The organism is Actinopolyspora lacussalsi subsp. righensis (genome assembly GCF_900116555.1).
Taxonomy (GTDB): domain Bacteria; phylum Actinomycetota; class Actinomycetes; order Mycobacteriales; family Pseudonocardiaceae; genus Actinopolyspora; species Actinopolyspora lacussalsi.
In genome coordinates, this window is the sequence record NZ_FPAT01000001.1 from 172,793 (window position 1) to 288,135 (window position 115,343).

A 115,343-nucleotide genomic window follows, 5' to 3' on the forward strand; every position below is an offset into this window, starting at 1 on the left:
CCCGGCACGACTGCGACAAGCCACCAGTGCAGGAATTCTCGGGATGATCCCGCTGCAAGCGGCGCTGACCGCGGGGGGAGGAGCTCCACGGCGGGCGGCCACCGTCCTGACGCTTTTCCCGATCGCGCGACGACTCTTCGGACGGGTGTCACCGACATGAGCGAAATCGGTTCCTTCCCCACAAACGCGACGGCGCTGCCGAAACACTCCGGCTCCGAGCGGACACTGCGTTTCGGATACGGCACGAACGGATTCGACAACCACCGGCTGACGGATTCGCTGGAGATCCTGGCCGAGCAGGGCTACGACGGAGTCGCGGTAACGCTCGATCACGACCATCTCGATCCGTTTCACCCTGACGTGGCCGAACACACCGCACGGTTAAGACGAGATCTGGAACGACTGGAACTCGACGCGGTGGTGGAAACGGGCGCACGCTATCTGCTCGATCCGCGACACAAGCACCATCCGACGCTGCTGTCGGAACCCGGCCGAGCACTGCGTCTCGACCTGCTGCACCGTGCGGTACACATCGCGGCGCAACTGCGGGCCGGGGTCGTCTCGTTCTGGAGCGGCACGAAACCCGACCACCTCGACGACGAAACGGCGTGGTCGCTGCTGGTCGAAGGTTGTTCGGAGGTTCTCGACACCGCTGCCGAGTACGGCGTGAAGCTGGGTTTCGAGCCGGAACCCGGCATGTTCGTCCAGGACCTGGACGGTTTCGAACAGCTGGCGGCGAAGTTGAACCACCCCGAGCTGTTCGGGGTGACGCTGGACATCGGGCACTGCCGCTGTCTGGAACCCGTGGACGTACCGGCGTGCGTACGCCGTGCCGGCCCGGACCTGGTCAACGTCCAGATCGACGACATGCGACGTGGCGTGCACGAACACCTGGAGTTCGGCGAGGGCGACATCGATTTCCCACCGGTGATGGCCGCGCTGCGCGAGGTGGGCTACCGCGGTCTGGTCTCCGTGGAACTACCCCGACACAGCCACGCCGCGCCCGCCGTGGCACAGCGCTCGCTGCGTTTTCTTCGACAGGCAGCCACGGAGGTGACAGCATGACCGCTCCGAATCCGGCCGAACTGCGTGCCGCGCTCGACGAGCGGATCCACGAGACCGCGGGGCGTTGGTTGGACGAGGCACTGACGGACATCGCCACGGGGGTGCGTGCGATCGGCACGCTCTTTCCCGCGGCGGGCAGGAAATGCGGTCGTGGCCCGCTCATCGACGATGCGGCCGCCGAGTCCGGAACACTGCGGACCTGGAGCAGCGAGGACGCGGTGCGCGCGTTGCTGCTGACGGCGCTGCCGTTGACGGGTGCCGAGCTGGGAACGGAGATCAGCGCGCTGTACCGGTACGGCGATGCCGCGGAGAAACGCGGCGTACTGCGAGGTGCGGGTGTGCTCCGGGAAGAACCGGAGCTGGTGGATGCCGGGCTGCCGTTGGTACGGGACGCGTTGCGCAGCAACGACACCGGTCTGATCGCAGCGGGAATGGCCGAGTTCGGCGCCCGCCATCTCGACGCACCCGCCTACCGGCAGGGCGTGCTCAAGTGCGTGTTCCTCGGAATTCCACTACGGGACGTCTCCGGAGTGCCGGAACGTGCCGACGCCGAGCTGGCACGCATGCTCACCGACTACGCCAGGGAGCGCAGCGCGGCCGGACGGGAGATCCCCAACGACGTGTGGCTGGTCGTGGACCCGGCACAACCCCACTCCGCCAAGGAGGCATGATGCGCATTTTCGACCCGCACATCCACATGAGCTCGCGAACCACGAACGACTACGACGCGATGTACCGGGCAGGAGTGAGGGCCCTGGTCGAGCCTTCCTTCTGGGTGGGGCAGCCACGCACGTCGGTCGGAACCTTCGTGGACTACTTCGACGGTCTGATCGGATGGGAACCGTTCCGGGCTTCGCAGTACGGTATCGCGCATCACTGCACCATCGGTCTCAATCCGAAGGAGGCCAACGACCCCAGATGCCGTGACGTACTGGAGGTACTGCCCCGTTACCTGGCCAAGGACGGCGTGGTGGCGGTGGGCGAGCTCGGTTACGACGCCATGACCACCGAGGAGGACGATGCCTTCGCCGCTCAGCTGGAACTGGCCGCCGAGCACGAGTTACCGGTGCTCGTACACACCCCGCACCGGGACAAGGAGGCCGGGACGCGGCGCAGCCTCGATGTGATCCGGGAGTCCGGCATCCCCGTCGAACGTGTCGTCGTCGATCACCTCAACGAGGTGACTGTCGAAGCCGTGGCGGAATCGGGCTGCTGGATGGGGTTTTCGATCTATCCGGACACCAAGATGGACGAGGACCGGATGGTTCGGATAATGCGCGGGTACGGCGTGGAACGGATGCTGGTCAATTCGGCGGCCGACTGGGGCAAGAGCGATCCGCTGAAAACGAGCAAAACCGCGCACGCGATGCTGGCCGCCGGTTTCGAACCGGCCGCGGTTGACACCGTTTTCTGGTCGAACCCGGTCGGATTCTACGGGCAGAGTGGTCGACTGCGCACGGAGACATCCACGCTCGGGGACGGTGACGGCACCACTTTCGCGGGAAACTCCATCGAACGCGGGAAACGGTGATCATGCGATTTCGTCATCGTGACGGATCAACCGTACACCTGGCCTACTGCACCAACGTGCATCCAGCGGAAGACCTCGAAGGCATCATCGCTCAGTTCGACTACTACGCCGTACCGATACGCCGGCGGCTGGGCGTCGAACGGCTCGGGCTCGGACTGTGGTTGGCACGGGACGTGGCCACCACGTTGGTCGAGGACGACACCGCGCTGGCCCGACTGCGCACCGAGCTGCTGGCACGGGGCCTGGAAGTGGTGACGCTGAACGGTTTCCCCTATCGGGGCTTCCAACGAGCGGTGGTCAAACACGCGGTGTACCGGCCCGACTGGTCCGAGCGCGCGAGACTGGACTACACACTCGACTTGGCGAAACTACTGTCCCATCTGCTACCCGAAGACGTCACCAGCGGCAGCGTGTCCACACTACCGCTGGGATGGGGCGCGTGGTGGTCGGAACACCACCACAACCGAGCCCTGGCACACCTGACCGAACTGACCGACGGGCTCGCTCGACTAGCCGCGCGGGAGGGACGTTCGGTGCGAGTCGGGTTGGAGCCCGAGCCGGGATGCGTGTTGGAGACGACCGATCAGCTCGTTTCCGCACTGTCCGGAACGGACACCGAGCACCTCGGGATCTGTCTGGACACCTGCCACGTGGCCGTGGCGTTCGAAAACCCGCACCGAGCGCTGCGACGGCTGCACGAAGCCGGCCTGCCAGTGGTCAAAACGCAGGCGTCCTCCGCGCTGCGGGTGGACAATCCCGGCGACTCGACGCAACGTGCGGAACTGAACTCCTTCGTGGAACCCAGGTTTCTGCATCAGACCCAGCAGAGCGGCGACGGGGTCCGGCGTGCCGTCGATGATCTGGGTTCGGCGCTGGCAGGCGAACTCTCGGGGGATCAACCGTGGCGGGTGCACTTCCACACTCCGCTGCACACTGACCCGAGTGCCTCGCTGCGTGGGACGCATGACGTGCTCGGCGAGACCCTCCGCTCGTTGCTCGGCGACAACACGGCACACACCCGACACGTGGAGGTGGAGACCTACACCTGGGATGTACTCCCGGACTCGGGAGATCACTCCGCGAGCATCGGTGCCGGGATCGCGGCCGAACTCGACTGGGCCCGGCGCCGACTGCTCGAACTCGGACTCACGGAGGAAGGTCGATGAATCACACAGCCGAGGCACGTACTCCGGTACTGCTGCTGGACGTGGTGGGTTTGACCCCCCGACTTCTCGAACACATGCCCAATCTGGACCGAATAGCGCGCCGTGGTTTTCGAGCCGAGCTGAAAACCGTGTTCCCCGCCGTCACCTGTCCGGTGCAGTCCAGTCTGCTCACCGGACGACATCCCGGTGACCACGGCATAGTCGGTAACGGCTGGTTCTTCCGTGACATCGGTGAGGTCTTCTTCTGGCGCCAGTACAACGGGCTGGTGCGCGGCGAAAAGATTTGGCAAGCGGCACGCGAGCGGGATCCCGGCTACCGGGTCAGCAACGTCTGCTGGTGGTACGCGATGGGGATGGACGTCGACGAGACCGTGACCCCTCGTCCCGTTTACCACGCGGACGGACGCAAGTCGCCGGACTGCTACACCTACCCAACGGGGCTGCGTGACGAGCTCACCGACAAGTTCGGGACCTTTCCGCTGTTCAACTACTGGGGACCGACCGCTTCGATCGAGTCCAGCCGTTGGATCGCCGAGGCCACCGGCCACTTGCTGTCCACTCGCGGTTCGGACCTGACGATGGCCTACATCCCGCACCTCGACTACGACCTGCAACGCTACGGCCCGGACAGTCCCCGAGCCGCGGCGGCGGCACGGGAAGTGGACAGGGCGTTGGCTCCGTTGCTGAACCGCGCGGAAGCGCAAGGAGTCACGGTACTGGCCCTGTCGGAGTACGGCATGACAGAGGTGAGCCGGCCGATCGACATCAATCGCGCACTGCGGCGAGAACGACTGCTGCACGTACACACCCAGGCGGGCATGGAGTACCTCGATCCGTGGAGTTCCCGTGCCTTCGCCGTCGCGGATCATCAGGCGGCGCACATATACGTCCGGGACACAGATGATCTCGCCAGAGTACGTGACGTCGTCGGTGCGCTGCCCGGTGTCGACGAAGTTCTCGACACATCGGGCAAGAAACGGTACGGCATCGATCACGAACGGACCGGTGACCTGGTGGCGGTAGCCGAACCCGACTCGTGGTTCACCTACTACTACTGGTTGGACGACGCACGGGCCCCCGATTTCGCCACGCACGTGGAGATCCACCGCAAGCCCGGCTACGACCCGGCCGAACTGTTCATGGATCCCCGCGACCGGCTGGTCAGGTTACGCGCGGCGACAGCGGTGGCCCGCAAGAAACTGGGACTGCGGTACCGGATGAACGTGGTACCGCTCGATCCGACCCCGGTTCACGGCAGTCACGGCAGGCTCGCGGACAGCGCCTCCCACGGACCGGTGCTGTTGTGCTCCGATGAACGCTTCGGCCGGGAGAGTTACCACGCCACGGAAGTCAAGGACCTGTTGCTCGAGCTCTCCGGCCTTCGCGAACCGCGACGGACAACGCGTTGAACACCACCACGGGAAAGGATGATCATGCCCCGACCGATCACACTGTTCACCGGCCAGTGGGCCGACCTGCCGTTCGAGGACGTGGCCAAACTCGCCTCGGAATGGGGCTACGACGGCCTGGAGATCGCCTGCTGGGGTGATCACTTCGAGGTGGACAGGGCGCTCGCGGAAAAGGACTACGTACGGCGGAAACGAGAGGTACTGGAAAAGCACGATCTGAACTGCTGGGTGCTGTCGAACCACCTGCTCGGCCAGGCCACCTGCGATTATCCGATCGACGAACGACACCGGAACATCCTTCCCCCGGAGATCTGGGGGGACGGTGATCCCGAAGGTGTTCGACAACGTGCCGCGGAACGGATGCGGGACACGGCGAGAGCCGCGGCCGAGTTCGGTGTGGACAAAGTCGTCGGTTTCACCGGCTCTCCGATCTGGTACACGGTGGCGATGTTCCCGCCGACTCCCGACGAAATGGTGCAGCGTGGTTACCAGGAGTTCGCCGACCGCTGGAACCCCATTCTCGACGTGTTCGACGAGTGTGGTGTCCGGTTCGCGTTGGAGGTCCATCCCACCGAGATCGCCTACGACTACTGGACCACGGTTCGTACTCTCGAAGCGGTGGACCACCGATCCGCACTCGGACTGAACTTCGATCCCTCGCATTACGTGTGGCAGGGCTTCGATCCGGTGACTTTTCTGTGGGACTTTCAGGACCGCATCCTGCACGTCGACTGCAAGGAGGCGCGTGTCAGGAGCAATGACGGCCGCAGTGGAGTGCTCGGCTCACACCTCCCCTGGGGAGACCCCAGGCGTGGCTGGGATTTCGTGTCCACCGGGCACGGCCACGTCCCCTGGGAGGACTGCTTCCGCACGCTCAACACGATCGGCTACGACGGTCCGATTTCCATCGAATGGGAGGACGCGGGCATGGATCGGCTGCGGGGAGCTCCCGAAGCGCTGGAGTTCGTGCGGAACCTGAACTTCACTCCGCCTGCGGCGTCTTTCGATGCCGCTTTCGGTTCCGAGACACAGTAGGGCCTCCCGATCTCACGTGGCGAAAACTGTCAGTCGCCACTTCCGGTGACACCAACTCCAAAACCGACTTGGCAAACCGACTGCGCGGTTTGCCAAGTCTTTCCCCGACAACTCCACCACACGGCCGCTACTGAGCACGTCCGTGAGTTCTTCCCGCCGCGTCGAAGGGCACTCCCGTGTCCTCGACGCGCGAGGCAGGACCGCGACAGGGTGGACGGCGCACCCGACCGAACTCTGCCGCGGAGCCTTGCCGAACGATCATCGCCGCGTTTCGTCGGACAATCGCCGGACCAGTACGGTCGAGTCGACCGCGACCCGCCCTTCCTGTTCCAGAGTCACCCGCACGGTGTCCCCCGCGATCGGTTCGTCGTGGACCCGCACGAAACACGACCGTCCCAACTCGATGTAACTGTGGAAGCGGGTTCGCATACCCACCGGCAGCACCGTGTCCGGACAGAATTCGGAGCGTGCGGCTTGACGCGCCGCTTCCAGAGCGGTCATTCCCGGAACATGATCGACCGGGTGATCGAACAGCACCGGATGCGTACGTCCGTCCCGCAGCAACCAGGTACGTTCGTGAGGCGTCGGCGCCAGCAGCACATCGGACGGACAATCACGACCGACCCGCCACGGCGGAACGGACTCCGGAAGTTCCGCCTGATCAGCCGCATCGGTGAAGTCGTCACAGCCTGCCCGAATTCGCGCGTAAGCCGCGGGGGATATGCAACTGTACGGCAGCGTGACCCTCCCGACGAAGACCCCGTCACGATATCCGTGCACGTGCATATTCGCCCCGGCGAATGTCCTACCCCGCCATTTGACGTTTTCGCAGTGAATTTCCAGTACGATTTGGGCGGGGGTATCGGCGAGACGAAGCGCTTCCGGCTTCACCTCGTAATCCAATGTGTCCATTATGAACTGGTGCCCGTAGGGAACGCCGAAGCCGACGTGCCCCACGACCAACCCTGCCTGCCGCGCCGCCTCCGCGAACAGGAGAGGATCGTGACCACCCGCGACCGGCCCGTAAAGGGCGTGCGCACGAGGTAATTGTGCCCCCAGCACGAAATCGTTCTCGCCGCGTTCACCGAAACTGGTAACCAGAACCTCGGTATTCGCGGCACGATGGACCCAGCGACGTGGCAGACTCTGCTCGAACGAGACGGTTGGTTGCTCACGGGACTCTTCGGTGACGGTGTCGGCGACGATACTGCTGGTCATAAGGTCCTCCACAGCATTAAAGATACCTACCGTGCGGTTTGAAATCCCCCTCCATGAGGATAGAGACCGGTTAGTCGGTTTTTCAAGAGTGTAGTGAGTAGTCTTGAAGGGAAACTTCGGTCAGCCGGCTCGCCGTTCGGGCTCGCCGGTTCGACGATGATTGGTGGTGTTGCGGTGACTTCCGGACCAACGCTCGTGCCCGCGGAACCGAACCGGGAAGTACATCTCGGCGAAGCGACGGGAATGCCACTCACCTCGGAACACTTCCGCGTGATCACCACGGCGGTGCCTCGCCCCGGCACCGGCGAAGTCCTGGTGCGCAACAGGCTCATGGCGGTGACGGCGGCGATGTGCACCATGATGGTCGCCGAGGAACTCCCGATACCTTCCTATCGGCGGGGGAGTCCACTGTGGGGTGCCGCCATCGGCGAGGTCGTGGCCGCGGGGCCGGCGAGCGATATCGAACCCGGTGCCCTGGTAAAGCACGGACTGGGTTGGCGCGACTACGCACTGCTGAAAACGACGGCGGTCGAGTCGATAGAGCCCACCGACGCACACGCCCCTGGCGCACTGCTCTCGCACGGTGCTCCCGCCTGGGCCGCGTTGCGCAGGGTCGCGCGGGTCGGAAACGGGGACACGGTCTTCGTGAGCGGGGCGGCAGGTGGCCTCGGCACCCTGGCCGGACAGATCGCGCGACACCTCGGCGCGAAACGAGTGCTGGGAAGCACCGGCTCACCAGAGAAGGCCGACCGGCTGCGTCGAGAACTCGGTTACGACGAACTCGTGATGCGGAACGAGACCACTGTCACGAATCAACTGCGACTGGCCGCACCGGAGGGTCTGGACGTCGTCTGCGACACCGTGGGCGGCGAACAGCTCGAAGCCGCGGTGGAAAACGCCAACACCGGGGCACGTGTGGCGCTGCTGGGGGCGCTGTCGGGCCAACTCGGTGGGGACGGACTCAGCGCGCCGACCCGCTTGGACTCCGCGCTGCTGATCAGGCGGAGGATGGAAATCCGGGGTGTCTCGCTACGGGATCACGCGGACGCGGAGCGGGAGTGGACCCGCGTGTTCGTGGACGGTCTCACCGAAGGGGCTTTCAGCTTTCCACACACCAGGCTGTACGGACTCGAACGAGCCCCCGAAGCACTTCGTGAGCTCGTAGCCGGCGAACACATGGGGACCGTACTGGTGGAGCTCTGAGAACTCCGCCGCGGGAGGGCGTTCAGGCACAGCGGGATCACGAGGACGCGATGTCGGTGGCCTCGTGCTGCTGGGGAATACCACCGAAGTCGTCGAGATCACCGACACCGTCCGGTTCGATTCGTGCCAGCACCCCCGGAGTCGCGATTCCGGGCAGCAGATGACGCCACAACGTGGCAACCCGGTCACATACGTCCTCGCGGTTGGTAGCGGCCTGCGAGAACAGCTGAACGCCCAAGTAGGAGGCGACGAACATCTCCGCGGTCTCCACCGGGTCGACGGAGGGCAACACTTCCCCGCTCTCCTTGGCGGAGGAGAACATCGAACGGAACACACTGGTCCACTGCTGGTACGGAACGATCGGTTCCTCGGCGAACCCCGTCTCCACGGCGATTCGCGTACCCGCCTGCAACAACGGATCGGACTGCAACGCCCGGGCCACGCGCTGCGAGAGATCGACCGCGTCCTGCAACCGCGAGCTCGTCACCGGCACGGTCGATATGTTGGTCTGCTCCTCGATCACGGCCTCCGCCAACGCCTGCTTGGACGGGAAGTGGAAATACATCGCCCCCTTGGTCACCCCGGCGTGATCGAGGATCTCCGCGATCGTCGCCCCTTCGTAACCACGTGTGGCGATCACCTCGGCCCCGGCCCGCAGCACCAGGGCCCTCGTCCGCACCGCGCGTTCCTGCTTAACCAAGCTCTCCTCCAGTACGTTGCCGGACCACCGATATCCCTACGTCAACGACCGGGACACGTCGGATTCACTGTTTCGGTCAACATATCAATCCAACCGGGCGGTACTTTTCAATGCTGAACCACTGTGCGCCTCGGAACCGAGCCGCCACTCGGACAGCACCTCCTCCGAGGAGCCCGTAACCGCGACCGCTTGCTCGCGCACATGCAACAGCATGTGCCAGATGCGGTCCACACTCCCCTCGTTCCACCATGCGGGATTGTTTCGCGCCAGGATCTCCAGGCCCACCGTGGCCGAGACCAACAGACCGGCCCCCGCCTCGAGGTCCATACCGCTGGGCACCTCGCGCTGGTTACGAGCTCGCACCAACAAGCGATACACGACCAGCCACCAGTGGTGGTACGGATCACCCGACAACCGGCTGCTGACATCCGTCTCCCGAGCCAGTCTGATCATCGCACGGGCGACCACGTCACGGCGGAGAGTACGCACGAGGGCCCCGCACAACAGAGCCAGCGTGTCGAACGCCGAGTGGTACCAGCGATAGTTCTCGGCCACCACTTTTCCGAGTCTCGCGATCCCGGCCTCGTAAACGGCGTCCGCGAGCTGCTCCTTGGTATCGAAATGGAAGTACAGTGCCCCCTTCGAGACGCCGGCAACCGCCACGATGCGAGTCAGTGTCGCGTCCCGCACACCGTCGCGTTCGACCACCTCGGCAGCGGCGTGCACCACCCGACAGCGGGTCTGCTCGGCCCGCTCCTGCCTCATCGCCATCACGACATGCTCCCTGTCTCGTCTCTAATAAAACCAACTAAGCGGTTTAAATATTTTCACTGTACTGCCGACGGACAGGAAGAACCAACGGCCGAACAGGCACAGGTAAGGTGAACACTCTCCGTGTCCTCGCGTGATGCGGGGCAGAACGCGCCCACGAGGTGGGCGACGAGGCCGGCCGACAACGAACGAGAACGTGCGATGAATTTCATCACACGGGTTCGTCCCGCCTTCGGGTCCGTACTGAACCGAACCGCGAGGTCCCCGCTCGCCTCAGCCGTACATCTCGGAAAGTCGTTCCACCACAGCGGCGGAATCCGGCGCCGCGGCCATTTCGGCCGCCAGGTAACGCGCCGCCCGCACCGTGGCCGAATCGCCGAGCAACTCCTCCACCGCCGTGACAACCGTCTGCCCATGGTTGTCCTCGGGCATTATGCTGCGGCCCGCCCCAGCGGTTACTACGCTCGCGGCGTTGTCGAACTGATCAGCACCCTGCGGCAGCAGCAACTGCGGAACCGCGGCGGCGAACGCGGTCAGCGTGGTGCCCGCGCCACCGTGATGCACCGCCAGATCCAGCCAAGGAATCAGATGGGCCTGCGGGAACCAGGACCCGACCGTGACGTTGTCCGGCAGACCTTGGAGCGTCTCGGTACGCACCCTGGGACCTGTCGAGACGAGCAGGTCCACGTCGAACTCGGCGATCGCTCGCGCGGTCGTACACAACACGTCGGCGCTGCCGAAAGCGGTTCCCAGTGTCAGATAGACGAGCGGACGATCACGCGGTCGTGCGGTTACCGCTTCGGGTAGTTCACCGGATTCGGCGAAGGGGCTCGCTCGTATACCGATCCGCTGGGGAAGCGCGAGCACCGCCGGATCCTGCAGGGACGGTGGGAAGACGTCCAGATAAGTGTTCCCGAGGGTCCCGAGGTCGTCGGCGGGAGCGGAAACCCCCAGTTCATCGGCCAGCTCCAGCAACGGAGCCCCGAACGTGGCCGTGAAGCCCCCCGCGAGTTCCCTACCGAATCCGTGGCAAACAGCCGGTACCCCCTCGAGCTCCGCGGCCAGCGCGGCCCCCGGGTTACCGGTTTCGTAAACGACGAGGTCGAATCGACGGGAGCGCAGCAGAGTACGGATGTCCGAGACGAAACGACGCGGCAGCACACTGCCGAACAGCTGCCCCACGACCCGGTCACGTTGCTGTGCCGGGAGACCACCGGGGATGGCTGAGTCGCCGAGGATGGCTGGGTCATCGGCCTCGAGACGGTCGTCACGGCTCACGACCGCCTCGAGAGCGTCGAAGACGGGTAAACCGGCCTCGACGAACTCGGCACCCGCCGCGTGAACGGCTGCTCGTAGCTCGACGCCGGTGGCCACGACCACTTCGTGTTCTGCCTCGCGTGCCGCCGCGGCGAGAGGCAACAGCGGAAAACAATGCCCATGCGCCGCTATGGCGGAAAACAGGATGCGCACGCTGCCAAAACTAGTAGCCGAAGAACGATGTTGCCATCTTTTCACACGAGAATGGACTTTTCGAGTGGAGAACCAACACTCGAATGCGGGCCCGCGAGGCATGGCAGAACCACCAGAAACGTGTTGCCCCGCGGATTCCGCGTCAGCACGACCGTGCGGCCCACCCGAGTCGATCGAAGCGCCGGATCGGGTTGTCCGCACGGCGGGCAACGACGTAGAATCTCGCCGGTTCTGCTGCCGTCGCGGGGAGGGAAAGTGCGCCGCTGAGGTCTCGAGACATCGCGTGCCCCTCTGGTACGCAGTGACGTGACCTCGGATCGTGTGCCATCCCAAGCCCAGTTGCGGTCTTCTTTCCGGCCGTCCCGTTGTGTGGTGGCGCGGTGTCTCCAAACGCCGGCTGATCGAGTCGAAAACTCTCTGGAGGCAGAACCATGTCCACACGCGACCGGACTCTCGTCGAATGCGCCGCCGTTTCCTTCGAGTGGCCGGACGGCACAGTAGTACTGCACGATCTCGACTGGTCCGTGGCAGCGGGACGAACCGGAGTCGTCGGTTCGAACGGAACCGGCAAGTCCACCCTGCTGGAACTGATCACCGGCGGGTTGTCCCCTCGATCTGGGACCGTACGAACGTCCGGTGAGCTCGGCTATCTGCCGCAACGGCTCACTTTCGACGAAACGGCGCGTGTAGCGGACGCTCTCGGCGTCACCGCCCGCCTGGCGGCACTGCGAGCCATCGAGGCCGGGGAAGCCCGGGAGGAGCATTTCACCGCGCTCGGCGAGGAGTGGGACATCGAGGAACGCTGTCTGGGGATGCTGGACGGATTCGGTCTCGGGCATCTCCTACTCGACAGCGTGCTCGGCGAACTGTCCGACGGCGAGCTCGTCCTGCTGCACTTGGCGGCCCTGTTGTTGCGACGGCCGGAAGTACTGCTGCTGGACGAACCGACCAACGATCTAGACCGAAAGGCACGGCACCTGCTCTACGAAGCGGTTCGCTCCTACGAGGGTGCGCTGGTCGTGGTCAGTCACGACCGTGAGTTGCTCGGACTGATGGATCGAATCGTGGAACTGCGTGAGGCGACCGTGCACAGTTACACCGGGAACCTGGCCGACTACGAGGCAGCGGTGGCCGCTGAGCGGGAAGCGGTCGAACGATCGGTCCGATCGGCCGAGGCCGACGTGAAACGGCAAAAGCGCGAACTGGTCGAGGCACGCGAGAAAGCGGACAAACGACGTTCGCGGGGTGCACGGATCGCCGCCGAGAACCGCATGCCGCGGATCGTGGCGGGGCAGCGAAAACGGGACGCGCAGGTATCGGCGGGTAGGAATCGTATCCTGCACGAACAACGGCTCGAACAGGCTCGGCGACAGCTGGCGGATGCTCGGGAACAGGTCCGCGAGGAGGAGAACATTCGGGTGGATCTCCCCGCCACCGCCGTGCCCAACGGCCGTCGAGTGCTCTCGGTCCGGCAGGCCGAGCTGCGCAACGGGGTCTCGATTCCGGAGCTGGAGCTGTGTGGCCCGGAACGGGTGGCGCTGACCGGGCCGAACGGCGCGGGCAAATCCACCCTGTTGCACACCGTGGCCGAACTGTTGCCGGTGGAGCACGGTGCTGTCGAGGTCAACGTGCCACTGCGCTACCTGCCGCAGCGCCACGAGGTACTCGACGAATCGCTTTCGGCAACGGCCAACGTCGCACGGCTGGCTCCCGGAGCGACGGACAACGAGATCCGGGCCCGGCTGGCACGTTTCCTGTTCAAACAACAGCGCGCGGATCAACCGGTACGCACTCTTTCCGGTGGGGAACGGGTCCGCGCCTCCCTGGCCGCACTGCTGCTGGCGCAACCGGCTCCGCAACTGCTGTTGCTGGACGAACCGACCAACAACCTCGACATGACCAGCACCCGCGAACTGGCCGAGTCGCTCGCGGGCTATGAGGGCGCGCTCGTGGTGGCCAGCCACGACTCGGCGTTCCTGCGTGATCTCGGTATCACCAGGTGGTTGCGGTTGGCGGGCGAACTGACGGATACGGAGCCCGACCCGCTGTGATGCCGAGAGGACCGAGTGCGGATCCGGTTCGGGTGGTCAAGGGTTCCTGTCGACTCGCTTCCGGACCGCACTCGCCCGGCGGAGCCTCCCGCCCGCCACCGGCGGGAAGGCCCGACCTCGGATGAGCTCCCCGAAGGGGTCCCGCTCATTCCGGTGGAATGTTGGAATTCGAGCGGAACAGGTTGTCGGGATCGTATTCGGTCTTGAGCCGCGTCAACCGACGCAGATTCGTCCCGAACGCGGCCCGGCGCACCGACTCGTCGACCTCCGTGTCACCGCTGAAGTTCAGATAGGTTCCCGTCGCCGCGGGTAGCTCGGCCGCTTCGGCAACGGTGTCCCTCACCCATTCGGTAACCCGAGCGCTGTCCGACGGGTCGAACCAGTTCCCGTCCACGCTGAGCATGTAGTCAGCATGCCGGTCCCCGAAAGCAGTGGCCTCGGCATCGACACGCTTCATGGCACCACCGAGCAGTGGAAGGTGCACCATCGTCCACGGATGCGGCCGTTGCCGCGAACGACGCAGTACCAGTTCGACGACGTCGTCGGTCAGTTCGTCGAGGTATATCGACTTCCAGTAGCTGAGCAACTCGCCCTTGGGGAAGAACACGTCGAACGAGGACTGCGCGAGGCGGTACGGTGCGGGGCCGCTGAGATCGGCCACCGGCGTACCGAACCGCGCGATCGGGTCGAGTACCCGCTGCCCGCTCTCCACATCGCCCGCGTACAACGCCGCGAGGATGAGCACGTCCCTGTCGTGCAGCTCCGGAGGCAACGTCGGGTCGGCGGGCATGGTCCAGAACAGCGCTCTCGTCGTCACCTCGTCCGGAACCGTGTCCGCCCAGTCCCGCCATCGCCGGAACAGCGCATCGGCATCGCCCGCGTCGTAGATCACGGTGGAGTCCATCACCGTGGGGCCCAACGGGTGAGCGTCGAACTCGAAGGCGGTGACGATCCCGAAATTTCCCCCACCACCGCGCAGTCCCCACATCAGCTCTGGGTAATGCTCGTCGTCGGCGTGCACCACTCGACCGTCGGCGGTGACGAGCTCGACCGCCCGAAGGTTGTCGCAGGTGAGGCCGTACGCACGGTGCAGCCAACCGATCCCGCCACCGAGGGTGAGCCCTCCCACCCCGGTGGTGGACACGATTCCGCCGGGCACCGCCAGCCCGAACAGCTGCGATTCCCGGTCGACGTCGCCCCAGGTCGCACCGCCCTGGGCACGCACCACTCCGCGCCGTGGGTCCACCGACACGGCACGCATCCCGGAGAGATCGATCAGCAGACCTCCCGCGCAACTGCTGTGACCGGCCACACTGTGCCCACCTCCCCGAACCGCGACCAACAACCGACTCCCGCGGGCCAGCTCCACGGCGTCGACGACGTCGGCCGTTCCGTGACAGCGCAGCACGAGACCGGGCTCACGACGAAACGCACCGTTCTGCACCACGCAGGCCTGCTCGTACTCACTGTCCAGGGGACCGATCACCGAGCCACGGAAATCGGCCCGGAAGTCACGCAACGTCTCGTCCGAGAGGATGGTCGGTTCCGGTGTGAGTGTTCGCAGTTGTGTGGACATGATTTTCTCCGACGATCCCGGCGAATCGATTTCCACGGCTGCCCGCGCGAAGCCACGACCGCTTGGCGGTCCTCGATCCGGTCGTACTCCGACTCCGCCGCACGCGTGCGCCGCGTCCTGCCGTCGCCAGTCTGCGCTCACCGCCGGTACGGCCGATACGGACGAATGACACTTGGGAGTCATCGCCGAACGGCCCGCTCGCCTTCCGAGCGAGACGTGTGCGTCGGCGTCTCGCCGCGTTGGGCGGGCTCCTCAGCGGCTCCGAACTCACGTATGCTGCGCACTCGCGATTGCAACCGCCGTCCGAGCGAGGTTCGATGAATTCCCGAAGGTTGACCTTCGTGCTCGTGCGTACCGGAGTCTTCCTGGTCGTCGGGCTGGTGCTGTTCACCGTCATCGGTTGGTCACCCTTCGCGGCTACCGCGGTGGTTCTGATCGCCGCGGCGATGGCGGTACAGCTCGGCGGCGTAGTGTGGCTGCGCCGCACCGAACGGGCGCCGGCCGAGCGGGCGGAAAGCCACCGCACCGGATCGAACGACTGATTCCGCCACACCTCTACCGCGGCAGTGCTCGTTCGTGGGCCTGAAAGCCGCGGGGTCGTGCCCGCTCGGCGGATACCGGCGGCATCCAGGCGGGTGGACCAGCCCCTGCCCGCACGGATCCACCGGGGTCGCGACTCCCTAACACCACCCCTCGGCAGGGGTTTTCCCACCGGGGTTACGCCCGGAATATCGGCTTTGCGACACTTGCGGGTCGCGGCTCGAACAACGGACTTCTTCCCCGGACAGCAAGCATCTCTTCCGCTGACGGGCAACACATGACGTTCGGGAACGCGCGGCGGCCGAGGCCGATACACCCGGAAATTGGCCCTTACACCTTCGAATACGAACACAGGTAGGTCGTGGTTACCAAGCAGATTGAGCAGCCTAGTCACGTAGTCACCCCCCACGCGCCGGAAAGTCGACAACGACCGCGCGAGAACGAGGTGGACCGTGCCATCGATCGGATCATCGAGAAGGGGCGTCCCCGTCTCTACCGAACGTGGCCGCAGTTGTTGGCGACCGCCCTGGTCGCCGGTGTGGAAGTGGCACTGGGCGTGCTCGCTCTGCTGACCGTGTACCAGACCACCGGGAGTCCGCTGCTGGCGGGCATGGCGTTCTCGGTCGCGCTGATCGCGCTGCTGCTCGGCCACGCCGAACTGTTCACCGAGGGCTTTCTCGTCCCCATCGTGGTGGTGGCGGCTCGCCAGGCCACCTGGCGACGACTGGCACGCTTCTGGGGCGGCACCCTGGCCGGCAATCTGCTCGGCGGATGGGCGCTGATGTTCGTGGTGATCACCGCGTTTCCCGGTCTGCACACCACGGCCGTGGAGATGGGTGGCAAGTTCGCCAACGCCGCGCTGTCACCGCAGAATCTGTGTCTGGCGGTGCTGGCCGGTAGTGCGATCACGCTGATGACCAGGATGCACAACGGCACCGACAACGACATGGCGAAACTCACCGCCAGCGCCGTAACCGGATTCCTGATCGTCGGAACAGGTATGCACCACTCGATACTGGATTCGCTGCTGATATTCGGCGGAATCCACGCCGGGGCCGACTACGGTTACCTGGAATGGATCACGTGGTTCAGCTGGACCCTGCTGGGCAACATCATCGGTGGAGTCGGCATCACAACGGCGCTGCGACTGATCCGGGGCTATGCCCGAATCCGGGAGTGGCGACACGCGTGACAGGTCCGTCCCCGAGCGGGGACGGTGACCGACCGTCCGAGCGAACGTTTCCGAAACCGGCGGTCGGAAAGCACATGCGGGCGGCGAAACGACAACCGGTTTCGCCGCCCGCATCCACTCCGTCAGCTCTGGCTCCACTCCGTCAGCTCTGGCGGGGCGACCAGTAGTCCAGCATCTCCGCGAAGGTCTCGAAAGCGGGCTTGGAGTTACCGTAGGGCGCCTCCAGGTGAATGCTCAGCGGGAAGCCGAGGTCACGCACCCCGTCCACGACCCGCTTGTACAGGTCCACGAGTTGACGCTTGCGTTCCTCGAAGGACTTCTCCGCCAGTCTGGCGACGAACTCCTGTTCCTGTTCCACAACCGGATTGCCCGGATCCTGGATGAGCCAGTCGATGAGCTTGGCCTTGCTCTCGGCGCCCGGCACGAAACCGAACGAGAGCAGGATCTCCGGGCGGTGAGGTGTCTGCTGCGCGAACTCCTTGAGGAAGCCGACGATGGCATCCGAGTACAGCAGCTGGGTCATGCCGTAGGTGGCGCCCCGCTCACACTTGAAGTTGAACCGGCCGTGCTCCCCCTCACGGGTGGGAATGAGAATGACGCCCCGGTTGGGGACGGTTCCCTTGAACTCGGCCAACGCATCGGTAGGAGCCATACCCGGCCCCTCACCGTCGCTCATGTTTCGCGGCACACCGACGAAGGCGATGCCTTCCATACCGGCGCTGCGAAGATCACCGATACGGTCGGTCAGTTGCTGCTTGTCGTGGAATGCCGTGACCTGGGTACACAGCCCCTTCACATCGCCGATCTCGGGACGAACGGCATGCCAGAAATCGAGCGTGTCCATCTTCTGCTTGATCTCGACCGGACGATCGTCGTCCTCGGCGATCAAGCCGGGGATCATCAGGTGCTGGATGCGGTCCCCGAGCCCGGACGTGCGGCAGCTCTCGGCCACCTTGCGGCCTTCCTCAACTGCGCTCTCCACACCGCCGTCCTGATCGGGCGGCACCAGTTCGAGTGCGATCGTTTCCATGTCGGCCTCAGGTTTTCCTTCTGTCGACGTCGGTCACGGCGGATCGCGGCTGCCGATGGCGGCAAGCCCGCACCACCGCGAGCACGATTCGTGCCACGAGCGAACAACGTACGGCCGTCAATCATCGGTAAATACCTCCGGACAGAGTAGTGCCGCTACTCCGAACGGAGTAGTGAAGGGTGTTCCAGAGACGAGCATATTCAACGAATCAGCAGGTCAACCGGCATAGCGGAGGCCGGCTACCACCGGGGTTGCGCCATCCCGGTGACATCTGTCGCATCGAGCGGGGGACACGAAACGGCCCTGGTCTCCGGTTCGCCACTTCGCGAGGGGAAACAGGACCGACCGGACAGGCGGAAACACCACCGGAGCCGATCGCGAGCACATCCCCGCGACCCGCCCGACGGCCGCTTTCGAGACCGGGATATGAAGTCGAACACATCGAAGGGTCCCCGCACTCGTGCCACTTCCGCCGCGGGGGTTGACTCGGCGCACCGAGCATGCCCGAAACGATCGAGGGAACACTTGAGCATCTGGATGCTGCTACTGGCGGGGACGATCGTGCTTGGCGGAGCGGTCGTGCAGGGAGCGGTGGGGTTCGGCATGAACCTGATCGCCGCACCGCTGCTGGCCATCGCCCACCCGGCTCTGGTGCCGGTCCCGTTGTTGCTGACCGCCTCCGCCTTCGCGATCCTCCCCCTCCTCCGCGAAAGAGGCCGGGCCGACTGGCGCGGGGTCCGGTGGGGGCTGCTCGGCAGAGTGCCCGGAACCGTGCTCGGGGTCACCGCGCTGGCGCTGCTGCCGAATCGGTGGCTGGCGGTACTGATCGGCCTGGTGGTGCTGGTCTCCGTGGTGCTGTCCCTGGTCTCGTGGCGCCCCAGACCGGTGCCGGGAACGCTCTTCACCGCCGGAATGTTCAGCGGCGTCTTCGGAACCGCCGCCGCGATCGGCGGCCCACCGATCGCACTGGTGTACCAGCACAACGCGGGGCCGACGGTACGTACCACGCTCAGCGCCTACTTCGCGCTGGGATCGGTGCTGTCCCTGATCGCGCTGGTCGCCTCCGGACAGGTACACGGGGAACAGCTGCTGGCGGCCGGCGTGCTGTTCCCGTTCGCGCTGCTGGGATTCGTACTTTCGGGTCCGCTGCGCCGGATACTCGACAACGGGCGCACGCGTCCGGTGCTGCTCGCGGTGGCGAGTCTGAGCGCGGCCGTGCTGCTCGGCAAGGCACTGTTCTGAGTCCATCGCATGCGGCTCGTCGAACGCGCCCGCTGGTGGAACAGCCGGTACGGAGCCGAGAATACGACCATGCGCATCACGGCGACACAGGGCGACATCACCGAACAGCGGGTGGACGCCGTGGTCAACGCGGCCAACTCCTCGCTCCTGGGCGGAGGCGGCGTCGACGGTGCGATCCATCGACGCGGCGGCCGGGAAATACTGGAGGCCTGTAAGCAGCTGCGTGCCTCCGAGCACACCGACGGACTGCCGGTGGGGCACGCCGTGGCCACCACGGCGGGTGAACTCCCCGCACGATGGGTGATACACACCGTCGGCCCGACCTACTCGGCCTCGTGGGACCGCTCGGACCTGCTGGCTTCGTGCTACCTGGAATCGTTGCGGGTCGCCGATTCGCTGCCCGCCACCAGCGTCGCCTTTCCCGCCGTGTCCACGGGCGTGTACCGCTACCCGGTCGACCAGGCGGCACGCGTGGCGATCCGGGCCGTGCGCGAGGCTGACACCGGTGTGGAACTCGTGCGGTTCGTACTTTTCGACGAACAGACCTACCGGACCTTCGCAACCGAGCTCGGCCAACACTGACCGACACGGCGACGTGTTTCCGGGAGTCGTTGCCGGGTCTCACACCTTGAGGCGAGATCAACGACGAACTACTGAACGCGTTGGCGCGTTCCGAGAACGCCCGCCACAATCCGGGCTGCCGCGTCGAACTGGCGAGGACCGGTGCACACGTGGCTTCGGAACCGGACACGCTGCACAGCTCGGGTACTGGTTCGGAGTCTGCACTCCCTTCGGACTGCCGGGGTGACGAGGATCTCCGTGGATCACACACCGGCATATGTCACACTCCGGCCATCATTGCCGTTACGTAACGGTAGGGTTCGTTGTGATCGCGTGAGCCCCACAGGTGTGGCTCCGCTCCGATCGGTCTTCCACCCGCGGTTCTCCTCGTACGAAAGAAGATGATGTCGTTTCCTGCCGTGTTACGTGACCGGATGTCTCGCCCGGACTGGTTGTCGCCACGGGTGCTGCGGACCGAGGTGTTGGCCGGTCTCGTGGTGGCGTTGGCGCTGATTCCGGAGGCCATCTCGTTCTCCATCATCGCCGGCGTCGATCCCCGGGTCGGGCTGTTCGCCTCGTTCATCATGGCGGTGACGATCTCGCTGGCCGGCGGGCGGCGCGCCATGATCTCGGCGGCGACCGGGGCTATCGCGCTGGTGTTGGCACCGGTGGCACGGCAGTACGGAGTGGATTACCTGGTGGCCACCGTGATCCTGGGCGGCGTGTTCCAGGCTGTGCTGGGGATGCTCGGGGTGGCGCGGTTGATGCGGTTCCTGCCCCGAAGCGTGATGGTCGGATTCGTCAACGCGTTGGCGATTCTGATCTTCACCGCCCAATTGCCGTACCTGACCGGTGTTCCCTGGAGCGTTTACGCGCTCGTGGCGGTGGGACTGGCAGTCATGATCGGGCTACCGAGGCTGACCACCGCCATTCCCGCACCGCTGGTGGCCATCGTCGCGCTGACCGTGTTCACCGTGGCGGCGGGGATCGCCGTACCCACCGTCGGTGACCAGGGTGAACTCCCCAGCAGTCTGCCCGTTCCCGGCCTGCCGTCGGTCCCCGCCACTTTCGAAACGCTGCGAATCATCGCACCGTACGCGATCGCCATGGCCCTGGTCGGGCTGATGGAGTCGTTGATGACCGCCAAGCTGGTCGACGACATCACCGACGAGCACTCGGACAAGACCCGCGAGTCCTGGGGACAGGGGCTCGCCAACGTCGTCACCGGTTTCTTCGGTGGCATGGGTGGCTGCGCGATGATCGGCCAAACCATGATCAACGTGAAATCCAGCGGCGCGAGGACCCGGTTGTCCACCTTCCTGGCCGGAGTGTTCCTGCTGATCCTGGTCGTGGCGCTGGGACCGGTGGTGGCCCTGATCCCCATGGCGGCTCTGGTCGGGGTCATGATCATGGTTTCGGTGGGCACGTTCGACTGGCACAGCGTTCACCCGAGAACACTGCGCATGATGCCCAAGAGCGAGACGGCCGTGATGCTGGCGACCGTGGCCGTCACGGTCGCCACCCACAACCTCGCGATCGGTGTAGTGGTTGGCGTCGTCGTGGCCACGGTGTTGTTCGCACAGCGCGTGGCGCATCTGGTCAACATCGACAGCGTGCTCGATCCGGAGGGCGGGACCAAGATCTACCGGGTCACCGGACAGCTGTTCTTCGCCTCCAGCAACGACCTGGTATTCCAGTTCGACTACGCGGGTGATCCCGGCAACGTGATCATCGACCTCTCCGGAGCCAACATCTGGGACGCCTCCACCGTGGCCGCGCTCGACGCCGTCGAAACGAAGTACCGGCAACGCGGGAGCACGGTATCGATCACCGGTATGAACGAGTCCAGCAAGCGGCGGCACGCCGCGCTGGCGGGCAGGCTGGGTGGCGAGCACTGAGCCGACCACGACGGTCCGCGGCGAAACCTGTGACGACGGAAGTGCCACCGACTTCGGAATCGCCGCGGACCGGCGGCCGTCGCCCGGACCGTTCACCGGTTCGTAGCCGACTCCGCTCGCGGTGCCTCCTCCGACGACGCCCCGCACTCCGACGAGACCCCGTGACCGCTCGAACGTGTGACCGAACGGCTCCGCCGTTGCCCACCTAGTGGGAACCCGGCCGCCGAAAACTCCTCCCGGAGGAAACGGGCGTACGCGTCCTGGCGCAACGCGATCGAACGATCGGAACACGGCGACACGCCGAAACCGCAAACTCACCCGAAAATCCCAGCAGCATAATGTTGTATCGTCTCGAACCCCGGAATAGGCTGAAAACAATTCCACTCGGGGAATAAATCATTTCCGGGTGGGCGGGAATGACCTCGATTTGACGGTCCTGCCGGGAGGAAGCCGTGCAGTCAGCACGAACAGAAATACCGGTCTTTCCGTTCGACGCTTCATCGACGAACGACATCGACGACGTCTACGCCCGACTGCGGACAGAGAATCCGGTGAGCAGGGTCGCGCTCTCGGGTGTACCGGTGTGGTTGGTCACGCGGAACGAGGACGTGCGATTCGTCCTCACGGACAACCGTTTCAGCCTGGCCCACAGCATCGACGAGGGAGTCCCACGCCTCGGCACGTTCGCACCGCAGCCCGGTTCGCTGCTGGCTTCCGACCCACCGGAACACACCCGCCTCCGCAAGTTGGCGGCCAAGGCGTTCACGGTCCGCCGAATCGAACAGCTGCGTCCGTACGTGCGGCGGACTTCGGAGGAACTCCTGGAGCGGTTGGCACGACACCACGACAGCCCCGTGGATCTGATCGAGAATTTCACCGCTCCGCTACCGATCAGAGTAATATGCCACATCCTCGGCGTCCCCGAGACGGATCAACCGCTGTTCCGCGAGTGGACCGAGAAGATAGCCAGCGTGAGCGGCACACCCGCCGAGGAGGTACAAGCCGGTTGGCGAAACATGGAAGACTACATGGCCGGCCTGGTGAACGAAAAACGTCACGATCCCACCGACGATCTGCTCAGTGTACTGGTGTCGGCTCGGGACGAGGACGACAAATTGAGCGAGCGGGAGCTGGTGCAGTTCGGAATAACGCTGCTCGCCGCCGGTCACGAGACGACCAAGAACCAGATCACCAATTCCGTTCTCGTGCTGCTGCGTGACTATCCGGAACAGTGGCGGCGACTGGGCGCGGATACCGAGTTGATACCCGGCGCTGTGGAGGAGCTACTGCGCTATGTGCCGTTGTTCGGTTTCGACGTCACCTTCCCACGGGTGGCGCTCGAGGAGGTCACCGTCAACGGGGTGACCGTCGGGGCGGGCGAGACGGTATTGGTGGCGCTCACCTCGGCGAACCGGGACGGCGACACGTTCGACGCTCCGGGCACTCTGGACGTCGAACGTGTGGACAACCACCACCTGGCGTTCGGCAGCGGAGTGCACCGTTGTCTGGGAGCGCAACTGGCCAAGATCGAACTGGAGGTCGCACTGGAAGGGCTGGTGCGCCACTTCCCCCGTCTGGAAACGGCCCTGGACGGCACGGCCCCGGAATGGAACACGGGTAGTTTCATTCGTTCCCTGCGGAACCTCCCCGTGCGGTGGACAACGACCTGATACCGCTCCGGGCCGACGCCGAATCGTGGAGGTGCCTGGAACAGGCCGACCAAGCCACCGCGCCCGACTGGCATTCGCCGCCGCGGCAGTCGTGTCGTCGGCCAACTCGACCGCCTCACGAGTTGGTGAGCTGTGTCGCACCCACTCGATCGATTACCGACCGCGTGGTATGCCTGCCCGATCACAGGTTGGCGTCGTGGAGGTGAGCATGTCGAGTGCGGATTGGACGGAGCCGGGGGCACACGAAGTCGCCCCGGGAGTACACCGGATTCCCCTGCCGATGCCCGGTGACGGGCTGCGCGCGGTCAACGTCTACGCGATTCGTGACACCTCCACCGTCACCCTGATCGACGGTGGTTGGGCACTGGACGAATCCCGGAACCAACTCGCCGAAGCGCTCGCCACGTTGGGGGCGGAACTCAGCGACATAGCCCGCGTTCTCGTCACCCACGTCCATCGGGACCACTACACGCAGGCGGTGACGCTGCGAGGCGAGACCGGTTGTCGAATCGCTCTCGGAGCAGCCGAACGACCCAACCTGCGATGCCTGATGGCTTCCGATCACGTCCCGATGCGCAGACAGCGGGAACAGCTGTTGGAGTGCGGGGCCAAGAACGTCGTCGACGCGCTGGAAGCCGAGTTCGGCACGCCGGACGCCCTTCCGCCGGAGGGAACCTGGCAGGAACCGGACGAGTGGCTCGAGGAGTCGACCCCGATCGAGCTGGAGCGACGAACATTACGCGTGGTGCCGACCCCCGGCCACACCCGCGGTCACGTGATGTTCCTCGACGAGACCGAGGGGCTGATGTTCACCGGCGATCACGTGCTGCCACACATCACCCCTTCCGTCGCGCTGGAGCAGGCCCCCGGGCCGGTGCCGCTGCGGGACTTCCTCGACTCACTGCGGTTGACCCGCTCGTTGCCGGACACACGGATGCTGCCCGCTCACGGACCCGCGGGATCGAGCGTGCACACTCGGGTCGATGAGCTGCTGCGGCACCACGAACGGCGGCTGACGACCATGACCACCGCGGTGGCCGAGGGGGCCGAAACCGCGCATCAGACGGCGCGGACGCTGACCTGGACCCGGCACGGGTACGCGTTGGACGAGCTCGACACGTTCAACCGCACGTTGGCGATACTCGAAACGGCGGCGCATCTGAAGCTGCTCACGGAATGGGGACGACTCGATGTCGAGCTGGTGGAAGGCGTGGCCCACTACACCGCGAACTGAGCCCCGGGACGGGAGAAGCGCCACCACGCCGTCCCGGCGGAGTGGGCAGGAAAGCCGTCCCGGGACGGCCAATGAGGACGAAACCGTCGGGGACCCTGGCAGCGTCGATCGATCCGCTCGACCACGGCGCCGGCTGAAGGCCCCGCGATCCGGGCGCATCGCCGCACCCGAGCCGGCCACACGGACTTTTCGATCAGTTGCCACGTGAGTGCTGCACCCCGCGACCAAGGCGTGTATGATGAGCCTCGGTCGTTTTTCTGGAGTCGTGTTAGAGCACGTTCGCAGATAGTTGGTGCGGGCGAGCAGCTGTCTTTGGTGTAGCTGGAGTAGGCGCCGTCTGAGATCCACGACCATTGGTGACCGTACGGGACGGTCACCGGTGACCTAATCAGCTCCCGAAAGGAGACAGCCATGCCACAGGGAACCGTCAAGTGGTTCAGCTCGGAAAAGGGCTTCGGCTTCATCGCTCCCGACGACGGCGGGCCGGACGTCTTCGTGCACTACTCCGCGATCGACGCACCGGGCTTCCGCACGTTGGACGAGGCGCAGCAGGTGGAGTACACGGTCAGCCAGGGCTCCAAGGGCCCGCAGGCCGATACCGTCCGCGCGCTCTGATCTCGAGCTTTCGAGCCCGCGAATAAAACACACGACGGTGCCCGCTCCCCCAGGGGTGAGCGGGCACCGTTCGTTTTCGGCCTCGGCACGACGCAACGCCGAGCGTCCGGAGCGGACTTTCGAAACGTGAGAACCGGCGCCGGTGCCTTCGCTCGGCCGAGAGCGGATACCGTCATTCGGTGAAGCTCACCGTGAGCCGCTCCCAGTATCTGAAAAACTCGTCACATTTCAGGCTCTGAACCCCACTGAATGTGACGGCGATCGCAGCGTGTGCGGATGCTCGGCTGCCAGGGTGGACGGCCGATGACCGTTCCCCACCTGCTTCCCCGGTCCGCGGCTGTCGAACCGTTCGCCGAGAGCGACTACCCTGAACATCCCTATCCCGGAACGCGCCCCGACTGCTCCTTCGTTCATCTCGACGGGGTGGGCTACCCGCTGTTGCCCGATTCCACCACCGATTCGGGATGGCGAGTACGCACCGGAACGCGGACGGAACCCTGCCTGGACCGGTGGCTGGCCGAGCACGGTGCCGAACCGCTGCGGCAACGGCGACCGGTACTCGCCTACGGCTCCAACGCCTGCCCGGAGAAGATCGGGTGGCTGCGCCGGAATCTGTCACTGACCGGCCCGGCGGTCGTGCTGCGCGCGGAGTGCGACGGGATGGCAGCGGTCTGGTCCTCGGGACTGCGTCCCCGCGACGGCCAACGACCCGCCGTACTCGCCGCGGCCTCGGGGGTCACCGAGCAGCACACGGTCTGGTACGCCACCGCGGAACAGCGCCGAGTGCTCGACCGGTGCGAAGGGCGCGGCAAGCGTTACCGCTTGGTACGACTACACGACTCCGCCTCGATCGAACTGGAGAACGGTCGAAGCCCCGAGCGTGTGCTCGCTTACACGGCTGCCGCACGAGAGATGGCTCCGCTGCTGGTGAACGGCTCCGTCGTGCGCTGCGAGGAGCTCGAACAACAACAGGCACTCGGCCTCAGCGGCTCACCGGCCGTTGGTGACGGGCTGGCCTGCTCCGAGATCGTGGGGGAACCGCTGCCCGTCTGAAGAACGTCCCGCTGCTACAGCGGAGTGAGTTCGGCTCCGGCCGGTCAGGACTCCGGTGCGGGACACGACCGGCCTTCTGTGCCGTGAATCAACCGGAGCGGACCTGGTTCGTGGCGGGCACCTACGGCGGCGCGGTACGGCGCTCCTGCCGTGTCCCGGAATACCGAAAGGTGACGGCGACAACTCGCGGAGCGCTCCGCTTGATCGGCCGGTCAACGTGCCGTGGGCGGCCTCCCCCGGCAACGGGAACGACTCACCACTCAGCGCGCTCCCGCAACACCCTGATCACCTCCGCCAACCGGCTCATCCCTTCCCGGGCGCCCTCTTCCATACCGCTCTGCACCATCCCGTCGCGGTCGGCAACGGACTGAAACACCGAGGTCCCCACGTAACGGGTCGTCCCCGCCCCGTCCTCCCAGAGGGTGACGGTCTCGAGTGACACGTGTCCGGGCATCCCCTCGTACTCGAAGGTGGCCACTATTCGATGCGGTGGGGTGATGTCGTGGTACACGCCGTGGAAGCGGTACTCGACCCCCTCCTCGTCACGACTGATGTAGTACCAGCTCCCACCGGTGGCTACGTCGTCACGCTCCACCGTGGTGTTGTAGTGCCGGGGTCCCCACCAGCGGGGCACCAACGTCGGCTCGGTGCAAGCGCGGAAGACGATGTCGCGCGGCGCATCGAACACCCTGCTCAGCACGATGTCCTGCCTGCCCGGCATTACGGTGATCTCGGTATCCGACATAGTCGATCTCCTCGCACGGCCTGGTCCGAATCTCCTAACACCCGGAATGCCCGATCGGCGACATGATCGCACTGCGTGATGGGAGTGAATCGTGGCCGCGGCTCCGGGAGCCTCACAGGGTGATCGCCGGGACATTCCGGGACCGCGAGCGACACGTGATCTTCATGCTGTCGGGCGAGTTGTGCGCACAGCCCGGCGGACAGGTGTTGACGGTAATCCCCCGAAAGGCCAACATTGCGTTATAAGCAATTCGGTGCGCAATAAGCAACAAGGTGCTATCGTTCGTGACACTGCGCTGTTGAGGTGCCACTGGTGCGGTTACCCCCGGTGAAACCGGGGAACCACCGGGGCGGTCCACCGATCGCAAGGGAGCCATCGATGCGGATTCTCGTCGCAGACACCTTCCCGGAAACCTCCCTGGCCGAGCTCTCACGACTCGGGCACGAGTGCGTGTACCAGCCCGATCTCGACTCCGAACAGCTGCGTGAGACGCTGGGCGAAGCCGAGGTCCTCGTCGTGCGCAGCACTCCGGTCACCGCCGAAACCCTGGAAGCGGGCGGCGCGCTCCGAATGGTGATCCGGGCCGGCTCCGGCACCAACACGATCGACAGCGCGGCCGCCGCACGACTGGGGATTCACGTCTGCAACGTCCCGGGACGCAACGCGGTGGCCGTCGCCGAGCTGGCATTCGGCCTGCTGCTGGCGCTGGACCGCAACATCGCCGACAACGTCGCCGATCTGCGCGCCGGCCACTGGGACAAACGACGCTACTCGCGTGCCCGGGGAATCCACGGACGCCGGGTGGGCGTGCTGGGACTCGGGCGCATCGGTCTGCGGTTCGCGGAGCGCGCCGCGGCGTTCGGCACCCACGTGTACGCCCTGGACAACCCGGAACGGGACCGGCAGACGAGGGAGCGTGTCGAGGAGCTCGGGATCGAACTCGTCGCCGACCCGCACGAACTCGCGCAGACCTGTGACGTGCTGTCCCTGCACCTGCCGTTGACGGAGGCGACCCACCACATCGTCGATCGCGAGCTGCTCGCCCGGATGCGATCGGACGCGATCCTGTTGAACACCTCCCGTGGCGAGCTGGTCGACGAGGACGCGTTGATCGAGGCCATGGAAAGCCGAGGGATCCGGGCGGGCATCGACGTGTTCCGCGACGAACCGGAGGGCGGAACGGGAAACATCACGTCGCGGCTGGCCGCTCACCCCAACGTGTACGGCACGCATCACATCGGGGCTTCCACCGAGCAGGCCCAGCAAGCCGTGGCCGACGAAGTGGTACACATGATCGGGGCTTTCCGGGCGGGGAGCGTCCTGCACTGTGTCAACGAACAGCACTCACCGCCCGAGCGGACCGGAGCCGCGGCGGTGTCGGCACGTTCCGGTGGTGTCTCATGAACGCCCCGCGCATCCAGCACACCACTACCGTCCCCCGAAACAGCGATCACCATTCCGGTGGAATCACGGTACGCCACCCGCGGCTGCTGGTGCTCGACCAGCGAGGTACCGAACCACTGGACGGCTCCATCGAGCCCGAACGGGTGAGGCGACTGCTCGGCGGTGGCGGCTACACCCGCCCGCCACGGCCCACCGTGGTGGTCTACCGGCTGCGGGCGGGCAGGCACCAACAGACCGGCGTGGTCGTCGAGGTCTCGCTCGACGACTACCGAGCGGGCAGGATCCGCCGCCACGAGGCCACCAGACCCGAGCGGGAACACCGCATCGAACAGCTCACCGAGGCAAGCGGCGTCGAACAGATGCCGGTGACGCTCACGCATCCGGACCGGCCGCATCTGAGCGAGCTCCTCGCCGGAGTGACCGAGCGGGAACCCGATCTTCAGGCGGACGCCACCGGCGGGGTTCGGCACAGCGTGTGGCTGCGACAGGACACCATGCTGGCCAGGACAGTGCGGGAGGAACTGGCGAGTGTTCCGGCGGTCTACATCGCGGACGGCCACCACCGGATGGCGGTCGCCGAGCGGAACGGCCGGTCACACCGGCACTCCACGGAGGAGGATCCGCGTGCGTTCACGTTGGCCGCGTTGTTTCCCAGCAGCCAGATGCGCATTCTCGGTTACCATCGTTGTCTGCCCGCGCACCGTGAGCTGTCCACGGCGTGGGTGCTCGAACGATTGACGGCGTTGCCGGTGGTCACACGAATCGAGGAATGCACCTCGACCGCCACGACCAATCCGGCGGCGGGAGTGGTGTTGCTCCGCCTCAACGACCGGTGTTTCCGGCTTTGGCTGCGCTCGCCCATCGGGCCGAACCAGGTGCGGGCGGGGCTGGACGCGGTGTTGCTCGACGAGCAGTTGTTGCCCGCCGTCTCCCGTATCGTCGATCCGAACGGACAACACGGTGAGAGTTCCGACGGCGGGGGAAAGTGCTGGTGCTCGTCCCGGAACGCGATCTGCCTGGTGCCGCACCCACCAACGGTGGAACAGGTCATGGCGGTGTCCGACTCGGGGTCGGTGATGCCACCGAAATCGACCTGGTTCGACCCGAAGGCCGTCGCCGGGCTCTTCGCTCGCGAACTGCGCTAGCTCCGATCCCGGCCGCGGGCACGAGAGCGCCCGGCACGGCAAGCAGCGGTTTCCGTAACCGCGCGAACGGGGACGAAAATCGGGTGAGCCCGTAGCGGCTCTCGTGCCAGGATCGACCGATGTTCAGCGCTTCTCCCGGAACGGAACAAGTCGGTTACACCGAGCACGGCGACCGCGAAGTGGCATCGCGCGGTGAGATCCTGCGTACTGTCGTCGGTTCCGGAGTGCACGGCATCGCCCTCCCCGGCACTGACGATCACGACGAGATGGGTGTGTTCCTGCAGCCTCCCGAACACGTCCTGGGAATGAAAGCACCGGTGGAGCACTACGTGTACCGGACCCGCCCCGAAGGAGAGCGTTCCGGGCCGGGCGACACCGACCTCGTGCTCTACTCACTGCACAAGTACCTGCGGCTGGCTCTCAAGGGCAATCCCACGGTTCTTATCCCACTCTACGCACCTGAGGAAGCGATAGTGCGATGCGATCCGCTGGGAGAACAGTTGCGCGGTATGTCATCGTCACTGCTGTCGCAGCGGGCCGTACATCGTTTCCTGGGATATCTGAACTCCCAACGCGATCGGCTACTGGAAAACAGCGGGACCGCTCGAACACCGAACCGTCCGGAGTTGGTCTCGGCACACGGCTACGACACCAAGTACGCCTCCCACGCCTTACGGCTGGCCTATCAGGGTCACGAGATCGCCCGGCACGGCCGGTTGACGCTACCGATGCCCGATCGGGAGCGGGAGCATGTGCTCACCGTCAAACGTGGTGAGATCACCGAGCTGCGCCGAGTACTCGACGACATCGAACGGGTGAGCGCCCGAGCGGAACGACTGCTGTCCGAGCAGCGGACGCCGCTTCCGGAGGAGCCCGATCACGAAGCCGTTTCGGCATGGTCCATACGGGCACAACGATCCCACTGGGGATGGGCGTGACACCGCTCGCTCACCGACCGGCAACCCGGATAAGACTGTGGCGTTTGAGCGCCACAGCGTGGGGAAACACTCGAGAAGGACATCCTGATGTGGTCGGGCGGGAAACGTCCCGGAACACCCGGCGGGAAAACACCGGAGGTGAACGATGGGCACGGTACGAGAAATCATGCACCCTGGGGCCGACTGCGTACGCACCTCGGAGACCGCGGCCGACGCCGCCCGGCTCATGGCACGTCTCGCGGTCGGCGCACTTCCCATCTGTGGCAAGGACGACAGGATCAAGGGCATGGTCACGGATCGGGACATCGTGATCAAAGTGGTGGCCGAGGGCCGGGACGCCGGGACGTTCCCGGCGGGCGATCTCAACCAGCAGGAGGCCGTCACGATCGGCGCCGACGATTCCACCGACGAGGCGATGCGCGTCATGAACGAGCACCGGATCCGGCGCCTTCCCGTGATCGACGGGGAACGCCTAGTGGGCATGGTCACGGTTGCCGACATGGCACGCACCATGCCGGAGCCCCGGGTGGGCGAACTGGTCGAGTCACTGTCCGAGGCGTGAAACGGGTGAATCCCCGTGAACCGGGGACACGGACGTTCGCGAGAACGTCCCCTCACTGGCTCGCGCGACGGGACTCGGGCTCACCCGAACGAGGTCAGGAGGCGGTCACCCCGAACACCAGCCCCAGCAGGAAGGTCATCACCGCTGCTCCGGCTCCGATGGCGAGCTGACGCAGGGCGCGCGGCAGCGGGGCGGCCCCGGACAGCACCCCCACCGTGGCTCCGGTGAGCAGCAACGCCGAACCGCTCAACACCGCGGCTACCAGCACGGCGAGTAGGCCGTGGAGCCCGAGGAGAAACGGCAGTACCGGCAACAGCGCCCCGATGGCGAAGGCCGCGAAACTGGAGGCGGCGGCTTTCGCACCACTGCCGACCACTTCCCCACCGTCGGGCTCCTCACCCGCTGGATGCTGTTCCGGAACGGGTCGGCGCAGTACCACTTCGGCACGTCGCTCGGCCTCCGTGGCCGACATACCACGTGCCCGGTACACCAGAGCGAGTTCGTTGGCGTCCACATCCAGCAGCGGCAGCGCCCCGTCCGCCGTGTCGTCGGGCTTTCCCGCCGCGATGAGTTCTCGCTGCGAACTCACGGACACGAACTCGCCCGCGGCCATGGACAGCGCTCCGGCCAACAGCCCGGACAATCCGGTCAAAACCACCAGGGTGGTATCCGCTCCTCCCCCGATCACACCGAGCACCAGGGCGAAATTGCTGACCAGACCGTCGTTGATGCCGAAAACGGCCGCTCGTAGCGTTCCGGACATCCGTGCCCGCCCCTGTGCGGCCAGCGCGCGTACCACTTCGCCGTGCACACGCTCGTCGGCGGCCATGGCCTCGGTAGCGTCGGCGGTGGACTCGTAGTTGGAACGGGTTTCGGCACGCTGCACCAGCGCCAGCACGAAGATCCATCCGAATCCGCGAGCGAGGAAGGCCAACACCCGCATTCGGAACGTGGCGCGGCGCGGCTCACCGATGTACTCCCCGAGCAGGCGCCGCCAGTGCTCGGCGTGACGCTGCTCTGCCTCGGCCAACCGCAACAGGATCTCCCGTTCCGTGCCGTGCCTGCGGTCGGCGAGCTCACGATAAACGGTGGCCTCGGCTCGTTCGTCGGCCAGCATCCTGCGCCAGGCCCGTAGTTTCGCGGCGGATGGCGGGTGCCTGTCGGCGGCGGGCTGCTCGGACACGACATCGAGGATGCCACCCGTCACGGAACCGGGCCGTTCGAAACCCGAACCGGAAGAAGCCCGGTCTGAAAAGAACCCCGGCCCGAAAAGAACCCCGGTGCGTTCGACGAGGAGTTCCGGTCCGGACCGAAAGTCCGTACGCAGCGGTCCGGACCGAAGGGGCGGGGCGTGACACGCCCACGGCACGGTAACCAGCACGGTTGCCGATTCGGAGTTCCGGGGTAAGCATGGCGCTCGCAGTAACCCCCGAGTGGAGGACCGCAGCCATGCGTTCGAGCACAGACCGAATCCTCACCACCCAGGCTGGAAGTCTGCCGCGTCCGGAAGAACTCATCGAGCTCAATCGTTCCCGGGCCGAGGGAGGTATCGATGAGCAGCAGTACCACAGCGGAGTGAACCAGGCCGTCACCGAACTGGTGGAACGGCAACGCGGTGCCGGACTCGACCTGGTCGGAGACGGGGAATTCGGTAAATCGGTGAGTCAACGGGTGGACTACGGGGCCTGGTGGTCGTACTCGTTCCAACGGCTCGGTGGTCTGGAGCTCGCCGATTCCTCGTTGTTCGAGACGAGCCACGAGGGACGGCGAGCCACCGAAGAAGTGGCTCTGACCAGTTTCGGGAATCGACGGGACCGTGTCAGATTCGCCGAAGCCTACGCCGATCCGACATCGGGTGTGGAGGTCTCCACCAGTCCGATGAGCTTCCCCGTGTGCCGGGGACCGCTGACCTACGTCGGCCACGAAGCGATCAACGCCGACATCGCGAGGTTCAAACGTGCGCTGCGGGCCAACGGCCTGGAGGAAGGCTTCATGACGGCGATCGCCCCGGCGAGCTGTTCCCGGATCGGCAACGAGTACTACGACAGCCAGGAGGAGTTCCTCTACGCGTGCGCGGAGGCGATGCGGGAGGAGTACAAGGCGATCATCGACGCCGGTCTCATTCTGCAGCTCGACGATCCCGCCATCGCGGAGAACTGGGACCAGGTGAACCCGGAACCGTCCGTGGCGGACTACAAGCGGTTCACCATGCGCCGCGTGGAGGCGCTCAACCATGCGATCCGTGATCTGCCCAAGGACCGCATCCGGTTCCACCTGTGCTGGGGCAGCTGGCACGGCCCGCACACCACTGATCTGCCGATGCGCGATCTCGTCGACGTCCTGCTCTCGATCGATGTGCGAGCCTACTCGTTCGAGGCGGGCAACGTCCGGCACGAGCACGAGTGGAAGGTCTGGCAGGACGTCACTCTGCCGGACGACAAACTGATCCTGCCCGGTGTGGTCAGCCACGCTACCAACGTGGTCGAGCATCCCGAACTGGTCGCCGACCGCATCGTGCGGTTCGCGGAATGCGTGGGGCGTGAGCGAGTGGTGGCCTCCACGGACTGTGGGCTGGGCGGACGGGTCCATCCACAACTGGCCTGGGCGAAACTGGAATCGCTGGCACAGGGCGCGGAACTGGCGACCGAACGTCTCTGGCCCTGAGCGCGTGACAGCAGCGGCGCTTTCTCCGCCACTGTCGCGGAGGAAGCGCCACGGTTGCGATGTTCGGGCACGGAAACCTCGGAACCGTTCCCGACAGCGGATGATTGACCTAGCATCGCCGATGATGGACACCTCCGGTTCCCAGGAAGCGCTGTCGCTCTCTGAAGCGGAACGGGAATGGCTGATTCGTTGGACGAGACTGCCGTCCACCTCGCAAGCGGTCGCGCTGCGCTGTCGTATCGTGCTGGAGTGCGCACGCGGGCTGTCCGACGCGAGCGTTGCCCGCGAAGTCGGAGTTTCCGCACAGGTGGTCGGCAAATGGCGGCGACGCTTCCGCCAGGGACGGCTCGCGGCGTTGAAGGACCGGCCCCGTTCGGGGGCACCACGGTCGATCTCGGAGGAACAGGTACAGACGATTCTGGAAGCGGTACTGACCGAACCACCACCGAACGGCATCAGGTGGACCAAGCGCGCGCTGTCCAGTCGGGCCGGAGTGTCCCCCTCCTCGGTGATGCGAATTCTGTACCGACTCGGCATCAGCACCGCACAAACCGGTCGAACGAACGAAACCACCAGGAACGCCCCCTGGACGGCCCTCTACCTCGCTCCGCCGGAGTCGATCATGGTCATGGCCTTCGACGAGAGTCACGATCCCGACAACGGCGCGGGCAGGGTTTTCCCACCGGCTCCCGGTGACCACGACGTGGTGCTGCGTACGGAACTGGCGAACCGCCTCTCCCATCCCACCGGAAACGACAGTTCGGGGAATCTGGTGCGGTTCCTCCGCGACCTGGAGAACCGAAAATTCGACAACCGCGACATCCACCTGATCTGTCACGGTCACGGAACTCGCAAGATCGAGGCGATCCGCCGCTGGCAGGAACAGCACTCCGGACTGCACCTGCACTTCACACCGGACAAGGAACTGTGGCTCCGGCTGGTGGAGCGCTACTTCACACCGCTGCTCACCTCCACCGTCTCCGACGGACGGTCACCGCTCACCGTGTTCGCGGCGGAGCTGCGTCGCTGGTCGCGGCAACGTCGCAGGGCGGACACGCTCACGTGGTTCCATCCTTGAGCGGAAAAGCCACGTCGGGAAACACGAATTTGTGGTCCGCTCTGCCACGGAGGGCGATCACGGTCGCCTACATTGCCCGCCATGACGGAACGAGAACCCGACGACGAGCACGAAGCGGACCAGCGCGGCACGACACGACGCACCGCTCTCGCCGCGTTCGGCGGTCTGGGAATCGGCACACTCGCCGCGGGAACCGGTCGGGAGCCGGCGAACGCGACCGGATCCGCCGAGGACACCCAGTCCGGCGGGCGATTTCAGCCCTCCTGCGTGCTGGCACCGGAACAGATGGAAGGTCCCTACTATCTGGACTACCGGATTCTCCGAAGGAACATAACCGAGCACAAACGCGGCATCGACCTGCTGCTGAACATCGTCGTGGTGGACGCCTCCAACTGTGAACCGCTGCCCGGCATCGCGGTCGACATCTGGCACTGCGACGCACTCGGCGTCTATTCCTCCTACACCGAGTACGACGACGGCGAGATCCCACCGCTGGACGAAACCGGACACGCCGAGCCGACCGACCACACCACGTGGCTACGTGGTGTGCAGCTGACCGATCGACGCGGTTTCGCGAATTTCCGCAGCATCGTGCCCGGTTGGTACCGGGGGCGGACCACGCACATCCATATCAAGACGATCACCGGTGGACACCGCGAGGACGGCAGCTGGCGGGGCGGGGACACTTCGCACACCGGCCAGCTCTACTTTCCGCGGGAGTTCAACGAACGCCTCGCCCGCACCGAACCGTATTCGCACAACACCGTCCCACGCACCACCAACGCCGAGGACCTGCTGTACAACTCGGATGACGAGGGCCCGATGACGCGATTGCGGATCGGGCGTGTGCCGGTCGGATCCGTCCGACCGACGATCAGCGCTTCGATCGTGCTGGGCATCCACCCGGAAGCGACACCTCCGCCGGAGGGGTTGCCCCCAGGAACGCAGCCACCGGGCTGAGCGAAGTTCGAGGAGGCCCCGAGACGCTCGGCCGGGCCTCCTCGATCGCGTCGTCCGAGCACCCGACGGTCGAGTCACAGAGTGCTCGGACGACCCGGCTGGAAGACTTCGCTCAGTGCGAGGAGGCTTTCTCCGCCCCGGCACCGGTCAGGGAACGCACCTCCATCTCGGCGTACTTGGCCTCGTCGTGTTCGCCGGAGAGCACGGTGCCGAGCCAACCGAGGAAGAACGAGGCCGGGATGGAGACCAGACCGGGATTCTCCAGCGGGAACCACTGGAAGTCCACGCCGCTGAGCATGGCGGTCTCACTGCCGGACACAGCGGGCGAGAACACGATGAGCAGTATCGCGATGCCCAGACCACCGTAGATACTGCACAACGCGCCGGTGGTGTTGAACCGCTTCCAGAACAACGAGTACAGAATCGTCGGCAGGTTCGCCGAAGCGGCGACCGCGAACGCCAGGGCCACCAGGAACGCCACGTTCTGGTTGCGGGCGAGGATGCCGCCGACGATGGCCACGGCACCGATCACCACGGCGGTGATCCGTGCGACGCGGACCTCCGCCTGCTTGTCGGAGGCCTCGCCCCTCTTGATGACGTTGGCGTAGATGTCGTGCGCGAAGGATGCGGACGCCGTGATCGTCAGTCCCGCCACCACCGCGAGGATGGTCGCGAAGGCCACGGCGGAGATGAAGCCCAGCAGGACCGGACCACCCAGCGCCTGGGCCAACAACGGTGCCGCGGAGTTGGAGGCCCCCGGGGCCTGGCTGATCGTCTCCGGTCCGACCATGGCGGCCGCGCCGTAGCCGAGCACCAGGGAGAACAGGTAGAACAGCCCGATCAGGAAGATGGCCCAGACCACGGAACGACGCGCTTCCCGTGAGGTCGGGACGGTGTAGAACCGCATCAGTACGTGCGGCAGACCCGCCGTGCCGAGCACCAGTGCCAGTCCCAGCGACAGGAAGTCCAACTTGCTGATCTCGGAGGTACCGTACTTCGCCCCCGGTTCGAGCAGTCGCTGTCCGTCGGCACCGGCCTTGTCCACCGCTCCCTGCAGCAGAGCCGAGAAGTCGAAACCGTACTTGGCGAGCACCCAGAGGGTCATCGCACCGGCACCGGCTATCAGCAGGCCCGCCTTGATGATCTGCACCCAGGTCGTCCCCTTCATACCACCGACGAGGACGTAAATGATCATGATGACGCCGACGACGGCGATCACCAGGCTGACACCGACCGGGTTGCTGATTCCCAGCAGCAGTGACACCAGGACTCCGGCCCCGGCCATCTGGGCCAGCAGGTAGAAGAAGCTCACCGCCAGTGTCGAGGTCGCGGCGGCCGCCCGCACCGGACGTTGGCGCATCCGGAAGGCGAGCACGTCACCCATGGTGAACTTGCCGGTGTTGCGCAGCAGTTCGGCGACCAGCAGCAGCGCGACGAGCCAGGCAACGAGAAAGCCGATCGAGTACAGGAAGCCGTCGTAGCCGTACAGCGCGATGGCACCGACGATCCCGAGGAAGGACGCCGCGGAGAGGTAGTCACCGGAGATGGCTATCCCGTTCTGCGGACCGGAGAACGCTCGCCCGGCGGCGTAGTAGTCCGAGGCGGTCTTGGTGGTGCGACTGGCGCGCAACACCACGACCAGGGTAACGACGACGAAAGCGACGAATATACTGATGTTGATGACGGGATTGCTGCCCTGCAGCCCACCGCTCTGCGCCAACTGGGTCATTCCGACCTCCCCTCGATCTCCTCACGGATCCTGCCCGCCACCGGATCGAGCCGCCGGTTCGCGAACCGCACGTAGATTCCGGTGATCACGAAGGTGGACACGAACTGCAGCAGTCCCAGCACCAGACCAACGTTGATGTTGCCGACGAGCTTGATCGACATGAACCCGTGGGCGTAGTCGGCGAGCAACACGTACAGCAGGTACCAGCTCAGAAACAGCACGGCCACGGGAAAGACGAAACCGCGCAACCTGCGGCGCAGGGCCACGAAGTCCGCGCTGGCGTGGGCCTCCTTCCACTGTTCGACCGTCGGGTCACGGGACTCGGACTCGTCGGTTGTCACGAGCGACCTCCTCACACGAAAGAGTGACTCAAGGCACAGTAGGAAGAGCGCGCCGTGTTGGGGAGGCACGTGGGACGAATGGGCGAACCGTGCGACGAGCGGTGGACGAGCGGGGTGACGAACGAGACGAACGAGACGCTCCCGGAGAAGACGACGCGGGCGACGCGGAATCCGTCGCCGATCCTCACCGCCCGGATTCCGGCGTCGTCCGTTGGTCCAGATGCAGCCGCAGCATGGCCGACCTGGACCGCGAGGAGGCACCGCTTCGCAGTGAGACCAGCACCATCGTGCCGAAGGCCAGCGGTACCGCCCACGGCGCCGGTTGAGCCAGCAGAATCGCCCACCAGCCACGCAGCTCCGGACCGAACAGCGTCACCACGATTCCGGCCGAGGAACCGAGCAGTCCGACAAGTACGCCGCTGACAGCGCCCGCCGCCGTGAGCCGCCACCACCAGATCCCCAACACCAGCAGCGGGCAGAAGGTCGCCGCCGCGAGTGTGAACGCCCAGGTGACCAGAATGTTGGTTTCCAGCGGAGCCGCGAACAGCGCCAGCAGGATGACCACCGCGGCCGCGAGCAGGGCGGTACCGCGCAGTCGCCCCAGCCCTCCGGGCGCGAGGTCGTGCGAGACGGCTCCCGCGAGTACCAGTAACAGTCCCAACGAGGTGGCCAGGAACGCCGCGAACGCACCACCGGTCAACAGCACGGTGAACAGCGTGCCCACCCAACCGCCGTCCACGCGCGCGGGCAGCGCCACCACCACCGTGTCCGTTCCTCCGGACAGGTAGAGCCGCGGCAGCAGCACCCTGCCCAGCGCCCCGTAAACACCGGGAAACAGGTAGAACACGCTCAGCAGTCCCACCGTCAGAGCAGCGGTACGACGCGCGGCCGCCCCGTCGGGAGTGGTGTGGAACCGAACCACCACGTGCGGGAGCCCCATGGTGCCGAACATGGTGGCGATCAGTACCGCCCAGGTTCCGAACAGCGGATGTCCGGCATCGGCGACGTCCAGCAGCGGAAGTCGCCATCGTTCCCCTCCCGGACGACCACCGGAACCGACGTGCGGCACGGGCTCTCCCGCCGGGAAGACGAGAGTCCGGCCCGCCCGCACCCGGTGCGTGCCAGGCTGCAGCACACGGTCGCTACCACCCGGACGATGGATCCGCGTCGGCTCGGTGATCCGGAACGTGACCCCGATGCGGAACTCCACACGGGTCCGTTCCTCGAAGTGTTCGAACTCCACGGGCCGCAACGCCTGTTGCCGCACGTCGGCTCCGGCGTGGACCGTCAACCACACGGCGGGCACGGCGAACAGCAACAGCTTCAGGCAGAACTGCACCGCCTGCACGTAGGTGGCCGCCCGCATACCGCCGAGCGCCAGGGTGACGCTGATGACGCCCCCGGCGACGACCACCCCGACCCAGTACGGCGTGGCGCTGACCGCGCTGAGCACCAGTCCCGCCGTGCGGAACTGCGGCACCAGGTACAGCACCGCGATCAGCAGCACCACCACGGCGGTCAGCTTGCGCAGCGCTGTGGAGGACAACCGGGCCTCGGCGAAATCGGGGACCGTCAACGCTCCCGAGCGCCGCATGGGAGCGGCGACCAGCACCAGCATCGCCACATAACCGGCTGTGAATCCGACGGGGTACCAGAGCGCGCCCGGCCCGTCCTTGACCATCATGCCCGCGATCCCCAGAAACGACGCGGCCGAGAGGTACTCACCGGAGACGGCAGCCGAATTCAACAGCGGCGAGACCTGTCTGGACGCGACCAGGAAGTCCGAGGTGGTCCGCATCGCGGCGACGCCGCGCACCCCGACGAACAGGGTGAGCAGCACCACCGGCGCGACCGCCAGCACCGCCACTGTCATCGGTGCCGCTCCAGCCGCTCGGCGCGCCGCAGCTGCCGCCACGCCAGCAGCACCATCGCCGGGAACGGGACGAGCACCGGGAGCAACCAGGAGACCGGAATCCCCGCCACCCGCGCCGAGGTGACCATCGGCAGGTAGGCCTGTACCAGGGGGAGACCGAACACGAGCAGGACCAGTCCGGACAACGTGATCGCCCCGTGAAACCGCTGGACACGGTAGAGCCGGGTGGCCCGTTCGAGTTCGGCGGGCCCCAGCGGTGGCTCGCTCCAGTTGGTCCGTGAGACCCGTCGGACACGAGCCATCCGGGTCTGGGGACTCATGACCGGAACCCGTTTACCCTCGCTCATCGGCTTCCCCGGGACGCACTGTCCAGCTCGACCCGTTGGGCCTGGTGCAGCAACTTCTCGCGCAGTTCGCGCGCGTGCCGTCTGCTGACCGGGACGTCACCGAGCTCGGTGTGCGCCACGAGACCACCCGCCGAGTCGCTGCGCAGCTCCAGCACCGCCTGCAACGCGACCAGAAAGCTGCGGTGCACTCGTTGGAAACCGGCCGAGCACCAGTACTCCGCCAGCCGTGAGATGGGCATCCGCACCACGTGCTCCCCCCAAGGGGTGTGCAGTCGGACGTAGTCACCGTCGGCGGACACGAAACGCACGTCGCCACGGCGCACGTACTTGGTGCGACCGGCGGTTTCCACCGGCAGCGCGGGCATCGCGTCGGCCACCGGAACGTGCTGCTGCGAGTCGGCCGCATCACGGGGGGAGGCCACCACCCTGCTCACCTTCGCCAGTGCCGCGGCCAGCCGTTCGGCACGTACCGGTTTGAGCAGGTAGTCGACGGCTCCGATGTCGTATGCCGTCACGGCGTGCCCGTCGTAGGCCGTGACGAACACGATCACCGGCGGAGAACTCAGCCTGGTCAACAGCGATGCGAGTTCGATGCCGTCGAGGCCGGGCATCGATATGTCCAGGAACACCACGTCGAACCGGTCGCTCTGTATCAGTTTCAGCGCCGCCAACGCCTCGTCGGCTCCCGTCACCTCGGCTACCTCGGGAGCGGCTCGCAGCATCTCGCGGAGCTCGTCCAAGGCCGGGCGAACGTCGTCGACAGCCAGCACTCGAAGTCCTCGGGTCATCGCGGCACCACTCCGGGTTGAAACATGGGTACCCGGAAAATCACCTTTGTCCCCGCCCCTCGCGCGGTCTCGACGACCAGGCCGTACCAGGCACCGTAGATGGATCGCAACCTGCGATCCACGTTGGCCAGGCCGACACTGTTCTCGGAACCACGACCGGCCAGTATCTCCTCCGCGTCGGCCGGGTCCATGCCCACTCCGTCGTCCTCCACACTGATCACCAGATCGCTTCCGGCCGCCTCGCCGGAGACCTGCACGAGGCCGGCCCCGTCGGCGCCCCCGCCGAAAGCCGGTTGGATCCCGTGCCGCACCGCGTTCTCCACCAAGGGCTGTAGTACCAGGTAGGGCACGGACACGGCCAGCACGTCGGGCGCCACACGAATCTGTACCCGCAGTCGACTGCCGAGCACCGCACGCTGCAGCGCGAGATAGGTCTCGATGGCGTGGAACTCGTCGGAAACGGTGGCGTACTCACGGTTTCGCGCGAGACCGTAGCGGATGAAATCGGCGAAATCGAGCACGAGCTCACGGCTGCGATCCGGCTCGGAGCGGATGAGAGATCCGATAACGGTCAACGCGTTGTAGACGAAGTGCGGGGATATCTCGGAACGCAACGCGCGCAGCTCGGAACGCGCTGCCCGCTCGGCGGTGCTTTCCAGCCTGCCGCGTTCCAACGAGTCCTCGATCCAGTCTCCGGCCCGGTTCACCGCGGACACCGACACACGACCGCTGACCAGCAGCACCCCCACGAGCTCAGCACTCGAGTGGAGCGGAACGGCGGTCAGCGGCGGTCGACCGTGCCGCGTCTCGGTGTGCAGCACTTTGTCGATCAACTTGGCTGCGCCTCGCGGATCGTTCGGAGTTCCCGCCCGCACCCAGTCACCGGACAGCCCGGTCAGCACCACCGCCCGGGCACGAAGCAGTCGTCGAAGATCCCGTACGGCCGCTTTGACCCCGGTCCCGCTCAGACCTTCCTTGAGGTTCTTCGTGATCCGGTGCGCCGTGGTCACGCTGGTCATCGGATCGGGCGCTGACCACCCGGTCCGAGGCTCCGCGAAGCCAGGTGCTCGATCGGCGGGCACGGGCATGAACGCTCCTAGCACTGTCGAGACGGCCCGCCGGATACTAGTGCTTCGGCCACCCCCATCCGAAGGATGTTCATCGGACTCGGTCGCCGAGACCTCGGGCGTGCTGTCCGTAGCTCCCGGAGAGGAGACGGTAGCGCCCCTCGGGAGCGGCAGGGAAGGCGATTCCGGGCGAAATCTCGGCCCGGAACGATTCCGCGGAGTTCACGGCGAACACGCACGGAGGCGACGATTCCAGCTTATCGGAATATTCCATCCAGTGTTACGGCCCAGTGTTACGGGCACGAATTGATCCGGTCACAGGTATTCTCATGATCGCGACGGGGCGTAAAATGTACCGGCCGCGATCTCCGGACCCGTTCGCCGCAGGCGGAGGATTGATGACCAGATATTTTCCGCTGGTGTCGGCACTGGTGTGCTGTTACGTGGTGGCTGTGATCGCCGTTCTGGGGTCGGGAGTACTCACCGAGGAATCAGCGCTGATCGTCGACGACGCGGCACAACTGGTCAGTGGTAGTGGAGCGACGATCGCCTGCTGGTGGCGGGCTCGGCACAACCACGGCGGTCAACGGCACTGGCGGGTGCTGCTGGGGCTCGGTACCGCGGGCTGGACCGCTGGCATGGCGGTATGGGCCTGGTTCCGCACCTTCGCCGACACACCGTTGCCGTCGCCGTCGCTGGCCGATGTCGGTTTTCTGACCCTGCCGGTGTTCGCGTTGCCCGCCCTGTTGGTGTTCGCCGAGGACGGTCGACCCGTCAGGGGAATCACGGCACGTTCCGCCCGAGCGGCGGCCCGCACCCGCGCCGTCCTCGTGCTGGACGGTCTGATCGTCACCGGCTCGCTGTTCCTGTTGACCTGGGCGACCGCGTTGGGCGCCGTGGTGAGTTCGGGAGCACCGACCGCGTTGGGATTCGTGGTGGCGGTGGCGTACCCGGTTACCGATCTCGTGCTCGTGGTGATCGTCGTACTGCTCGCCTCCTTCCGACGCGCCCGCAACAGTCTGCGGTTGCTGCTGCTGGGTTCGGGCCTGATCGCCCTGTCGGTCTCCGACAGCATCTTCGCCTACCTGGTCAGCAGCGGCGCGGCCAGCATGAACCCCCTGTTCGACGCGGGCTTCGTGGCGGGACCGGCGCTGATCGCGTTGGCAGCGATCGTCCCCGACGATCACGAAGCAGCGTCCGGGCACGAATGGCGGGAGCGCACCGTCGACTGGGCGCATCTCATGCTGCCGTACCTGCCGTTGATGGTGGCTGCCTCCTACACGACCGTGAAAACCGTGCTGGGAGCCGGCACGGACGACCTCGAAGTGGTCGGAGTCTTCCTGCTGTTCGTGCTGGTCGTCCTGCGACAGCTGGTGACTCTCATCGACAACGCCAAGCTGTTGGAGAAGGTGCGGAACACCCAGGAGGATCTGGCTCACCAGGCTTCGCACGACCCCCTGACCGGACTGGCGAACCGCACGCTGCTCTACGAGAGACTGCACGACAGCATCACGCGCAACAGCCGGACGCACTACCCGTTCGGACTGCTGTACCTGGATCTCGACGGCTTCAAGGCGGTCAACGACACCTTCGGGCACTCCGCGGGGGACGCGCTGCTGCGCGCCGTGGCCGACAGGCTCCGCGAATGCGTGCGGACGGCAGACACCGTGGCCCGACTCGGCGGGGACGAATTCGCCGTGCTGGTCGCCACGGAACGCAGGCAGGAGTCCGAGCTGGTCGGCGGGAGGGTGCTGGCGGCACTGCAGCGTCCCTTCACCGTCGAGGGCCGAAGTCACACGATAGGCGGCAGCCTCGGGATCGTGCACTGCCCGGTCGATGAGGAGATCTCGGCCCAGACACTGCTGCATCACGCCGACGCGGCGATGTACGCCACGAAACAACGGCGCAAACAGCGGGGCGGCGAAACACCGCCTCAAGGGACTGCCCCCGACGACGAACCGGCCGGCGCGGGGGCGGTGGAAGAGGGGGCGATCCGTGCTGCTCCGTCGGTTCACGACGAACCGCCGGATACCGAAGCCCACTCCGTCCACGATGGCACCACCGCTCCGGACGATCCCGCTGTTCCGGACAACCCCAATGTTCCGGACGATGGGATCTCGCTGCACAACTGATCCCGTCCTGCCAGTGCACAGTGGCTCCACGCGGCTGGAACCACGAGACGGGAAGCTGAGACTACCCGCTACGAATCAGCTCGTGCGAGCCGTAGTGGGCTGACCGGCCACTCCCCCCGCGGGAGCAGCCGGTGAGCACTTCAGGGAGACGGCCGGAGAACCGCCGTCTCCCTTCCATGACTCAGCCCCCTTCGCCTGGCTCAGTGTTTCGGCAACAACCCGAACACCGTGGACGTGGCCCCCGAACCGTTGCGATGAGCGGGACCGCCCGCCAACACCCAACCGCCGGTGGTGGGGAGACGTTCCAGATTCGCCAGAACCTCCAGACTGATGCGGTGCCGCTTATACAGCATCAGCGACACCCGATACTGGTGGTCCGTTCCGACATCGGGGCTGAAGGTGTCGGTACCGAGGGCTCCGCGATAACCGAGTCGACCGGTTTCCAGCAGCCAACTCACCGCCTCGGGGGAGAACCCGGGGTGATGCATCCGCCCCTGTTCGTCGAGGTTGCGGAAAGCGGGGGTACCCCATTTTTCCTGCCAACCGGTCCACAGCACCACCGCGGCGTTTCGCGGAATCGGACCGTGCCGCCGTTCGAAGCGCCACAGGTCCTCCACCGTGACAGCGTGGTCGGGGTCGCGTTCGGCCTCGCGACGAACATCGATCTTGACCGCCGGAAGCAGCAGATCCTCGGGGTCCAACTCGTCGGCACCGGGCTCACCCGCGTTGAAGTGACAGGGGGCTCCGAAGTGCGTACCGGTGTGCTCCCCCTCCTGCACGTACTGCAGGTAGAATCCGTCCTGTTCGAGCGTGGCCACGGTGCTCAGGGTGAACTCCGGATCCCCCGGATAAATACTGGTCGTCTCCGGATCGTTGACGTGCGAGAGGTTCACCAACCTCATGTCGCCCGGGTCGAATCCCGGTCGGCGACCTCCTCCACCACCACCGGACTCGGCGCGAGCGGAACGCGCCAACCCGACCGAGGCGGCCAACCCCGCACTCCAGCTCACCAGTTTCCGCCGTGCGAACAAACCATCCGTCCCTTCCGGAAGAGCTGTCGATCACTCGTCCGACGTCGCGAGACGACGAGGTCCGCTCACCGAGAGCACTCTCGTCGTGTCCGAATCGGACATCGTACCGGCCGTGCTCGTCCGACAGCGCGGCACTACCGAGGGGCAGCACGACACCACCCGACGAACGCGGCGGGGCTCAAACGACAGGGGCCGTGCCACGCGGTCGCGGAAGTCCGTCCAGCATCACCGGCAGGGTGGCGTGTCCGTTGGCGATGAAGCCTCCGGCGGGCCGGAGTTCGGAACCCGTGACCGCGAGTCGCATACCGGGAAAGCGCTCGAACAGGGCGGGCAGCGCGACCTCCGCCTCCAGCCGCGCCAGTGGTGCGCCGAGACAGTAGTGCGCGCCGTGCCCGAACGCCAGGTGATCCCCGTTGTCCGGCCGAGTGACGTCGAACTCGTCGGGGCGGTCGTAGCGCTCCGGATCGCGTCCCGCCGCGGCGTAACCGGCCAGGATGGGCTCACCGGCGCGAATGACGACACCGTCGAACTCGATGTCCTCGACGGCGTACCGCAACGGAACGTTGGCCAGCGGCGCCTGCCACCGCAGTGTTTCGGTGACCACCTGCTCCCAGGAGACGGAGCCTTCCCGGACCATGGCCAACTGGTCGGGGTGGCGGAGCACGGCGGTTATCGCGTGGTCGAGCAGATTCACGGTGGTCTCGTGTCCCGCCCCGATCAGCAGGATCAGTGTGTCGACCAGCTCACGCTCGTCGAGCCGGGCCTCGTTCTCGTCCCTGGCCTGCAACAACGCACTGGTCAGATCGTCGGCGGGCTCGGCTCGTTTGGTCGCCACCAGATCATTGAGCAGCGCATAGAGTTCGTACTGGGTGGCCTGCACCTGCTCGGGTGTGGCCGAGGTGTCGAACACACCGTCGACGACGCGGCGCAGTCCGGGGCGGGCATCGTCGGGGACGCCGAACAGGTGACAGATCACGGAGATGGGAAGCGGATAGGCGAACCGCTCACGGAGATCGACACCGCCCCGCGTGGGCAGGGCGGCCAGCTCGTCGAGCAACTCGTTGGTCTTCGTTTCGACGAAGGGGCGCATCGCGGCGATCCGGCGCGGGGTGAACGCCTTGGAGATCAGCGAGCGGAGTCTGCGGTGCTCCTGGCCGTGCGCGGTGAACATGTTGCGTACCGCGACCCAGCTCGCCAACGCCCAGTCATCGGGGATCTCGCCGTTGATCCAGCTGGGCCAGTGTTGTCTGGGATCCTTGGAAACACGGTTGTCCGCGAGTAGCTCCCGTAATCGCCGGTGACTGGTCACCGACCAAGCAACCACTCCCCCAGGTAGTTCAACGCGCGCCGCGGGGCCTTGGTCACGGAGCCGGCGCGCTTCGGTGTGGACGTCGTCTCCGGTGGGATCCAGGACGTGTGGGCAGGACGATTGCTCCATCGGCCGCTTTCTCCAGGTGTCTCGTCACGACTGTCGGTCTCCTGGACAGGCGGGAAGTGCACCGGCAGCGCGGTCAGAGCACGGTGGAACGGCCCGGGTCGCCACTCCAACTCGTCGGCGGGCACAGCCAAGTCCATATCTGGCAACGTATCCAAAATGGTCTCGATCGCAACAGAGGCGATCAATCGGGCCGTGCCTCTTGCCGGGCAGGTGTGCGGACCGGCACTCCAGGCCAGATGTGCCCGGTTGCCGTCGCGGCGGATGGACCGCAGTGCGGGATCGGTGTTGGCCGCGGCTATGCCGATCACCACGGGTTGGTTCGCGGGAAGCAACCTGCCCGCCAACTCGACCTCGCGGGTCGGGTAGGTGATGGCGTAGTTGGCCAGCGGTGGTTGTTTCCAGAGCACTTCGTCGATGGCGTCCTCCACCGGTAGCCGTCCTCCGGAAAGATCGCCCGCGAACCGGTCGTCGGCCAGCCACAGCCGCAACGCGTTCGTGATCAGATTCTGCACCGGTTCGGCACCGGCACCCATGAACACCACGAGCTGCTGCACCATCTCCTCGTCGTCGAGATCGGCCTCGTGCCCGAGCAACCAGGTGGTTATGTCGAACGAGGGCTGCTCGCGACGCAGCGCGATCAGCTCCGCGATGCACTGGCCGAGCTCCCGGTTGGCCCGTTCGGTGTCGATCCCGTCCCACAGGGCGGTCATCGCGTCGACCATGCGAGTGGTCAGTTCCGGTGGACTGCCGAACAGCCTGTTGAGCACCAGCAACGGCAGCACCCGGGCGTACTCGGCGAGCAGGTCCGCCTTCCCGGCGGGACCGAAGTCCCGGATGAGGCTCTCGGCGCTCTCGGTCACGTACCGACGCAGCGTCACGGAGTCGACCCGGCTCAGACTGTCGGTGATCGCCTGCCGCAGCCGGTCGTGCGCGGGTCCGTCCTGGAACAGGACATTGTCCCGGTACATCATCATCGCCACGACCGGGCTGTCGGCCGGCGCCTCACGCTGCCACGCACGAGAGTCCTTCGGGAACGTCTCGGGATCGCGCAGCACCGAAAGGGCGGTCTCGTGATCGAGCACGAGCGTGGCGGGAACTCCCGGGGCGAGTTCGACCGAGGCGAGCGGTCCCTGCTCGCGCAGCTCGGCGTAGACACCGTCGGGGTCGGCGGCGAACGCCTGATCGTGGATCGGCGTGGGGTCGGCGTGCATCGGACAACCGGACAGCACTGCTGTCTCGTCCCGGTCGGTTTCGGTCATGCGGACTCCTGGGCATGTTGCAAGGGTGAGGCGAGCACGTGCTCCACCAGGGAGATCATCGCTCGCGCGGTGGCGGAGCGATCACGAGCGTCACAGGTGACCAGCGGAATCTCGGGCAGTAAGTCGAACGCCTCGCGTAATTCCTCATGGGAGGGGATATCGACACTGTTGAAATCGTTGATCGCCACTCCGTAGGGCAGTCCCCGCTCCTCCAGCACGCTGATCACGTCGAAGGACTCCTCGAGGCGTGCCACATCTGCCAGCACCAGCGCACCCAACGCCCCGTGGGCGAGGTCCTCCCACATCGACAGGAAACGCTGCTGCCCCGGCGTGCCGAACATGTACAGCACCACCCTGTCGCTGAGCGTGCGACGGCCGAAGTCGAGCGCCACCGTGGTGGTGGTCTTGTCCGTGATCCCGTGCAGATCGTCGACGACCGCACCGTCCCGGGTCATCGTCTCCTCGGTGTGCAACGGCTCGATCTCGGACAACGTGTTGACGAAGGTGCTCTTGCCGACCGCGAACGGCCCCACGACCAGAACCTTGACGGCGGTACGGACGCTGTCCGGCAGATACACCTCACCGGAGGGCTCTGAGCCCATCAAGCACCTCCTGCAGTAGTTCGCGGTCCGGCCCGTGCTGCTGCCACTCGGTCGACAACGTGGCCAGATGCCCCTGATCCACCAGATCCGCCACTATCACCCTGGTGACGCTGGCCGGTAATTCGAGATGGGCCGCGATCTCGGCGATCGACAACGATCCGCCGGAGCACAGCCGCAGGGTCCGGCGCTGCTCCGGCGAGAGCAGCGCGGGATCGGCATGCCGTGTGGCCTGGATGAGCGTGGTGAGGTCGAGAGTGTTCCTGGTCGGGTGAGCACGTCCTCCCGTGATCAGGTAAGGACGTACCAGCGACTCCCGATCCCGCCGGCGAGGCGGACTCATGATCGGTCACTGTCCCCGGATCGGGGCAGGGTTCCCAGTTCGGATCCCAGCTTCTGCACCACCGCGTGGAACCGCTGGGTTGCCGGCCCCATGTCGACCTTCTTGGTGGTCGACACGCCCATGTAGGCGTGGGGCCCGGCGGCGATGAGAAAGATGTAGCCCGTGTCGAACTCGATGAGCGTCTGGTTCCACGTGGGCTGCGCGCCGCAGAACTCCGTGGCCGCGGCGGAGGAACCGCGCAGCGAGGCCAGACACGCCGCGAACCGGTCGGCGTCGGCCTCACCGATGTCTCCCGTGGCCGTGATCACCAATCCGTCTCTGGCTAAGACCACGGCGCTGCGTACCTCCGGCAGCAGCACGTCGTCGAGCATCCAACGGAGTTCCGGGCGCCGGACGGTGTTCGTACTCATGCGTGGGGGTCCTCATCCTCGTTCTCACCAACGGACACGGCACTGCTGGAGTCACTGGCCTGCTGCCAGGCAGCCAACCCCGCGGCGCTGTCGGAGTCCGCGGGCGGTGCCGAGTCGGGTTGTGCCGCGGTGGTTTCCCGCGTCCTGCGACTGCGTTTGGGCAGTCCTCCCGAAGTACGCTGCCGAGCAGGGGTGGACTGCTCGTCGTCGCCGGCCGACTCGGTGGCCGCCTTCTGACGGACCTCGTTCTCGTCGGGGGTCTCGATGTGGGTCAGCAACTCGTTGGGCACGAACACCACTGCCCGCATCCCGCCGTAGAGCGGTGGAGCGTCCACGGAGACGGTCAGTCCGTAACGGACGGCCAGCAGCCCGACGACGGCGAATCCCACACGGGGAGGATCACCGATCTCGTCCAGGGCGATCTCCTGTTTCGACAACAGCCGTTCGGCTCGGCGCCGTTCCTCCAGCGGCATGCCGACTCCCGCGTCGTCGATCGTGATGGCGACGCCGTTGTGGGCGTGCTGCACCCCGACCGCGACCTGGGCGTACGGCGGGGAGTAACGCGCGGCGTTGTCCAGCAGCTCCGCCACCAACAGGACCAGCGGTTCCACCACACGAGTGATAACGCCGAGATCGCCGACGGAATCACCCTGTGTGCTGGGGTTGTAGGCACTCACGGAGATGCGCTGGTAATCCCTGATCTGCGACTGGGCACCGCGGAGAATGTCCTGCAGACTCGTCGCCGAACGTTGCTGTCCGATCCAGGCCCCGAACAGCACGGCGAACCCCCGCAGCCGCCTGCTGAGCTGGGAACCGGCGTGGTCGATGGTGTAGAGATCGGCGAGCACATCGGCGTCGTCGTGCCGGTGCTGCATGTCCGACACCGCCATGTGCTGTTCGGAAGCCAGCCCGCGCACGGTGTCCAGCACACCGGTCAGGGTGCGTCGTGAGGAGTGTTCGGTGTGTTCGCGAGTGGCACGCACGATCCGCTCGATCACGTCGACGAGTTCGGCGAGCGAGTCGGAGGCGAACGTGCCGTCCTCCTGCCGCAACGGACCCGGCACCGGGGCGCTCGACATCCCGTTGAGGGATTCGGCCAGCGCGGGCAACCGCTTGCTCCTCAGGTGTTCGAGCTCGGCGAGATGCTGCTCACGCTCCCGAACGAGCTCCATTATCCGCTGTCGTTGGCGCGCGATGGCCGCCGCACCTGCTACCGCCAGGGCGGTCAAACCGGCGGCGCCCGCCGATCGCACCACCGACGCGACACTCCAACGGTGGTGGGGCGAGATCTTTGGGTGTTGTGTTGTCATGCGTCCCTCGTGAACGAACGTGCGGGGCACCATGCGTCATGGCAGCCACGGAGACGACACCGCCGTCGCCGGAGTTGGTCCGTGTCCGGCGACTTGAGGTCCGTATCGGACTTGCCCGGCACAACTCCGGTGCGGTGAGGTGGTCGCGGGCAAGATCGTACGCAACCAGCGGAATCACTCCTAGCGGCGGCGGGTACTAATACCGATCGGAGTACCACTAGAGTGTGAAAGACGTGTATCCGTCCACACAGGATCACTTATTCGCCGGAATCCCCCGAAGCGACATGTTTCGGAAACTTCGCGGCACTTACCCGGAAGGGACCGGCGATCCGATGAAGGGATGAGAAAGACACTCGGATCCGCTTCGGAAATCCGCGGCAAAGCCCGCACCGAGCTCGCGCACGGCTTCGGAAACGGCGCTCGCCCGTCCCGAACGGTTCAACCGCGCTCGACGGCCGCTCGCAGCGCGTGCAGAGTGCGCTCGATGTTGCGTTGATTGGCTTCCTGCCTGTGGGTCTCGCCGGTGGTCTCGGCGCTGACCGGGGTGTACCAGGCAGGACGACGATCCCAGGCACTTTCCACCACGAGACAGCCCGCATCGGTGGAACTGAGCTCGAAACGCCAGTGTGAGACCGGTGTGTCACCGTCGTCGACATCGAATGCGAAGCATTGTCCACTTTCGGCTACACGCACAGTAGCCACTGTCGACCAGGTTTTATCACCGTTCCGGTTGAAGCCACGAAAACGAACTCCCGGGCGTGGAGATGATTCGTCCAGCCAGGTGCAGGACTCGAGTTCCTCGGAGACCTCGGCGAGCACGTCGAGATCGGTGAGCATCCGGTAGACGAGCTCGGGCGGAACCGCCATCTCGAGCTCAGCGCGGGCCGCGGGTTCCAGCACCATTACCTCCTGGTAAGAACGACTCTCCCCAAGTTAACCCGCTGCTGGCGTGTGGTTCTCGCCCGAGGGGCTGTACCACCCCCACAGTCGCACCGGAACCGGGTTCAGGATCGATACAGTTCTCGAAACCGGGCGCCGAGCGGGCGGACGCGAATGTCTGCTCTGCATGGAACGGCCCGATGGAGGACGATAGTGCGCGGGCCCCAAGCGTCCCGGTGTCCTCACCGCGGGCGCCCCGCAGCGCTCGGGGATGGTGATCCACAGTGATTCGAGATTACATCAGAACACATACGAATCCCCCGGTCTTCATCATCTCGGGGATCGTGGCCATAGCATTCGTGTTGTGGGGCGTGCTGGCCCCGGCGAACGTCGACACGGTAGCGAGCAACGTCAACAGCTTCATCACGACCAACTTCGGCTGGCTCTACATCCTGTCGGCCACGCTGTTCCTCATCTTCGTGGTCGTGATCATGCTGAGCAGGTTCGGCAACATACGGCTCGGTCCGCCGGACTCCAAACCGGAGTACGGCAGGTTGCCCTGGTTCGCCATGCTGTTCACGGCGGGCATGGGTATCGGGCTGGTCTACTTCGCGGTCAGCGAGCCGGTTTCGCACTACCTCAACCCACCCACCGGCCCCGGTGGTACCGAGGCGGACGTCTCCGAGGCGATGAACCTCACTTTCTTCCACTGGGGACTGCATCCCTGGGCGATCTACATCGTGCTGGGACTGTCGCTGGGTTACTTCGCGTTCCGCAGAGGAATGCCACTGCGCCCTGCCGCGGCGTTCTATCCGCTGCTCGGCGACCGCATCTACGGCTGGGTGGGACACCTGATCGACATCCTCGCCGTGTTCGGCACGTTGTTCGGCCTGGCCACCTCGCTCGGGATCGGTGGCCAGCAGGTGGGAGCCGGACTGGAGACCCTGTTCGGCATCCCGAACACGGCCACACTGCAGGTGATCCTGATCCTGTCCATCACGGCGATCGCGGTCGTGTCGGTGATGCTCGGCATCGACAAGGGCATCCGCAACCTGTCGCTGATCAACCTGTGGCTGGCGTTCACCCTGATGGTGTTCGTGTTCGTGGTGGCCTCCTCGCGCGACATCGTCAACGCACTGGCGAACAACATCGGCACCTACCTGCAGAACCTGCCGTTGACGAGCTTCGAGACCTACCCCGGCAACGCGGCGGCCCGGGAGTGGCAGGCCGACTGGACCCTGTTCTACTGGGGATGGTGGATCTCCTGGTCCCCCTTCGTGGGAATGTTCCTGGCCAGGATCTCGTACGGACGTACGATTCGGCAGTTCATCGCCGGTGCCCTGTTCGCACCGGTCGGGGCCTCGATGGTGTGGCTGACGGTGTTCGGTGACGCGGCGTTGCAGCGGCTTCGTGCCAACCCGAACAACCCCATCGGCGACGCGAGTTCGGAAACCGCGATGTTCGTGCTGTTCAATCAACTACCGGTGGTCGAGGTAGTCAGCATACTGGCCTCGGTACTGGCGATCATCGTGGTTGTGCTGTTCTTCGCCACCTCCTCGGACTCCGGCTCACTGGTGGTCGACATCCTCACCAACGGCGGTGACCCGCGTCCGAGATGGCAGCAGCGGCTGTTCTGGGCCGTGCTGGAGGGTGTGATCGCCGCGGTGTTGCTGGCTGCGGGAGCGGTCAGCGGGGCGGACGCGCTGAGTGCGTTGCAGACCGCCTCGATCGTGGCCGGACTGCCGTTCTGCATCGTGCTGCTGCTGATGTGCGTGGGTCTGAGCAGGGCACTGAATCAGGAACGCCGCACACTGCCCCGAACGGAGGAGCCGAGCCCTTTAATCGGTCTCCGGGAGAGCGCGGCCAGACGGACGAGGACGGGACCGACCGGTGAGCCGGGCGGAGGTAGCACGACGGGCACCTCCGAGGAGGACACCCGACGAAACGATTCCGGTAGCGATCAGGAGTGAATCCGCGAGTCGAGCACAGCGGCCGGTCGGACCTCGCCCGGGTCCGACCGGCCGCTTCACCACGAGCGGGACCGAGCGCTCACGTCACGTAGGGCCACCCCTGGGAGTCCCAGCCGAGTAGGTTGATCCCCAGCTTGTGCGCGCCGGAGTCGTTGGCGTCGTAGTAGTGGTAGGCCAGCAGGCTGCCGTCGCTGTCGTGCATCACGCTCTGCCCACCGGGCCCGATGATGTTGTCGTGACTTCCGAGTATTCGCGTACCACCACCCTGCAGCATGGGGGTTCCGGAGCGGTCCACATAGGGACCGGTGGGCGAGGTGGAACGTCCGGCCATGACCCGGTACGTGCTGTCGGTACCCTGACAGCACTGCCCGAAAGAGGTGATCAGGTAGAAGTAGCCGTCACGCTCGACGATCTCCGGAGCCTCGACGGCGTCCGAGGCGGGACCGCTGGCGAGGTGGTAGAGCGTCCGATCGGTACCGTGCTGCTTTCCGGTGGCGGGGTCGAGCCTGATCATGCGGATGCCGCTCCAGAAGGAGCCGAAGGCCAACCACCACTTTCCGGAGCTGTCGACGAACAGGTTCGGGTCGATGGCGTTGTGGTTGTCGCCGGTGGTCGTGCTGTAGACGATGCCCTGGTCCTGCCAGTCACCGGGTGCCGCGGTCGTGCTGGTGGCCAGACCGATCGCCGAGTGGTTGGATCCGAACGAGGAGGCGGCGTAGTACAGCCAGTACCTGCCGTTGTGGTGGGAGACGTCCGGGGCCCAGATGTCGCCCTCGGAATTGTAGTCGTGGATCCAGGAGGGAACACTGGTGAACGCCGAACCGGTACGTTCGAAGTCGATTCTGTCGGCGGAAAGGCGCTGCTGTATCCCGCCACCGGTGGAAAACAATCGGTAGCCGGAATCCGTACGCACCATGGATGGGTCGTGTGCGCCGATATCGCCGGTCACGGCACCGGGCATCGGGTAGTCCGCCGCGGCGGCGCCGGGGGCGGCGATTCCGAGGCTCGTCAGCAAAGCGGCGATGACACCCGCTGTCCGAAGTGGAATTCGTTTGGTGAACATGGGCTCCTCAAAGGTCGTCCGTGCTCGGCACACTAGGAATCACGCGTTCACCTGACCGGCCGTGACACGCTGATCCACTCGACCGGGCAATGTGAGCCACCCGAACGTGGTAGCCGATCGTCCCGAAATCGGCCGTTCGAAAAGCCGAACACTGTCCGGTCAAGTTAGGGTTAGGTGACGTCCCGGTCAACACGATCCGACGCACAGCGTCTTTTCGGCGGTGCCCGGCACCGCCGATTCGGCGCAGCCACGTACCGAATCGACGGACGGCCCCCGCCACCTCTCGAAACCCGAACCCTCTCCGGGAAATCGCACGGCTCCCGCCGTTGATCCAGCGAACGGGACACTCGAGGAAAACTGGGATCAGTCCGCCGCACGCGGCGAGATCACGCGGAAGGTTCCGCCGAACGAACGCGGGAAAACGGCGGCAACGGACTCCTACAGCTCATCTGGTCTGCAACAACGGCACGGCGGGAGCCCCACTGGGCAACATGTACTTGCCGATCATCAGCGGCGTGCTGTCCTCGCGGACCACCTGGGTGATCAACACCACCGGGGTGTCGGCCGGACGCTGGAAGGCCGCACCGCGTTGTCCTCCCAGCACTGTCGCGGTGATCCCGCTCGACCCGCGCAGCGAAAGCCCGGGAGAGCGCGAGGTCAGCACGTCCAACATGGTCCTCGGCTCCTCCGAGGCGACACGCAACGCTTCCGGCAGGTCCGGATCCAGCTCGACGAGGGTCTCGTCCGGCAGAATCCATTCCTGGACCAGGCAGGCGGGCGAACCCTCGACGTCGACGATGCTCTCCCAGAACCGGATCTCGCTGGCCGCGGGGACCGGCAGGTGTTGCAGCACCAGGTCGGTCGGCTCTTCGGTGGAGCGGGCCAGCGCACGAACGCCTGTCGCCTCGGCCCCCAGCAACTTCTCCACGGAGCCCAGACGTTCGAAACCCCGGTGCGGGGTTCCGGTGCTGACCGTGCGACCCACCCCCCGACGAACCGTGATCACCCCGTCCTCCTGCAGCAGGATCAGTGCCTCCCGCAGCGCCGGGCGACTCACCCCCAGTTCACCGGCGAGTTCGGGTTCGGACGGCAGTGCCGAGCCGGGTGGGTAGTGTCCTTGGCGGACGGCGTCCACGATCCGCTCGTAGAGCTCCACCGACGGTCTGCGCTGTGATCCACGACTGCCCGGCACACTTCACCTCATTCGGAACTTTGTCAGACAAGTTAGTTCCGAAGAGGCGCTCCGGTCAATCAGCCGGGCCGAACTGGGAACACAACAAGAGGACCATGCGAAACGCCGATTGTAAGCAGAGTTTGACACCAAAGCGGCGCGAGGTGTAGACACTCGACCAATCAAACTTGTCTGACAACCTTGCGCAAGGCAGAAGGAGCACTGATGCGAGGGATGACCACCGGTCCCACGGACGAACAGCTCGTGCAGGCTCCGAAGGTACTGCTGCACGACCACCTGGACGGTGGCCTGCGCCCGCGGACGGTCGCCGAACTCGCCGCGCGGAACGGCTACGAGCAGCTGCCGAGCACGGATCCCGAGGAGTTGGAGAGCTGGTTCGCCGCGGCGGCCGAGGCCGGCTCGCTGGAGGAATATCTGGAACGTTTCGCCCACACTGTCGGGGTGCTGCAGACTTCGGAGGCGCTGCACCGGGTCGCGGCGGAGTGCGCCGAGGACCTCGCCGCCGACGGGGTGGTATACGCCGAGATCCGTTATGCCCCCGAACTGAGCACCCAGGGCGGCCTGGAGTTGGACCAGGTGGTCGAGGCCATCCTGGCCGGATTCGCCGAGGGCGCGAACCGTGCGGCGCGGCACGGCAGGCGAATCAGGCTCGGGCTGCTGCTGTGTGCCATGCGACAGGCCTCCCGTTCCTCCGAGATCGCCAGGCTGGCGGTGCGTTACCGCGACGAGGGCGTGGTCGGTTTCGACATCGCCGGCCCGGAAGCGGGACATCCACCCACCCAGTCCTTGGAGGCGTTCGAGTACCTGCGCCGCGAGAACTTCCACTTCACCATTCACGCGGGCGAGGGTTTCGGGCTTCCCTCCATCTGGGAAGCGATCCAGTACTGCGGCGCGGCGCGCCTGGGGCACGGAGTTCGGATCCTCGACGACATCACGTTCGACGAGCACGGAACAGCCCACTTGGGGCGGCTCGCCTCCTTCGTGCGGGACCGGAGGATTCCGCTCGAGATGTGCCCACGGTCCAACGTGCACACCGGGACGGTGAACTCCCTGCCGGAGCACCCCATCGCCCTGCTGCGGGGACTACACTTCCGCGTGACGGTCAACACCGACAACAGGCTGATGAGCCAGACGAGCATGAGTGGTGAGTTCCGCGAGCTCATCGACACCTTCGGCTACACGCTGGACGATCTGCAGTGGTTCACGGTCAACGCGATGAAGTCGGCGTTCCTGCCGTTCAACCAGCGGCTCGCGCTGATCAACGAGGTGATCAAACCCGGTTACGCCGCACTGCGCTCGGAGGCGCTGTTCGGCAGAGTCGACGACTCGGTGGGTCCGGTGACGGCTCCCTCCGGAACCGGCGAGTGAGTTTCGGCAGCCTGGATCTAGTGGGTGAACGAAGTGGTTTCCGCACGAACGGGATCGCCGCCGGCCCCGAGCGGGGTGCTCGCGGAGTCCTGGTGAGCGACCCCGCGGAAACCGCGGAGTCGAAGGCTGTTGCCGACGACGAACACCGAGCTGAACGCCATGGCCGCTCCCGCGATCATGGGGTTGAGCAGTCCCGCCGCGGCCAGCGGCAACGCGGCCACGTTGTACCCGAACGCCCAGAACAGATTGCCCTTGATGGTCCGAAGCGTGCGCCTGGACAGTCGGATCGCGTCCACCGCGGCGCGCGGATCGCCACGCACCAGCGTGAGATCGCTGGCCTCGATCGCCACGTCGGTACCTGTTCCCATCGCCAGTCCCAGGTCGGCACGTGCGAGCGCCGCGGCGTCGTTGACCCCGTCACCGACCATGGCTACCACGCCGCCCCGGTCCTGGATACGCCCGACGACGTCGACCTTGTCCTCGGGCATCACCTCGGACCGGACCTGCTCGATACCGACGCGGGCAGCGATGGAGCGGGCTACCGCGTCGTTGTCACCGGTCAACAGCACGGGGGTGAGCCCCAGTTCGCGCATTCCTCGCACGGCCTGCGCGCTGCTGGGTTTGACGGTGTCGGCGACGACCAGCACGGCGCGGGCCTCACCGTCGCGGGCCACCACCACCGCGGTCGAGCCGTCCCGTTCGGCGGCCCGCTTGGCTTCGGCGAGTGGCCCGGGTAGCGTAATGCCCCGCTGCTCGATCAGCTGGGCACGCCCCACGAGGACGGTGTGGCCGTCGACGGCTCCGTGTACGCCGAGTCCCTCGATGTTGCCGAATTCCTCGATCGCGGGCAGCGGACCCACCCGCTCGGCGGCGCCGCGAGCGATGGCCCGGGCGATCGGGTGCTCCGACCCGTTCTCCAACGCTCCGGCCAAGGCCAACACCTCGGAATCCGAACCGTCCTCGGTGGTGTGGACCGAGAGCAGCTCCATGTCGCCCGTGGTGATCGTTCCGGTCTTGTCCAGCACGACGGTGTCCACACGGCGAGTGGACTCCAGCACCTCGGGGCCCTTGATCAGTATTCCCAGCTGAGCGCCTCTGCCGGTACCGACCAGCAGTGCCGTGGGGGTGGCCAGCCCCAGGGCGCAGGGGCAGGCGATGATCAGCACGGCCACGGCGGCGGTGAACGCGGTGGTGACTCCCCCACCGACGAACAACCAGTACAGCAGCGTACCGAGCGCGAGGACGATCACGATCGGCACGAACACCGCCGAGACCCGATCGGCGAGACGCTGTACCCGCGCCTTGCCCGCCTGCGCGTCCTCGACCAGCTTGGCCATCCGGGCCAGCTGGGTGTCGGAACCGATCCGCGTGGCTCGCACGACCATCCGGCCGCCCGCGTTGACCGTGGCACCGATCACGGTGTCACCGGGCTCGACCTCGACGGGCACGGATTCGCCGGTGAGCATGCTCGCGTCCACGGCCGAGCTGCCCTCGGTCACCACTCCGTCGGTGGCGATCTTCTCACCGGGGCGTACCACGAACAGGTCATCGACACGCAGCTGTTCGACCGGAACGAGCGACTCCCGGCCGTCGCGCAGCACCGCGACCTCTTTGGCGCCGAGTCGCAGCAGCGCACGTAGCGCCGCTCCGGATCGACGCTTGGAGCGGGCCTCGAAGTACCTGCCCGCCAGGATGAAGGTGGTCACGCCGGCGGCGACTTCGAGGTAGATCGAGCTCCCACCGTCGACGTGTCGCACCGAGAAATCGAAGGAGTGGGTCATGCCGGGAACCCCGGCGCCACCGAACAGCAGGGCGTACAGCGACCAACCGAAGGCGGCCGAGGTACCCAGCGATATCAGGGTGTCCATCGTGACGGCGCCGTGGCGCAGGTTCGTCCAGGTGGCGCGGTGGAACGGCAGCGCCCCCCACACCAGAACCGGCGCGGCAAGGGTCAACGAGATCCACTGCCAGTAGGTGAACTGCAGCACGGGCACCATGGCCATGGCGATGACGGGGACCGAGAGCAGCGCCGAGACGATCAACCGCTGCCGGAGCAGCAGCTCGTCGCTCTCCGCACTCTCGGCGGTCTCCGTGGCTTCACCCGCCGTTTCGTCGGGGCTTTCGGAGCTGTAGGAGCCGGCAGGGGTGGCACTGTAGCCCGCCGCCTCGATGGTGCCGACGAGCCGCTCGGTACCGGTATCAGGGGGATGAGTAACCCTGACCTTCTCGGTGGCGTAGTTGACGGTGGCACTCACCCCGTCGAGCTTGTTGAGCTTGCGCTCGATCCGGGATGCGCAGGAGGCGCAGGTCATTCCGCCGACCGACAGTTCGGTGTCGATCGCCTGCTCCGATGGGAGCGTGTCCTGTCGGCCGGTGGTCATCGTTGGTTCCCCTCTCGACACGACCGGGAGCGTTCCGCGGCACCGCGACGGAGGTCGCCGGCGGCGACTCGTGACCGTCCGCGTTCGATATCGTGTTCCGAACCCAGCTATATACCCTACGGGGGTACCGTGTCAACGAGTCGAGCGCCGAACTCCCACAGCCGGACTACCGACGACGAGCACCGGTCACAGGACTCGCCCCGGAACGGACACGCACCCGCGTCCGCGGGGCAGAGCGCCGAGAAGGGGCCGGCTCAGGAGCGCACGAGACGAGCGATGGCGTCGCTGGCCTCCTGGATCTTGGCCTCGGCGTCCTCACCGCCCTCGGAGACGGCCTCCGCGACGCAGTGCTTGAGGTGCTCGTCCAGCAGCCCCAGCGACACCGCCTGCAGCCCCTTGGTAACCGCCGAGACCTGGGTCAGTACGTCGATGCAGTACTCATCGTTCTCGACCATGCGCGCCAGACCGCGCACCTGGCCCTCGACACGCCGCAGCCGCTTGAGGTACTCCTCTTTGTCCTGGGCATACCCGCGCATTCGACCTCCCTCACCGACACGGACAAACCACTCCCAGCATACCCCCTACCCGTAACCCCACCCGTGGGAACCAGGCCCCGCCGGACGGGCCACGAACCACCCCCGAGGGGTATGCAGGGCTCATCCCAGCAGTCGAGCGGCAGCCTGTTTGGCCACGGCGACCGGATCACGGACCCGCCCGGTGCCCGAAGTGACCAGCACTCCTTCCCACAGCAGGAAGAGCTGCTCGGCGACCAGCGACGGATCGGCGGACCCCGAAGCGGCGACCAGTTCGGTCAGCCATTCGCGCAGCCGCGCCTTGTCCCTCTCGATCACCGCCTGCGCGGGATGCGTCGAATCGGCGAGTTCGGCCTCGGCGTTGCCGAACGCACATCCACGGGGGCACTCCCGTTCGAGCCAGCTCGCCAAGATGTCGAAAGCCGCCAGCACCCGGCCCGAGGGTGTGCCGCCGATCCGTCGCAGCTCGCTGTCGAAGAACGCGCTCCAGCGCTGTTCACGACGTTCGAGGTAGGCGGCCACCAACTCGTCCTTGGAGCTGAAGTGGTTGTACAGGCTCATCTTGGCGACCCCGGCACGCTCGATGACCGTGTCGATACCGACGGCACGGATGCCGTGCCGGTAGAACAGTTCGGAGGCCGCCTCGAGCAGCCGCTCCCGCGCGGAACCACGCGGCCGTGATCCTCGTGTCGCCGTGCCGGTACTCATCAGCAGCTCTTCCCTTCACCCGGTCGCGGAATCGACGGTACTCGCGGCACCGCGAGTCGCGGACGATACCGGAGCGATTCCGCGTTCCTCGAAACTCGGGCGCGCACGGTTGTTCGATAACCGACCGGGGAAACGACTACGCTGGACATCGGGATGACCGCGCAGTGGGCACACGTCGCGCCCCACGGTCGGCAACACCCCGCCGAAGGGCGGTGAACGGTGATGACGGGAACGATTCCGCTGGGCCGGGTGGCCGGGATTCGCCTGCAGCTGCACTGGAGCGTGGCGGGCATCATCGGACTGATCGTCTTCATGCTGGGTGCCTACTGGCTGCCCACCACGCTGCCCGGACACGCCACGGTTTTCTACTGGATCGCGAGCACCGCGGCCGCGCTGTTGCTGATCGTCTCGGTGCTGCTGCACGAACTGGCTCACGCGCTCGTGGCCGTACGACACGGTCTGAGCGTCGACCGGGTCACGCTGTGGTTGCTCGGTGGGGTCGCCCGGCTGCGCGGCGAGGCCCCCACTCCCAGGGCGGAGTTGTTCATCTCCGGCGTCGGACCGCTGGTGAGCGGCGCGGTGGCGGGGGCGTTCGCGCTGGCGACATGGGTGCTGGTCACCCTGCAGGCCGGCCAGCTGGTGATCATCGTTGCTGCCTATCTGGGGATGTTGAACCTCGCGATCATGGTGTTCAACCTGCTTCCGGCCGCTCCGCTGGACGGCGGTCGAATTCTGCGCGCGGTGATCTGGGCCCGTACCGGACAACGCTTCAAAGCCGCCCTGTGGGCGACCCGCACGGGCGCTGGTCTGGGGTTCCTGCTCATCGCGGGCGGCTTCGTGAGTGTGGTCACGCGTGGCATCGAGGGCATCTGGGCGATGCTGGTCGGCCTTTTCGTGCTACAGGCCGCCGCCGCCGAACGCCAGCAGGCAAGGCTGGGCATGGCGTTGGGCGATGTCCGGATAGATGAGTTCGTCACGACCGGCGCGACCCCGCGGTGGTCGGACCTGTCGGTCAGTGACGTGCTGAACTCCCCGTTCGGCAACGACGGCTCGGTATTCGCGGTGGTGGATCGTGACGGCACGCTGCGCGGAGTGCTCAGCCCCCGTCGACTGCACGAGGTGCCGGTCACCGAGCGAAACCGGAACACGCTGCGCGAGCTGGCCGATCCGCTCTCCGAGTTCACCACCGCGAGTCGTGGTGAACCGGTGACCAGCGTGCTCGCCCGTTACGACGATCCCCGGCGCTCGATCCTGGTGCTGGATCAGGGACGAGCGGAGGGGCTGGTGCCCGCGACGGACCTCAACCGGCTCATCGCCGAACGAGTGCCGGGTCCCGCCGCGCACCGAGCGGGAATCTCGCCGGATGGTGCTGGTGGACGGGGTGGCACGGAACCGGACCCACCATCGGACTGGTGGTACCCGGGACAACGCCGGGGGCAGTGAAGCCACCTCCGGATGAGCGCTCCTCGAAACGCTCCCGCGAACGATCTCCCCGGTCGGAGTCCGCCACCCCGGCTCACCGAAGTGGCGGACTCCTACTGGTTCTCACCGCGTGGGATCCGCACGGTCTCGCCACGTTCCACCGCGGCGACGCCCGGCACGGCGCGGGCAGCGTCGAAGTGCTCACGCTCCAGAACGCCGGTGATCACCCCCACGAGCTCGAGCACTCGGTCCACGCGCATCCCGACCCGGCGCAGTCGCCGCGCCACGGTGTCGATGTGGTCGAGCCACTCTTCGTTCACGGTGACCACCACTTCGTCGGTCATGGTCTCCGTCCGCGCCTCACGAGGGTGCCTTGGCGATTCCCGCTCCGACGTCGACGCCGGGCAGTTCGAGCCGCTGGGCACCACGGATCAGTGTGGACCACAGCGCCTCCCCTGCCGCGTCGGTACGCTGCGCCCACAGCGCGGCGATGCCCGAGACGTGCGGGGTGGCCATGCTCGTACCGGAGATCGTGCGGTACCTCCGGTCCATGGGCCAGGTGGAATACACCTCGACTCCCGGTGCCGCGATGTCGATCTGCCCGCCGTCGACCGGGTTGCTGCGCGCCGAGAAGTCGGCTATACCGAGCCGGGAGTCCAACGCGGCGACCGCCATGATCGAGGGGCTGTTGGCCGGGACGCCCACGAAACCGGGGTTCCCGGAATCACGGTCGGCGTTGTTGCCCGCGGCTGCCACGATCAGCGAACCGCGATTGAGCGCCCGCTGCCCCACGGTCTCGTAACGCCGTGAGACGGCACGGATGTCGGCACCGAGCGACATGGAGATCACCCGGCAGTCGTTGCCGATCGCCCAGTTGATCGCGGCGAGGATGTTGGTGTCGGTACCGGATCCACCGTCACCGAGCACTTTGCCCACCAGGATCTCGGCTCGGGTCGCCACTCCGTAGCGACGGCTGCCGGGTGGCTCCGGCGGGTTCTCCGGGCCGCAGGACGTGCCCACGCAATGCGTGCCGTGACCGTTGCCGTCCTGGGCGGCTTCGCCGCTCACGAAGGAACGTGCCGAGATCTCGCGGTCGGCGAAGTCCGGATGACTCGAGTCCAGCCCCGTATCCAGCACGGCCACCCGGATTCCCTGGCCGGTCGCGGCGGAGTCGAGCACTCCGGTGGCCTGCAGACCCCAGGTCGCCTCGGATGTGTCGTGGAATTCGACCGGGGCGGCCCGAACGGTGGACCAGCCGGTGTCGGTGGTCGGTGTCCGAGCCGTGGACGGTTCTGCTTGTGTGTCCTCCGGCCCGCTCAGGGCGTACATGTACTGTTCGGGCTCGATGGCCGTCACGCGGGGGTCCTCGGCAGCGGCGGCCATGATCGAGGCCGCCCTGTCCGGATCGGCCGTCACCGTGCCGATACCGAGGTCGGCGAAGACGGTGGCATCGGCCGAGGCGGCCTGATCCACGTTCAGCGCACGCCATTCGTAGTCGGAGGTGCTGGCCACGTTGACCGCGCCACCCACCGAACGCAGCGTTTCGACCTGATCGGTCTCGCGGGCGAACGTATCGTCGCTGAACACCAGGACGTATCGTCCGGTCGGTGATACCGGTTGTGCGGAAGCGTCGGCATAGTGCCCGTTTCCGGGGGGTGTAGTCGAACTGGTCATCCTCGTATCCCTCCCGGGGATTATCACGGAGACAACACCGCGAACTCGGCGGATTCGGCCGGTCGTTCGGGTGGGCCGAATCGTGGCGGCTGGGCCGAACCGCGGAATTCACAACGGATTGTTGTTTCGAACGGTCTCGTCGCTTGTGCACGAGTCCGAGGGGCCACCAGCCACGGTAACGCGCCGCTGGACGCGCCAACCACACCTGAACGTAGGGTCTTTCGGACCTTTTTCGAAGGTCGGAGACACTACGAGAACATTTTTCACTTAGTTTGCACCTTCATGCATGTCACCGGAGAATAAGAATTTTACTCGATCGAGTGGCAGCCCCGGGCTGAAGCGGCAACGAAATAACCCGTAGAGACGATATGTTCACCCGGTCGGACGAGATGATCGTGCGACAAGTCGAAACCGGATTCGGAACAGGACACTCCCCGACCTCCGGCTCACGCGCCGGAGGGATCGTGGTACTCCCCCAGCCCCGCGAACCAGCCAGCGTAGGGCGTGTCGCCGACCGCGTACCCGGTGAGATCGGGAGCTCCGTCGGTCCACCACACCGGACCGCGCTCCCCCAGGGCACGCTTCGCCGTATCGACCTCGGCCCGCGCCTCTTCCCGCGCGGCGGCGTCCTCCCGGCGCATCGCGGCCCGCTTCTTCCTGCGGGCGGCCATCAGTTCCCGCACGAGTCCGTCCCGACGGTCCGGATCGAGATCCGGATTCGTGCGGCGCCACAACCTGCCACGTGCCACGAAATAACGCCCGTCCGGTGTCACGGGGTGACGCATGACGTCATGCTATCGGCGACTTCGAGGATCGCACCGCACGGATAATCGACCGGTTCTTTCGGCAGTGGAGTCACGGCGCTTACGACTCGATGCCGTTCGTACGAACAGTTCATTTCGATCAATACTGAAACTTCAAACGCACTACTGGTGAAGGACGACATCTCTCGATCCGGTACCGATCCGACACTGCCGTTCGAGGAGGAGCGAGAACGGAAACCGCCAGGAGCGACACGCCGAATCCGTCGAGCTCGGACAGTGGCGTGCGCGGCGTGACAACCGTGCGGCATAACATGACCGAGCGACACCCGTGATCTTCGTTTCCGGAAGGGGACTCCACGCAGTGACGGCCACCGCGATCACTCGTATCGGTAAGCACAGCTCCGCCTACCTGCAGCTGCCGGGCGGCTGGTTCCACAACAACGCGGGCTGGATCACCGGGGAGCACCGGACCCTGCTCGTCGACACCTGCGCCACCGAGAGCCGCAGCCGGGCACTGTTGGAAGCGGCGCGAGGTCCCGAACCGGAGACGGCGTTGACCGCCGTGCTCACCCACGCTCACGGCGACCACTCGCACGGAGCACGTCAGGTGGTCGAACACGGCGGCTCGGTCCACGCGGCGAACTCAGCGGTCGAGGAGATCCACGACGGGCCGCACACCTACCCGGAATTGTTCGAGTACGCCGACTGGGGCTCGATCGATCCGCCGGATCACATCACTCCGGTAACCGGTCGAACCACCATCGATCTCGGCGGCACCCACGCCGAGATCCACCCGGTGCCCACGAGGGCGCACACCGACGGGGACCTGGTGATCCACCACCCCGACGACGGTGTGCTGTTCACCGGCGATCTGCTGTTCCACGGCGTCACCCCCCTGGCGCTGCACGGCAGCATCGGGGGCTGGATCGAGGCACTGGACTGGTTGGAGACCTTCGACGCGGACACCCTGGTCCCCGGACACGGGCCGGTGATCACCCGCGACGACTCCGTACTCGCGCAGCAGCGCGAGTACCTGCGATGGCTGCTCGACAACACCACCGAGGCGCTGCCCGAGTTCGCCAAGCTGGAGGACCTGGCGCGGCGGGGCTGGCCCGAGTGGCACGACGCGGAACGCCACTCCGTCAATCTGCGCGTGGCACACGCCGAGAACCGCCGTCACACCCCGGACATCGCCGACGCGATCGCCGCGATGCTCGGTGCGGCGGGAAACCGGATCCCGCTGGAGCTGTGAGGGCCTCGGACCGTGGCGCGCACGGCACGGATACGCGCACGATGGCGGTATGACCGTATCGCGGCTGCGCTCCCGGCTGAGAGCGAGCGTATTCGAACACGTGGCGGGCTCGGAGGGACCGGAACGTAGGGAGCGCATCCACTCCGCCACGGGACCGCGCTGGTTCGACGAGGACCGGCCGATCCGGCGGGTGCACGCGGACGCCTCGATGTTCGTCGGCGGGTTGCGGGCGCTGCTGCTGCAGTCGCTGCACCCGCTGGCGATGGCCGGGGTCAACGCGCACTCCGGTTACCGGGGTGATCCGTGGGGACGGCTGCAACGAACCAGCTACTTCCTGGCGGTGACCACGTTCGGCACCGCCGACGACGCCGAGCAGACCGTCCGCCGGATCCGTGCGGTGCACGAGCACGTAGCGGGCACCGCGCCCGACGGACGCGCTTACGCGGCCACCGATCCGCGACTGCTGCGCTGGGTGCACATCGCCGAGATCGACAGTTTCCTGCGGGCGCACCAGCGCTACGGCGAACGCCCGTTGGACGCTCCCGGTCGGGACGGCTATGTCGCCGACACCGCCCGCGTCGCACGTGAGCTCGGTGTGATCGACCCGCCGGAAACCGAGGCCGAACTGGACGAGCAGATCCGGCAGTACCGTCCCGAGCTGGCGGGAACCCCGGAGGCGCGCTCCACCGCGCGGTTCCTGCTGCTGGAACCACCGCTGCCGTTGGCGGTCCGTGGCCCTTACGCGGGTTTGGCGGCAGCGGCCGTGGCACTGCTGCCCCGCTGGGCGCGGCTGCCGCTGCGGCTGCCGTACCTGCCGGTGACCGAGGCGACGCTGGTGCGACTGAGCGGGCGGACCGTCACGGCGGGTATCCGCTGGGCGATGACCGCACCGTCCCGGCAAGAGCAGCCGTCCCGGCGGGAGCAGCCCGCGGAAGGGTGACGACCTCGCTTCCGCAGCGGCCGGACATTCGCGACGGGCTCGGAGGGAGAGCTCACGGCAGCCGAGGACATGCCGCCGCGGGTTCTTCACGAGTTCTTGATACGACCGTAGCGGGCCAGCGCCTCCTGCCGCTCGTGCGAGTGATCGACCACCGGTGCGGGATAGTCCGGCGCCTGCGCGCCGTCGAGCTTCCACGGACGGTGCACCCTGCTGCCGTCGACACCGCGCAGTTCCGACACGTACCGGCGCACGTACTCCCCCGAGGGGTCGAACTTCTCACCCTGCGTGGTCGGGTTGAAGACGCGGAAGTAGGGCGCTGCGTCGGTACCGCTGCCCGCCGCCCACTGCCAGCCGTGCTGATTGGAGGCCAGATCACCGTCCACCAGGTGCAGCATGAAATGGCGAGCTCCCCACCACCAGGGCAGATGCAGATCCTTGACCAGGAAGCTGGCCACGATCATCCGCACGCGGTTGTGCATCCAGCCCTCGCGCAGCAGTTGGCGCATTCCCGCGTCCACGATCGGGAACCCGGTCCGTCCCGCGCACCAGACGTCGAACAGCACGTTCGCCTCGCTGCCGGTGTCCAGCGGCATCCGGTCGAAGCGGGTGTCGAAGTTGCACCGGGCGCTGGCCGGCCAGTTCCACAGCACGTCGGCGTAGAACTCCCGGAAGGCCAGTTCGTTGCGGTAGCTCCCCGCGCCGTGGTGGTCCAGTAGGGACAGATCGCGCAGCATCGTGCGCGGGTGCACGCATCCCCAACGCAGGTAGGCCGACATTCTGCTGGTCCCGGCGATGTCCGGCCGGTCGCGCCGCTGGTTGTACTCCGCCAGGCCTGATTCGACGAACTCGTGCCAACGACCCAGCGCGTTCGTCTCGCCCGGTGGTGGCAGCTCGGGAGCCGCGTCCCGCTCGCCGTCGGGAAGGGGCACGCCGTCGAGTCCGTCGGGGCTCATCCATTCCACGGTGTCCACACCGGTCTCGGCGGGGAGCGGCCAGCCGTGCTCGGACCAGGCACGGCGGAACGGGGTGAACACCTTGTACGGCGTACCGTCGGCCTTGGTGATCCGTCCCGGTGTCACCGCGTAGGGCGAGCCCGTGACCTCCCAGCCGACTCCGCGTTCCCGCAGCGCTTCGCGTACACGCCCGTCACGGCGACTGCCGTAGGGGTTGGTGTCGGCGGAGACGTGCACGCTCTCCGCACCGACGCGCCCGGCCAGTTCCGGCAGCACCTCGGCGGGGTCCCCGTGCCTGATCAACAACCGGTGCCCGAGACGCTCGTCCAACTCACGCAGACACCCGTACAGGAAGTCACGTCGACTGGCTCCGGCCGGGCGCAGCAGGTTGTCGTCGAGCACGAACACCGCCAACACGGATTCGGACCGGCGTGCGGCGGCCAGCAGGGCCGCGTGGTCGTACAGTCGCAGGTCACGGCGGAACCACAGAATCGCGGCGGTGGTCACGCCGCACGAGGTTACTGGACCGGTCCGGCGTCCCCGTGGTCGCGGTACCGAGGTTTCGGCAGCACAGCCCACCATTCCGGCTGAACTCACTCGGTCGAATGACAGATGCTCGCCGAATGGCGCGGCGCGGGTGCGGTTACTGGGTTCACCGCGTGGCCTCGGAAGTGATCGTCGTGGGCGCCGGGCTCGCCGGCCTGAGCGCCGCCGAAGCGGTGCTGGCCGATCTGGACCGTGGCGCGCACCCCTGATCGAGCTCGTGCGGTCCGATTCGGAGCACCGGTGCCGCGACCCCATCTCCGCACTCGGCACAGTGCGGCGTCGATTTCTCGCGAAATTTCCGGCCCCGCGCCACCCGTCGGGAAGCGACCATGCGAGTCGCAGCGCGCGTGTCTCCGGTGCGTGAGTCGGATGCGTCGCAAGGCCAGGCCGCTCGCCGTGTAGATCACTACTCAAGAGCGGCCCAACACCGCGAGGCGCGACTCACGTGACGGTTACGCCACCACACCAGAGCGACCAGCCCAGCAACGCAGCGAGAGCCGCGCGAGAGGTTCCGCCACTCGATACCCTGGCCGGACGAGCGGCACCCGATCACAACAGCACGGCGTAAACCATCCCCACCGCTCCGACCAGCACGGCCAGCAGCGCGACGCCAGCGGGCAGCGCACCGTCCGCCAGTGGTTGCCGATGCTGCGGCAGGGCGCTGTCGGCACGGTAGCGGCGCACCGCCAACACTCCCACCAGCACCGCGACCGGCAGCAGCGCCAGCACGCAGCCGAGCGCGACCAGCGGCCTGGTTTGGGCGATGAACCTGGTCAGCACCAGTGAACCGACCGCGAAGGACAGCCCGGTGCGCAACCAGGCCAACGTGGTGCGTTCGATCTGCAACCCCGGATCGACCGGGGCGCGGGCTCGCTCGTCACCCGTGTCGTGGTCGGGCACGTCAGATCCCCACGATCACGAGCAGCACGGCGATCCCCACTCCCACGGCGGCGAGGCCGTAGCCGAGCACGGCACCCATCCTGGGGGCGGGCAACGGCCTGCCGGTGCGCAGCGCCCGCTCGGTGGCAGCCCACCTGGTGAACGAGGCGGCGCTGACGAGCACCCCGCCCGCCAACAACAGCAGCGCCAGCCAGGTGACCAGTGGATTCTGGGACGACGAGGTGGCGGCGTTGACCGTCTCGATACCGACGCCGGCGGCCATCAGCGCCATCGCGGTGCGCAGCCACGCCAGAAAGGTCCGTTCGTTGGCGAGTGAGAACCGGGCGTCCGGCTCGTCCCCCTCGCCGTACACCCTGCTCGGCCAGCGCCTGGTTCCGTGGCTGGGCACTGACATGGCGCGTTCACTGCCACCTTTCGGAATCCGGTTCCCGTCGCCCACAGCACACCACAGAGTGAGGCTCTGCTGCCCACTCGGGTGCAGCGGGGCGGTTGCGAGGTCGGGCTTTCCGCTGGCGAATCCGCCGTCGGGTAATCACAGCTCGATACCGGTCGGGCGCTGCCGGGCCGCGCGCTCCAGGGCCCGCATCGCGTCACCCCCTTCCACGACGGCCTCGGACTCGGCGACGGCCCAACCGTAGATCCCGCGTGCCATCGTGGAACCGGCCTCGCGTTCCAGTTCCCGGAAAACCCGCATCCGCTGTCGATGGATCTCCGGGTCGTGGGGCGCCGCGTCACCCGCGAGCTGGGCCAGGTGGGCGGCCAACCGGGGTTGTTCGGCCGCGCCGAGTTCGCGGGCCCGCGTGGCGAGCCGTTCGGCTCCACCCACCAGGGCGGCCAGTTCGGCGGCGAGCTCGGGACGCGGGGCAGGTTTGAGCCGGGCCGGATCACCGTCCCACCAGCCGCCGTAACGCTGCCAGAGAGCGTGGACCACGAATTCCGGTTCGTCGTAGATCGGCCGCAGATACGGTTTCCGCAGCAGGTGTTCCGGTGGTGAGACCCGGTGCAGCACCTCATCGAAGCAGGCTCCGGTGTTCATCAGTTCCAGCACCTGGTCGTGCAGCGATTCCAGCAGCTCGGCCGTGTCGGTCAGCGCCTGCCTCACCCGCTGGTGCCCCTCGATCGGCACGCCGTGCCCGGGAAGCAGCAACCGGGGTTCGAGCTCGGCCATCCACCGCAGCCCTTGTGCCCACTCGAGAGGGTGACGCTGCGGTTTCTGCGGATTGCCCGCGTTGGGCGAGGCCCAGATGAACAGATCGCCGACGCACAGCACTTCCCGTTCCGGCAACCACGCGACGGTGTGATCGTCGGTCTCGCCGAGCACGTGGTGCAGCCGCATGTCGAGCTCACCGACGCGCAGCTCGGTGCTGTCCCGGTAGGTGGCGTCGGGATAGCGGTAATCGGTGGGCCAGTTCAGCTCGGGGGCACGGAACTGCCTGCGGTTGACGACGGTGTTGTACCCGGCCGAGCGCCGGTAGCGGTCGAAACGAGCCGTGATCGCTTCGTGTGCGAGCACCGTGGGCGCCGGGTCACCGTTGTCGGCGGCTTCGCGCTCGAACGGTTCCGTGCCGAAGACGTGGTCGACGTGACCGTGCGAGTAGATCGCGGTGTGCAGCGGCAGTGACCAGTACCGCCGGACGGCTGCGTGCAGCTCGGAGGCGGTGGTCCGGCTTCCGGTGTCGAACAGCACGATCCCCCGCTCGGTGGGGAACACGTAGACGTTACCGAAACCGGGCCACATCCACACGCCGTCGGCCATCCGGTGCAGCTCCGCGGCGCGCTGCTCGCCGCCGAGGTGGTGCAGCGTGCTCGCCTCGCCGTTCCAGCAGCGCTCGGCGAATTCGTGAATCGAACTCATCGATCCCTCCCTGTCGTGTGCGCCACAATTTAAAGCACGTGTATTAAACGGGCAAGGTGTTGGCACAATGAATCCGTTCGAACGAGCGAGCGCGGAGACCCCGGATGAGCAGTCCCAACGGCCAGGGCACCAGAGAACGGTTGATCGTCACCGCCGAGCGACTGTTCGCCGAGCGCGGCATCAGCGAGGTCTCGCTGCGCGAGGTCGGCGTGGCCGCCGGGCAGCGCAACACCTCAGCGGCGCAGTACCACTTCGGCGACAAGGAGTCACTGGTCAACGCGATCCTCGATCACCGCATGAGCGGGATCAACGAGCACCGACTGCGGCTGCTGGCCGAGCAGGAGGACGAGGCGCGAACCGAGCTGCGCGACCTGCTGACGGCGTTCATCGTGCCGCTGGCGAGCAGCACCAACGAGACAGGCAGCCGCTACGGACGTTTCCTGGCCCAGTACTTCAGCCAGCCCGCATCGCCCACGGGCTGGGACTGGGAGGCGGCCTCCAGCCTGCGCGCGGTGTGGACCGGGATACGGCACTGCCTCGAGGAACTACCGGAGGCGGTACTGGGCCGCCGGCTGCGGATGCTGGTGCACCTCGTGCTGCACACCATCGCCGATCACGAGCGCACCGGCTCCCCGACCGATCCGCAGCACCCCGCGCACTGGACGATCGATCTGATCGACGCCGCGCACGGCATGCTCACCGCACCGGTCACTCCCTCGGAGGGTTCGAGGGATCGTTGAGAATCGTCGCTCGAAGTGCCGATTCAGCCCTCGAGCCGGACGGGCAGCTCGCGGTAGCGGACGAGCGGCGGCACCTGTTCCACCACCAGCTCGGCACGATCGACGTCCAGCGCTAGCCCGGGATCGCGCCGCGCGGTAGTCGACCACCCCAGCTAAACGCGTGCGAAGCGGGCGCCCGCATCACTCCCCCACCGGATACGAGTGAGGTCGGATCGGCACGCCCGAATTGACTAGACAGACCTGTCTATATAAACTACTCGTGCCATCCGAGCAGGAACCACCGGAGGTCACAGCGATGAATGAACAGCGGCATCACGAGCAGGTCAGGACTACTGCCTCCACCCGTGACACCGAGCAGGTCAACGCCCGGGAGATCGGGCACACCCCGGCACGGCGGCGCACGACCCGGCTCGCCAAGAAGTGCTTCGAAGCGAACCGACACCGGCAGGCGTGGCTGCTGGGCAGGGATCCGCACTGAACCGAGAAACCGGGTGGAGATCGAGAATTCGGCACTTTCGACACGCCTGCCCCGATGGGACAGTCGAAAAACGGCGCCGCCCGGCATGAAACCACGCTGTTCCGGGTATCCGGGCCACAGCGGAAAGGAGGTCCGCATGGACAGTGCCGATTCGGCGGACTCGAATCCGACAACGACAGCGGTGTTGGTGCTCGACCCGGAAGGGCGTGGTGCGGGATGCCCTCCCGGCCCGTGGTCCGGACTCGCCGAGACCGTGCCGCTGCACTGGTTCCCGCTATCCACCGTGGACGACGGATTGCTGCAGGTACGTGCCCTGCTGGAAAAACAGCTCGACGCGGGCACACGGCTGCAGCTGGTAGCGGGAAGCGGGGCCGCGGGGACGGCGCTGCGCGCGGCGGCCCCGCACCCGAAGGCGGTCGCCGGAGTGCTGCTCGCCACCGACGGGACGTTCGACGAAACCGCACTGACCGAGGTGGTCGAACGCAACGGGACCACCGTGCGGGTGATGCACGTCGACGAGAACACCGGGAAGAACGAGGGGCCGCTGCTGACACGGCAGGGCGTCGCGAACAGCCTGGTCGGTGTGCTGCGGGATCACCGGCAACGTTCTGAGGAGTGAACCCCACCAACGGCGGTGACGCGTGCCGCGGTGCCCGCCCTCGATGAGCGGGCACCGCGGCACGTTCCCGCCGAGACTCGCGGGCGTCCGACACCGGAGACCGGGCGGGGCGGACGCCGGGTGGGTCGGACGCCGGGTGGGTCGGAGGCCGGACGGATCAGATGTCGCCCGGCAACGGCGCGGCGGGGTCGACCAGCTCCTCGTCACGCAGCTGCCGCCAGAACTCGGTCGGGACCGGGGTGCGCGAGAGCTCCAGGTTCTGGCTCACGCGTTCCGGACGCGACATGCCCGGGATCGTCGCCGCCACGGCGGGGTGCGCCAGTGGGAAACGCAGGGCAGCGGCCCGGATGTCGGTGCCGTGCCGCTCGGCGATCTTTCGCAGCCGGTCGACGTCGTCGAGCACCCGCTGCGATGCCTCCTGGTACTCGAAGTGCTTCCCACCTGCCAGTACGCCCGAGTTGAACGGTCCGCCCACGACCAGCTCCACGTCGCGTTCGGCGCAGCGCGGCAGCAGCCGCTGCAACGCGTAGGAGTGGTCGAACAGGGTGTATCGGCCCGCCAGCAGGAAGGCGTCCGGGGTGTGCTCGTCGAGCCCGAGGGTGAGCTCGCAGGGCTCCACGGTGTTGACACCGATGCCCCAGGCATCGACGACGCCCTGCTCGCGCAGGCTCGTCAACGCGCGGAACGCGCCGGTGCGCGCGGCGGCGAAGGCGTCGAGCCAGTCGTCACCGTAGAAGTCCGGGGAGATGTCGTGCACCCAGGCGATGTCGATGCGGTCGGTGCCCAGCCGGTGCAGGCTCTGCTCGATCGAGCGCATGGTGCCGTCGTAGCCGTAGTCGTTGCGGACCCTGTTGGGGCGTCCGTGCGCGAAGATGCCGCCCCGCTCGTCCGGGTCGGCGGGCTGGTCCGTCTCGTACTCGATCACGCGGCCGACCTTGGTGCTGAGCACGTACTCGGAGCGTTCGTACCGTGACAGCACCTCGCCGAGCCGGATCTCGGACAGCCCGGCCCCGTAGATCGGGGCGGTGTCGTAGTAGCGGATGCCGTTGTCCCAGGCGGCCCGGATCGTGGCGGCCGCGTCCTCCTCCGGTACGGGGCGGAACATGTTGCCCACCGGGGCCGCGCCGAAACCGAGGGTCTCGCCGGACAACAACGATCGGATGCTCACGTGTACTCCTCGTCGTGCGTGGTGCGGGCCGGTTTCCGGCCCCTCTCCCACGACGCTAGGCTCGGCTGTTACAGCTGTCCAAGACTCAATTGGCGAAGGTTGATGCGGTGAGGGTCTGACATGGTGGAGCTACGTCAGCTGGAGTACTTCGTGGCCGTGGCCGAGACGGAGCACGTGGGACGGGCCGCCGAGCGGCTGCGGATCTCGCAGTCCCCGTTGAGCCGTAGGATCGCCGACCTGGAAAAGCGGCTGGGGCTGGTGCTGTTCGAGCGCAGCAAACAACGCGTCCGGCTCACCCCGGACGGCGAGGTGTTCCTGACCGAGGCGCGGGCGCTGCTGCGGCACGCCGAGCGCGTCGAATCACTCGGGCAGCGACTCGGACGCGGTGAGACCGGCGGGTTGTGCCTGGGGTACGTGGAACACGCCATCCACGCCGACGTGCTGCCCGGTGCGCTGCGTTCGTTGCGCCGGGACCGGCCGGACGTGCACGTCTCGCTGTACAACCAGACCGGGGCCGAACAGCTGGAGGCGCTGCGCAGGCGGAGCCTGGACATCGCGCTGGTGGACACACCGCCGGAAAAGGACGACCCGGTGCTGGAATCCGAACTGGTACTGGCGGATCCGCTGGTGCTCGCGATACCCGCCGATCATCCGCTGGCGAACCGCGGGATCGTCGAACCAACCGATCTGGACAATCAGCCCTGGATCGCCATCGGCCGCAAGGACGTTGACGAGGACTTCCGGGAGTTCCTCTCCTCGTGCGCCACGGACGGGTTCACCCCGAACATCCGAACGGTGGCACCCGAGCCGTTGGCGGCGCTGGGACTGGTGGGATCCGGGCTGGGCATGGCGCTGCTGCAGCGCAGCGTGCTGCGCGGCACTCCCCCTGACGTGGCGCTGCGGGAACTGCCCTGGTGCGATTCCTCGGTGCGGCTGTGGGCGGCCTGGCACCACATCGACCTGCGACCGCTGGTGGCGGAGTTCCGGAAGGTGTTGCTGGACGGAGGCACGACGCCGTAGCGCTGCCGGTTCGTCCGATCGCAGCCGTTGGGAAACCGGCTCTCACAGGAGATGGGGCGGCACTCCGCGAGTGACGCGGACTCGCAGCTCGGCGATGACGGCCGTGTGCTCGTCGCGACGTGGTGACCAGCGAAGCACCACTTCCTTGTTCCGTTCCGTTCGCCAGGGGCGGGTTTCGCTGTGCCACGTGCCGGTGGGGAGCACGGTGAGCAGGTTCTCCAGCACGCGATCGGGGTCGTCCTCGAAGGTGCGTATCGACAACCGCGCGCTGTGGTTCCCGTTGTCGAGGGCCCGGACTCCTTCGGGGTGGCCCTGAACATCCTCGTCGGAAACCCGTGAGAGGTCTTCATCGGCGCATCGCCAGAGCACGTCCTCGGCGGTGGCACCGTCAGTACAGCGCACCTCGGCGTCGGCGACGAGCCAGACCCGGTTCCATTCGAAGAGATCTCGCAGTGCTTGGTGGAACTCGGCACGTTCCTCCTCTGCCCAGGAGTCCGGGTCGGGTTCGACGTCCGGCTCGTCCTCCTCGTCTTCTTCCTCGTCCTGCTCTTCCTCTGCCGCGAGCGCGAGCGGATCACCTCCGAGGCGAACGTGGACCCCCACCACCGCTCGCGGTTCCGCGAGATGGCTGTCCGCCAAGGGACGTGCGACGGAAGCGATCGGCTCATCGCCGCACTGCTCGACATTCACTTCTTCCGCATGAAGACCGAGGGTTCGGGCCGCGGCCGTAGCGACGGTGCGCAGGGTATGCGGCTGATCGTCGTTCGCGACTTCCGGCGCGGGGTACAGCAGTGCCGCGTGATAACCGTCCTCCGGTCGCTTGCCCGCGGGCAGTAGCTCGACGAATGCCGCGTCGTGACGGCGGACCGGTTCCCGGACCAGGCCGATGGCGGTGCTCAGGTCCCCCGCCGGCAGCCACAGGTGCAGGCGGACCATCGCCTGTTCGGGATCGTCTCCGGAATGTTCGAAGGCTGTGTGAACGCGTCCTGCTTCCTCCGACCGGGGAACGCAGCGCGGGGAGTCGACGGGAAGAAACTCCTCGACGGCTCGCGGACCGAAACCTCCCGACATCGAGATGATCGTCACCCCCGAGCTGGGCAGGAACCGATGCTCGGTGAAAAGCCGCGCGGACCGCACGCCGTCCTCGTCGTCCATGTGGTAGCGGTCGGCGGCGAAGTCGTACGTTTCGAGCACCGGATAGGCGGGAGCGAGCAGTGTCTCCTGTGGCGTGTGTCGTGGGTCCGGAGCCACGGCGGAGTACGCGCGGGAGGCGTATCTCGGCCCGTGTTCGGGATCGTCCGGATCGTTCAGCTCCACCCGAAGCGCCGGGAACTCCACCGTTTCGGCCACCCTGCTCGACTTGTCGAGCGCGTCGACCAGCGAGTCGGCGTCGACGTCGAAGAGCAGCCGTGTAACCACGTCCTTCTCGTGAAAATAAACCATGACACGAACACGACCACAGTTCCGGAACGTCCGGCAACCGATTTTGAAGGAGGTCGCCGGACGAAGGATTCCGCACTGGCTCAGTCGTGCTGAATGCTCGACTCCTCGAAATCGAGAACGCCCTCGCGAAACTTTTGTCTTGTGTAATCGATCACATCGGCATAGGAAACTTCCTGGGGAACGTCTATAGCCAGGAAGGTGTCCTTGTGGCCCACCTCGTAGTCACAACCGAAGCTCCTCATGCACGACTTGAAGTCCTCGATGCCGCTGTCGTCGAAGAAGATGACACGCACTGTGGAATGACCGCCGCCGCTGAGCACTCGATCGAAGACGAGGTTTCCCTCGTCATCGGTAGCGGTCTTGACGATGTCCTTGATACTGAGCCGCGGAGCGAAGAACGGTATGTTCTCGACCGAGTACCCCTCGCCCTCCCGCACCGGCACCGCCCACAGCGACTCCGCGGCGATGGGTGGATAGCCGTCCTCATCCTGCTCCAGCGGAACGACGATCTTCACGAAATCCTCCAGTTCGAGCTCGTTATCCAGGGAATAATCACTGTCAGTCGAGTTCATTCGGATATCGTATCAGGTCGACTTTCTCATGTTCTGGAGATCAGCACTACAAGCGACGGAGCGCTGACCGGGGTCTCCCTCGAACTCCCAGTTCCCCAGCCTGCCTATCTTTTCGGCCAGCCGGTCCCATGTAGGAGCTTCGAGAGCGTTAACGTACTTCTCCAAAAAACCTCTTATCTCATACCAGGAATGATTTTCCACGAGCAGGACCCCTCTTCCCACCAAAGGCCCGGTCTCCCTCACTCGCCTGCTCGCCCACTTCGGCGTGCAGACAAGCACGTCGAACGCCTCCTCTCCCGAGTCCTCCGAAGGCCCAACGAACATTTGAAGCAGAAAACCGAAGTCCTCGGGGTAGTCCGGCCCGAAATCACAGAGATCGACATCCGGACTGTGGTAATCCTTGATAACGGCTCTCATGATCCTCCGGATGAGCTGTAAATATCATACGATTGAAATATTCATTCTATCCGATGCTTTCGTCCCCGATCACGTGCAGCACGTCCCCCAGCCAAACGAGCCCGTAGCCGATCGGGTCAGATTCACCCCGAAGGATCTCTCGCAGGTTCTCCCATGATTCGGACACTTGTCCGATCGTGAGCTCGGGCGAATCATCATAAACCTTGTCCCTGAGAGCAGCAGGAACGGACCAGTAGTAGTCGGTTTCGATCTCCAAGTTTTCCCTACCTACCGAGGCGTGCTCCAAGAGGTCGTCGAAGATTTTCTTGAGTTCTTGCTTGGATACGAGCAACGCGAATTCCTCCGTGATTCGAAAGTGTCGTCCAGGTGGAACTAGCCATCATGCGCAGCGGTGCACAACTGACTTGAGCCGAACCCCGCGGACCACGAACAAGGTCACTCACCTCTCCGCCAGAAGCTGGAGCGCCACCAGTATAGACGCGTACTATCCTCCGGCCATTCATCATTCATGTCATCCAAGGAATCGAAGTTGTCGACCTCCGGATCAATAGGACGAAACCCTGTTTCCTTTGAGGGAACCTTCTTCGCGAACCACTTGGAGAGACGCGAGCGTCCGGCATGAATATCCGTGCGGTACTCGCCCTGCGCCTCGACAAGCGATTCACTGTTCGCGCCACCGCTGTACCACGGCCAACGGAGTTGGACCGGGTCGTCTTCCCAGAAGCATACCTGGCAGATGTCGTACGATCCTGGAGGCGAACCGTGCACCAGGTAACCGCAGCAGGGACAGGGATAGGACCCCTCCCTGCACCTTCCATTCGACAGAAGCGTTTCGAAAACTCGAAACAACGACACAAGAACCCTATCCCGAGGTGACAGCACCTACCACACCAATCCAATCCCAAAGTTTTGCGTACACGTCCGAAGAAGAACAGAAGCTACTGGATTAACATGCCCCACATGCCGTGCGGACCGGAGCTTCGGCGAGCGAGAGCACGGACGCTGATCCTGTCACTAATCGTTCAGATGGTTCGGACTCGACCGTTGGGTTCATGAATCTAGCTTATTCAAACCCATGAAGGACAGTAGTTGGCCGTCAGTTTTGTGGCGTATTCCTTCGAAACAGTCCTTCTCGCCGGAGCCGGATACACATATGTCTGCAAGGCGTCAGCGACCTCCATGAAGGGCCCGTACCGCGTCCACCATTCGTTCCTCGCTCTACTGTCCGGGAACCCCTGGAACACCGCTACCTCGTCGCTCCGTTCTCCCCAACACCCCCACTTTCCGGAACGGCCACTGACAGCGATGATCTCCGCTGACTTCGCGATAGATCCCAAGATTTCGCCGTTGGGCTCGTAACCGACCGCGGTCCAGTAGTCGTCCTCATCGGCATCGACCGACAACGACAGAGCTGGATACATCCGATACTCCGGGAAGTAGAACGCCTCGCAGGAGGGTTCCAGAACCAGCAGATCTACACAACTGTCTCCATGCCAACGCGCCAGCTCACACAACGCAGGCCACAGCTCAGGCGCAAGGACAGAATCGAACTCGCAGAACAACGAGTCCCCTCCGTCTTTCTTGAAAACCTGGCCAGGTAACCTGGCGGACAGATCGAACGTGACAGCGACACGAGAGCAAAGATTCTGATATTCCCCACTGTCGAGCACAAACGCATCTGATTCTGCCACCATCTCCCCTATCATGCCTTCGATGTCAACTTTCTCGAATGATGCATTGCGATCGCAAGATACATGAACCTGACGCTCCGTCAAACACCAAGATCGAGAAAATTCTCGACAATCTTCGAGTAGTCGTCACGACGTTGATTTACCCCGATCCGCAGGAAACCGCTGTCGAAGACCTCTGCCATGAACTGGCACTCATCGTATCGACCGGACGCTATTTCCGAATCGTGTCTCGAAGAATCATGGGGTTCGACAGCTACCAGCAACATATCGACGGCCTGCACCATAGTGGCGGACAGCTCCCACACGTCACGCCACGAGAGTCTGAGACCGGAAGGAAGATTCAGTGCCGAATCAGCGATCTCATCGATATACTTTCCCTGAAAAGGGCCACCCGGCCCCTCCAGTTCAAGCAGCCTCCAATCCAGGTCGTTGTCCGGCAGCACATTCAGCACATCAACAATCTCCGGTGGCTTCGTACGGGGGCGAATCTCGTAGCACTCGATCACGATCACCCCAATGGTTCATTATCCGGACTCGACTACGTCAATCGACAGCCTGATCCTCCTGCGGAAGCTACCGTGAAGCAACCGAATTCTACTGTGACCATCCCTGCCCGTCCCTGCCGGACAGCACGACCGCCCAATCACGCTGCCACCGTGCTTCGAGGAACAGCCAACCGTGGGTCGTGCGGCAACTTCGCCGGGCACAGCCATCGGTAGATGTGGTCCTCAGTCCTGCGAGTGGCGACTTCCCGGGATCACGTAGGAAGCCGCGAGGTCACCGCCGAAGATCACGACGAGCTCATCGGGTAAGTAGTTAAACCCGTTTCCAGCTGCCTCGCCCAACGCTACGACCACACTCGATCCCACGTCGAACTCGAACCGAAACGACCACGGCATCTCCGAGAACCCCTCGTTGGGTACATGCCAGGCGGGAACGATATCGGTGATCACCGCCCCGACGAAGGGAGCCCAATCCGGATGGTCACTGACATCGACAGGCTCTCCCGAGAAGTTCCGGCCGACCGCTGCGGGTTCCCTGAGCTCGATCGCCAAGCTTTCATCGAGGCCATTCACCGCCCACGACAGCATCACCGCACTGCCGCTTTCCAGCACCAGCTCAACGTCCATGTCCACTTCATGCACGCGCTCAGCCCGATGACCATCCGGCCAGTCCACCCCGCGCAGCACCGCGTAACGAACAGACTTCAGAACCCCACCGCGAACAGCTTCCCGAACAGCGGCGAGACCAATGCCATCACTCGCCTCCCACTGCATAGAGCTCCCGGCGTGTCACGTTGATGGCTGAATCTGATCCCATCGTGCCTCACACCACGAAATGACTCATCAGTCACGCGCCCGATAAGCAAAAATCACTTCCCTCAAGAGCGAAATCGGACAAGATCATATTCCAACACGATGCCCAGTCCGATACGCCCAGCGAGCGGATCATCCTGCGCGGACACCACCAAGACGATCTCACCGAGATAATCCACGAGAAGTATCTCAGAACTCAACGAGATCAGTGGAACCAGGACGTACCCCGCTCACACGAAGTACGGCCACAAGAGAGCAAAAGAACGTCCGACGGGACGCCTAACCGGATCTGGGCCAGGAAGACGAGCCGCCGGACGTCGATGTTGTGTAGATCGTACCGGTACACCCGGATTCAGTACTCAGTTCGCCCCGTAGGAGTCGTACAGTGAACCGATACGATCATCGGACAACTTGGCGGAGTAGAGCCGGACGTCGTCCACCTTTCCCGACCAGGACTGCTCGTATACTCCGGATTTCTTGGCACGGCCGAGCTGCAGACCACCGGTGGCCTGCCAGGTGTTGCTCACGGTTCCGTCATTTATCCGGTTGCCGTCAACGTAGAGCCACAGCTTCCCCGCTTCGGCGTCGTAGACTCCGGTCAGGTGGGTCCAGGTGTCGAGTTCCGGTGATCGAACCGACTCAGCGGCCGACGTCACCCGAGCGGATTCCGTGTCTGACTCGGGCATCTCGAAGAACCAAGCGCCGAATGGTCTATTGATGTCGCGGAAGTAGCCCAACCGAAACTTGCTGGTGTTGGCTCCGTCCAGGCTCACCGCGGTCGCTCTCCCTTCCTCCTGGCTGGAGAGATACACCCAGGTAGAAATCGTGAAGCTCTCGTCGGTACGCAGATCAACCTCCGACGTCGAGACATAGTCACCGTCGCCGTCCAACGAGACGGAGTTGCCGATACGCCCAGGGGTGAAGTCGGCATCACCGTGCAACGTACCGGTGAGTCCTCCGGTCGAATCGGACGCGGTGTCCCCTTCGGACTCGTTCAACCGCAACTTGTGCGCCAGATCCGGCTCGAGCGCCGCGATACGCTCCGGCTCCCCTTCGAAAAGCTCCCGACCGTAGAGAGTCACATCGTCGATGGCTCCCTGCCAGAAACCCTCCTGCTGATCCCCGAACTGTCCACGCCCGATCGCCGTTTCGCCCACCGCGCTCGATGCCGCGGCATAAGACGTGGCACCAACCGAGGAGCCGTTGACGTACAGCCTGATCTCGCCGCTGTGTACGTCGTGGACTCCGATCAGATGAGTCCACACGCCCCGCGGCGCTGTTTCATCACCCGTAACGCGCTTCGACTCACCACTGCCAGCTTCGGCCATGGTGAAACTCCACTTGCCGTCACTGGTCAGTTCCAGGCGGAAACCGCTGGTGCCGTTACCATCCTGCGAGAGCACCACCCTACGTTCGCCGATCCGCTCCGGCTTGGCCCAGGCCGAGACCGAGAAGCTCCGTGTGGTGTCCACCGCGTTCGGAACACCGACGTACTCCGCAACTCCGTCGAGTCGAATCGCCTGATCACCCGGTTCCGGTGCGACACTCCGACCGCTTTCCCACTCGGGATCACCGTGTGTCGTGCCGTCGAGACCACGGGCGGAGTGATCGGTGACTTCCCCGTCGAGTGGCCAGAAGCCGGAGGGGACGTCATCCGCCACCACGATGTCGCGGATCTCGTTGTCGTGCAGCACTCGGCCGTAGCCGCGGATCTCGTCCACAGCTCCCGGGAAATACGCGCCCCAGGTACCGGCGTGCTTGGCCCTGCCGATTTCGAACCTGCTCTGCTCGGGATGCCATGCCGCTCCGAACTCGGTCGACCCCACTCGCCGACCGTTGACGAACAGCCGGGCTTCGTCGGCACGCGCGTCGTAGACACCGGTCAGGTGGGTCCACACCCCGAGCCTCGGTGCCCGCTCGGAGACGACCGTGACGGTCGCACCGGCTCCGCCGCCCGAAGCGCGCAGCGTCCAGTCCCAGCTGTCCCGGTTCGCGCCCGAATATCCCAGTTGGAATACCGCTTCGTCCGAACCGTTCTGACTGGCCAGCGCCACGGGCTCGGTTGTTCTCTCATCCAACCGCACCCAGGAGGACACGGAGTACGAGAGATCAGTGCGTGCCACCTGCTCCGCGGCGACCGCGTGATCGTCGGTGCCGTCCAGCCGCAAGGCGGTCCCCACGGCTCCGTCGGTGTAGTCGGCTCCACCATGGACAGTGGCAGGCTGACCACCGGGAACCGTGTTCGGAACGCTCGTGGCGTTACTTTCCGTCTCGAACTTCCAGTGTCCGGTGCGTACATCGTCCGATTCGACCCGGGAACGGATCTCGGCGTCGGTGAGAACGCGGTCGTAGACCCTCACCTCATCGATCGCGCCCTCCCAGTACTGCGAGTCGGCACCGTCGTTCTCGGCACGTCCGATAGCCAGTTCACCGTCGGTGTCGACATCACCGTTGTAGGGACGGGTCGAAACCAACGAGCCGTTGACGTAGAGCTTGACTTCGTTCGCCGTCTCATCGTGCACACCGACGACATGCGTCCACTGTCGTGTGGCAACGGGCGAGTCCGAGACAGCGGAAGCCTGCTCGCTTCCACCGCCCGCCACGTCCGAGCCTGCCATCCGGAAGCGCCAGTTTCCGTCGGCGGTGACCTGCAGTCGGAAACCACTGACCACTTCGCCGTCCTGGGAAACCGCGGTATGAACGGTGCCGTCTATCGCGGCCGGTTTCAACCACGCGGAGACCGCGAAACTTGTGTTGGTCGGGAGCGCGTTGGGCGCGGTCACGTGATCCGCCGAACCGTCCAGCCTCACCGCCTTGCCCAGAGCACCGGGCTGCCATGAGACTCCCGCGTGCGTAGTGCCGTCCCGGCCACCGAGCTGGACTTCGTCGGTGGTGTCGCCGTCGAGTCGCCAGTGCGACGCCGGCCCGTCACCCGAGCGAACGTAGAAGTGGTGCGTAGCCATCGGGCTACGGTTTCCGGCCGCGTCGGCGCTTTGCACGTACAAGGTCACCGCACCGTCGGTGGGAGGAGTCAGCGTGACCGTGGCTTCTCCTCCTGCTGTATTGGCGTCCACCCTTGTCGAGGGTGGATCCTGAAATCCGTAGAAATAGTGGTCGACATCGGCGACTCCGGCCGCACCGAATGTGAATTCACCGGGCACATCCGTACCACCGTGCCAACTGTTGTCCGCCTGATACAGCGGCGAGGAAACCACTGGTGCCTTATCGGGGGCGATCTGATCCGCCAACAGATTCGCGCCGTGCACAGCAGCCGGTCTCGCTGTGGAGACCGGCTCGGCCGTGGCGGCGCGGGCGGTGGCGCCGACCGATTGGCTCAACGGAGACCCCAGTACCGCGAACACCAGGAGAGTTACCCCCAGTGATCTGAACAGGCGTCCCTTGTGGGACGTGCGCACTCGATTACCTCCAACGTGCTGCTCCGCCTCGCCGGCGGCGGGCGGATCAGGACAAACCAGCACAAAGCATCGAGGCGAACAGGAATGCGAACAATGCTCACTTTGCGCACGTTGGATTGGGACGTTCGGAAGAGCGAAAGCGAGCGATCGGCCGCTTTACCGGAGATCCACCTCACGAAGCCACCGCTTCGTGATCACTCGGACATCATCCCGTTACCACCGAGACCAACGAGAGCGCGGCGTCGAGGCGGTCCGAAGTACGACCCCGGGAGACGGACAGTTCGCGGTTTCGCGCACTCCGGCATCGAATGGAACAACACGAGGCGTAATCACGATGTGAAGCGCGCCGGGAGAGCGAACCGGCGCGCTCTGCGAGGCACGGCACCGCACGTAGGCTTGTTCGGCATGACCCAACAGCGCACGTCCCAGCCGGCGGTACGGATCCAACGCCGGTCCGCCCGGGCCATCCTGATCGACGACGAGGAACACCTGGTACTGCTGCGCCGCACGAAACCGGGCATGACGCCCTACTGGACGACTCCCGGCGGTGGACTGGAACACCGGGACGAGTCGCTGGAGGCGGCCATGCACCGCGAGATCGCCGAGGAGATGGGCGCCACCGCCACCGGCGCGAAACGCGTGTTCCTGAGCAGCACCGCCCGCTCCGGCGGCATCACCGTGCAGCACTTCTTCGTGGCACGACTGACCTCGATGGACGAATCCACCCGCCACGGCCCGGAGTTCGACGACCCCACTCGCGGCGAGTACCGCGCGGAGCGGTTCGACATGCGCGCCGAAACGCTGGCCACGCTCGACCTGCGTCCCGCACCGCTGCGCGAGTTCGTGCTGTCCAACCGCCTCGCCCTGCTAGCCGAGGCGCTCTACGCGGACTGAGAAACCGACCTCCACCAATCGTTCCCGGTGCCCTGCGTGTTCCCGGCGTCGCGGCGATCGACCGACCACCGGACCGTCCGGCTAGGAAGAAGTCAACGAGGACAGCGACGGCAGCGCCTCGAGGAAGGTCTTCACCGACTCGGCCGCCTGTCGCAGCATTACCAGACCCTGTCGCACCGCCGAGGCGGCTTCGGCGGGTGATTCCTTGACCCACCACACCAGCAAAGCCACCGCCAGCAGCGAAAGCAGCCCCTTCAGCGGAGTTCCCCCATCTCCCGACGAGCTCCTGACATGTCCAGTGTGCTCGCTCCGGGGCGACTCCGCCCGGTGGAACCGCGCCGCAGGGTACACCTCCGACAAGCGACAGCACAGCAGGGCGTGCTCAGGTCAACCAGATCTGCCGTGCGGCGAGCAGGGCCGCCAGCACCAGGATCACCGCGAGCTCCCACCAGAAAAGCTTGCGGTCGCTGTCGGCGTCCTCGGCCGTGCCCGCTTCGAACCGGCCTGCCAACTCCGGGAACAGCGCCGCGTCGCTGTCGGCACGGGCGGAGGTGGGGCCGTCCACGCGACCGCCGTCCACGGGCTCGCCGCTGGGAACATCGCTGGGATCGCCGGGTTCTTCGGCCGGATGTCCGTGCTCGGTCATACGCCGCCCCGCTCTCGGCTCGCCCTGCCTGCGAGTCCGGCCTTCTCCGTCTTGTCCCAGCGCTGCTCGGAGTGGCGCAGTTCGCTGACGAAGGCGGCCACGGTGCAGGCGGCCAGCAGGGAACCGTAACCGGTCAGCTGGATCAGTACCGGGGCGAGCGGGCGCAGTCGGGTGCTCTCGACGAGTTTGGCCAGCCAGGCGATCGGCATGGCCAGTGCCAGCCAGCTGTAGACGAATCCCATCAACGAATGAGGTGAGTCCGGATTCAGCCCCAACCCCCAGTCGTTGAACAGCGGGACGAAGAAGTTGGGCGCGGCCGTGACTATCAGGATGAGCACGGAGATCACGCCGGGAAAGATCAACGCCTCGCGCCAGCAGCGTCGCGCCGTGGACCGGTCGATTACCAGGCTCAGCAACGTGGTGAACAGGTAGCTGGCCAGATTGATCACCCACAGCGCATGGAAGGCGAACCAGGAACGGCCACTGTCGGTGAACAGCAGGAACAACAGGGCGCAGGACGAGGCGACCATGAGTGCGGGCGTGAGCAGCAGCGAGAACCACACCAGTCCGAACAGCCACGATCCCAGCCGGTTGTCGCCGGTGGCACGGCCGCGGAACCACAACCGGGCGTACCTGCGGGTGACCTGGAGGTTTCCCCGCGACCAACGCAGTCGTTGTTTCCACAGGCTCGTCAGGGTGCCGGGTTCCTCGGCTCGGACGGTGGCACAGCCGTCGAAGACCACCCGGTTCCCGGCCAGTTGGGTTTCGAAGGTGGTCACGGTGTCCTCGGCCAGTGTCTCGGTGTCGAACCGTCCGCCCAGATCCGCCAGGTTGTGCCTGCTGTGCAGCTGGGCGCCGCCCGCCAGGCAGGCCACGGCGCCGATGACGTTCTGCGAACGCCGCGCGGCTGCCTGGGCGGTGACGTACTCGAACCCGATGTAGCGGTTGACGTAGTTGCCGTGCCGCCCGCTGCCCTCCTTGATGTAGGCGCAGACGGCGCCCACCGCGGGGTCGGACAGCTGCCGGGTCATGCGCCACAGCGCGTCCGGGTCGAACCGCACGTCGGCGTCGGTGACGAGCACGGCCTCAGCCCAGGAGCCGCGCAGCACCTCGCGCAACCCGTGGTTGAGCGTGTGGGCCTTGCCCTGTCCCCCGTGTTCGCGGCGCAGGTGGGTGACCCGGTCGGGGTGGGCGGTGGTGAGCTCGGCCATCAGCTCCGCGGTGGAGTCGGTGCTGGCGTCGTCGACCACCAGCACGCGCAGCCGCGAGGCCGGGTAGTCCGAGCCGAGCAGTGCCTCGATGGTGGGGCGCAGCACGTTGCTCTCGTTCCAGGCCGGAATCACCACGGTGGTGCGGGGCAGGTACAGCCGCCTGTCCCGGTACAGCCCCCGCCAGCGGTGCAGCCCGACCAGAAGGAACTGCGCCAGCGCGCTGACCAGGGGAACGGCGCCGAGGAACACCACGCCCACGGCCACGGCGTGCAGCACGCTGAGAAACGTGTTCATGATCGCTCCGGAGGAGTGGAATCGGTTCCGCATCCGGACAACGCCTCGAACACCGAAGCGGTGTACTCCCAGCGGCCGACCGAGTCCGCTTCGTGCGCGTCGCTGCCCGCGACCAGCGAGACCCCGGCGCGATGCAGCTCCAGTGCTGTTGGTAACGAGGGGCAGCGCCACTTCTCGTTGACCTCGACGCCGATGTTCGTCACGCGGCAGGCACGGGCCAGGCGCAGCAGCGCGGCGGGCGGGATCTCCTCCTCGGTGAGCCCGACCTTGGGCAGCACGCTGAAGGGGTGCGCCACGTGTCCGGTTACTCCCCTGCCCCCGTCGGCTCTCTCCGCGACGGCGGTGACGGCTCGGACGGTGGCCTCGATCAGTGACTCCACCGCCTCGGTGGCGGTGAGCCGTCGCTGGTGCAGCAGTTCGCGCACGGTGTCCGGGTGGGCTGATCCCTTCGTGAGCGGGAACCGATGGTCGGCGATGGCGATGTGCGCCACGCCGCGCGTGTCGGCGGGCAGGTCGAGCGCGCCCGAGGTGTCGACGATCTTGGTTTCGACCCCGCAGACCACCGCCAACGGCGCCGCCGAGTCGACGGCGCGCACCGCCGCGGTGTAGGCGGGCAGCCAGCTGGTGTCGGCGCGCACGTGGTCGGTCACGAACAGGGCGCGCAGCCCTGCCGCCGAGGCCGCTTCGACCGTTCGTTCCAGCGAGTCGCGGCCGTCGGAGAACCGGGTGTGGGTGTGGTGGTCCGCCCGCAGGGGCTCCGTTCGGGGTTCTCGCACGGTTTCGGTGCCGCTCATGCGTGTCCCTCGACTTTGCCGAGCTCATCCGGGGGAAGCACGATGTCCTGCCAGTGGCGCACCACCGACCGCTGTTGGTGCGGGAGGTGGTCCGGCGGGCGCTGACCGAGCAGTTCGGCCACCGCCCAAGCGGGCATGTGCACGCCGGAGGCGATGGTCAGCGACATTCCTCCCGGCGGTCGCGGGTTGACCTCCAACAGCGCGGGCGTTCCCGCGCCGTCCTCGCGCAGCTGGACGTTGAGCACACCGCGCAATCCCAGTGCCCCCACCACGGCGGCCGCGGTGGCCGACAGCGGCTCCCGATCCAGCACCCGGCTGGCCACGACGATGCCGGAGTCGGTCTTGTCCCTGGAGCGGGGGACAGCCGCTACCACTCCGCCGTCGCCGCGGGCGAGCACGTCCACCGAGTACTCGACGCCGGGCAGGATCTCCTGCAGCAGGTAGGAAGCGTCGTTGGGCAGTGTGGCCAGGTCCGAGGTGGACATGACCGTGACGATGCCGCGTGAACCGCTGCCGTTGCGCGGTTTGGCGATCGCTGGGAACCCGCCCGTGAAATCGTCGGCGGCGGCCGGTCCCAGCGGAACGGCGTCGGGTACGCGTACCGCCCCGGAACAGGCTCGGGCGAGGTTCCACTTGTCCAGACAGGACCGCAGCGCCTCCACCGGCGAGAGCAGCAGCCGCACCCCTGCCGACTCGAAGCCCTCCCGGATCTCGGCAAGCGGCAGCAGCTCGGCGTCGACGGTGGGCACGAGAACGTCGATCTTCAGTCGCGCGCACAACCCGAGCAGGGTCCCGGCGAATCCGCCCGCGTCGCCACGCGGCAGTAACCAGCGGTGCTGCCGATCCACCAGGTACAGCCCCGCACCGTTGGGATCGACGTCGCCCGCGAACAGCTCGCAGTGCTCGGCCAGTGAGCGCAGGAAGCAGATCCCGGAGGGGCCGCCTGCCCCGGTGACGAGCACTCGTGGCGGTCTGCCGAGCGACGCGGTGAGATCGGGCACTGGGATGCTACCGGCTTCGGGTGTCCCGGCTTCATTCATCGCTGTTCTCCTGCCAGACGAGGCCGCTGACCCGGAGCAGTTCAAGCGGTTCGGCGTAGTACTCCCTGGTAAAACGGCTCCAGTAGCGTGCGGTGGCCCGCAGCAGGTCGTCCCGCAGATAGGCCCGCGTTTTGGCCTGCGAGCCGTGGGTGTGAATGGAGGTGAGTTTGGCTTCCAGATCCGTCTCGCGCAGCCCGGCGAACCGGTTCGGTGCGAAATCCACCGTGGCGGAGGGCGACTGGTAGCAGGCGAACCGTTCCACGCCACGCGCCGCGGAGACAGTGGCCCGGTAGACGGCGCGGTGGTCCTGGTGGGTGTCGTTCTCGGAATGAACCAGCACGACATCGGGTCGGACTCGCTGCACCACGCGTTCGATCCGCCGTACCGTCTCGACATTGTCGGGGATGCCGCCGTCGGGCAGGTCCTCCAACACCAGAGTCGCGCCCAGCGAGTTGACCGCCTCGTGGGCCTCGGCGACCCGCTCGTCCGGATCACCGCCGACCGCGCCGTGCGACATGGTCAGCACGGTTACCTCCCAGCCAGCCTGCACGCGGCGGTGGATGGTCCCACCCGCACCGATCTCGGCATCGTCGGGATGGGCTCCGACCACCAGCATCCGGAACGGCTTCCGGTCCGCGCGTACCTCCTCGCGATCCTGTTGACGGTCCCGGAAGGCACGCAGCACCGTTTCGGCCAGTTCGGCTCCGGAGGCACGGCGGGTGACGATCTCGGAGGCTCGTCCGCGCAGCGCGGCCACCGCCGCGGTGGTCGAGACCTCGTCGGTGGTGAGCACGAACGCCGTGCCGGGGAACTCGTGCCTGCAGGCGTTCAGGAACTCGGCGAGCCCGCCCGGATCGGATTCCAGCTCCCGGTCCCACAGCGCGACGTGCCAACCGCTCTCGGCACGCGGGCGGGTTCGCAGCACGGTGCGGAACCTCTCGCGATCGTCGGTCTCGACGACCTCCAGCGCACCGTACTCGCGCAGCAGTTCGGCCGTGCGTCGCCGCAGCCCGATGTCGTGGTCGGCGACCACGACACGCAACCCGGCCAACGGGCTCTCGTCCCGGGACGCGGCAGCCGTCGCGGGGGACTGCGAACCGTGCTCCGGCCCCAGGGTGAAGGTGATCTCGTTCGAACGTTCTGTTCCGGGGTCGGCGGCCACGAAATCGTGAGCGTGCTCGGTCGGAGGGCCTTCGACCTGGACGGACTTCCAGCCCGGCTGCCGAACGGACCCGCTACCTGCTGGATGCGGTCCACCGGAGGTGGGTCGCTCGACGTTCCCGGAGTGCTCCACCATCCGCCGAGTGTCACAGCGGTTCGGACGGAGCGCACGCCGGAAAGGGCAGCGTACGGAGTCGGGCGGGCCGCGGGGTGATCTCCGCGCGCCGTAGCCCGCTCACCGACCGTGCGCCGCGCGAGCGGTCTCGGTGCGACGCCCACCCTCCTCGAGGAAGCGCGCGACCGGCAACGTGGCGGCACCGACGGTGACCGCGTCGGGACCGAGCCTGCCCTCGGTCACCGAGACCCGGTCGGCGGGATAGCGCAGCGCGTACCGGACTACGCTGTCCTGCACCAGTTCCAGCCGGTGTCGACCGAGCAGCAGGCCCGCCCAGCCACCGATGAGCACTCGGGTGGGCAGGAAGAGGTTCACCAGGGTCGCGATACCGGCTCCGAGATACTCCACGGCCTCCGAGACCACGGTGGACGCCGCGGCGTCCGAGATCGTGTTCCCCTCGCGGGAGGCCGCGGCCAGCAAGGCGCCGAACGCGTGCTCGCCGTCCGCGTCGGGGCTGATCTCTCCCCCGGTACGCCGCCAACGACGCACCATCGCCTCCGCACCGGTGTATGCCTCCAGGCAGCCGTGCCCGCCGCACCGACAGCGCCGCCCGCGCACGCGCAGCGTGCTGTGACCCCATTCGCCGATACCCGCCGAACTTCCGTCCGCGAACACCGAGACGCCGACACCCGAGCCGAGCAGCACCACCGCCACGTCACGCTCACCGCGACCGTGGCCGAACCACATCTCGGCCTGTCCCAGGGTCTCGGCACCGTTGTCGACCAGGACCGGCACGTGTTCGGGCAGGTGCGCGGCGGAACGAACCAGCCGCTCGACGGCCACCCCGACCCAGCCGATGGTCTGCCCGTGCACCAGTGCACCGTGAACCTCGTCCGAGGTCACGATGCCGGGAACGCCGACACCGACGCCGAGCAACCACTCGGGGGAGACACCCCCTTCGAGCATCACCCGGTCGAACGCCTCGGCCAGCCGCGCGATCACGTGCTCGGGGTCGCGTCTGCCGACGTCGAGGGGCCGTTCCACACGAGCGATCTCGGTCAGGGCAACGTCGAACAACTCCACGCGAACCCGCGTCTCGCCGATGTCGATGCCCACCACGCGCCCGCTCTCGGGGGAGACGCGCAGCAGCGTACGGGGGCGTCCTCCGTCGGACTCGACCGAGCCCGCTTCCTCCAGCAGGCCGTCGGCCACCAGCTCACCGACCACATTGCTCACCGAACCGGGGCTGAGACCGGTGGCGGGCCCCAGTTGGTGCCGACTCAGCGGTCCGCCGAAGTACAGTCGGCGCAGCACCGCGGCACGATTGCCACGCCGTAGATCGCGTACCGTCCGCCCGTACCGATCCCCCATGTCGCTCCTTCCGATACCGGCGGTCGCCGACCGGCAACCCGAGAGGCGAGCCTAGTAGTGTGCTTCGGTACGGTCCCTGTCACTCCGGTCCCCGTCCGGCCGGTCCCAGCCAGTCCGACTCCCCTGTCAGTCCGACTCCGGACCCCACCACAGTGTGGTGCGTACGTCACCGAGTCCTCGGCCGATCATGATTCGCCCGCCGCGCAGGAAACGCCAGCTTCCGGACGAAACGTCGCGCACCCGTTGCGCCCGGAGGTCGCACGGCACCCGGACACGGGTCCGCCGCCCCGCCTCGACGTGCACCCTGGTCCAGCCGATCAGCCGCACCGGTTCGGAGTTCGCCGCGGGCAGCAGATAGACCTGCACGGTCTCCGTACCGGCCCGGCGACCGGTGTTCGCGACGTCGACCGTGACACTGCGCACCGCGTTGAGATCCCTGACCAGCGCTGGGGACTCGTAGCGCCAGGTGGTGTAGCCGAGGCCGTGGCCGAACCAGAACAGCGGATCCACGTCGGCGTGCCGGTACCAACCCCGGTAGCCGACCGCGGTGCCCTCCTCGTAGACCAGCGCCCCGTTTACCGGACAGGTCGACCAGGCGGGACCGTCCCCGTCGCGTGCGGGGAAGGTGGTGACCAGCCGTCCGGCGGGCTCGATCTCGCCGGTGAGCGCCGCCGCCACCGCCGCTCCGGCCTCCTGGCCGGGCAGTCCGGCCCACAGCACCGCGTCCACCAGATCCAGCCACGGCATCAGCACCGGCGTGGCCGCGTTGACCACGACGACGGTGCGCCGGGCCGCGGCGGCCACCGCGGCGACCATGGCGTCCTGCTGTCCGGGAAGCGCGAGGGTGGACTTGTCCTTGCCCTCGGTCTCCTGCTCCGAGGTCAACCCCACGACCACTACGGCAACGTCGACCTCACTCGCCGCCAGGGCCACGCGTTCGGTGATCTCAGCGGTGGTCGCGGGAGCGGACCGGATCGCCTGCCCTGGGATGCCCCCGCTCGCCGGATCGCGCGCCGACTCCGACCGGCACGACGGACCACTGCGCACGTCGACACCGTCGACCACCGAGACCCGGTCGCGTCCGAACGTCGCGACGAGACCGTCGGCGACGGAGACCACGTGTGGTGGGCGCACCCGGGCCGTCGCACCTCCCTGCGCCACGGTGTCCACGGCGTGCCGACCGATGACGGCGAGGGACTCCGTACCGGAGAGCGGCAGCACAGCGGCCGGGTTGGTCAACACCGTCATGCCGCCCGCTGCCAGTGCGCGCAGCCGACGACGGCGTAACGGGGCGTCGGGTACGGATCGCGAGGCGCGTCGCAGCGCTCCGGAACGGCTCGTTGCGAAGACGTCCGACTCACCATCGAGAGCACCGGTTCGTTCGGCCAGCCGCAGTACGCGTCGAAGGTGTTCGTCGATGGTGGATTCGGCCACGTCACCGGCACGCACCGCCGCGACCAAGCCCGCACCCCACGACCCGTCCGGGACCGGCACGACCGGATCCAGCCCCGCGTTGGTGCCGGCCGCGATCGGACTCGCGGCGAACGGGTCGGAGACGACCGCACCGTCGTAGTGCCACTCCCCCTTGAGCAGTCGCTCGACGAGCTGGGGGTGTTCGGGGGCGCTGATCCCGTTGATCCTGTTGTGGGAGGTCAGCACGCTCCAGGGGGACGCGTCGTGCACGAGCATCTCGAACGGCAGCAGATACACCTCCCGCAGGGTCTTCTCGTCGACCACGGAGTCCACTGTGGTGCGTTCGAACTCGGACTCGTTGGCCAGGAAGTGCTTCGGGCAGGCCGATACTCCCCCGCGCTGCAGGGCACGCACGTACTCGGTCGCCAGTGCACCGGTCAGCAGCGGATCCTCGCTGAAGCACTCGAAGACACGGCCCCCCAACGGGGTTCGGTGCAGGTTGACCGAGGGTCCCAGCAGTACGTGCACACCCCGGGGGATGGCTTCCTCGGCCAGCAGCGCCCCGGCCTCACCCGCTACCGCGACGTCCCAGTGCTGGGCGAGCAGCGTGGGGTTGGGCAGCAGTGACGCGATCCCGCCGTCGGCGTGCTCCGCGCCGCGCAGCCCGCTCGGGCCGCCCGAGAAGCGCAGTCGGGACAGCCCGATCGACGTGTTCTCCGGTAGGCCGGATGAGTCCGAGCCGGTCAACAGGGCCACTTTGCTCGGCAGGTCCAGACAGGCGATCGCGGTCTCGACACGGGAGTCCAGCTCGGTGACGGTCATGTCGTTCTCTCCGCTCTACCATTAATTCAATATTTAAATTAACTGCGCGAATCGGGTGGACCGGGCGCACGGGAATCATCGAGCCGAGGAGCCGGCGGGCGATGACATGCCCTGACCCCTTCGTGGGCGTGCGCGGCACGTCCACCGCAGAGTGACTTAAATTACGCTATAATTTAAGACTCGACGGAAGAGTGGTCAAGACCACCTGTGCGCGGCACGTCCGGTGCTACCCGGCCGGGAGGGACGGCGGGAATCGACCCGCTCACGGAACGGGCGTCCAGCTACGCGGTGGGCACGCCGATGCGCTGCGCGAACGTGTGAACCGGAGGACGCTGGTACCAGCCATCCCTTCGCACGGGAGGAGAGTTCAAATGTCCACTCCGCAGACAGGACCACAGTCCACATCCGGCGCCGAGGAAGGTGCCGAACGCCGAGCACCCGAGGACCGGGGAAGCTGGGCGATGACGGCCGCCCAACCGATGCCCGGGATGTCCGGGTGGCTGGCCTTCGGGGGCTGGATGCTCGCGCTGGTCGGCGTCTTCAACGTCATCGCCGGTCTCACCGCGTTGTTGCAGCCCGGCTACTACGTGGTCACCGGTGGTGAGCTGCTGGTCTTCGGCTTCGGCGCCTGGGGCTGGATCTGGCTCGCGTTCGGCGCACTGCAGGTCGTGGCAGGCGCGGGCTGCCTGGCCGGTCAGATGTGGGCGCGGATGACCGGTATCGCTCTCGCCGGGTTGGCCGCGATCGCTCACCTGGCCTTCCTCGCCGCGTTCCCGTTCTGGGAACTGGTTTCGATCGGGCTGTGCGTGCTGGTGATCTACTCGCTGGTGGTCCCGCCCAGAAACGCCGTCGGCTGAACGTTCTCCGACGAGCATCGCCTCACGAGCGACAGCACGAGCGCGGCAACCGGTACCGAAGCGTGGTTCCCGTCCCTCACACGAGTTCGCTCAGCAGCTGTCGAACCCGGGCGTCGATGTCGTCGCGGATGGGGCGGATCTGTTCGGCGGTCTTGCCGGCGGGGTCGTCGAGCTGCCAGTCGAGGTAGCGCTTGCCCGGGAAGACCGGGCAGGCGTCCCCGCAGCCCATCGTGATGACCACGTCGGAGGCGTCCACCGATTCGGTGGTCAGCTTCTTCGGGAACCGCTGGGAGACGTCGAGGCCGAGTTCGTTCATGACCTCGACCACGGCCGGGTTGATCTCCTCGGCCGGGGTGGAACCGGCCGAACGGACGGCCACTGCGCCCTGGGCGTGGTGATCGAGCAGGGCGGCGGCCATCTGGGACCGTCCGGCGTTGTGCACGCAGACGAACAGCACTTCGGGTGTGGCGGACACGGATCGCTCCTCGGATCGCGTTCGAGTGGGGTCAGCGCTGCCGGGAGACACCGGCGGCGACGGGCGGGGTGCTCGGAGCGTCACGGAACCATCGGCGTGCGGCCAGGCTGACGTAGACCAGCCCGACCAGCACGGGAACCTCGATGAGCGGGCCGACCACACCGGCCAACGCCTGACCGCTGGTCACGCCGAAGGTGGCGATGGCCACGGCGATCGCCAGTTCGAAGTTGTTGCCCGCGGCGGTGAACGCCAGCGTGGTCGAGCGCTCGTACGACATCCGCAACCCCTTGCCGAGGACGAAGGTTCCCGCCCACATGACCACGAAGTAGACCAGCAGCGGCAGCGCGATGCGGGCCACGTCGAGGGGTTGGCCGATGATCGCCCCGCCCTGCAGGGCGAACAGCACCACGATGGTGAACAGCAGGCCGTACGGGGCCAGCGGGCCGACCTTGTTCAGGAACGTCGCCTCGTACCAGACACGTCCCTTGGCGCGCTCGCCGAGACGCCGCGACAAGTAGCCCGCGACCAGCGGGATGCCGAGGAAGATCAGCACGGACTGGGCGATCTGCCAGGCCGAGACGTCCAGCCCTACCCGGGCCAGCCCCAGCCAGCCGGGCAGCACGCTCAGGTAGAACCAGCCGAGACCGGCGAAGGCGATCACCTGGAACACCGAGTTCAGCGCCACCAGCACGGCGGCGGCCTCCCGGTCACCGCAGGCCAGGTCGTTCCAGATGATGACCATGGCGATGCAGCGCGCCAACCCGACGATGATCAGCCCGGTGCGGTACTCGGGCAGATCGGGCAGGAACGCCCAGGCCAACGCGAACATCACGGCCGGTCCCACCAGCCAGTTGACGACCAGCGAGCTGACCAGCAACCGCCGGTCGCCGGTGACGGTGTCCAGCCGGTCGTAGCGCACCTTGGCCAGCACCGGATACATCATCACCAACAGCCCGACGAAGATCGGCAGTGAGACTCCGGAGACCACGTGCAGCGAGTTCAACGCCGTGTTCAACCCCGGCACGAACCGACCGGCAAGCAAGCCCGACAACATGGCGGCGCCGATCCAGAGGGGTAAGAACCGGTCCATCAACGACAACCGCCGGGCCACGGTGGTCTCGGACGGTCGCTGGGCCGTGTCCGTCACGGCGTCACCTCGCAGGTTTCCTGATCACGGTCGTACTGGGAATCCGGCGGCCCGGCCCGCCGCGGTGCTCGCGGCGGAGCCTGCCGTCCGGGGGTGTCCGAGGTTCGGAGCTCAGGCCGATGTGGACACCGCCGGGGCCGGGCCGAGAACCGCCGACAACCGCTGCAGGGTCTCCGGGAGCACCCGGTAGTAGACCCAGGTGCCTCGCCGCTCACCGGTGATGGCGCCGGCCTCGCGCAGCACCTTGAGGTGATGCGAGATCGTCGGCCCGGACAGGTCGAACGCGCCGCTCAGGTCGCACACGCACGCCTCCCCACCGGCGTGGGCGGCGATCAACGACAGCAGCCGCAGCCGCACCGGATCGCCCAGCGCCTTGAACACCGCCGAGAGGTCCGCGGCCTGCTCGGCGGACAGCGGCTCCGCCGTCACCGGTGAACAGCACCAGCGCTCTTCACTCCGCTCCTGATTCGACATACTTCTACATTGACAGATGTCTAACCAAGGCGCAAACTACGAATCGTCCAGCTGTTTAGACAACTATCTAACCAAGGGAGAGGTCATGTCCCGCGTTCAACTCGCCCTGCGTGTCGGCGACCTGCGGCGATCGATCGACTTCTACACCAGGCTGCTCGGTACCGAGCCGACCAAGCTGCGCCCCGGCTATGCCAACTTCGCCGTGACGGAGCCGCCGCTGAAGCTCGTGCTGCTCGAAGGTGAACCGGAGCAGGACACCGTGCTGGATCATCTCGGTGTCGAGGTCGCCGACAGCTACACCGTTCACGACGCCACCCGGCGGCTGTCCGAACTCGGCCTGTTCACCCGAGTCGAGGACGACACGACCTGCTGCTACGCCACCCAGGACAAGGTGTGGGTGCACGGACCCGGCCGGGAGCCCTGGGAGGTGTACACCGTCACCGACGACTCCCCCGACTCCGAGCACAGCGGCCCGAGCGGTGGCGGAACCGCCTGCTGCGGCACCACGGCGGAAGCCGCCGGCTGATCGAAGTTTCCGTTCGCTCCCGAGGAGGTGCTCGGTCGGTGGGAGGTTCCGATCGACACCCCTCGGTGGCGCCGATTTCTCACGAAATCTCCGGAAGCCGCACCACTTCCGGGCACAGCGACCACGACCAGCGCGGAAGAAGATCGCACCGATTTCCGGACTCGCCGGTGGAAGTGCTTGTTCGAGACCGCCGAACACATTTACCTGAAAGGGAGACGAACGGCGGGATTGTCCCGAGTGACCGGTTGCTCGTACGGGCGGAGTCGGATGTATGCCACGAAGTGTGGAGACGAGCGTGACAGGAGAGATCGCCACCGGGGACATCGTTGCCCACGGCGCTGCCAACGATGTGGCCCGTACCGGCGTCCCGACCACGCGCCACGACGAAGCATCGGACCGGACCGGCACCACCGGAGTTCTCGACAGACGTTCTCCCGGACACCTCCCCGGCCGGATCGACGTGGTGCCCGTCGCCGCCCATCAGCTGCCGCCGCCTTCCGGACTCTTCGTGGGACGCACATCCGAGCTCAACCGCATGGAGGCATGGCATCGGGAGAACTCCGAACGCGCACTGCTCGTCGCGCTGACCGGATCCGGCGGAATCGGGAAAACGACGCTGGCCTGCCACTGGCTGCGGCAGCACGAGCGGAGATTTCCGGACGGACAGCTCTACGTCGACGCGGGAACCCGCTCCGCCGAACACCCCATCGCGGCCGCGGAACTGCTCGGGCGACTGCTGCGAGCACTGGGGGTGCCGCCCGAACGGGTTCCGCTGGAGATGGCCGAACGGCTGAGCTGGTATCGCTCGATCACCGCGGGGCGATCACTGTCGGTGCTGGTGGACAACGTCGTCTCGACCGCACAGGTAAGGCCGCTCCTGCCGGAATCGGCGACGAGCACGCTGCTGGTCACCAGCAGGAGTCGCCTGGTCGGTCTGACGATGGAGGGTGCCAGGTTCATGGAGCTGGCGCCGCTGAACGCCGAGGACGTGGTGCACATACTCTCCCGCAAGCTCGGCCGCTCGCGGGTGTCACGCGAGATGGGCAACGCCCGGCTGCTGGCCAAACTGTGCGCGGGCTCCCCTCTGGCCGCCACTGAGATATCGGCGTGGCTGGCCGCCCGACCCCACCGGTCACTGGCCCACGCGGCCAACCTGGTGCGGGAACAGCGAAAGCGGCTGACGACGCTCCCCCGGAGCGAGGACTTCGCGGCGCACAGCGTGGTCGACATCTGCTACCAGGGCCTGTCACCGCAGGCCGCCACGCTCTACCGCAGACTGGCACAGCACCCCCGGGGAGATCTTCCCGTCGCGCTGACCCATCACCTCGCCGGGATCGAGGGCAGCGATTCCGAACGGGTGTTGGCGGAGCTACGGGACGCCAGACTGTTGGGAGCCGGTGAACAACGGTACTGGTTCCACGACCTCGTCCTCGCGCACGCACGGACGATGAGTCTCGGCGAGGATTCCCCGGGAGTCAGGCGCCGCACGTTGCACAGCGTCATCGACTGGTACATCGGTCGCGCCGTCGAAGCCGATCTGGTCATCACGCCTCGCCGTCCCAGGTTCGGCAGGCACTACCCGAGCCGGGCCAACGACTGGCCCGTCTGGGACAGTCCCGAGTCGGCGTTGGACTGGTTCGAGCGCGAACGCGGCAATCTGCGTGCGGTCATCATCGAAGCCCACCACAACCAGTGGGACGAACCGGTCTGGCAACTGTGCGAAGCGATGTGGGGGTTCTTCTTCCATCGCAAGCACTACCGGGACTGGATCGACTCGCACCGCCTCGGAATCGAGGCGGCGTCACGTCTGGGTCACCCGTTGGCCGAATCGCGACTCCGGTGCCAGCTCGCCTTCGCCTACCTGGACCTGGAACACTTCGACGAGGCCATGGACGTGTGCCTTCCGGCGCCCCGATTGCCCGAGGCCGGTTGGGACAGTGCGGAACTGTCCACGACACTGTCCGAACTCACCAGTGCGGCGAGACGAGGAAGCGGCCACGACGACGCGGGATCGAACACATCGGACGAACGACCCGGCGAGCGGAAAATCGTCCGAATCTCCTCCGCAGCGCTCTCACGTGCTCGCGCGCCACGAGCCGAGACGACCGGTAACCACCGCATCGGATGAGCGCCGCTCGGTAAGCCGACCGCCGCCCACCAACCGCCGCCACACCACTCGAGATCACGGGCCGACGTGCGCGCCGAAAACGCACGTCAAAAAGCAAGATTCGTTCAGATATTGACTGTTCGCGTAATCAGCTGCACCGTTTCCGTGATCCGCTGCACCGTCGATTACGCAAATAATCAAGATCTTTTACGCGACGACGGAAGCGACGAAACCCCGTTTCCGCCGCGCCGGAGGAATCATGCTTCGAAAATACCTGGGAGTCGCGCTCGCGTTTGTGGCGAGTACCGCTCTGGCCGTCGCCGTGCCGACCCAGGCCCGAGCCGACTTACCCGGCGACAAGGACGTCACAGCCGTACTGTTCGAGTGGAAGTACGATTCGGTGGCCGAGGAGTGCACGAACCGGCTCGGCCCGGCCGGATACGGCGCCGTGCAGGTTTCTCCACCGCAGGAGCACATCCAGGGGTCACAGTGGTGGACCTCCTACCAACCCGTGAGCTACCGGATCGCCTCGCGACTGGGTGACCGCACCGCCTTCGCCGACATGATCGAGAGCTGCCACGCGGCCGGGGTGAAGGTCATCGCCGATGCGGTGATCAACCACATGTCCGCGGGGTCGGGCACCGGAACCGGCGGCTCGTCCTACGAGAAGTACAACTATCCCGGAATCTATTCCTACTACGATTTCGACAACTGCACGTCCGCGATAAACCAATCGGACTACACCAACGACAAGTGGCGGGTGCAGAACTGCGAACTGCTCGATCTCTCCGATCTCGACACGGGTGAGGAATACGTGCGTGGTCGCATCGCCGCTTATCTCAACGATCTGCTGTCGCTGGGAGTGGACGGATTTCGGATCGACGCGGCCAAGCACATGGCCGCCGCGGATCTCGCCGACATCAAGTCCCGGCTGAGCGACCCGGACGTCTACTGGAAGCAGGAAGTGATCTACGGCTCCGGCGAGGTCGTCTCACCGACCGAATACACCGGAACCGGCGACGTCCAGGAGTTCCGCTACGCCCGTGACCTCGAACGCGTGTTCAGCGAGGAGAAGCTCGCGTACCTGAACAACTACGGCGAGGGCTGGGGCTACATGGATTCCTCCCATGCGACGGTCTTCGTGGACAATCACGACACCGAACGCAACGGTGACACGCTCAACTACAAGGACGGCGCGAACTACACGCTGGCCAACGTCTTCATGCTGGCCTGGCCCTACGCGTCTCCCGACGTGCACTCCGGCTACGAGTTCAGCGACACCGACGCCGGGCCGCCCAACGGCGGGACGGTCAACGCGTGCTGGCAGGACGGCTGGAAGTGCCAGCACGCCTGGCCGGAGATCGAGTCGATGGTCGCCTTCCGCAACGCCACCGACGGCACGGCGGTCACCGACTGGTGGGACAACGGCAACGACGCCATCGCGTTCGGACGAGGCAGCAGTGGGTTCGTGGCCATCAACCACGAGACCACTTCGCTGAGCCGGACCTTCCAGACCTCGTTGCCCGCGGGCGAGTACTGCGACGTGCAGCGTGACACGCTCGTCACGGTCGACTCCTCGGGACGGTTCACGGCAACCCTCGGGTCGAACACGGCGCTCGCGTTGCACGCGAACGCACGGACCTGCGGGAGCTGATCCGACCCGACCACCCGATCCGAAACAGCACTCCGAAACGCCCCCGCAATGGAACACCGTGGGCCCGACGCGCACTGTTGGCGCGCCGGGCCCATGGCGGTTGTGCTCACCTTCAACCGAGCGGAAAGCGCGCAGCTTCGGAACTCAGAACTGGCATCCGTTCACGCGCCACAACATCGCGGCACGGGTGCTCGGACCGTAGACGCCGTCCACTGCGATCCCCGCCGAACGCTGCACCGAACGCACAGCAGCAGCCGTATTGGGACCATAGATACCGTCCGTCGCGATCGAAAAACCGTGGCACTCCTTCAACGAATACTGCAGCTCGGTAACCGCCGGATTCGAAACTCCCTGCCCCAGCAGGCAGTCCGCATCTCCGCTCTCGGTGGCAGGTATTCCCCAACTCGTCCGAGTACACGTGGGTAACGCCAGTGCACCGGAGGAATCGGTGGTCCCCGCAGCAGCGGTCCCGCCGACGGCTCCCAACGTCACCAGCACCATCGCGACAGTGGTTCCCAGCATTCGAAAGAGACGAGACATATAACTCCATCCAGAATTTTTTCAAAAAGACAGGAAGCACGGACTCGCGGACAGACCCCAGTTCCCCATCAAAAATCCACACATGTTCGGCATCGCGACTAATATATCGACATCAAACACATTCCCCATAGTCGATCCACAGCATATTTCTCCGCGTCTCGGGGCCGTAGACTCCGTCCACCGCGATACCGGCGGCACGTTGCACGTTCTCGACGGCGGACTCCGTGTTGGGCCCGTAGATCCCGTCGACGGCGATATCCTGGCTGTTGCAGTACCGCAACGACCACTGCAGAACTTCAACCGCCTCGTTGGCGTTCCCGACCGCCAGCACACAATCACGGTCCCCGCTCGAGGTCGCGGGAACACTACTGTCGCTGACCGTGCAGGTCGGCAAGGCAAGCGCTTCGAACGTGCGCTCCTGCGCGGCCGCGGAGGCGATTCCGCCACTCAGCCCCAGAGCCACCAGAACCACCACAAAAGACACCCGCGAAACACGAAACACTCAAAACCTCCAAAAATCCCCCTCCAGAATTCCGTGAAAGACACTGCCAAAAACTTCACAGAAAAGCAATATCGCGAATATATTTTCACCCGAACAGACCAACGATCCGACCGAGGTGAAATATACAGAATCAATTATTTCGCACCAGACCCGAACGGACGCGACGAGCTCACCGGTACGGACCATTCACCGACGGCTCGTTCGTGCCGCTCGCGGCAAACGGAGCAGCCCGGAAACACTGGACAGCAAAACGGTCACGAAATGTTCGCGAACCGGTTACTCGTTGCGCCCGCGACAGGTTGGGTTTCGCGGCCAGTGGCCGCCGAGCGTGACCATCGACAACTCCCGGTGGAAACCTCCTCGCCCGACCAGCACAGCCACGAGTCCGCAGACGGCTGGAAGCGATCCGCCGGGTGATGCCGCCCCTTCGGCGTAGCCCTGGATGCGACCACCCGCCCCCGAAATCCAACGCTCCCCTTGTGGTCGGCGTTACAGCCGGGTTAATGTCTCGCAACACGAGAAAGCGCTTTCCAACTTTCCGGTCGAGGTGACAGGGCCTCGACACACCTGAGAGGAGAAAGCCACGTCCCCCGCCGACCACCGCTTACGGGCCGCGATCATCGGAACCGGCGCCGTCGCCGCACACCACTTGTCCGCCATGTCCGAACACGACGACGTCGAGCCCGTGGCAGCCGTCGACGTCGACCCGGAACGGCTGAACGCCTTCCGCCGTTCCGGCGAGTACGAGCTACGGGGCTACACCGATGTCGACGAGATGCTCTCGACCGAAAGCCCCGACCTCGTCTCGGTGTGCACCCCACCCGCCTCACACGTGGAGCTCGTCACCAGTTCCCTGCGCAACGGTGCCTGGGTGTGGTGCGAGAAACCACCCTGCCTGTCGCTGGCGAGCTACGAGGAGATGACCGCGGCGCAGGGAACCGACGGTCCCTACGTGTCCTTCGTCTTCCAGCAGCGATTCGGCTCGGGAGCGCGGCACGCCCGTGAACTGCTGGCGACGCGGGAGTTGGGCACTCCCCTCGTCGCGCACTGCCAGACCACCTGGTACCGCGATTCCGAGTACTTCGCCGCCCCGTGGCGCGGCAAGTGGGAGACCGAGGGCGGCGGCCCGGCCATGGGCCACGGGATCCACCAGCTCGACCTGCTACTGCATCTGCTCGGGCCGTGGACCGAAGTCCGTGCCATGACCGGAAGGCTCTGGCACGAGGTGGACACCGAGGACGTATCGACCGCGCTGGTGCGGTTCGAGTCCGGGGCGATGGCCACCGTGGTCAACAGCTTGCTCTCCCCCGACGAGATGAGCAGGATCCGACTGGACTGCTCGGAAGCCACCGTCGAGCTCACCCACCTGTACGGCCACCGCAACGAGGACTGGCGCTACACCCCGGCACCGCACGTCACCGACGAGACGCGGATCGAACGCTGGCGCACCCCGGAACACGACGAGCCCAGCTCCCACGGCGCCATGCTGCGGGAGCTGGTCGCGGCGATGCGCGAGGGCGGACGTCCACCCTGCGACGAACGGGACGGCCGCAGAATTCTGGAACTGGTCACCGCGCTGTACAAGTCCGCGGCCACCGGCCGGGAGGTGCGCTCGGGCGAGATCGGTCCCGACGACCCGTTCCACACAGTGATCCACGGCGGCTTCCCCGAGAAACTGACCGGTAACGGAGAGACGACGCGATCATGAGCCATCCGATCACCGTGACCCATCGGCACGGCGAGAACATCTCGGTCGCCGCTGTGGGGACCGAGATCCTGAACTACGTGTACAAACCGGACCCGGTCGAGTACGAATCGCGGAAACCGTACGTGCACCCGCTGCGCACCCTCGCCGGAAGCACCGTCACCGGATACCGGCCGAACGACCATCGCTGGCACAAGGGGCTGCAACTGACGGCCAGCCACGTTTCGGGCCAGAACTTCTGGGGCGGGCACAGCTACATCACCGGCGAGGGCTACCGGGAACTGCCGGAACGGATCGGCTCGATGCGCCACGACGAGTTCGAGTCCTTCGAGGTCGAGACCGACGAGCTGCGGTTCACCGAACGGTTGCACTGGCTGCACAACGACGGAACCCCCTGGGCACGAGAGCACCGCACCATCAGGGTGCACTCCGTCGATCCGGAGCGGGGCAGCTGGGCACTCGACTGGTCCATCCGCCTGGTCAACGTGCGCGAGCAACCGCTGCGTTTCGGCAGCCCGACCACCGCCGGACGGGAGATGGCGGGCTACACCGGGCTGCACTGGCGCGGCCCACGCGAGTTCACCGGCGGCGACGTACTCGGTCCGGGTGGGATTTCCGGCGAGGCCGGGATGATGGGACGTCAGGCGCGTTGGCTGGGGTTCGTCGGGGAGCACGACGAGGTCGACCGCTGTTCCACGGTGGTCTTCGAACACTCTCCGGCGAACGATCACGCCATTCACGAGTCCCACTGGTTCGTGCGCTCGGACCCCACCCCCGCCGTGGCGCTTTCCTGGGCCTTTTTCGAGGAGTTCGAACTCCCACCGGGAGAAGGCTTCTCCTACACCTATCGAATCCTGCTGGCCGACGGAGCCAGGGATCACGAACAGATCGAACGAGAACTCGACGAACACTCCTGGTAGGAGGTCGGCATGACCGAGGACCGGCCGATACCGCTTCCCGGAGCGATCGGCATTTCCCATGTGGACTGCTACGACTGGCCCGCCTCGGACGGGCTCGGTGGCGGAAGTCCACACATGCACCTGGCCTGCACGGAGGCCTATGTGGTCATCGAAGGCAGCGGCGTGGTGCAGACCCTGAGTTCGGCGGGCTACCGCGAGGACGAGCTCACCGCCGGAGCGGTCGTGTGGTTCGAACCGGGCACGGTACACCGCATGGTGGGTCACGAGCGGCTGCGCGTCACGGTGCTGATGCAGAACAGCGGGCTGCCGGAGGCGGGTGACGCGGTGTTCACCTTTCCACCGGAGATCCTGGCCGATCGGGACGCCTACGCCGCGGCGGCGGCGTTGCCCGATGGCGCGAACGCGGAACAGGCGGCCCGACGGCGCAGGGATCTGGCGGTGTCCGGCTACCTGCCGCTGCGGGACGCGCTGCACGCCGGGGATCCGGAACCGTTGCGCGAGTTCCATCGCGCGGCCGCGGCACTGGTGAGTCCCCGGCTGGAGCGTTGGAAAACGCTGTGGCGCGGCGGGGCGCTGGCCGCGGCCGAACGAACCGGCGCACGGTTGGACGCGCTGGCCGAGGGTGACACGGACGAGCTCGCGAACTCGCGGGTGCGGCTGGCACATCCGTCCAGGCACGGCGGATACGGCATGTGCGGCAGACGCGACGAGTACGAGATTCCCGGAACGACCGTCGCGTACGGAGGCGAGTGATGCGGCAGCGAGCGGCGAGAGACCCGAAACCGACACCGGTCGGTAGAGTCCCCGTGCTGACGACGGCGGTACTGCTGTTGTGCGGCCTGCTCGCCGGGTGCGGCACGAGCGCCGACGGCGCGGCGGGCGGCAAGATCGAACTGCAGTTCAGCTGGTGGGGAAACGCCGACCGGGCCGAGGTCACCAACGAGGCCGTCGAGCTGTTCGAGCAGCGCAACCCCGACATCGAGGTACAGACCTCGTTCTCCAGCTACAACTCCTACATCCAGAAGCTGGCCACCCAGGCGGCCGGTGGCAACGCGCCCGACGTGATGCAGCTGGACTATCGTCAGATCAGCCAGTACGCCTCGGCGGGTCTGCTGCTCGACCTCGACGAGCAGTCCGCCATCAGCACCGAGAACGTCACCTCGGCGATGCTGCGCACTGGCCAGTCGAGCGGCGAGCAGTACGCCATCCCGATGGGGCGGACCTCGCAGGTGATGGTCTACGACTCCGCCCAGTGGCAGCGGGCCGGAGTCGCGGAGCCGGAGTACGGCTGGACCTGGCAGGACTGGAGCCGCGCGATGCGCGAGCTGGGCGAGGCCACCGACAGGACCGGGGCCACCGATCCGGGGTGGAGCGAGGACTGGTTCGAGGTGTGGCTGCGCGGCCGCGACAAGAGCCTCTACACCGACAGCGGGAAGCTGAACTACGACGCGGCGGATCTCGCCCAGTTCTGGCGCACCACGAACGAGCTCAGCCAACAGGGCGCGGTCAGTCCGGCTCGCCAGACCACCCAGATCGACGGTTCCGCGGCGAACATGCCGTTCGGGCGGGGCAACGCGCTGTCCGGGTTCACCTGGGACTCGGCGGTGGGCGGTTTCCAGGCCCTGATCGGCGACAGCCTGCGGCTGGCTCCACTGCCGGTCGGGCCGGACGGCACACCGGGGCAGTACTTCAAGCCTTCCATGCTGATCGGTGCCTCGGCCAACAGCCCCCACCCGGAGGCGGCATCGAAGCTCGTCGACTTTCTGATCAACGACCCCCGGGCGGGCGAGATTCTGGGAGTGAGCCGAGGGCTGCCCGTCAACCGGACGATCCGTGAGGACATCACCCCCACGCTGAGCGGGCTGGACAAACGCATCGCCGAGTTCCAGGAAAGCCTGGACGGCGAACTGCTGGCACCGCCGAGCGCTCCCCCGCAAGGAGATCTGGCGCTGCAAACCGCCTTTCAGCGCGACTACGACCATGTCGGCTTCGAACTGCAGTCACCACGAAGAACGGCTGAGCAGTTCCTCACCAACGCGAGATCGGAGCTGCAGCGATGAACGTCGAAGCACCTGATCAACAGGTGAGTCCACCGCGCGGGAGACCTGACTCCGAGTCCGTCGCCGCGGATTCCGCCACCGCGCGGAATCGTCCACGACGACGTGAGGGGGCCGCCTGGGTTTTTCTGTCACCGTGGCTGCTGGGAGCGGCGGTACTGACGCTGACCCCGATGCTGGTCTCGCTGTACCTGTCGTTCACCCAGTACGACCTGTTCACCGCCCCGGAGTGGGTGGGGCTGGACAACTACGTCCACATGTTCACCTCCGATCCCCGCTACTGGAGATCGGCGCTGAACACCCTGATCTACGTGCTGGTGGCGGTACCGCTGCAGCTGGCGGTGGCGCTCGCCGTGGCGCTGGCGCTGAACTCCATCGGGCGCGGCAAGGGGTTCTACCGCTCGGCGTTCTACGCCCCCTCACTGCTGGGCGCGAGCATGAGTATCGCCCTGGTCTGGCGCGCGCTGTTCAACGACGGCGGCACGGTCGACGACCTGTTGTCGACGTTCGGGATCGACATGGGCGGCTGGGTGAACCAACCGGGCTGGGCACTGCTGGTGGTCGCGCTGCTGACGATCTGGCAGTTCGGCGCGCCGATGGTGATCTTTCTGGCCGGGCTGCAGCAGGTGCCTCACGAGCTGTACGAAGCGGCCGAGGTGGACGGAGCCGGACGGATGAGGCGGTTCCTGTCGGTCACGCTGCCGATGCTCTCACCGGTGCTGTTCTTCAACCTGGTGCTGCAGACCATCCAGGCGTTCCAGGTGTTCACCCCGGCGTTCACGGTCAGCGGCGGTCGCGGTGGCCCCGCCGACTCGACGCTGTTCTACACGCTCTACCTGTACGACCGCGGATTCACCGCCTCGCACATGGGCTACGCCTCGGCGATGGCCTGGGTGCTGCTCGTGGTCATCGGCATCGTGACCGCGCTGCTGTTCCGCAGTGCGCGCTCCTGGGTCTTCTACAACGATAAGGGGTGACGATGGTAGCCGTCCGAGAATCCTTACCGGGGCGCCGCATCGATTGGGCCCGGGTCGGGCTGCACGTCGGGTGTCTGGCCGCGTTGCTGGTCATGCTCTACCCACTGGCGTGGCTGATCGCGACCTCGTTCAAACCGGCCGACGAGGTGATTTCGAGTCTGCGGCTGCTGCCGAGCAGGCTGGCGATGAGCAACTACACCACCGCGCTGGAAGGCGTCGGCGGGGTGAGTGTGCTGCGGTTGATCGGAAACTCGCTGATCATCTCCACCGGGGCGGTGCTGGGCAACGTGATCAGCTGCTCACTCGCCGCGTACGCCTTCGCCCGACTGCGCTTCACACTGCGGGGACCGTTGTTCGCGCTGATGCTGGCCACGATCATGCTGCCGCAGCACGCGGTGCTGATCCCGCAGTACATCGTGTTCAACCAGCTGGGGATGGTCAACACCTTCTGGCCGCTGGTGCTGCCGAAGTTCCTGGCCACCGACGCGTTCTTCGTGTTCCTGACCGTGCAGTTCATGCGCGGCATTCCCAAGGAGCTCGACGAGGCGGCCACACTCGACGGATGTGGGCCGTTCCGAACCTTCTTCCGGATCATCCTGCCGCTGAGCAGGCCGGCCCTGATCACCACCGCGATCTTCACCTTCATCTGGACCTGGAACGACTTCTTCCTGCAACTGATCTACCTGTTCGAGCCGGAGAAGTTCACGATCACGCTGGCGCTGCGTTCCTTCGTGGACACCTCCAGCCAGTCCGCCTACGGTCCGATGTTCGCCATGTCGGTGATCGCGCTGCTTCCCATCGTGCTGTTCTTCATGGCCTTCCAGCGATTCCTGGTGGAGGGCATGGCCAGCTCCGGGGTGAAGGGGTGAGTACCGGATGACAGTCACCGACGCCGGTGGACAGCGCGGCCCGTTCGGCGCGGGGTTCGAGCTGTTCGCCGACATGCTCGGCATCGGCGTGGCCACCACGTTGGCCTCACTGCCGGTGATCACCGTTCCCGCGGCGGTGTCCACCGGCTGCGGGCAATTGCGAGCACGTTCCGAGGGACGCCGCACTCCCGACGGGGACGGCTACTTCCGCACGTTGACACGGCGACTGGGGAGCGCACGTGGTCCCGCCGATCTGCTGGCGGGACTGGTGATGACGCTGCTCGGTGGAGTACTGATCATCGACCTGCTGCTGATACGCGGCACCCAGGGGATTCCCGGTTCCGGAATCGTCACGGTGACACTCACACTGCTGGTGGCGACACTCGCGGCCGTCTGCCTGCGGGCGGTCGCGCTGCCCGAGTCCGAGCGCGGCTGGTTGGCGGCCCTGCGGAGCTCCGCACGGGCGAGTGTGCTGGATCCGCTGGGCAGCGTACTGCTACTAGCGGCCGTGGCGGTGGCAGCACTGTGCGTGTGGATGATGCCCGTGCTCGTCGTGCTGATACTCGGGCCGCTGATCCTGGCCGCCACGGCGGTCCAGGCGCGCGCTTCCTCCCCCTGACCCGTCGATCCCCGCGCGAGGTCGTGGGGCCCCGAACACTCTCCGTTCCAGACAAGCAGAGGAAGAATCCATGTCGCGGAAAACACTGCGCATCGCACTCAACGGCGTCACCGGCCGCATGGGGTACCGCCAACACCTGTTGCGTTCCATCCTGGAACTGCGTGACCAGGGCGGTATCGAGGTCGCCGACGGCGAGCGGGTGATGCTGGAACCGGTCCTGGTGGGCCGCAACTCCGCCAAACTCGCCGAGATGGCCCAGCAACACTCGATCGACGAGTGGAGCACCGAGCTCGACACCGTGTTGTCCGACGACTCGGTGGACATCTACTTCGACTCCCAGATCACTTCGGCCAGGGAACGGGGAATCCGGGCAGCCGTCGCGGCGGGCAAACACGTCTACTCCGAAAAACCGGTCGCCGAGACCTCGGCCGGCGCCATGGAACTGGCCAGGCTCGCCGAACAAGCCGGGATCCGGCATGGCGTGGTGCACGACAAGCTGTTCCTGCCCGGGCTGTTGAAGCTGCGCAGGCTGCTCGACGGGGGATTCTTCGGGAAGGTGCTGTCGGTACGCGGCGAATTCGGATACTGGGTCTTCGAGGGCGACTGGCAGAGCTCGCAGCGGCCGAGCTGGAACTACCGCACCGAGGACGGCGGCGGGATCGTCTCGGACATGTTCTGCCACTGGCACTACGTGCTGGAGAACCTGTTCGGACGCGTGGAGTCGGTGACGGCCAGGGCGACCACGCACATCCCCCGTCGTTGGGACGAGCGGGGCAACGCCTACGAGGCCACCGCCGACGACTCCGCCTACGGGATCTTCGAACTCGCCGACGGCGTGATCGCACAGATCAACTCCTCGTGGGCGGTACGGGTCAACCGCGACGAACTGGTGGAGTTCCAGGTCGACGGTACCGAGGGAAGTGCCGTGGCCGGGCTGCGCGGCTGCCGGGTGCAGCACCGGTCGATGACGCCGAAACCGGTGTGGAACCCCGATATACCCAGCGGCGAACGTTTCCGCGAGCAGTGGTCGCCGGTTCCGGACAACGAGGAGTTCGGCAACGGTTTCAAGGCCCAGTGGGAACGGTTCCTGCACGACGTACTCCGGGACAGGGACCACCCGTACGACTTCTTCGCGGGTGCGCGCGGCATCCAGCTCGCCGAAGCGGGGCTGCGTTCCTCCAGCACCGGACAACGGGTCCAGCTGGAAAACCTCGAACAGTGACGTCGAACAACCGCGAAACACCCCGAAAGGACGATCGATGTCGCGAGTGACCTATCACGACGCCGCACGTGTGTTCGCCGGTAACTCCCCTGTCCGCGCGGTCGACAACCTACGGTTGACCGTCGACGACGGCGAGTTCCTGGTGTTGGTCGGACCGTCCGGATCCGGCAAGTCCACCGCGCTGCGCATGCTGGCGGGACTGGAGGAGATCGACGAGGGCAGCGTGCACATCGGTGATACCGACGTGACCTCGATGCCGCCCAAGTCCCGCGACATCGCGATGGTCTTTCAGTCCTACGCGCTCTATCCGCACATGACCGTGGCCGAGAACATGGGTTTCGCGCTGAAGCTGCGCCGGATACCCAAGCAGGACGTGCGGCAGCGGGTGACGGAGGCGGCCGAGCTGTTGGACCTGACCGAGTACCTGGACCGCAAGCCCAGAGCGCTGTCCGGCGGGCAACGGCAACGTGTCGCCATGGGCAGGGCCATCGTGCGGGAACCCTCGGTGTTCCTGATGGACGAGCCGCTGTCGAACCTGGACGCCAAGCTGCGGGTGGAGACCCGGGCGAACATCGCCGCGCTGCAGCGCAGACTCGGCACGACCACCATCTACGTCACCCACGATCAGACCGAGGCCATGACGATGGGACATCGCGTGGCGGTGCTGGCGGACGGGGTGCTGCAACAGTGTGACACTCCCAGGGAGCTCTACGAACGCCCTGCCAACGCCTTCGTGGCGGGCTTCATCGGCTCACCCGCGATGAACCTGGAGACCGTGCCGCTGACAGCCGGTGGTGCCCGACTGGACGAGGTGACCCTGCCGATCCCCCGCGCGGCGATGGACTCCCTGGGAGGCGGCTCCGAGGTCACCGTCGGAATCAGGCCCGAATCACTGCGGCTGGTCTCCGACGAACAGCCGGACGGCCTCGCACTGCACGTGGAACTCGTCGAGGAGCTGGGGGCCGACTGCCTGATTCACGGCCGGACCGCCGTGGACGGCAAACGGCTGATCGTACGTGCCGACGGGCGCAGGCCACCGGCGCTGGGCGACACGGTGCACGTGGTGGTGCGCGACCCCGAGGAGATCCACCTGTTCGACGCGGAAAGCGGCAACCGACCGGAGTGAGATCCGGCGCTCCGCGAACGTGACACGCACGGGCCGGTGACCGCATGTCCCTCGGTCACCGGCCACGACACCCGCATCTCACCGGTACGGTTCTCGGGGTCCTTCCGGGTGACCGGCCGTCTCGGAGCTGTCGCGCCGAACGGCGTCCCTTTCTCCGGGCGACGGACGCACCGGGAAAGCCCGTCGTCGACGTCGAGGGTCTTCACTGCTGCTTTCCTGTCGTGTTTTCGAGAAGGCTCGGTCTTTTCGGTTCCAAAAACACCGAAAACCACCTCGTCAACGCGACCACCCGCGGGTTCTCCCGTGCGGCTCTCGCGAGGACGCCGGAGACGTGGCGTAGTACCCTACTCGATGTCTCCGGACCCGCAGCGAGAGCCGCACGAGAGGTCCCGCCGAGCGAGCGACCCGCCAACCCGACCGGAAAACTTCAATCAGCTCACCGGCGGAGTGCTCGCGCGCACTACCACCTCACCACTGAACCGGCGGGTACGGGAACGTTCGGCGGGCTCGTCGAGCAGGAAGCCCAGCGCCTCCTCGCCGAGACGTTCCAGCGGGATCCGCACCGTCGTCAACGACGGCCACACGTCCCGCAGACTGGCGATGTCGTCGAAGCCCGCCACTGCCAGCTCGTCCGGTAACCGGACTCCCCGATCGCGAAACGCCGACAGGGCTCCCACCGCCATGACGTCGTTGACCGCGAACACGCACTCGGGAGCGCGGTCGCGTTCGAGCAGTTCCGAGGCCGCCTCGTAACCACCGTCGCGCGTGAACTCGCCGTTGATCACGTCCCGACCTGCCACCTCGATGCCGTGCTGACGCAGCCCTTCCCGGAAACCCGCCAGCCGATCACGAGCCGTGAGCAGGTCGGAGGGTCCGGCGAGCACGGCGAACCTTCGGTAGCCCAGGTTCACGAGTTCCTCGGCCAACGCGCGGGCCCCGCTCCGGTTCTCGACGATGACGGTGTCGGCGGGCAGTATGTGCTGCCCGATGGCCGCGGCCCGTCCGCCCGCGGCGGTGTAGGCGTCCAGCTCGGCCCGCAACGCCTCCAGCTGCTCCTCGTTGGTGGTGCGACTGCCCACCAGGACGACGCCACGTGCCTGTTGACTGCGCAGCGAGGCGACGTACTCGGCCTCGCGCTCGAAGCGGCGCTCCGTACTGGCCAGGGTAATGATCAGGCCGTGCGGCTCCGCGTGTCGAACGACGCTGGCGGCGATGGTGGAAAAGTACGGGTCGGAGATGTCCGGCACCACCAGACCGACGACATCGGTGCCGCCCCGCGCCATGGCCTGCGCGGGGGCACTGGGCGAATAGTCCAGGTTCGCGGCGGCCTGCCGGACTCGCTCCCGCAGGTCGGCGCCGACGCTGCGCGTACTGCCGTTGAGAACTCGTGACGCGGTGGCCAGTGAAACCCCGGCCTGGCGCGCGACGTCGACCAGGTTCACCTTGCCGGAACCACGCGGCATCCGTCCTCCCTCACCCTCGGGTGATCCGATGCTACCCGCTGGAAAGCTCTTTCCAGCACGCTCCCCGGAGATTTCTTGCGTTCCCGGGAGGTTACTCCTAAGCTTTTGGAAAACGCTTTCCTTTACCTGAAGCACGCCTCTCAGTCCTGTCGGCGGCCGGTATGGCCCCTTCGGAGCGGCCAGCCACCGAAGCAGGCCCCGGCACCGCGAACAGAGCGCATCCCGACAACCCGAACAGAAAACTTCGACGAGGTCTCCGTGTCGCGCACTATCCAACTGCCCCGCTCGGACGGTTCGCTCTACAGTCACCACCTGCACGAGCCGGTCAACCGATCACTTCCGACGGAAGCGCCCACCAGTCGCATCGCCTACGCCGCCGCCCACGTCGTCGCCGATCCGTTCGGGGAGAACACCCCCGGTTCGGCGGCCGAGATCGACTGGGACAGCACACTGGCCTTCCGCGGACACCTGTGGGAGTGCGGCCTCGGGGTCGCCGAGGCCATGGACACCGCACAGCGCGGCATGGGCCTGGACTGGAGCGCGACCCGTGAGCTGATCCGCCGCAGCGGCGAGGAAGCGGCACGTGTCGGCGGACGCATCGCCGCCGGAGTGGGCACCGATCACCTGTCACCCCAGATCACCGATCTCGACGAACTGATCGAGGGATACCGCGAACAGCTCGACGTCACGCAGCGGGCCGGGGCGCGTGTGATCCTGATGGCCAGCAGGCAACTCGCCGCGGCCGCGGCGGGCCCCGCCGACTACCGAAAGGTCTACGACAAGCTGCTGGCCGAGGTGGAGCAACCCGCGATCCTGCACTGGCTGGGCCCGGCGTTCGACCCGGCGCTGGAGGGGTACTGGGGGTCGAACGACATCGACGAAGCGGCGGACTCCCTGTTGGAGATCCTGCACGCGCGTCCGGAGCGCATCGACGGGGTGAAAGTGTCGCTGCTGGACGCCGAGCACGAGATACGGTTGCGGGAGCGGCTGCCCGAAGGGGTCCGGCTCTACACCGGCGACGACTTCAACTACCCGAGGCTGATCAAGGGGGAGTCGGGCAGCCACAGCGACGCGCTGCTCGGCGTGTTCGCGGCCATCGCTCCCGCCGCCGCGGCGGCGCTGCACGCTCTGGACGAGGGGGACGAGGTGAGGTTCGACGAGATCCTCTCCCCCACCGTCCCACTGGCGCGGCAGTTGTTCGCCCAGCCGACCTACTACTACAAGACCGGCATCGCCTTCCTCGCGTGGTTGCGCGGTCAGCAGCCCGGTTTCGGCATGGTCGGCGGGTTGCAGAGCGGACGGAGCATCGTGCACCTCGCGGAGGTCTTCCGCCTCGCGGACGTGGCGGGCACGTTGCCGGAACCCGACCGGGCCGCCGACCGCATGCGCGGCCTGCTCGAGATCGCGGGGGTGGCACGATGACCGACGGCGGTATCGCACGGCTGTCGTTGAACCAGAAGACCCTGAACCGGTACTCGTTACCGGCAGCCGTCGCGGAATGCGTCCGGACCGGAATCCCGGCTATGGGGCTGTGGCGCGAACCGGTACAGGAGTACGGGCTCACCGAGGCGGCGGAGCTGATGCGCTCGAACGGGCTCCGGGTCTCCTCACTGTGTCGAGGGGGTTTCCTCACCACCGACTCACCCGAGGCCCGCGCGGAAGCACTGCGGGACAACCGGCTCGCGATCGACGAGGCCGCCGAACTCGGCGCCCCCTGCCTCGTCCTCGTGGTCGGGGGCCTGCCGGACGGCTCCAAGGATCTGGCCGGGGCGCGTCAACGGGTGGTCGACACGCTGGCCGAGCTCGCCCCCTACGCCGAACGACAGGGGGTGCGGCTGGCGCTGGAAGCGTTGCACCCCATGTACTGCGCGGACCGTGCGGTGCTGTCCACACTCGAACAGGCACTGGACATCGCCGAGCCCTTTCCCGAGAACCAGGTCGGCGTGGTGGTCGACACCTTCCACGTGTGGTGGGATCCGAAGCTGTTCGAGCAGATCGAACGATCCGGTTCGCGCATCGCGTCCTTCCAGGTCTGCGACTGGCTGACACCGCTACCGGCCGATGTGCTGCTCGGCAGGGGGATGATGGGCGACGGGCACATCGACTTTCCCCCGATCCGGGAAGCCGTCCGCCGAGCCGGCTACACCGGAGACACCGAGGTCGAGATCTTCAACGAGGAAGTCTGGTCCACGCCCGCCGACGAGGTGGTGGATACCATGATCGAGCGTTACCTCCACCTGGTCTGAGACAGCTTCTACGGGCTCGGTTGTCGAAGTTGCTCGGGCGGCGGAACCTCTCGCACGGCTCTCGCTGTGTTGTTGGGCCGTTCGCTCTGGCGGGGTGGTCGGTAGCCGGTGCGTGAGGCGGCGCCTCGCCGCTTTCATGGCCGCTTTCCGTCGCGTGGTGCGGGGGCTTCGATTTCGCGAGAAATCGACGCCCTCTGAGCAGCGGTGTGGCCCCGGCTCCGTCAATTTCCCACGAAATCGCCGGGCCACTTCGACGCAGTGCCGAACTCCCATCACTCCCGCAGGCCGCACTCCGACCACCCTCGCGATCGGCACCGCCGCGGGTTCTCCCGTGCGGCTCTCGTGAGGAAGGCCCGACGTGGCGTAGTGGCTACTCGATGTCGGGGCTCCCGCAGCGAGAGCCGTGCGAGAGGTTCCGCTCAG

The 115,343-nt window shown here is 66.3% G+C and carries 110 protein-coding genes (1 of these 110 cut by a window edge); 52 read left to right on the top strand and 58 right to left on the bottom strand.

What is annotated here, in order from left to right:
• The 7 genes from BM394_RS00780 to BM394_RS00810 all read left to right on the top strand — a co-directional run.
• On the top strand, positions 1-160 hold the 3' portion of the coding sequence (locus BM394_RS00780) for an SCO3242 family prenyltransferase (protein ID WP_175529902.1). Its footprint begins 731 nt before the window's first position; 160 of the gene's 891 nt are visible here — the last part of the coding sequence; its start codon lies beyond the left edge, outside the window; the stop codon is at positions 158-160.
• A gap of 65 nt (positions 161-225) precedes the next feature.
• Positions 226-1,065, top strand: coding sequence for a sugar phosphate isomerase/epimerase family protein (locus BM394_RS00785; protein WP_342752561.1), 840 nt, complete (start codon positions 226-228; stop codon positions 1,063-1,065).
• Entirely contained in the window at positions 1,062-1,736 is a 675-nt protein-coding gene (locus tag BM394_RS00790; protein WP_175529903.1) for an EboA domain-containing protein, read from the top strand. Before BM394_RS00785 ends, BM394_RS00790 begins: the two co-directional genes overlap by 4 nt.
• Positions 1,736-2,596, top strand: a complete 861-nt coding sequence (locus BM394_RS00795; RefSeq protein WP_092972746.1) for a TatD family hydrolase — start codon at positions 1,736-1,738, stop codon at positions 2,594-2,596. Before BM394_RS00790 ends, BM394_RS00795 begins: the two co-directional genes overlap by 1 nt.
• 2 nt (positions 2,597-2,598) lie before the next feature.
• Entirely contained in the window at positions 2,599-3,762 is a 1,164-nt protein-coding gene (gene eboE / locus BM394_RS00800; protein WP_092973589.1) for a metabolite traffic protein EboE, read from the top strand.
• Positions 3,759-5,171: an alkaline phosphatase family protein gene (locus tag BM394_RS00805; RefSeq protein WP_092972748.1), complete on the top strand. Its 1,413-nt coding sequence runs from the start codon at positions 3,759-3,761 to the stop codon at positions 5,169-5,171. Before eboE ends, BM394_RS00805 begins: the two co-directional genes overlap by 4 nt.
• Before the next feature lie 24 nt (positions 5,172-5,195).
• Entirely contained in the window at positions 5,196-6,206 is a 1,011-nt protein-coding gene (locus tag BM394_RS00810; protein ID WP_092973591.1) for a sugar phosphate isomerase/epimerase family protein, read from the top strand.
• A gap of 258 nt (positions 6,207-6,464) precedes the next feature.
• Here the strand turns inward: BM394_RS00810 and BM394_RS00815 are convergent, their stop codons facing one another.
• A complete protein-coding gene (locus BM394_RS00815) occupies positions 6,465-7,424 on the bottom strand; it encodes a ScbA/BarX family gamma-butyrolactone biosynthesis protein (protein WP_092972750.1) in 960 nt (319 codons plus the stop codon).
• Positions 7,425-7,598: 174 nt separating this feature from the next.
• On the opposite strand from BM394_RS00815, the gene BM394_RS00820 reads away from it, so the two are divergent.
• Positions 7,599-8,627 carry an MDR family NADP-dependent oxidoreductase gene (locus BM394_RS00820; protein WP_245779889.1) on the top strand — a complete coding sequence of 343 codons (1,029 nt, stop codon included), beginning with the start codon at positions 7,599-7,601 and terminating at the stop codon, positions 8,625-8,627.
• Between the two features lie 37 nt (positions 8,628-8,664).
• Here BM394_RS00820 and BM394_RS00825 read toward each other — a convergent pair whose 3' ends face one another.
• The 3 genes from BM394_RS00825 to BM394_RS00835 form a co-directional block, all read right to left on the bottom strand.
• Positions 8,665-9,327, bottom strand: coding sequence for a ScbR family autoregulator-binding transcription factor (locus BM394_RS00825; RefSeq protein ID WP_092972753.1), 663 nt, complete (start codon positions 9,325-9,327; stop codon positions 8,665-8,667).
• 84 nt (positions 9,328-9,411) lie between these two features.
• Positions 9,412-10,098, bottom strand: coding sequence for a TetR/AcrR family transcriptional regulator (locus BM394_RS00830; RefSeq protein ID WP_092972755.1), 687 nt, complete (start codon positions 10,096-10,098; stop codon positions 9,412-9,414).
• Between the two features lie 273 nt (positions 10,099-10,371).
• A complete protein-coding gene (locus tag BM394_RS00835) occupies positions 10,372-11,568 on the bottom strand; it encodes a glycosyltransferase (RefSeq protein ID WP_175529905.1) in 1,197 nt (398 codons plus the stop codon).
• Positions 11,569-11,999: 431 nt separating this feature from the next.
• On the opposite strand from BM394_RS00835, the gene BM394_RS00840 reads away from it, so the two are divergent.
• The gene (locus tag BM394_RS00840) at positions 12,000-13,619 is read left to right on the top strand and encodes an ATP-binding cassette domain-containing protein (RefSeq protein WP_092972759.1); all 1,620 of its coding nucleotides are present in this window, start codon (positions 12,000-12,002) and stop codon (positions 13,617-13,619) included.
• A 145-nt stretch (positions 13,620-13,764) separates the two neighbouring features.
• Here the strand turns inward: BM394_RS00840 and BM394_RS00845 are convergent, their stop codons facing one another.
• Positions 13,765-15,195: an FAD-binding oxidoreductase gene (locus BM394_RS00845; RefSeq protein WP_092972761.1), complete on the bottom strand. Its 1,431-nt coding sequence runs from the start codon at positions 15,193-15,195 to the stop codon at positions 13,765-13,767.
• A gap of 317 nt (positions 15,196-15,512) precedes the next feature.
• Here BM394_RS00845 and BM394_RS00850 point away from each other — a divergent pair, with 317 nt between their 5' ends.
• Positions 15,513-15,737 (top strand): hypothetical protein, encoded by a 225-nt coding sequence (locus BM394_RS00850; RefSeq protein ID WP_092973593.1) that lies wholly within the window; start codon positions 15,513-15,515, stop codon positions 15,735-15,737.
• Positions 15,738-16,180: 443 nt separating this feature from the next.
• Positions 16,181-16,927, top strand: coding sequence for a formate/nitrite transporter family protein (locus BM394_RS00855; protein WP_092926374.1), 747 nt, complete (start codon positions 16,181-16,183; stop codon positions 16,925-16,927).
• A 142-nt stretch (positions 16,928-17,069) separates the two neighbouring features.
• Here BM394_RS00855 and BM394_RS00860 read toward each other — a convergent pair whose 3' ends face one another.
• On the bottom strand, positions 17,070-17,957 hold the full coding sequence (locus BM394_RS00860) for a mycobacterial-type methylenetetrahydrofolate reductase (protein WP_092926372.1): 888 nt from the start codon (positions 17,955-17,957) through the stop codon (positions 17,070-17,072).
• Positions 17,958-18,482: 525 nt separating this feature from the next.
• Here BM394_RS00860 and BM394_RS00865 point away from each other — a divergent pair.
• The 7 genes from BM394_RS00865 to BM394_RS00895 all read left to right on the top strand — a co-directional run bounded on the left by BM394_RS00865 (position 18,483) and on the right by BM394_RS00895 (position 26,230).
• Complete coding sequence (locus tag BM394_RS00865; RefSeq protein ID WP_217643268.1) at positions 18,483-19,199, top strand: sulfite exporter TauE/SafE family protein; 717 nt, start codon at positions 18,483-18,485, stop codon at positions 19,197-19,199.
• Between the two features lie 69 nt (positions 19,200-19,268).
• Positions 19,269-19,781 (top strand): O-acetyl-ADP-ribose deacetylase, encoded by a 513-nt coding sequence (locus BM394_RS00870; RefSeq protein ID WP_092973596.1) that lies wholly within the window; start codon positions 19,269-19,271, stop codon positions 19,779-19,781.
• A 383-nt stretch (positions 19,782-20,164) separates the two neighbouring features.
• Entirely contained in the window at positions 20,165-21,658 is a 1,494-nt protein-coding gene (locus tag BM394_RS00875; protein WP_425427635.1) for a SulP family inorganic anion transporter, read from the top strand.
• Positions 21,659-22,110: 452 nt separating this feature from the next.
• Positions 22,111-23,328 (top strand): cytochrome P450, encoded by a 1,218-nt coding sequence (locus BM394_RS00880; protein WP_207227292.1) that lies wholly within the window; start codon positions 22,111-22,113, stop codon positions 23,326-23,328.
• Between the two features lie 208 nt (positions 23,329-23,536).
• Entirely contained in the window at positions 23,537-24,562 is a 1,026-nt protein-coding gene (locus BM394_RS00885; RefSeq protein ID WP_092973600.1) for an MBL fold metallo-hydrolase, read from the top strand.
• A 411-nt stretch (positions 24,563-24,973) separates the two neighbouring features.
• Positions 24,974-25,177, top strand: a complete 204-nt coding sequence (locus BM394_RS00890; protein WP_017974938.1) for a cold-shock protein — start codon at positions 24,974-24,976, stop codon at positions 25,175-25,177.
• Positions 25,178-25,480: 303 nt separating this feature from the next.
• On the top strand, positions 25,481-26,230 hold the full coding sequence (locus BM394_RS00895) for a hypothetical protein (protein WP_092972765.1): 750 nt from the start codon (positions 25,481-25,483) through the stop codon (positions 26,228-26,230).
• 253 nt (positions 26,231-26,483) lie between these two features.
• On the opposite strand, the gene BM394_RS00900 is transcribed toward BM394_RS00895, so the two are convergent.
• Positions 26,484-26,975, bottom strand: coding sequence for an SRPBCC family protein (locus tag BM394_RS00900; RefSeq protein ID WP_092972767.1), 492 nt, complete (start codon positions 26,973-26,975; stop codon positions 26,484-26,486).
• Positions 26,976-27,353: 378 nt separating this feature from the next.
• Between BM394_RS00900 and BM394_RS00910 the strand changes: the two genes are divergently transcribed.
• From BM394_RS00910 to BM394_RS00925, 4 genes are all read left to right on the top strand, one after another.
• Positions 27,354-28,379: an NAD(P)-dependent oxidoreductase gene (locus BM394_RS00910; RefSeq protein ID WP_092972771.1), complete on the top strand. Its 1,026-nt coding sequence runs from the start codon at positions 27,354-27,356 to the stop codon at positions 28,377-28,379.
• Entirely contained in the window at positions 28,376-29,524 is a 1,149-nt protein-coding gene (locus BM394_RS00915) for a DUF1015 family protein (protein WP_092972773.1), read from the top strand. The genes BM394_RS00910 and BM394_RS00915 overlap by 4 nt, the downstream gene beginning before the upstream one ends.
• A 119-nt stretch (positions 29,525-29,643) precedes the next feature.
• On the top strand, positions 29,644-30,462 hold the full coding sequence (locus BM394_RS00920) for a nucleotidyltransferase domain-containing protein (RefSeq protein ID WP_092972775.1): 819 nt from the start codon (positions 29,644-29,646) through the stop codon (positions 30,460-30,462).
• Positions 30,463-30,607: 145 nt separating this feature from the next.
• Positions 30,608-31,024 carry a CBS domain-containing protein gene (locus BM394_RS00925; protein WP_092972777.1) on the top strand — a complete coding sequence of 139 codons (417 nt, stop codon included), beginning with the start codon at positions 30,608-30,610 and terminating at the stop codon, positions 31,022-31,024.
• Positions 31,025-31,118: 94 nt separating this feature from the next.
• On the opposite strand, the gene BM394_RS00930 is transcribed toward BM394_RS00925, so the two are convergent.
• On the bottom strand, positions 31,119-32,141 hold the full coding sequence (locus BM394_RS00930; protein WP_092973602.1) for a VIT1/CCC1 transporter family protein: 1,023 nt from the start codon (positions 32,139-32,141) through the stop codon (positions 31,119-31,121).
• A 332-nt stretch (positions 32,142-32,473) separates the two neighbouring features.
• Between BM394_RS00930 and BM394_RS00935 the strand changes: the two genes are divergently transcribed.
• The 3 genes from BM394_RS00935 (at position 32,474) to BM394_RS00945 (ending at position 35,726) form a co-directional block, all read left to right on the top strand.
• Positions 32,474-33,688, top strand: a complete 1,215-nt coding sequence (locus BM394_RS00935; RefSeq protein WP_092972779.1) for a cobalamin-independent methionine synthase II family protein — start codon at positions 32,474-32,476, stop codon at positions 33,686-33,688.
• 124 nt (positions 33,689-33,812) lie between these two features.
• Entirely contained in the window at positions 33,813-34,766 is a 954-nt protein-coding gene (locus tag BM394_RS00940; RefSeq protein ID WP_175529906.1) for a helix-turn-helix domain-containing protein, read from the top strand.
• A gap of 81 nt (positions 34,767-34,847) precedes the next feature.
• Complete coding sequence (locus BM394_RS00945; RefSeq protein ID WP_092972782.1) at positions 34,848-35,726, top strand: intradiol ring-cleavage dioxygenase; 879 nt, start codon at positions 34,848-34,850, stop codon at positions 35,724-35,726.
• A gap of 112 nt (positions 35,727-35,838) precedes the next feature.
• Here BM394_RS00945 and BM394_RS00950 read toward each other — a convergent pair whose 3' ends face one another.
• The 6 genes from BM394_RS00950 to BM394_RS00975 form a co-directional block, all read right to left on the bottom strand.
• The gene (locus tag BM394_RS00950; protein WP_092972784.1) at positions 35,839-37,455 is read right to left on the bottom strand and encodes a solute symporter family protein; all 1,617 of its coding nucleotides are present in this window, start codon (positions 37,453-37,455) and stop codon (positions 35,839-35,841) included.
• Entirely contained in the window at positions 37,452-37,796 is a 345-nt protein-coding gene (locus BM394_RS00955; protein WP_092626899.1) for a DUF485 domain-containing protein, read from the bottom strand. Before BM394_RS00955 ends, BM394_RS00950 begins: the two co-directional genes overlap by 4 nt.
• 184 nt (positions 37,797-37,980) lie before the next feature.
• On the bottom strand, positions 37,981-39,669 hold the full coding sequence (locus tag BM394_RS00960) for a sodium/solute symporter (RefSeq protein ID WP_092972786.1): 1,689 nt from the start codon (positions 39,667-39,669) through the stop codon (positions 37,981-37,983).
• Positions 39,666-39,989 carry a hypothetical protein gene (locus BM394_RS00965; protein ID WP_245779893.1) on the bottom strand — a complete coding sequence of 108 codons (324 nt, stop codon included), beginning with the start codon at positions 39,987-39,989 and terminating at the stop codon, positions 39,666-39,668. The genes BM394_RS00960 and BM394_RS00965 overlap by 4 nt, the downstream gene beginning before the upstream one ends.
• A 23-nt stretch (positions 39,990-40,012) precedes the next feature.
• Positions 40,013-40,804 (bottom strand): LytR/AlgR family response regulator transcription factor, encoded by a 792-nt coding sequence (locus tag BM394_RS00970; protein WP_092972790.1) that lies wholly within the window; start codon positions 40,802-40,804, stop codon positions 40,013-40,015.
• On the bottom strand, positions 40,801-41,892 hold the full coding sequence (locus BM394_RS00975) for a sensor histidine kinase (RefSeq protein WP_092972792.1): 1,092 nt from the start codon (positions 41,890-41,892) through the stop codon (positions 40,801-40,803). The genes BM394_RS00970 and BM394_RS00975 overlap by 4 nt, the downstream gene beginning before the upstream one ends.
• A gap of 377 nt (positions 41,893-42,269) precedes the next feature.
• Here BM394_RS00975 and BM394_RS00980 point away from each other — a divergent pair, with 377 nt between their 5' ends.
• Complete coding sequence (locus tag BM394_RS00980) at positions 42,270-44,003, top strand: GGDEF domain-containing protein (RefSeq protein WP_175529907.1); 1,734 nt, start codon at positions 42,270-42,272, stop codon at positions 44,001-44,003.
• A 200-nt stretch (positions 44,004-44,203) separates the two neighbouring features.
• On the opposite strand, the gene BM394_RS00985 is transcribed toward BM394_RS00980, so the two are convergent.
• The 8 genes from BM394_RS00985 to BM394_RS01020 form a co-directional block, all read right to left on the bottom strand.
• Positions 44,204-45,013, bottom strand: a complete 810-nt coding sequence (locus tag BM394_RS00985; protein WP_217643269.1) for a cyclase family protein — start codon at positions 45,011-45,013, stop codon at positions 44,204-44,206.
• Positions 45,014-45,212: 199 nt separating this feature from the next.
• Positions 45,213-46,343: a cytochrome P450 family protein gene (locus BM394_RS00990; protein ID WP_245779895.1), complete on the bottom strand. Its 1,131-nt coding sequence runs from the start codon at positions 46,341-46,343 to the stop codon at positions 45,213-45,215.
• A complete protein-coding gene (locus tag BM394_RS23170; RefSeq protein WP_245779896.1) occupies positions 46,340-47,731 on the bottom strand; it encodes a cytochrome P450 in 1,392 nt (463 codons plus the stop codon). The genes BM394_RS00990 and BM394_RS23170 overlap by 4 nt, the downstream gene beginning before the upstream one ends.
• A complete protein-coding gene (locus BM394_RS01000; protein ID WP_092930078.1) occupies positions 47,728-48,333 on the bottom strand; it encodes a GTP-binding protein in 606 nt (201 codons plus the stop codon). Before BM394_RS01000 ends, BM394_RS23170 begins: the two co-directional genes overlap by 4 nt.
• Complete coding sequence (locus BM394_RS01005; RefSeq protein ID WP_092972798.1) at positions 48,311-48,673, bottom strand: DUF742 domain-containing protein; 363 nt, start codon at positions 48,671-48,673, stop codon at positions 48,311-48,313. The genes BM394_RS01000 and BM394_RS01005 overlap by 23 nt, the downstream gene beginning before the upstream one ends.
• Positions 48,670-49,083, bottom strand: coding sequence for a roadblock/LC7 domain-containing protein (locus tag BM394_RS01010; protein ID WP_092930072.1), 414 nt, complete (start codon positions 49,081-49,083; stop codon positions 48,670-48,672). Before BM394_RS01010 ends, BM394_RS01005 begins: the two co-directional genes overlap by 4 nt.
• Complete coding sequence (locus BM394_RS01015; protein WP_092972800.1) at positions 49,080-50,393, bottom strand: ATP-binding protein; 1,314 nt, start codon at positions 50,391-50,393, stop codon at positions 49,080-49,082. Before BM394_RS01015 ends, BM394_RS01010 begins: the two co-directional genes overlap by 4 nt.
• Before the next feature lie 438 nt (positions 50,394-50,831).
• A complete protein-coding gene (locus BM394_RS01020) occupies positions 50,832-51,293 on the bottom strand; it encodes an SRPBCC family protein (protein WP_092973606.1) in 462 nt (153 codons plus the stop codon).
• Between the two features lie 263 nt (positions 51,294-51,556).
• On the opposite strand from BM394_RS01020, the gene BM394_RS01025 reads away from it, so the two are divergent.
• Positions 51,557-53,242, top strand: a complete 1,686-nt coding sequence (locus BM394_RS01025) for a BCCT family transporter (protein WP_092972802.1) — start codon at positions 51,557-51,559, stop codon at positions 53,240-53,242.
• A 79-nt stretch (positions 53,243-53,321) separates the two neighbouring features.
• Here the strand turns inward: BM394_RS01025 and BM394_RS01030 are convergent, their stop codons facing one another.
• Both BM394_RS01030 and BM394_RS01035 read right to left on the bottom strand, forming a co-directional pair.
• Positions 53,322-54,305 (bottom strand): arabinan endo-1,5-alpha-L-arabinosidase, encoded by a 984-nt coding sequence (locus tag BM394_RS01030; RefSeq protein WP_092972804.1) that lies wholly within the window; start codon positions 54,303-54,305, stop codon positions 53,322-53,324.
• A gap of 445 nt (positions 54,306-54,750) precedes the next feature.
• The gene (locus BM394_RS01035) at positions 54,751-55,497 is read right to left on the bottom strand and encodes a GntR family transcriptional regulator (RefSeq protein WP_245779897.1); all 747 of its coding nucleotides are present in this window, start codon (positions 55,495-55,497) and stop codon (positions 54,751-54,753) included.
• A gap of 213 nt (positions 55,498-55,710) precedes the next feature.
• On the opposite strand from BM394_RS01035, the gene BM394_RS01040 reads away from it, so the two are divergent.
• The gene (locus BM394_RS01040) at positions 55,711-56,865 is read left to right on the top strand and encodes an adenosine deaminase (protein WP_175529937.1); all 1,155 of its coding nucleotides are present in this window, start codon (positions 55,711-55,713) and stop codon (positions 56,863-56,865) included.
• A 17-nt stretch (positions 56,866-56,882) separates the two neighbouring features.
• Here BM394_RS01040 and BM394_RS01045 read toward each other — a convergent pair whose 3' ends face one another.
• The 3 genes from BM394_RS01045 to BM394_RS01055 form a co-directional block, all read right to left on the bottom strand.
• Positions 56,883-59,246: a heavy metal translocating P-type ATPase gene (locus tag BM394_RS01045; protein WP_092972810.1), complete on the bottom strand. Its 2,364-nt coding sequence runs from the start codon at positions 59,244-59,246 to the stop codon at positions 56,883-56,885.
• Between the two features lie 254 nt (positions 59,247-59,500).
• On the bottom strand, positions 59,501-59,782 hold the full coding sequence (locus BM394_RS01050; protein ID WP_092626884.1) for a metal-sensitive transcriptional regulator: 282 nt from the start codon (positions 59,780-59,782) through the stop codon (positions 59,501-59,503).
• A 120-nt stretch (positions 59,783-59,902) separates the two neighbouring features.
• Positions 59,903-60,487 (bottom strand): TetR/AcrR family transcriptional regulator, encoded by a 585-nt coding sequence (locus tag BM394_RS01055; RefSeq protein ID WP_092972813.1) that lies wholly within the window; start codon positions 60,485-60,487, stop codon positions 59,903-59,905.
• Positions 60,488-60,709: 222 nt separating this feature from the next.
• Here BM394_RS01055 and BM394_RS01060 point away from each other — a divergent pair, with 222 nt between their 5' ends.
• A complete protein-coding gene (locus BM394_RS01060) occupies positions 60,710-61,930 on the top strand; it encodes a site-2 protease family protein (RefSeq protein WP_092972815.1) in 1,221 nt (406 codons plus the stop codon).
• 92 nt (positions 61,931-62,022) lie between these two features.
• Here BM394_RS01060 and BM394_RS01065 read toward each other — a convergent pair whose 3' ends face one another.
• The 3 genes from BM394_RS01065 to BM394_RS01075 form a co-directional block, all read right to left on the bottom strand.
• Positions 62,023-62,253, bottom strand: coding sequence for a hypothetical protein (locus BM394_RS01065; protein WP_092972817.1), 231 nt, complete (start codon positions 62,251-62,253; stop codon positions 62,023-62,025).
• Positions 62,254-62,269: 16 nt separating this feature from the next.
• Positions 62,270-63,583: a S8 family serine peptidase gene (locus BM394_RS01070; RefSeq protein WP_092972819.1), complete on the bottom strand. Its 1,314-nt coding sequence runs from the start codon at positions 63,581-63,583 to the stop codon at positions 62,270-62,272.
• Between the two features lie 446 nt (positions 63,584-64,029).
• Entirely contained in the window at positions 64,030-64,368 is a 339-nt protein-coding gene (locus tag BM394_RS01075) for a hypothetical protein (RefSeq protein ID WP_092972821.1), read from the bottom strand.
• 340 nt (positions 64,369-64,708) lie between these two features.
• Here BM394_RS01075 and BM394_RS01080 point away from each other — a divergent pair, with 340 nt between their 5' ends.
• Both BM394_RS01080 and BM394_RS01085 read left to right on the top strand, forming a co-directional pair.
• On the top strand, positions 64,709-65,599 hold the full coding sequence (locus tag BM394_RS01080) for an MBL fold metallo-hydrolase (protein ID WP_092972822.1): 891 nt from the start codon (positions 64,709-64,711) through the stop codon (positions 65,597-65,599).
• A gap of 49 nt (positions 65,600-65,648) precedes the next feature.
• Entirely contained in the window at positions 65,649-66,539 is an 891-nt protein-coding gene (locus BM394_RS01085; RefSeq protein ID WP_092972824.1) for an oxygenase MpaB family protein, read from the top strand.
• Between the two features lie 86 nt (positions 66,540-66,625).
• On the opposite strand, the gene BM394_RS01090 is transcribed toward BM394_RS01085, so the two are convergent.
• Positions 66,626-67,999, bottom strand: coding sequence for a cryptochrome/photolyase family protein (locus tag BM394_RS01090; RefSeq protein WP_217643270.1), 1,374 nt, complete (start codon positions 67,997-67,999; stop codon positions 66,626-66,628).
• Positions 68,000-68,097: 98 nt separating this feature from the next.
• On the opposite strand from BM394_RS01090, the gene BM394_RS22610 reads away from it, so the two are divergent.
• Positions 68,098-68,247 carry a hypothetical protein gene (locus BM394_RS22610; protein WP_165400623.1) on the top strand — a complete coding sequence of 50 codons (150 nt, stop codon included), beginning with the start codon at positions 68,098-68,100 and terminating at the stop codon, positions 68,245-68,247.
• A gap of 340 nt (positions 68,248-68,587) precedes the next feature.
• Here the strand turns inward: BM394_RS22610 and BM394_RS01095 are convergent, their stop codons facing one another.
• The 3 genes from BM394_RS01095 to BM394_RS01105 form a co-directional block, all read right to left on the bottom strand.
• Complete coding sequence (locus BM394_RS01095; RefSeq protein WP_092972828.1) at positions 68,588-68,938, bottom strand: DUF202 domain-containing protein; 351 nt, start codon at positions 68,936-68,938, stop codon at positions 68,588-68,590.
• A gap of 1 nt (position 68,939) precedes the next feature.
• Positions 68,940-69,332 (bottom strand): YidH family protein, encoded by a 393-nt coding sequence (locus tag BM394_RS01100; protein WP_092973608.1) that lies wholly within the window; start codon positions 69,330-69,332, stop codon positions 68,940-68,942.
• A 138-nt stretch (positions 69,333-69,470) separates the two neighbouring features.
• On the bottom strand, positions 69,471-70,793 hold the full coding sequence (locus BM394_RS01105) for an alkyl sulfatase dimerization domain-containing protein (RefSeq protein ID WP_092972830.1): 1,323 nt from the start codon (positions 70,791-70,793) through the stop codon (positions 69,471-69,473).
• Between the two features lie 104 nt (positions 70,794-70,897).
• Here BM394_RS01105 and BM394_RS01110 point away from each other — a divergent pair, with 104 nt between their 5' ends.
• From BM394_RS01110 to BM394_RS01120, 3 genes are all read left to right on the top strand, one after another.
• Entirely contained in the window at positions 70,898-71,533 is a 636-nt protein-coding gene (locus BM394_RS01110; protein WP_092972832.1) for a TetR/AcrR family transcriptional regulator, read from the top strand.
• Positions 71,534-71,792: 259 nt separating this feature from the next.
• The gene (locus tag BM394_RS01115; RefSeq protein WP_092972834.1) at positions 71,793-72,011 is read left to right on the top strand and encodes a hypothetical protein; all 219 of its coding nucleotides are present in this window, start codon (positions 71,793-71,795) and stop codon (positions 72,009-72,011) included.
• Between the two features lie 136 nt (positions 72,012-72,147).
• A complete protein-coding gene (locus BM394_RS01120; RefSeq protein WP_092972836.1) occupies positions 72,148-72,630 on the top strand; it encodes a hypothetical protein in 483 nt (160 codons plus the stop codon).
• A 157-nt stretch (positions 72,631-72,787) separates the two neighbouring features.
• Here the strand turns inward: BM394_RS01120 and BM394_RS01125 are convergent, their stop codons facing one another.
• Complete coding sequence (locus tag BM394_RS01125) at positions 72,788-73,798, bottom strand: aldo/keto reductase (protein ID WP_092972838.1); 1,011 nt, start codon at positions 73,796-73,798, stop codon at positions 72,788-72,790.
• Between the two features lie 120 nt (positions 73,799-73,918).
• On the opposite strand from BM394_RS01125, the gene BM394_RS01130 reads away from it, so the two are divergent.
• Entirely contained in the window at positions 73,919-74,818 is a 900-nt protein-coding gene (locus BM394_RS01130; RefSeq protein ID WP_092972840.1) for a LysR substrate-binding domain-containing protein, read from the top strand.
• Between the two features lie 42 nt (positions 74,819-74,860).
• On the opposite strand, the gene BM394_RS01135 is transcribed toward BM394_RS01130, so the two are convergent.
• The 9 genes from BM394_RS01135 to BM394_RS01175 form a co-directional block, all read right to left on the bottom strand.
• A complete protein-coding gene (locus tag BM394_RS01135; protein WP_092972842.1) occupies positions 74,861-76,261 on the bottom strand; it encodes a hypothetical protein in 1,401 nt (466 codons plus the stop codon).
• A gap of 80 nt (positions 76,262-76,341) precedes the next feature.
• Positions 76,342-76,833 (bottom strand): DUF4265 domain-containing protein, encoded by a 492-nt coding sequence (locus tag BM394_RS01140; RefSeq protein WP_092972843.1) that lies wholly within the window; start codon positions 76,831-76,833, stop codon positions 76,342-76,344.
• A 12-nt stretch (positions 76,834-76,845) separates the two neighbouring features.
• Complete coding sequence (locus BM394_RS01145; protein ID WP_092972845.1) at positions 76,846-77,250, bottom strand: Imm8 family immunity protein; 405 nt, start codon at positions 77,248-77,250, stop codon at positions 76,846-76,848.
• 46 nt (positions 77,251-77,296) lie between these two features.
• Entirely contained in the window at positions 77,297-77,581 is a 285-nt protein-coding gene (locus BM394_RS01150; protein ID WP_092972847.1) for a hypothetical protein, read from the bottom strand.
• A gap of 104 nt (positions 77,582-77,685) precedes the next feature.
• The gene (locus tag BM394_RS23595; RefSeq protein ID WP_342752612.1) at positions 77,686-78,132 is read right to left on the bottom strand and encodes a CPCC family cysteine-rich protein; all 447 of its coding nucleotides are present in this window, start codon (positions 78,130-78,132) and stop codon (positions 77,686-77,688) included.
• 185 nt (positions 78,133-78,317) lie between these two features.
• The gene (locus tag BM394_RS01160) at positions 78,318-78,956 is read right to left on the bottom strand and encodes a hypothetical protein (protein WP_217643272.1); all 639 of its coding nucleotides are present in this window, start codon (positions 78,954-78,956) and stop codon (positions 78,318-78,320) included.
• 65 nt (positions 78,957-79,021) lie between these two features.
• Positions 79,022-79,453, bottom strand: a complete 432-nt coding sequence (locus tag BM394_RS01165) for a hypothetical protein (protein WP_092972849.1) — start codon at positions 79,451-79,453, stop codon at positions 79,022-79,024.
• A 216-nt stretch (positions 79,454-79,669) separates the two neighbouring features.
• Positions 79,670-80,218: a hypothetical protein gene (locus tag BM394_RS01170; RefSeq protein ID WP_139235105.1), complete on the bottom strand. Its 549-nt coding sequence runs from the start codon at positions 80,216-80,218 to the stop codon at positions 79,670-79,672.
• 398 nt (positions 80,219-80,616) lie between these two features.
• On the bottom strand, positions 80,617-83,673 hold the full coding sequence (locus tag BM394_RS01175) for a LamG domain-containing protein (protein ID WP_139235106.1): 3,057 nt from the start codon (positions 83,671-83,673) through the stop codon (positions 80,617-80,619).
• Positions 83,674-84,078: 405 nt separating this feature from the next.
• Here BM394_RS01175 and BM394_RS01180 point away from each other — a divergent pair, with 405 nt between their 5' ends.
• A complete protein-coding gene (locus tag BM394_RS01180; protein WP_092973614.1) occupies positions 84,079-84,567 on the top strand; it encodes an NUDIX domain-containing protein in 489 nt (162 codons plus the stop codon).
• An 81-nt stretch (positions 84,568-84,648) separates the two neighbouring features.
• Here BM394_RS01180 and BM394_RS22615 read toward each other — a convergent pair whose 3' ends face one another.
• The 8 genes from BM394_RS22615 to BM394_RS01220 all read right to left on the bottom strand — a co-directional run bounded on the left by BM394_RS22615 (position 84,649) and on the right by BM394_RS01220 (position 93,434).
• Positions 84,649-84,798, bottom strand: a complete 150-nt coding sequence (locus BM394_RS22615; RefSeq protein WP_175496992.1) for a hypothetical protein — start codon at positions 84,796-84,798, stop codon at positions 84,649-84,651.
• A gap of 151 nt (positions 84,799-84,949) precedes the next feature.
• A complete protein-coding gene (locus BM394_RS01190; RefSeq protein ID WP_092972857.1) occupies positions 84,950-85,213 on the bottom strand; it encodes a hypothetical protein in 264 nt (87 codons plus the stop codon).
• Positions 85,210-86,718, bottom strand: coding sequence for a glycosyltransferase family 2 protein (locus tag BM394_RS01195; RefSeq protein ID WP_092972859.1), 1,509 nt, complete (start codon positions 86,716-86,718; stop codon positions 85,210-85,212). Before BM394_RS01195 ends, BM394_RS01190 begins: the two co-directional genes overlap by 4 nt.
• Positions 86,715-87,512: a PHP domain-containing protein gene (locus tag BM394_RS01200; protein WP_092972860.1), complete on the bottom strand. Its 798-nt coding sequence runs from the start codon at positions 87,510-87,512 to the stop codon at positions 86,715-86,717. Before BM394_RS01200 ends, BM394_RS01195 begins: the two co-directional genes overlap by 4 nt.
• Positions 87,509-88,552 (bottom strand): ATP-grasp domain-containing protein, encoded by a 1,044-nt coding sequence (locus BM394_RS01205; protein ID WP_092972863.1) that lies wholly within the window; start codon positions 88,550-88,552, stop codon positions 87,509-87,511. The genes BM394_RS01200 and BM394_RS01205 overlap by 4 nt, the downstream gene beginning before the upstream one ends.
• Positions 88,545-89,849, bottom strand: coding sequence for a PIG-L family deacetylase (locus BM394_RS01210; RefSeq protein WP_092972865.1), 1,305 nt, complete (start codon positions 89,847-89,849; stop codon positions 88,545-88,547). The genes BM394_RS01205 and BM394_RS01210 overlap by 8 nt, the downstream gene beginning before the upstream one ends.
• Before the next feature lie 99 nt (positions 89,850-89,948).
• On the bottom strand, positions 89,949-91,199 hold the full coding sequence (locus BM394_RS01215) for an ROK family transcriptional regulator (protein ID WP_092972867.1): 1,251 nt from the start codon (positions 91,197-91,199) through the stop codon (positions 89,949-89,951).
• Between the two features lie 126 nt (positions 91,200-91,325).
• Positions 91,326-93,434, bottom strand: coding sequence for a glycoside hydrolase family 3 C-terminal domain-containing protein (locus BM394_RS01220; RefSeq protein WP_092972869.1), 2,109 nt, complete (start codon positions 93,432-93,434; stop codon positions 91,326-91,328).
• A gap of 371 nt (positions 93,435-93,805) precedes the next feature.
• Here BM394_RS01220 and BM394_RS01225 point away from each other — a divergent pair, with 371 nt between their 5' ends.
• Positions 93,806-94,291 (top strand): DUF7144 family membrane protein, encoded by a 486-nt coding sequence (locus BM394_RS01225; RefSeq protein WP_092972871.1) that lies wholly within the window; start codon positions 93,806-93,808, stop codon positions 94,289-94,291.
• Positions 94,292-94,367: 76 nt separating this feature from the next.
• Here the strand turns inward: BM394_RS01225 and BM394_RS01230 are convergent, their stop codons facing one another.
• From BM394_RS01230 to BM394_RS01240, 3 genes are all read right to left on the bottom strand, one after another.
• Complete coding sequence (locus BM394_RS01230; protein WP_342752621.1) at positions 94,368-94,709, bottom strand: arsenate reductase/protein-tyrosine-phosphatase family protein; 342 nt, start codon at positions 94,707-94,709, stop codon at positions 94,368-94,370.
• Positions 94,710-94,797: 88 nt separating this feature from the next.
• On the bottom strand, positions 94,798-95,856 hold the full coding sequence (gene arsB / locus BM394_RS01235; protein WP_092973616.1) for an ACR3 family arsenite efflux transporter: 1,059 nt from the start codon (positions 95,854-95,856) through the stop codon (positions 94,798-94,800).
• 168 nt (positions 95,857-96,024) lie between these two features.
• Entirely contained in the window at positions 96,025-96,387 is a 363-nt protein-coding gene (locus tag BM394_RS01240) for an ArsR/SmtB family transcription factor (protein ID WP_092972875.1), read from the bottom strand.
• 85 nt (positions 96,388-96,472) lie between these two features.
• Here BM394_RS01240 and BM394_RS01245 point away from each other — a divergent pair, with 85 nt between their 5' ends.
• The 3 genes from BM394_RS01245 to BM394_RS01255 all read left to right on the top strand — a co-directional run bounded on the left by BM394_RS01245 (position 96,473) and on the right by BM394_RS01255 (position 100,674).
• Positions 96,473-96,913 carry an ArsI/CadI family heavy metal resistance metalloenzyme gene (locus BM394_RS01245; protein ID WP_092972877.1) on the top strand — a complete coding sequence of 147 codons (441 nt, stop codon included), beginning with the start codon at positions 96,473-96,475 and terminating at the stop codon, positions 96,911-96,913.
• A 295-nt stretch (positions 96,914-97,208) separates the two neighbouring features.
• Positions 97,209-99,041 carry an NB-ARC domain-containing protein gene (locus BM394_RS01250; protein WP_175529908.1) on the top strand — a complete coding sequence of 611 codons (1,833 nt, stop codon included), beginning with the start codon at positions 97,209-97,211 and terminating at the stop codon, positions 99,039-99,041.
• 238 nt (positions 99,042-99,279) lie between these two features.
• Positions 99,280-100,674: an alpha-amylase gene (locus tag BM394_RS01255; protein ID WP_092972881.1), complete on the top strand. Its 1,395-nt coding sequence runs from the start codon at positions 99,280-99,282 to the stop codon at positions 100,672-100,674.
• A gap of 144 nt (positions 100,675-100,818) precedes the next feature.
• On the opposite strand, the gene BM394_RS01260 is transcribed toward BM394_RS01255, so the two are convergent.
• Both BM394_RS01260 and BM394_RS01265 read right to left on the bottom strand, forming a co-directional pair.
• Positions 100,819-101,196, bottom strand: coding sequence for a peptidoglycan-binding domain-containing protein (locus BM394_RS01260; RefSeq protein WP_175529909.1), 378 nt, complete (start codon positions 101,194-101,196; stop codon positions 100,819-100,821).
• 130 nt (positions 101,197-101,326) lie between these two features.
• On the bottom strand, positions 101,327-101,686 hold the full coding sequence (locus BM394_RS01265) for a peptidoglycan-binding domain-containing protein (RefSeq protein WP_217643273.1): 360 nt from the start codon (positions 101,684-101,686) through the stop codon (positions 101,327-101,329).
• A 646-nt stretch (positions 101,687-102,332) separates the two neighbouring features.
• Between BM394_RS01265 and BM394_RS01270 the strand changes: the two genes are divergently transcribed.
• The 9 genes from BM394_RS01270 (at position 102,333) to BM394_RS01310 (ending at position 111,211) form a co-directional block, all read left to right on the top strand.
• Entirely contained in the window at positions 102,333-103,424 is a 1,092-nt protein-coding gene (locus tag BM394_RS01270) for a Gfo/Idh/MocA family protein (protein WP_281246415.1), read from the top strand.
• On the top strand, positions 103,421-104,341 hold the full coding sequence (locus BM394_RS01275) for a DUF6807 domain-containing protein (RefSeq protein ID WP_092972887.1): 921 nt from the start codon (positions 103,421-103,423) through the stop codon (positions 104,339-104,341). The genes BM394_RS01270 and BM394_RS01275 overlap by 4 nt, the downstream gene beginning before the upstream one ends.
• Before the next feature lie 9 nt (positions 104,342-104,350).
• Positions 104,351-105,094 carry a cupin domain-containing protein gene (locus tag BM394_RS01280; RefSeq protein ID WP_092972889.1) on the top strand — a complete coding sequence of 248 codons (744 nt, stop codon included), beginning with the start codon at positions 104,351-104,353 and terminating at the stop codon, positions 105,092-105,094.
• A 53-nt stretch (positions 105,095-105,147) separates the two neighbouring features.
• Complete coding sequence (locus BM394_RS01285; protein WP_245779900.1) at positions 105,148-106,401, top strand: ABC transporter substrate-binding protein; 1,254 nt, start codon at positions 105,148-105,150, stop codon at positions 106,399-106,401.
• Positions 106,398-107,375, top strand: a complete 978-nt coding sequence (locus tag BM394_RS01290; protein ID WP_092972891.1) for a carbohydrate ABC transporter permease — start codon at positions 106,398-106,400, stop codon at positions 107,373-107,375. Before BM394_RS01285 ends, BM394_RS01290 begins: the two co-directional genes overlap by 4 nt.
• Before the next feature lie 2 nt (positions 107,376-107,377).
• A complete protein-coding gene (locus BM394_RS01295; RefSeq protein WP_092928395.1) occupies positions 107,378-108,244 on the top strand; it encodes a carbohydrate ABC transporter permease in 867 nt (288 codons plus the stop codon).
• A 7-nt stretch (positions 108,245-108,251) separates the two neighbouring features.
• Positions 108,252-108,863: a hypothetical protein gene (locus BM394_RS01300; protein WP_092972893.1), complete on the top strand. Its 612-nt coding sequence runs from the start codon at positions 108,252-108,254 to the stop codon at positions 108,861-108,863.
• Between the two features lie 70 nt (positions 108,864-108,933).
• Entirely contained in the window at positions 108,934-110,085 is a 1,152-nt protein-coding gene (locus BM394_RS01305; RefSeq protein WP_092972895.1) for a Gfo/Idh/MocA family protein, read from the top strand.
• A 37-nt stretch (positions 110,086-110,122) separates the two neighbouring features.
• Positions 110,123-111,211: an ABC transporter ATP-binding protein gene (locus BM394_RS01310; RefSeq protein WP_092972897.1), complete on the top strand. Its 1,089-nt coding sequence runs from the start codon at positions 110,123-110,125 to the stop codon at positions 111,209-111,211.
• 431 nt (positions 111,212-111,642) lie between these two features.
• On the opposite strand, the gene BM394_RS01315 is transcribed toward BM394_RS01310, so the two are convergent.
• Positions 111,643-112,674 carry a LacI family DNA-binding transcriptional regulator gene (locus BM394_RS01315; RefSeq protein ID WP_092972899.1) on the bottom strand — a complete coding sequence of 344 codons (1,032 nt, stop codon included), beginning with the start codon at positions 112,672-112,674 and terminating at the stop codon, positions 111,643-111,645.
• A 258-nt stretch (positions 112,675-112,932) separates the two neighbouring features.
• Here BM394_RS01315 and BM394_RS01320 point away from each other — a divergent pair, with 258 nt between their 5' ends.
• Positions 112,933-114,096, top strand: coding sequence for a dihydrodipicolinate synthase family protein (locus tag BM394_RS01320; RefSeq protein ID WP_092972901.1), 1,164 nt, complete (start codon positions 112,933-112,935; stop codon positions 114,094-114,096).
• Positions 114,093-114,920, top strand: a complete 828-nt coding sequence (locus BM394_RS01325) for a sugar phosphate isomerase/epimerase family protein (protein WP_092972903.1) — start codon at positions 114,093-114,095, stop codon at positions 114,918-114,920. Before BM394_RS01320 ends, BM394_RS01325 begins: the two co-directional genes overlap by 4 nt.
• The last annotated feature ends 423 nt before the right edge of the window (positions 114,921-115,343 follow it).

Coding starts and splice junctions, on each gene's coding strand:
- BM394_RS00790 (WP_175529903.1), top strand. CDS start 1,062: ATGACCGCTCCGAATCCGGCCGAACTGCGTGCCGCGCTCGACGAGCGG.
- BM394_RS00795 (WP_092972746.1), top strand. CDS start 1,736: ATGCGCATTTTCGACCCGCACATCCACATGAGCTCGCGAACCACGAAC.
- eboE (WP_092973589.1), top strand. CDS start 2,599: ATGCGATTTCGTCATCGTGACGGATCAACCGTACACCTGGCCTACTGC.
- BM394_RS00805 (WP_092972748.1), top strand. CDS start 3,759: ATGAATCACACAGCCGAGGCACGTACTCCGGTACTGCTGCTGGACGTG.
- BM394_RS00810 (WP_092973591.1), top strand. CDS start 5,196: ATGCCCCGACCGATCACACTGTTCACCGGCCAGTGGGCCGACCTGCCG.
- BM394_RS00815 (WP_092972750.1), bottom strand. CDS start 7,424: ATGACCAGCAGTATCGTCGCCGACACCGTCACCGAAGAGTCCCGTGAG.
- BM394_RS00830 (WP_092972755.1), bottom strand. CDS start 10,098: ATGGCGATGAGGCAGGAGCGGGCCGAGCAGACCCGCTGTCGGGTGGTG.
- BM394_RS00840 (WP_092972759.1), top strand. CDS start 12,000: ATGTCCACACGCGACCGGACTCTCGTCGAATGCGCCGCCGTTTCCTTC.
- BM394_RS00845 (WP_092972761.1), bottom strand. CDS start 15,195: ATGTCCACACAACTGCGAACACTCACACCGGAACCGACCATCCTCTCG.
- BM394_RS00850 (WP_092973593.1), top strand. CDS start 15,513: ATGAATTCCCGAAGGTTGACCTTCGTGCTCGTGCGTACCGGAGTCTTC.
- BM394_RS00860 (WP_092926372.1), bottom strand. CDS start 17,957: ATGGAAACGATCGCACTCGAACTGGTGCCGCCCGATCAGGACGGCGGT.
- BM394_RS00870 (WP_092973596.1), top strand. CDS start 19,269: ATGCGCATCACGGCGACACAGGGCGACATCACCGAACAGCGGGTGGAC.
- BM394_RS00875 (WP_425427635.1), top strand. CDS start 20,165: ATGTCGTTTCCTGCCGTGTTACGTGACCGGATGTCTCGCCCGGACTGG.
- BM394_RS00885 (WP_092973600.1), top strand. CDS start 23,537: ATGTCGAGTGCGGATTGGACGGAGCCGGGGGCACACGAAGTCGCCCCG.
- BM394_RS00890 (WP_017974938.1), top strand. CDS start 24,974: ATGCCACAGGGAACCGTCAAGTGGTTCAGCTCGGAAAAGGGCTTCGGC.
- BM394_RS00895 (WP_092972765.1), top strand. CDS start 25,481: ATGACCGTTCCCCACCTGCTTCCCCGGTCCGCGGCTGTCGAACCGTTC.
- BM394_RS00900 (WP_092972767.1), bottom strand. CDS start 26,975: ATGTCGGATACCGAGATCACCGTAATGCCGGGCAGGCAGGACATCGTG.
- BM394_RS00910 (WP_092972771.1), top strand. CDS start 27,354: ATGCGGATTCTCGTCGCAGACACCTTCCCGGAAACCTCCCTGGCCGAG.
- BM394_RS00915 (WP_092972773.1), top strand. CDS start 28,376: ATGAACGCCCCGCGCATCCAGCACACCACTACCGTCCCCCGAAACAGC.
- BM394_RS00920 (WP_092972775.1), top strand. CDS start 29,644: ATGTTCAGCGCTTCTCCCGGAACGGAACAAGTCGGTTACACCGAGCAC.
- BM394_RS00925 (WP_092972777.1), top strand. CDS start 30,608: ATGGGCACGGTACGAGAAATCATGCACCCTGGGGCCGACTGCGTACGC.
- BM394_RS00930 (WP_092973602.1), bottom strand. CDS start 32,141: ATGCTGGCCGACGAACGAGCCGAGGCCACCGTTTATCGTGAGCTCGCC.
- BM394_RS00935 (WP_092972779.1), top strand. CDS start 32,474: ATGCGTTCGAGCACAGACCGAATCCTCACCACCCAGGCTGGAAGTCTG.
- BM394_RS00940 (WP_175529906.1), top strand. CDS start 33,813: ATGGACACCTCCGGTTCCCAGGAAGCGCTGTCGCTCTCTGAAGCGGAA.
- BM394_RS00945 (WP_092972782.1), top strand. CDS start 34,848: ATGACGGAACGAGAACCCGACGACGAGCACGAAGCGGACCAGCGCGGC.
- BM394_RS00950 (WP_092972784.1), bottom strand. CDS start 37,455: ATGACCCAGTTGGCGCAGAGCGGTGGGCTGCAGGGCAGCAATCCCGTC.
- BM394_RS00960 (WP_092972786.1), bottom strand. CDS start 39,669: ATGACAGTGGCGGTGCTGGCGGTCGCGCCGGTGGTGCTGCTCACCCTG.
- BM394_RS00965 (WP_245779893.1), bottom strand. CDS start 39,989: ATGAGTCCCCAGACCCGGATGGCTCGTGTCCGACGGGTCTCACGGACC.
- BM394_RS00970 (WP_092972790.1), bottom strand. CDS start 40,804: ATGACCCGAGGACTTCGAGTGCTGGCTGTCGACGACGTTCGCCCGGCC.
- BM394_RS00975 (WP_092972792.1), bottom strand. CDS start 41,892: ATGCCCGTGCCCGCCGATCGAGCACCTGGCTTCGCGGAGCCTCGGACC.
- BM394_RS00980 (WP_175529907.1), top strand. CDS start 42,270: ATGACCAGATATTTTCCGCTGGTGTCGGCACTGGTGTGCTGTTACGTG.
- BM394_RS23170 (WP_245779896.1), bottom strand. CDS start 47,731: ATGACCGAAACCGACCGGGACGAGACAGCAGTGCTGTCCGGTTGTCCG.
- BM394_RS01000 (WP_092930078.1), bottom strand. CDS start 48,333: ATGGGCTCAGAGCCCTCCGGTGAGGTGTATCTGCCGGACAGCGTCCGT.
- BM394_RS01005 (WP_092972798.1), bottom strand. CDS start 48,673: ATGAGTCCGCCTCGCCGGCGGGATCGGGAGTCGCTGGTACGTCCTTAC.
- BM394_RS01010 (WP_092930072.1), bottom strand. CDS start 49,083: ATGAGTACGAACACCGTCCGGCGCCCGGAACTCCGTTGGATGCTCGAC.
- BM394_RS01015 (WP_092972800.1), bottom strand. CDS start 50,393: ATGACAACACAACACCCAAAGATCTCGCCCCACCACCGTTGGAGTGTC.
- BM394_RS01030 (WP_092972804.1), bottom strand. CDS start 54,305: ATGTTCACCAAACGAATTCCACTTCGGACAGCGGGTGTCATCGCCGCT.
- BM394_RS01040 (WP_175529937.1), top strand. CDS start 55,711: ATGACCACCGGTCCCACGGACGAACAGCTCGTGCAGGCTCCGAAGGTA.
- BM394_RS01045 (WP_092972810.1), bottom strand. CDS start 59,246: ATGACCACCGGCCGACAGGACACGCTCCCATCGGAGCAGGCGATCGAC.
- BM394_RS01050 (WP_092626884.1), bottom strand. CDS start 59,782: ATGCGCGGGTATGCCCAGGACAAAGAGGAGTACCTCAAGCGGCTGCGG.
- BM394_RS01055 (WP_092972813.1), bottom strand. CDS start 60,487: ATGAGTACCGGCACGGCGACACGAGGATCACGGCCGCGTGGTTCCGCG.
- BM394_RS01060 (WP_092972815.1), top strand. CDS start 60,710: ATGACGGGAACGATTCCGCTGGGCCGGGTGGCCGGGATTCGCCTGCAG.
- BM394_RS01065 (WP_092972817.1), bottom strand. CDS start 62,253: ATGACCGACGAAGTGGTGGTCACCGTGAACGAAGAGTGGCTCGACCAC.
- BM394_RS01070 (WP_092972819.1), bottom strand. CDS start 63,583: ATGACCAGTTCGACTACACCCCCCGGAAACGGGCACTATGCCGACGCT.
- BM394_RS01075 (WP_092972821.1), bottom strand. CDS start 64,368: ATGCGTCACCCCGTGACACCGGACGGGCGTTATTTCGTGGCACGTGGC.
- BM394_RS01085 (WP_092972824.1), top strand. CDS start 65,649: ATGACCGTATCGCGGCTGCGCTCCCGGCTGAGAGCGAGCGTATTCGAA.
- BM394_RS22610 (WP_165400623.1), top strand. CDS start 68,098: ATGACAGATGCTCGCCGAATGGCGCGGCGCGGGTGCGGTTACTGGGTT.
- BM394_RS01100 (WP_092973608.1), bottom strand. CDS start 69,332: ATGTCAGTGCCCAGCCACGGAACCAGGCGCTGGCCGAGCAGGGTGTAC.
- BM394_RS01105 (WP_092972830.1), bottom strand. CDS start 70,793: ATGAGTTCGATTCACGAATTCGCCGAGCGCTGCTGGAACGGCGAGGCG.
- BM394_RS01110 (WP_092972832.1), top strand. CDS start 70,898: ATGAGCAGTCCCAACGGCCAGGGCACCAGAGAACGGTTGATCGTCACC.
- BM394_RS01120 (WP_092972836.1), top strand. CDS start 72,148: ATGGACAGTGCCGATTCGGCGGACTCGAATCCGACAACGACAGCGGTG.
- BM394_RS01130 (WP_092972840.1), top strand. CDS start 73,919: ATGGTGGAGCTACGTCAGCTGGAGTACTTCGTGGCCGTGGCCGAGACG.
- BM394_RS01135 (WP_092972842.1), bottom strand. CDS start 76,261: ATGGTTTATTTTCACGAGAAGGACGTGGTTACACGGCTGCTCTTCGAC.
- BM394_RS01140 (WP_092972843.1), bottom strand. CDS start 76,833: ATGAACTCGACTGACAGTGATTATTCCCTGGATAACGAGCTCGAACTG.
- BM394_RS01145 (WP_092972845.1), bottom strand. CDS start 77,250: ATGAGAGCCGTTATCAAGGATTACCACAGTCCGGATGTCGATCTCTGT.
- BM394_RS01160 (WP_217643272.1), bottom strand. CDS start 78,956: ATGATAGGGGAGATGGTGGCAGAATCAGATGCGTTTGTGCTCGACAGT.
- BM394_RS01170 (WP_139235105.1), bottom strand. CDS start 80,218: ATGCAGTGGGAGGCGAGTGATGGCATTGGTCTCGCCGCTGTTCGGGAA.
- BM394_RS01180 (WP_092973614.1), top strand. CDS start 84,079: ATGACCCAACAGCGCACGTCCCAGCCGGCGGTACGGATCCAACGCCGG.
- BM394_RS01190 (WP_092972857.1), bottom strand. CDS start 85,213: ATGACCGAGCACGGACATCCGGCCGAAGAACCCGGCGATCCCAGCGAT.
- BM394_RS01195 (WP_092972859.1), bottom strand. CDS start 86,718: ATGAACACGTTTCTCAGCGTGCTGCACGCCGTGGCCGTGGGCGTGGTG.
- BM394_RS01200 (WP_092972860.1), bottom strand. CDS start 87,512: ATGAGCGGCACCGAAACCGTGCGAGAACCCCGAACGGAGCCCCTGCGG.
- BM394_RS01205 (WP_092972863.1), bottom strand. CDS start 88,552: ATGAATGAAGCCGGGACACCCGAAGCCGGTAGCATCCCAGTGCCCGAT.
- BM394_RS01210 (WP_092972865.1), bottom strand. CDS start 89,849: ATGGTGGAGCACTCCGGGAACGTCGAGCGACCCACCTCCGGTGGACCG.
- BM394_RS01215 (WP_092972867.1), bottom strand. CDS start 91,199: ATGGGGGATCGGTACGGGCGGACGGTACGCGATCTACGGCGTGGCAAT.
- BM394_RS01220 (WP_092972869.1), bottom strand. CDS start 93,434: ATGACCGTCACCGAGCTGGACTCCCGTGTCGAGACCGCGATCGCCTGT.
- BM394_RS01225 (WP_092972871.1), top strand. CDS start 93,806: ATGTCCACTCCGCAGACAGGACCACAGTCCACATCCGGCGCCGAGGAA.
- BM394_RS01230 (WP_342752621.1), bottom strand. CDS start 94,709: ATGGCCGCCGCCCTGCTCGATCACCACGCCCAGGGCGCAGTGGCCGTC.
- arsB (WP_092973616.1), bottom strand. CDS start 95,856: ATGGACCGGTTCTTACCCCTCTGGATCGGCGCCGCCATGTTGTCGGGC.
- BM394_RS01240 (WP_092972875.1), bottom strand. CDS start 96,387: ATGTCGAATCAGGAGCGGAGTGAAGAGCGCTGGTGCTGTTCACCGGTG.
- BM394_RS01245 (WP_092972877.1), top strand. CDS start 96,473: ATGTCCCGCGTTCAACTCGCCCTGCGTGTCGGCGACCTGCGGCGATCG.
- BM394_RS01255 (WP_092972881.1), top strand. CDS start 99,280: ATGCTTCGAAAATACCTGGGAGTCGCGCTCGCGTTTGTGGCGAGTACC.
- BM394_RS01260 (WP_175529909.1), bottom strand. CDS start 101,196: ATGCTGGGAACCACTGTCGCGATGGTGCTGGTGACGTTGGGAGCCGTC.
- BM394_RS01275 (WP_092972887.1), top strand. CDS start 103,421: ATGAGCCATCCGATCACCGTGACCCATCGGCACGGCGAGAACATCTCG.
- BM394_RS01280 (WP_092972889.1), top strand. CDS start 104,351: ATGACCGAGGACCGGCCGATACCGCTTCCCGGAGCGATCGGCATTTCC.
- BM394_RS01290 (WP_092972891.1), top strand. CDS start 106,398: ATGAACGTCGAAGCACCTGATCAACAGGTGAGTCCACCGCGCGGGAGA.
- BM394_RS01295 (WP_092928395.1), top strand. CDS start 107,378: ATGGTAGCCGTCCGAGAATCCTTACCGGGGCGCCGCATCGATTGGGCC.
- BM394_RS01300 (WP_092972893.1), top strand. CDS start 108,252: ATGACAGTCACCGACGCCGGTGGACAGCGCGGCCCGTTCGGCGCGGGG.
- BM394_RS01305 (WP_092972895.1), top strand. CDS start 108,934: ATGTCGCGGAAAACACTGCGCATCGCACTCAACGGCGTCACCGGCCGC.
- BM394_RS01310 (WP_092972897.1), top strand. CDS start 110,123: ATGTCGCGAGTGACCTATCACGACGCCGCACGTGTGTTCGCCGGTAAC.
- BM394_RS01315 (WP_092972899.1), bottom strand. CDS start 112,674: ATGCCGCGTGGTTCCGGCAAGGTGAACCTGGTCGACGTCGCGCGCCAG.
- BM394_RS01325 (WP_092972903.1), top strand. CDS start 114,093: ATGACCGACGGCGGTATCGCACGGCTGTCGTTGAACCAGAAGACCCTG.